Annotated in this window: 99 protein-coding genes, 3 tRNA genes and 6 pseudogenes (2 of these 108 running past the window's edge); 71 read left to right on the top strand and 37 right to left on the bottom strand. The window is 58.9% G+C overall.

All coding sequences use genetic code 11. The annotated features are described in order from the left end of the window. On the top strand, positions 1-402 hold the final stretch of the coding sequence (pgm, locus tag I9H07_RS12590) for a phosphoglucomutase (alpha-D-glucose-1,6-bisphosphate-dependent) (protein ID WP_236425049.1). The gene continues 1,245 nt to the left of window position 1, outside the view; the window shows 402 of its 1,647 coding nt (coding positions 1,246-1,647); its start codon lies beyond the left edge, outside the window; it ends in the stop codon at positions 400-402. Positions 403-508: 106 nt separating this feature from the next. On the opposite strand, the gene I9H07_RS12585 is transcribed toward pgm, so the two are convergent. Next, complete coding sequence (locus I9H07_RS12585) at positions 509-784, bottom strand: peptidylprolyl isomerase (RefSeq protein WP_236425048.1); 276 nt, start codon at positions 782-784, stop codon at positions 509-511. Positions 785-925: 141 nt separating this feature from the next. On the opposite strand from I9H07_RS12585, the gene I9H07_RS12580 reads away from it, so the two are divergent. Further along, the gene (locus I9H07_RS12580) at positions 926-2,095 is read left to right on the top strand and encodes a PilT/PilU family type 4a pilus ATPase (protein WP_024674364.1); all 1,170 of its coding nucleotides are present in this window, start codon (positions 926-928) and stop codon (positions 2,093-2,095) included. A 214-nt stretch (positions 2,096-2,309) separates the two neighbouring features. Here I9H07_RS12580 and I9H07_RS12575 read toward each other — a convergent pair whose 3' ends face one another. The 7 genes from I9H07_RS12575 to I9H07_RS12545 all read right to left on the bottom strand — a co-directional run bounded on the left by I9H07_RS12575 (position 2,310) and on the right by I9H07_RS12545 (position 10,357). Further along, positions 2,310-3,887, bottom strand: coding sequence for an ABC transporter ATP-binding protein (locus tag I9H07_RS12575; RefSeq protein WP_236425046.1), 1,578 nt, complete (start codon positions 3,885-3,887; stop codon positions 2,310-2,312). 1 nt (position 3,888) lies between these two features. Next, the gene (locus I9H07_RS12570; protein ID WP_024673460.1) at positions 3,889-4,911 is read right to left on the bottom strand and encodes an ABC transporter permease; all 1,023 of its coding nucleotides are present in this window, start codon (positions 4,909-4,911) and stop codon (positions 3,889-3,891) included. Then, positions 4,911-5,975: a microcin C ABC transporter permease YejB gene (locus I9H07_RS12565; RefSeq protein ID WP_236425044.1), complete on the bottom strand. Its 1,065-nt coding sequence runs from the start codon at positions 5,973-5,975 to the stop codon at positions 4,911-4,913. Before I9H07_RS12565 ends, I9H07_RS12570 begins: the two co-directional genes overlap by 1 nt. After that, positions 5,976-7,844 carry an extracellular solute-binding protein gene (locus tag I9H07_RS12560; RefSeq protein ID WP_236425042.1) on the bottom strand — a complete coding sequence of 623 codons (1,869 nt, stop codon included), beginning with the start codon at positions 7,842-7,844 and terminating at the stop codon, positions 5,976-5,978. Positions 7,845-8,049: 205 nt separating this feature from the next. After that, positions 8,050-8,331, bottom strand: coding sequence for a peptidylprolyl isomerase (locus tag I9H07_RS12555; protein ID WP_007249421.1), 282 nt, complete (start codon positions 8,329-8,331; stop codon positions 8,050-8,052). A gap of 81 nt (positions 8,332-8,412) precedes the next feature. Continuing rightward, the gene (locus I9H07_RS12550) at positions 8,413-9,495 is read right to left on the bottom strand and encodes a 3-deoxy-7-phosphoheptulonate synthase (protein ID WP_236425040.1); all 1,083 of its coding nucleotides are present in this window, start codon (positions 9,493-9,495) and stop codon (positions 8,413-8,415) included. A 631-nt stretch (positions 9,496-10,126) separates the two neighbouring features. Further along, positions 10,127-10,357, bottom strand: a complete 231-nt coding sequence (locus I9H07_RS12545) for a DNA-binding protein (protein WP_058392918.1) — start codon at positions 10,355-10,357, stop codon at positions 10,127-10,129. Positions 10,358-10,439: 82 nt separating this feature from the next. Between I9H07_RS12545 and I9H07_RS12540 the strand changes: the two genes are divergently transcribed. The 6 genes and pseudogenes from I9H07_RS12540 to I9H07_RS12515 all read left to right on the top strand — a co-directional run bounded on the left by I9H07_RS12540 (position 10,440) and on the right by I9H07_RS12515 (position 15,262). Next, positions 10,440-10,781 (top strand): helix-turn-helix domain-containing protein, encoded by a 342-nt coding sequence (locus tag I9H07_RS12540; RefSeq protein WP_024673455.1) that lies wholly within the window; start codon positions 10,440-10,442, stop codon positions 10,779-10,781. Between the two features lie 190 nt (positions 10,782-10,971). Then, positions 10,972-11,616, top strand: coding sequence for a response regulator transcription factor GacA (gene gacA, locus I9H07_RS12535; RefSeq protein WP_007249425.1), 645 nt, complete (start codon positions 10,972-10,974; stop codon positions 11,614-11,616). 2 nt (positions 11,617-11,618) lie between these two features. After that, positions 11,619-13,442 (top strand): excinuclease ABC subunit UvrC, encoded by a 1,824-nt coding sequence (uvrC, locus tag I9H07_RS12530; RefSeq protein ID WP_024673454.1) that lies wholly within the window; start codon positions 11,619-11,621, stop codon positions 13,440-13,442. 32 nt (positions 13,443-13,474) lie between these two features. Next, entirely contained in the window at positions 13,475-14,035 is a 561-nt protein-coding gene (gene pgsA, locus I9H07_RS12525; protein ID WP_007249427.1) for a CDP-diacylglycerol--glycerol-3-phosphate 3-phosphatidyltransferase, read from the top strand. Between the two features lie 67 nt (positions 14,036-14,102). Further along, a tRNA-Gly gene (locus I9H07_RS12520) sits at positions 14,103-14,178 on the top strand. 421 nt (positions 14,179-14,599) lie between these two features. Continuing rightward, a pseudogene (locus tag I9H07_RS12515) lies at positions 14,600-15,262 on the top strand (DUF3313 domain-containing protein). 20 nt (positions 15,263-15,282) lie between these two features. On the opposite strand, the gene I9H07_RS12510 reads toward I9H07_RS12515, so the two are convergent. Next, positions 15,283-16,719: a PLP-dependent aminotransferase family protein gene (locus I9H07_RS12510; RefSeq protein WP_024673452.1), complete on the bottom strand. Its 1,437-nt coding sequence runs from the start codon at positions 16,717-16,719 to the stop codon at positions 15,283-15,285. A 290-nt stretch (positions 16,720-17,009) separates the two neighbouring features. Between I9H07_RS12510 and I9H07_RS12505 the strand changes: the two genes are divergently transcribed. The 8 genes from I9H07_RS12505 to I9H07_RS12470 all read left to right on the top strand — a co-directional run bounded on the left by I9H07_RS12505 (position 17,010) and on the right by I9H07_RS12470 (position 26,877). Next, positions 17,010-18,017 (top strand): SGNH/GDSL hydrolase family protein, encoded by a 1,008-nt coding sequence (locus I9H07_RS12505; RefSeq protein WP_236427036.1) that lies wholly within the window; start codon positions 17,010-17,012, stop codon positions 18,015-18,017. Positions 18,018-18,170: 153 nt separating this feature from the next. Beyond that, on the top strand, positions 18,171-20,375 hold the full coding sequence (locus tag I9H07_RS12500) for an iron-containing redox enzyme family protein (RefSeq protein WP_058823521.1): 2,205 nt from the start codon (positions 18,171-18,173) through the stop codon (positions 20,373-20,375). Between the two features lie 18 nt (positions 20,376-20,393). Further along, positions 20,394-21,437, top strand: a complete 1,044-nt coding sequence (locus I9H07_RS12495; protein WP_024673449.1) for an inosamine-phosphate amidinotransferase — start codon at positions 20,394-20,396, stop codon at positions 21,435-21,437. Between the two features lie 13 nt (positions 21,438-21,450). Beyond that, a complete protein-coding gene (locus tag I9H07_RS12490; RefSeq protein WP_024673448.1) occupies positions 21,451-22,074 on the top strand; it encodes a LysE family translocator in 624 nt (207 codons plus the stop codon). Positions 22,075-22,163: 89 nt separating this feature from the next. Continuing rightward, positions 22,164-24,005, top strand: a complete 1,842-nt coding sequence (locus tag I9H07_RS12485; protein WP_058823520.1) for a carbamoyltransferase family protein — start codon at positions 22,164-22,166, stop codon at positions 24,003-24,005. A 199-nt stretch (positions 24,006-24,204) separates the two neighbouring features. Further along, entirely contained in the window at positions 24,205-25,524 is a 1,320-nt protein-coding gene (locus I9H07_RS12480) for an aspartate aminotransferase family protein (RefSeq protein WP_058823519.1), read from the top strand. Between the two features lie 58 nt (positions 25,525-25,582). Further along, positions 25,583-26,185 (top strand): formyltransferase family protein, encoded by a 603-nt coding sequence (locus I9H07_RS12475; protein ID WP_024673445.1) that lies wholly within the window; start codon positions 25,583-25,585, stop codon positions 26,183-26,185. A 62-nt stretch (positions 26,186-26,247) separates the two neighbouring features. Beyond that, on the top strand, positions 26,248-26,877 hold the full coding sequence (locus tag I9H07_RS12470) for a LysE family translocator (RefSeq protein WP_236425037.1): 630 nt from the start codon (positions 26,248-26,250) through the stop codon (positions 26,875-26,877). 99 nt (positions 26,878-26,976) lie between these two features. Here the strand turns inward: I9H07_RS12470 and I9H07_RS12465 are convergent, their stop codons facing one another. The 4 genes from I9H07_RS12465 to xylA form a co-directional block, all read right to left on the bottom strand. Next, on the bottom strand, positions 26,977-28,113 hold the full coding sequence (locus I9H07_RS12465; protein ID WP_058823518.1) for a sugar ABC transporter permease: 1,137 nt from the start codon (positions 28,111-28,113) through the stop codon (positions 26,977-26,979). Continuing rightward, a complete protein-coding gene (xylG, locus tag I9H07_RS12460) occupies positions 28,114-29,682 on the bottom strand; it encodes a D-xylose ABC transporter ATP-binding protein (RefSeq protein ID WP_236425739.1) in 1,569 nt (522 codons plus the stop codon). It lies immediately after the preceding gene. A 120-nt stretch (positions 29,683-29,802) separates the two neighbouring features. After that, the gene (gene xylF / locus I9H07_RS12455) at positions 29,803-30,804 is read right to left on the bottom strand and encodes a D-xylose ABC transporter substrate-binding protein (protein ID WP_024673441.1); all 1,002 of its coding nucleotides are present in this window, start codon (positions 30,802-30,804) and stop codon (positions 29,803-29,805) included. Positions 30,805-30,939: 135 nt separating this feature from the next. After that, complete coding sequence (gene xylA, locus I9H07_RS12450) at positions 30,940-32,256, bottom strand: xylose isomerase (protein WP_236426528.1); 1,317 nt, start codon at positions 32,254-32,256, stop codon at positions 30,940-30,942. 189 nt (positions 32,257-32,445) lie between these two features. Between xylA and I9H07_RS12445 the strand changes: the two genes are divergently transcribed. From I9H07_RS12445 to I9H07_RS12425, 5 genes and pseudogenes are all read left to right on the top strand, one after another. Then, entirely contained in the window at positions 32,446-33,633 is a 1,188-nt protein-coding gene (locus I9H07_RS12445; protein WP_236425783.1) for a XylR family transcriptional regulator, read from the top strand. 394 nt (positions 33,634-34,027) lie between these two features. Further along, positions 34,028-35,269 carry an MFS transporter gene (locus I9H07_RS12440; protein ID WP_236426529.1) on the top strand — a complete coding sequence of 414 codons (1,242 nt, stop codon included), beginning with the start codon at positions 34,028-34,030 and terminating at the stop codon, positions 35,267-35,269. A 176-nt stretch (positions 35,270-35,445) separates the two neighbouring features. Beyond that, on the top strand, positions 35,446-35,835 hold the full coding sequence (locus tag I9H07_RS12435) for a hypothetical protein (protein ID WP_248957181.1): 390 nt from the start codon (positions 35,446-35,448) through the stop codon (positions 35,833-35,835). A gap of 51 nt (positions 35,836-35,886) precedes the next feature. Continuing rightward, complete coding sequence (locus I9H07_RS12430) at positions 35,887-36,582, top strand: hypothetical protein (RefSeq protein WP_236425648.1); 696 nt, start codon at positions 35,887-35,889, stop codon at positions 36,580-36,582. Positions 36,583-36,692: 110 nt separating this feature from the next. After that, a pseudogene (locus I9H07_RS12425) lies at positions 36,693-36,920 on the top strand (helix-turn-helix transcriptional regulator); the annotation flags it as partial. Between the two features lie 18 nt (positions 36,921-36,938). On the opposite strand, the gene I9H07_RS12420 reads toward I9H07_RS12425, so the two are convergent. Further along, positions 36,939-37,556 (bottom strand): TetR/AcrR family transcriptional regulator, encoded by a 618-nt coding sequence (locus I9H07_RS12420; protein ID WP_236425647.1) that lies wholly within the window; start codon positions 37,554-37,556, stop codon positions 36,939-36,941. Between the two features lie 182 nt (positions 37,557-37,738). Between I9H07_RS12420 and I9H07_RS12415 the strand changes: the two genes are divergently transcribed. After that, complete coding sequence (locus I9H07_RS12415) at positions 37,739-38,212, top strand: DUF3237 family protein (protein ID WP_058392813.1); 474 nt, start codon at positions 37,739-37,741, stop codon at positions 38,210-38,212. Between the two features lie 29 nt (positions 38,213-38,241). Here I9H07_RS12415 and I9H07_RS12410 read toward each other — a convergent pair whose 3' ends face one another. Then, the gene (locus I9H07_RS12410) at positions 38,242-38,670 is read right to left on the bottom strand and encodes a VirK family protein (protein WP_236425646.1); all 429 of its coding nucleotides are present in this window, start codon (positions 38,668-38,670) and stop codon (positions 38,242-38,244) included. A 208-nt stretch (positions 38,671-38,878) separates the two neighbouring features. Here I9H07_RS12410 and I9H07_RS12405 point away from each other — a divergent pair, with 208 nt between their 5' ends. The 5 genes from I9H07_RS12405 (at position 38,879) to I9H07_RS12385 (ending at position 45,307) form a co-directional block, all read left to right on the top strand. Beyond that, the gene (locus I9H07_RS12405) at positions 38,879-40,507 is read left to right on the top strand and encodes a methyl-accepting chemotaxis protein (RefSeq protein ID WP_236425645.1); all 1,629 of its coding nucleotides are present in this window, start codon (positions 38,879-38,881) and stop codon (positions 40,505-40,507) included. A gap of 236 nt (positions 40,508-40,743) precedes the next feature. Continuing rightward, entirely contained in the window at positions 40,744-41,748 is a 1,005-nt protein-coding gene (locus tag I9H07_RS12400; protein WP_236425644.1) for a sugar ABC transporter substrate-binding protein, read from the top strand. 16 nt (positions 41,749-41,764) lie between these two features. Next, a complete protein-coding gene (locus I9H07_RS12395) occupies positions 41,765-43,333 on the top strand; it encodes a sugar ABC transporter ATP-binding protein (protein WP_024673429.1) in 1,569 nt (522 codons plus the stop codon). Next, a complete protein-coding gene (locus tag I9H07_RS12390; protein ID WP_024673428.1) occupies positions 43,320-44,324 on the top strand; it encodes an ABC transporter permease in 1,005 nt (334 codons plus the stop codon). Before I9H07_RS12395 ends, I9H07_RS12390 begins: the two co-directional genes overlap by 14 nt. Then, positions 44,321-45,307, top strand: a complete 987-nt coding sequence (locus I9H07_RS12385; protein ID WP_024673427.1) for an ABC transporter permease — start codon at positions 44,321-44,323, stop codon at positions 45,305-45,307. The genes I9H07_RS12390 and I9H07_RS12385 overlap by 4 nt, the downstream gene beginning before the upstream one ends. Positions 45,308-45,315: 8 nt before the next feature. On the opposite strand, the gene I9H07_RS12380 is transcribed toward I9H07_RS12385, so the two are convergent. Beyond that, entirely contained in the window at positions 45,316-46,554 is a 1,239-nt protein-coding gene (locus I9H07_RS12380) for an acyl-CoA dehydrogenase family protein (protein ID WP_058823508.1), read from the bottom strand. Between the two features lie 364 nt (positions 46,555-46,918). Here I9H07_RS12380 and I9H07_RS12375 point away from each other — a divergent pair, with 364 nt between their 5' ends. From I9H07_RS12375 to I9H07_RS12365, 3 genes are read left to right on the top strand one after another with little or no spacing between them, the layout of a single operon-like run. Beyond that, positions 46,919-48,133, top strand: coding sequence for an SfnB family sulfur acquisition oxidoreductase (locus I9H07_RS12375; protein ID WP_236425699.1), 1,215 nt, complete (start codon positions 46,919-46,921; stop codon positions 48,131-48,133). A 15-nt stretch (positions 48,134-48,148) separates the two neighbouring features. Continuing rightward, entirely contained in the window at positions 48,149-48,589 is a 441-nt protein-coding gene (locus I9H07_RS12370) for an acyl-CoA dehydrogenase (protein ID WP_236425698.1), read from the top strand. 4 nt (positions 48,590-48,593) lie between these two features. Beyond that, positions 48,594-49,994, top strand: a complete 1,401-nt coding sequence (locus I9H07_RS12365) for an LLM class flavin-dependent oxidoreductase (RefSeq protein WP_024673423.1) — start codon at positions 48,594-48,596, stop codon at positions 49,992-49,994. Positions 49,995-50,153: 159 nt separating this feature from the next. On the opposite strand, the gene I9H07_RS12360 is transcribed toward I9H07_RS12365, so the two are convergent. Further along, complete coding sequence (locus tag I9H07_RS12360) at positions 50,154-50,828, bottom strand: response regulator (RefSeq protein WP_024673422.1); 675 nt, start codon at positions 50,826-50,828, stop codon at positions 50,154-50,156. 2 nt (positions 50,829-50,830) lie between these two features. Continuing rightward, complete coding sequence (gene baeS / locus I9H07_RS12355) at positions 50,831-52,216, bottom strand: sensor histidine kinase efflux regulator BaeS (RefSeq protein WP_236425697.1); 1,386 nt, start codon at positions 52,214-52,216, stop codon at positions 50,831-50,833. A 155-nt stretch (positions 52,217-52,371) separates the two neighbouring features. Here baeS and I9H07_RS12350 point away from each other — a divergent pair, with 155 nt between their 5' ends. From I9H07_RS12350 to I9H07_RS12330, 5 genes are all read left to right on the top strand, one after another. Then, positions 52,372-53,565 carry an efflux RND transporter periplasmic adaptor subunit gene (locus tag I9H07_RS12350; protein WP_236425696.1) on the top strand — a complete coding sequence of 398 codons (1,194 nt, stop codon included), beginning with the start codon at positions 52,372-52,374 and terminating at the stop codon, positions 53,563-53,565. 2 nt (positions 53,566-53,567) lie between these two features. Further along, positions 53,568-56,714: an efflux RND transporter permease subunit gene (locus tag I9H07_RS12345; RefSeq protein ID WP_236425525.1), complete on the top strand. Its 3,147-nt coding sequence runs from the start codon at positions 53,568-53,570 to the stop codon at positions 56,712-56,714. Continuing rightward, entirely contained in the window at positions 56,714-58,120 is a 1,407-nt protein-coding gene (locus I9H07_RS12340) for an efflux transporter outer membrane subunit (RefSeq protein WP_236425524.1), read from the top strand. Before I9H07_RS12345 ends, I9H07_RS12340 begins: the two co-directional genes overlap by 1 nt. 115 nt (positions 58,121-58,235) lie before the next feature. Then, positions 58,236-59,969 (top strand): tannase/feruloyl esterase family alpha/beta hydrolase, encoded by a 1,734-nt coding sequence (locus I9H07_RS12335; protein WP_236425523.1) that lies wholly within the window; start codon positions 58,236-58,238, stop codon positions 59,967-59,969. A gap of 187 nt (positions 59,970-60,156) precedes the next feature. Continuing rightward, positions 60,157-60,230: transfer RNA gene (locus I9H07_RS12330), tRNA-Cys, on the top strand. Between the two features lie 224 nt (positions 60,231-60,454). Here the strand turns inward: I9H07_RS12330 and I9H07_RS12325 are convergent. Next, complete coding sequence (locus I9H07_RS12325; RefSeq protein WP_024674135.1) at positions 60,455-60,841, bottom strand: YceK/YidQ family lipoprotein; 387 nt, start codon at positions 60,839-60,841, stop codon at positions 60,455-60,457. 202 nt (positions 60,842-61,043) lie between these two features. Between I9H07_RS12325 and I9H07_RS12320 the strand changes: the two genes are divergently transcribed. The 3 genes from I9H07_RS12320 (at position 61,044) to I9H07_RS12310 (ending at position 63,306) form a co-directional block, all read left to right on the top strand. Then, on the top strand, positions 61,044-61,682 hold the full coding sequence (locus tag I9H07_RS12320; protein WP_236425522.1) for an isochorismatase family cysteine hydrolase: 639 nt from the start codon (positions 61,044-61,046) through the stop codon (positions 61,680-61,682). A 222-nt stretch (positions 61,683-61,904) separates the two neighbouring features. Further along, entirely contained in the window at positions 61,905-62,918 is a 1,014-nt protein-coding gene (locus I9H07_RS12315) for an isopenicillin N synthase family dioxygenase (RefSeq protein ID WP_236425521.1), read from the top strand. Position 62,919: 1 nt separating this feature from the next. Then, on the top strand, positions 62,920-63,306 hold the full coding sequence (locus I9H07_RS12310; RefSeq protein ID WP_024674138.1) for a VOC family protein: 387 nt from the start codon (positions 62,920-62,922) through the stop codon (positions 63,304-63,306). A gap of 321 nt (positions 63,307-63,627) precedes the next feature. Here I9H07_RS12310 and I9H07_RS12305 read toward each other — a convergent pair whose 3' ends face one another. Both I9H07_RS12305 and I9H07_RS12300 read right to left on the bottom strand, forming a co-directional pair. Continuing rightward, a complete protein-coding gene (locus I9H07_RS12305) occupies positions 63,628-63,972 on the bottom strand; it encodes a hypothetical protein (protein ID WP_024674139.1) in 345 nt (114 codons plus the stop codon). A 377-nt stretch (positions 63,973-64,349) separates the two neighbouring features. Next, a pseudogene (locus tag I9H07_RS12300) lies at positions 64,350-65,058 on the bottom strand (DNA cytosine methyltransferase); the annotation flags it as partial. Positions 65,059-65,351: 293 nt separating this feature from the next. On the opposite strand from I9H07_RS12300, the pseudogene I9H07_RS12295 reads away from it, so the two are divergent. Then, a pseudogene (locus tag I9H07_RS12295) lies at positions 65,352-66,980 on the top strand (methyl-accepting chemotaxis protein). Here I9H07_RS12295 and I9H07_RS12290 read toward each other — a convergent pair. Next, a complete protein-coding gene (locus I9H07_RS12290; protein WP_024674140.1) occupies positions 66,961-67,299 on the bottom strand; it encodes a hypothetical protein in 339 nt (112 codons plus the stop codon). The pseudogene I9H07_RS12295 and the gene I9H07_RS12290 sit on opposite strands and share 20 nt — an antisense overlap. 100 nt (positions 67,300-67,399) lie before the next feature. On the opposite strand from I9H07_RS12290, the gene I9H07_RS12285 reads away from it, so the two are divergent. Both I9H07_RS12285 and I9H07_RS12280 read left to right on the top strand, forming a co-directional pair. Then, complete coding sequence (locus I9H07_RS12285; protein WP_152531730.1) at positions 67,400-67,777, top strand: DUF6864 domain-containing function; 378 nt, start codon at positions 67,400-67,402, stop codon at positions 67,775-67,777. Continuing rightward, positions 67,767-68,135: a hypothetical protein gene (locus I9H07_RS12280; protein WP_152531731.1), complete on the top strand. Its 369-nt coding sequence runs from the start codon at positions 67,767-67,769 to the stop codon at positions 68,133-68,135. The genes I9H07_RS12285 and I9H07_RS12280 overlap by 11 nt, the downstream gene beginning before the upstream one ends. Before the next feature lie 297 nt (positions 68,136-68,432). Here I9H07_RS12280 and yejK read toward each other — a convergent pair. Beyond that, positions 68,433-69,439, bottom strand: a pseudogene (gene yejK / locus I9H07_RS12275) (nucleoid-associated protein YejK). Positions 69,440-69,544: 105 nt separating this feature from the next. Here yejK and I9H07_RS12270 point away from each other — a divergent pair. Next, positions 69,545-70,357, top strand: a complete 813-nt coding sequence (locus I9H07_RS12270) for a putative phage abortive infection protein (protein WP_236432775.1) — start codon at positions 69,545-69,547, stop codon at positions 70,355-70,357. A gap of 157 nt (positions 70,358-70,514) precedes the next feature. Here I9H07_RS12270 and I9H07_RS12265 read toward each other — a convergent pair whose 3' ends face one another. Then, on the bottom strand, positions 70,515-70,697 hold the full coding sequence (locus I9H07_RS12265) for a hypothetical protein (protein ID WP_236425207.1): 183 nt from the start codon (positions 70,695-70,697) through the stop codon (positions 70,515-70,517). A gap of 86 nt (positions 70,698-70,783) precedes the next feature. Between I9H07_RS12265 and I9H07_RS12260 the strand changes: the two genes are divergently transcribed. From I9H07_RS12260 to I9H07_RS12250, 3 genes and pseudogenes are all read left to right on the top strand, one after another. Continuing rightward, positions 70,784-71,137: a DUF3450 domain-containing protein gene (locus I9H07_RS12260; RefSeq protein ID WP_236425206.1), complete on the top strand. Its 354-nt coding sequence runs from the start codon at positions 70,784-70,786 to the stop codon at positions 71,135-71,137. Beyond that, positions 71,074-71,414, top strand: a pseudogene (locus tag I9H07_RS12255) (hypothetical protein). Before I9H07_RS12260 ends, I9H07_RS12255 begins: the two are co-directional and overlap by 64 nt. 196 nt (positions 71,415-71,610) lie before the next feature. Next, positions 71,611-72,000 carry a hypothetical protein gene (locus I9H07_RS12250; RefSeq protein WP_236425205.1) on the top strand — a complete coding sequence of 130 codons (390 nt, stop codon included), beginning with the start codon at positions 71,611-71,613 and terminating at the stop codon, positions 71,998-72,000. Between the two features lie 285 nt (positions 72,001-72,285). On the opposite strand, the gene I9H07_RS12245 is transcribed toward I9H07_RS12250, so the two are convergent. From I9H07_RS12245 to I9H07_RS12220, 6 genes are all read right to left on the bottom strand, one after another. Next, positions 72,286-72,371: transfer RNA gene (locus I9H07_RS12245), tRNA-Leu, on the bottom strand. A gap of 166 nt (positions 72,372-72,537) precedes the next feature. Further along, positions 72,538-73,593, bottom strand: coding sequence for a DNA topoisomerase IB (locus I9H07_RS12240; RefSeq protein ID WP_024674145.1), 1,056 nt, complete (start codon positions 73,591-73,593; stop codon positions 72,538-72,540). An 84-nt stretch (positions 73,594-73,677) separates the two neighbouring features. After that, positions 73,678-74,766, bottom strand: a complete 1,089-nt coding sequence (gene modC, locus I9H07_RS12235; RefSeq protein WP_024674146.1) for a molybdenum ABC transporter ATP-binding protein — start codon at positions 74,764-74,766, stop codon at positions 73,678-73,680. 3 nt (positions 74,767-74,769) lie between these two features. Next, a complete protein-coding gene (modB, locus tag I9H07_RS12230; RefSeq protein WP_024674147.1) occupies positions 74,770-75,450 on the bottom strand; it encodes a molybdate ABC transporter permease subunit in 681 nt (226 codons plus the stop codon). Then, the gene (gene modA / locus I9H07_RS12225; RefSeq protein ID WP_236425204.1) at positions 75,451-76,218 is read right to left on the bottom strand and encodes a molybdate ABC transporter substrate-binding protein; all 768 of its coding nucleotides are present in this window, start codon (positions 76,216-76,218) and stop codon (positions 75,451-75,453) included. Positions 76,219-76,319: 101 nt separating this feature from the next. After that, the gene (locus tag I9H07_RS12220) at positions 76,320-77,399 is read right to left on the bottom strand and encodes an NAD(P)H-dependent flavin oxidoreductase (protein WP_236425203.1); all 1,080 of its coding nucleotides are present in this window, start codon (positions 77,397-77,399) and stop codon (positions 76,320-76,322) included. Positions 77,400-77,512: 113 nt separating this feature from the next. Here I9H07_RS12220 and I9H07_RS12215 point away from each other — a divergent pair, with 113 nt between their 5' ends. Both I9H07_RS12215 and I9H07_RS12210 read left to right on the top strand, forming a co-directional pair. Then, positions 77,513-78,148 carry a TetR/AcrR family transcriptional regulator gene (locus tag I9H07_RS12215; protein ID WP_236425202.1) on the top strand — a complete coding sequence of 212 codons (636 nt, stop codon included), beginning with the start codon at positions 77,513-77,515 and terminating at the stop codon, positions 78,146-78,148. 61 nt (positions 78,149-78,209) lie between these two features. Further along, positions 78,210-79,193, top strand: a complete 984-nt coding sequence (locus I9H07_RS12210) for an MDR family oxidoreductase (RefSeq protein ID WP_236425201.1) — start codon at positions 78,210-78,212, stop codon at positions 79,191-79,193. Here the strand turns inward: I9H07_RS12210 and I9H07_RS12205 are convergent. Further along, positions 79,154-79,648, bottom strand: coding sequence for an antitoxin Xre-like helix-turn-helix domain-containing protein (locus I9H07_RS12205; protein ID WP_236425200.1), 495 nt, complete (start codon positions 79,646-79,648; stop codon positions 79,154-79,156). The two genes, I9H07_RS12210 and I9H07_RS12205, sit on opposite strands and share 40 nt — an antisense overlap. A gap of 204 nt (positions 79,649-79,852) precedes the next feature. On the opposite strand from I9H07_RS12205, the gene I9H07_RS12200 reads away from it, so the two are divergent. The 11 genes from I9H07_RS12200 (at position 79,853) to I9H07_RS12150 (ending at position 93,435) form a co-directional block, all read left to right on the top strand. Beyond that, entirely contained in the window at positions 79,853-80,818 is a 966-nt protein-coding gene (locus I9H07_RS12200; RefSeq protein WP_058393013.1) for a site-specific integrase, read from the top strand. 348 nt (positions 80,819-81,166) lie between these two features. Continuing rightward, positions 81,167-81,559, top strand: coding sequence for a cupin domain-containing protein (locus I9H07_RS12195; RefSeq protein WP_024674154.1), 393 nt, complete (start codon positions 81,167-81,169; stop codon positions 81,557-81,559). Beyond that, the gene (locus tag I9H07_RS12190) at positions 81,552-83,051 is read left to right on the top strand and encodes a methionine--tRNA ligase (RefSeq protein WP_236425199.1); all 1,500 of its coding nucleotides are present in this window, start codon (positions 81,552-81,554) and stop codon (positions 83,049-83,051) included. The genes I9H07_RS12195 and I9H07_RS12190 overlap by 8 nt, the downstream gene beginning before the upstream one ends. A gap of 14 nt (positions 83,052-83,065) precedes the next feature. Continuing rightward, complete coding sequence (locus I9H07_RS12185; RefSeq protein WP_236425198.1) at positions 83,066-84,184, top strand: NAD(P)/FAD-dependent oxidoreductase; 1,119 nt, start codon at positions 83,066-83,068, stop codon at positions 84,182-84,184. An 11-nt stretch (positions 84,185-84,195) separates the two neighbouring features. Further along, positions 84,196-85,155 carry an ABC transporter substrate-binding protein gene (locus I9H07_RS12180; protein WP_248957209.1) on the top strand — a complete coding sequence of 320 codons (960 nt, stop codon included), beginning with the start codon at positions 84,196-84,198 and terminating at the stop codon, positions 85,153-85,155. A gap of 40 nt (positions 85,156-85,195) precedes the next feature. Further along, positions 85,196-86,518 (top strand): lysine N(6)-hydroxylase/L-ornithine N(5)-oxygenase family protein, encoded by a 1,323-nt coding sequence (locus I9H07_RS12175; RefSeq protein ID WP_236425196.1) that lies wholly within the window; start codon positions 85,196-85,198, stop codon positions 86,516-86,518. Positions 86,519-86,523: 5 nt separating this feature from the next. Further along, positions 86,524-88,644 carry a 2,3-diaminopropionate biosynthesis protein SbnB gene (gene sbnB, locus I9H07_RS12170; protein ID WP_236425195.1) on the top strand — a complete coding sequence of 707 codons (2,121 nt, stop codon included), beginning with the start codon at positions 86,524-86,526 and terminating at the stop codon, positions 88,642-88,644. Continuing rightward, the gene (locus I9H07_RS12165; RefSeq protein WP_236425194.1) at positions 88,644-90,392 is read left to right on the top strand and encodes an FAD/NAD(P)-binding protein; all 1,749 of its coding nucleotides are present in this window, start codon (positions 88,644-88,646) and stop codon (positions 90,390-90,392) included. Before sbnB ends, I9H07_RS12165 begins: the two co-directional genes overlap by 1 nt. A gap of 25 nt (positions 90,393-90,417) precedes the next feature. Continuing rightward, complete coding sequence (locus tag I9H07_RS12160; protein ID WP_236425193.1) at positions 90,418-91,062, top strand: LysE family transporter; 645 nt, start codon at positions 90,418-90,420, stop codon at positions 91,060-91,062. Positions 91,063-91,098: 36 nt separating this feature from the next. After that, positions 91,099-92,253 (top strand): iron-containing alcohol dehydrogenase, encoded by a 1,155-nt coding sequence (locus tag I9H07_RS12155; RefSeq protein WP_236425192.1) that lies wholly within the window; start codon positions 91,099-91,101, stop codon positions 92,251-92,253. Positions 92,254-92,256: 3 nt separating this feature from the next. After that, positions 92,257-93,435 carry a serine hydrolase domain-containing protein gene (locus tag I9H07_RS12150; RefSeq protein ID WP_236425191.1) on the top strand — a complete coding sequence of 393 codons (1,179 nt, stop codon included), beginning with the start codon at positions 92,257-92,259 and terminating at the stop codon, positions 93,433-93,435. Here I9H07_RS12150 and ftrA read toward each other — a convergent pair. Next, positions 93,395-94,348, bottom strand: a complete 954-nt coding sequence (ftrA, locus tag I9H07_RS12145) for a transcriptional regulator FtrA (protein WP_236533953.1) — start codon at positions 94,346-94,348, stop codon at positions 93,395-93,397. The genes I9H07_RS12150 and ftrA overlap by 41 nt on opposite strands. Before the next feature lie 124 nt (positions 94,349-94,472). On the opposite strand from ftrA, the gene I9H07_RS12140 reads away from it, so the two are divergent. From I9H07_RS12140 to treS, 4 genes are all read left to right on the top strand, one after another. Next, complete coding sequence (locus tag I9H07_RS12140; RefSeq protein ID WP_236425190.1) at positions 94,473-95,078, top strand: DJ-1/PfpI family protein; 606 nt, start codon at positions 94,473-94,475, stop codon at positions 95,076-95,078. A gap of 318 nt (positions 95,079-95,396) precedes the next feature. Next, on the top strand, positions 95,397-95,657 hold the full coding sequence (locus I9H07_RS12135; RefSeq protein ID WP_024674166.1) for a helix-turn-helix domain-containing protein: 261 nt from the start codon (positions 95,397-95,399) through the stop codon (positions 95,655-95,657). Between the two features lie 35 nt (positions 95,658-95,692). Further along, complete coding sequence (locus I9H07_RS12130) at positions 95,693-96,262, top strand: LysR family transcriptional regulator substrate-binding protein (RefSeq protein WP_235591725.1); 570 nt, start codon at positions 95,693-95,695, stop codon at positions 96,260-96,262. Between the two features lie 127 nt (positions 96,263-96,389). Then, positions 96,390-98,453 carry a maltose alpha-D-glucosyltransferase gene (gene treS / locus I9H07_RS12125; protein ID WP_024674168.1) on the top strand — a complete coding sequence of 688 codons (2,064 nt, stop codon included), beginning with the start codon at positions 96,390-96,392 and terminating at the stop codon, positions 98,451-98,453. 43 nt (positions 98,454-98,496) lie between these two features. Here the strand turns inward: treS and I9H07_RS12120 are convergent, their stop codons facing one another. Continuing rightward, positions 98,497-100,293 carry a sigma-54-dependent Fis family transcriptional regulator gene (locus tag I9H07_RS12120; protein ID WP_236425189.1) on the bottom strand — a complete coding sequence of 599 codons (1,797 nt, stop codon included), beginning with the start codon at positions 100,291-100,293 and terminating at the stop codon, positions 98,497-98,499. A 282-nt stretch (positions 100,294-100,575) separates the two neighbouring features. On the opposite strand from I9H07_RS12120, the gene I9H07_RS12115 reads away from it, so the two are divergent. From I9H07_RS12115 to I9H07_RS12105, 3 genes are all read left to right on the top strand, one after another. Next, positions 100,576-102,057 carry a benzaldehyde dehydrogenase gene (locus I9H07_RS12115; protein WP_024674170.1) on the top strand — a complete coding sequence of 494 codons (1,482 nt, stop codon included), beginning with the start codon at positions 100,576-100,578 and terminating at the stop codon, positions 102,055-102,057. A 64-nt stretch (positions 102,058-102,121) separates the two neighbouring features. Beyond that, entirely contained in the window at positions 102,122-102,889 is a 768-nt protein-coding gene (locus tag I9H07_RS12110; protein ID WP_236425659.1) for a coniferyl-alcohol dehydrogenase, read from the top strand. Positions 102,890-102,973: 84 nt separating this feature from the next. Beyond that, on the top strand, positions 102,974-103,921 hold the full coding sequence (locus I9H07_RS12105) for a SphA family protein (RefSeq protein ID WP_024674172.1): 948 nt from the start codon (positions 102,974-102,976) through the stop codon (positions 103,919-103,921). 195 nt (positions 103,922-104,116) lie between these two features. Here I9H07_RS12105 and mhpT read toward each other — a convergent pair whose 3' ends face one another. Beyond that, positions 104,117-105,325, bottom strand: coding sequence for a 3-(3-hydroxy-phenyl)propionate transporter MhpT (mhpT, locus tag I9H07_RS12100; protein ID WP_024673491.1), 1,209 nt, complete (start codon positions 105,323-105,325; stop codon positions 104,117-104,119). Positions 105,326-105,650: 325 nt separating this feature from the next. On the opposite strand from mhpT, the gene I9H07_RS12095 reads away from it, so the two are divergent. Next, the gene (locus I9H07_RS12095) at positions 105,651-106,964 is read left to right on the top strand and encodes an OprD family porin (RefSeq protein ID WP_024673490.1); all 1,314 of its coding nucleotides are present in this window, start codon (positions 105,651-105,653) and stop codon (positions 106,962-106,964) included. A 15-nt stretch (positions 106,965-106,979) separates the two neighbouring features. Here the strand turns inward: I9H07_RS12095 and I9H07_RS12090 are convergent, their stop codons facing one another. Next, positions 106,980-107,468, bottom strand: coding sequence for a MarR family winged helix-turn-helix transcriptional regulator (locus I9H07_RS12090; RefSeq protein WP_024673489.1), 489 nt, complete (start codon positions 107,466-107,468; stop codon positions 106,980-106,982). 211 nt (positions 107,469-107,679) lie between these two features. Here I9H07_RS12090 and I9H07_RS12085 point away from each other — a divergent pair, with 211 nt between their 5' ends. From I9H07_RS12085 to I9H07_RS12070, 4 genes are all read left to right on the top strand, one after another. Then, complete coding sequence (locus tag I9H07_RS12085) at positions 107,680-108,510, top strand: p-hydroxycinnamoyl CoA hydratase/lyase (protein ID WP_024673488.1); 831 nt, start codon at positions 107,680-107,682, stop codon at positions 108,508-108,510. Between the two features lie 269 nt (positions 108,511-108,779). Further along, a complete protein-coding gene (locus tag I9H07_RS12080; RefSeq protein WP_058393025.1) occupies positions 108,780-110,228 on the top strand; it encodes an aldehyde dehydrogenase in 1,449 nt (482 codons plus the stop codon). A 153-nt stretch (positions 110,229-110,381) separates the two neighbouring features. Continuing rightward, on the top strand, positions 110,382-112,268 hold the full coding sequence (locus I9H07_RS12075; RefSeq protein ID WP_236426041.1) for a feruloyl-CoA synthase: 1,887 nt from the start codon (positions 110,382-110,384) through the stop codon (positions 112,266-112,268). A gap of 192 nt (positions 112,269-112,460) precedes the next feature. Continuing rightward, the gene (locus I9H07_RS12070; RefSeq protein ID WP_024672353.1) at positions 112,461-112,802 is read left to right on the top strand and encodes a hypothetical protein; all 342 of its coding nucleotides are present in this window, start codon (positions 112,461-112,463) and stop codon (positions 112,800-112,802) included. Positions 112,803-112,814: 12 nt separating this feature from the next. On the opposite strand, the gene I9H07_RS12065 is transcribed toward I9H07_RS12070, so the two are convergent. Further along, positions 112,815-113,219: a RidA family protein gene (locus tag I9H07_RS12065; RefSeq protein ID WP_058393027.1), complete on the bottom strand. Its 405-nt coding sequence runs from the start codon at positions 113,217-113,219 to the stop codon at positions 112,815-112,817. Between the two features lie 128 nt (positions 113,220-113,347). On the opposite strand from I9H07_RS12065, the gene I9H07_RS12060 reads away from it, so the two are divergent. Next, positions 113,348-114,271, top strand: a complete 924-nt coding sequence (locus I9H07_RS12060; protein ID WP_236425388.1) for a LysR family transcriptional regulator — start codon at positions 113,348-113,350, stop codon at positions 114,269-114,271. Between the two features lie 7 nt (positions 114,272-114,278). On the opposite strand, the gene I9H07_RS12055 is transcribed toward I9H07_RS12060, so the two are convergent. Further along, positions 114,279-114,543: the end of a LysR family transcriptional regulator gene (locus tag I9H07_RS12055; RefSeq protein WP_024672350.1), read on the bottom strand. The gene runs 653 nt beyond the window's last position; the window shows 265 of its 918 coding nt (coding positions 654-918); its start codon lies beyond the right edge, outside the window; the stop codon is at positions 114,279-114,281.

Here is a 114,543-nt window from a genome sequence, read left to right as displayed (position 1 = left end):
CCGGCGTTGCTGGCGGCAGAAATGACTGCGCGTACCGGTCGTGATCCGAGCGAAATCTACAAGACCATGACCGAAGAGCTGGGCGAGCCGTTTTCGACCCGTGTCGACGCCAAGGCCAACCCGCAGCAGAAGGCCTTGCTGAGCAAATTGTCGCCGGAGCAGGTGACCTCCACCGAACTGGCCGGCGAGCCGATCCAGAAGGTGCTCAGCAATGCGCCAGGTAATGATCAGGCGTTTGGCGGCGTGAAAGTCATGACCGAGAACGGCTGGTTCGCGGCGCGCCCGTCAGGCACCGAGGACATCTACAAGATCTACGCCGAGAGCTTTGTCAGCGAAGATCACCTCAAGCGTCTGGTTGCAGAAGCTCAGGCGCTGGTCGATGGTGCGATTTCGCCGCAGTAAGGTGAACAGGGGCAGGTCTGGGTTCATACCGGCCTGTCCTGGCTGACGCTTTCTGAAACCTCGGGTCGCAAAACGGCTCGAGGTTTTTTGCTTCAAGGCGTGATGGTCAGTCGCGATAGAAGACCTGCACCAGGTGATAACCGAACTTGCTCTTGATCGGTCCATGCACGACGCGTAACGGCTTCTTGAAGATCACCTGATCGATGACGCCCACCATCTGCCCCGGCCTGACTTCACCCAGATCGCCGCCACGTTTGCCGGACGGGCAGCTAGAATGCTTCTTGGCCAGCACATCGAACGCCTCGCCTTTGGCGATACGTTGCTTGAGCTGCTCGGCTTCTTCGGCGGTCTTCACCAGAATGTGGCGGGCCTGGGCTTTCATGTCGCAATATCACCTGTCGCAAAAGGCTGCCATTATGCCTGTCCTGGTCAGCGCTTGCCTGCCCGGCGAGACATTGTCGCGCGTTACGCGTGCCGTCATGACGGCTCACTGTTTGTTCATTCATTTTGTACGGTATTGATTATGGATTTTCCGGCGCTGTTGAAGATTCTGGCCAATCAGGACGGATCGGACCTCTATCTTTCCACCGGAGCACCGCCGTGCGCCAAGTTCAATGGCGTGCTCAAGCCACTCGGCAGCGAGACGTTCAAGCCCGGCGAGGTGGCGTTGATTGCCCAGGGGCTGATGGATGAAGAGCAGAAGCTCGAATTTCTGCGCGAACTGGAGATGAACCTTGCGGTGTCGCTGGCGGGCATCGGTCGCTTCCGGATCAATATCTTCATGCAGCGCAACGAAGTGTCGATTGTCGCCCGTAACATCAAGCTGGACATCCCGCGCTTCGAAGATCTTTTCCTGCCGCCTGTGTTACTCGATGTGGTTATGGAAAAGCACGGTCTGGTGCTGTTCGTCGGTGCGACCGGGTCGGGTAAGTCGACCTCGCTGGCAGCCCTGATCGATTACCGTAATCGCAACGCCAGCGGGCACATCATCACCATTGAAGACCCGGTGGAGTTTATCCATCGGCACAAGAAATCCATCGTCAACCAGCGCGAAGTCGGCGTCGATACCCGCAGCTTCCGCGCCGCGCTGAAGAACACCTTGCGCCAGGCGCCGGATGTGATTCTGATCGGCGAAATTCGTGATCGCGAAACCATGGAGCATGCGCTGGCGTTTGCCGACACCGGACACCTTGTGATCTCGACCCTGCATGCCAACAACGCCAATCAGGCGCTGGACAGGATCATCAACTTTTTCCCGGAAGAGCGGCGTGCGCAGTTGCTGCATGATTTGGGCAACAACCTCAAGGCGTTCGTCTCCCAGCGGCTGGTCAAGACGCCGGACGGCAAGCGTCGGGCGGCGGTGGAAGTGATGATGGGCACGCCGACCATTCGCGATCTGATCCAGCGCAACGAACTGACCGAGCTCAAGGGCATCATGGAAAAATCCGCCAGCCTTGGCATGCAGACGTTCGACTCGGCCTTGTTCAGTCTGGCGGTGGAAGGGGCGATCAGCGAAGAAGAAGCGTTGAAAAATGCCGACTCGCAGAACAACGTACGGCTGCGCCTCAAACTGCACAGCGAAGGCGGAGCCGCGACCCTGACCACACCGCCCCCGGCACCGACTGGCAGCAGCACCGCAAGCACGGCCGAATGGGGGCTGGTCGATGACGACGAGCCTGGCCCGCAGGCATAAAGGTGGCGCGTAACACGCCAAGGCGGACGCAGAGCGTCCAGAACGGCATGCCGACGCGGAGCGTCGCACGATAATTGAGGTTATCGTTCCCTACGCTCCAGCGTGGGAACGCCGTTCGTGACGCTCTGCGTCACAGATCTACGTCACGCTGCAGACTCAAGACCTGACGCATAAGGCCCAGCGCCGCATCACCCAGCAGAACAGCTGACAATGATCAACCCGGATGCGCAGCTGCCAGCAATTCCTGAGTGTAGGGGTGCTGCGGCGCATCGAACACGTCATGGCTGGCACCGCGTTCGATCACTTTGCCGTCCTTGACCACGATGACGTCATGGGCCAGGGCCTTGACCACGGCCAGGTCATGGCTGATGAACAGGTAGGTCAGGCCATGTTTTTGCTGCAGATCGCGGAGCAGGGCGACGACCTGTTTTTGCACGGTACGGTCCAGCGCCGAGGTCGGTTCGTCGAGCAGGATCAGGGCCGGTTTCAGCACCAGCGCGCGAGCAATGGCGATGCGCTGGCGTTGACCACCGGAGAACTCATGGGGGTAGCGGTGACGACTCTGCGGGTCAATGCCGACCTCCTGCAGCGCGCGAATCACCTCGGCGTCGCGTTGCGCGGGGGACAATGGGCTGTGTACTTCCAGCCCTTCGCTGATGATCTGCGCCACGGACATGCGCGGGCTAAGGCTGCCGTAAGGGTCCTGAAAGACCACTTGCATCTCTTTACGCCACGGTCGCATCTGTTTCTGGCTCAAACCGTCCAGCGCCTGCCCGCGAAAGCGGATGCTGCCTTGCGATTCCAGCAGGCGCAGGATCGCCTGGCCCAGTGTCGACTTGCCGGAACCCGATTCGCCGACGATACCCAGGGTCTTGCCGCGCTCGATGCTCAGGCTGATGTCGTCCACCGCTTTCAGGTATTCCTTGTGTCGACGCAGAATGCCGCCGGTCAGCGAGAACCAGACTTTCAGGTTATCGACTTGCAGCACCGTTTCCCGACTGTCGCGAGGCAGTGGCTCTCCCGCAGGTTCGGCATCCAGCAGCAAACGGCTGTAAGGGTGTTGTGGCGATTTGAACAGTGACTTGCAATCGGCCTGCTCGACAATCTCGCCGGCGCGCATCACGCACACCCGCTGCGCCACGCTGTGCACCAGGTTCAAATCGTGGCTGATCAGCAGCAGCGACATGTTCAGGCGCTGTTGCAGCTCCTTGAGCAGCAAGAGGATTTTGCGTTGCACGGTGACGTCCAGCGCAGTGGTCGGTTCGTCGGCAATCAGCAACTCCGGCTCACAGGCCAGCGCCATGGCGATCATCACCCGCTGCCGCTGACCGCCGGACAACTGGTGCGGATAGGCTTTCAAGCGCTTTTCAGGCTGTTGAATGCCGACCAGTTGCAACAGCTCGACGATACGTTTTTGCGCTTCACGGCCGCTGATACCGCGATGCAGCAACAACGTCTCGCCGATCTGCCGAGACACGCTGTGCAGCGGGTTCAGCGAAGTCATCGGTTCCTGGAAGATCATCGCAATCCGGTTGCCACGCAGCTCGCGCAGGGTACGGTCATCGGCGCCCACCAGCTGCTGCCCTCGATAAGTAATGCTGCCGGTGGTCTGCGTGCCGCTACGGGGCAGCAGTTGCAGGATCGAGTGTGCGGTAACGGATTTGCCCGAGCCGGATTCACCGACCAGCGCCAGACACTCCCCGCGCCGGACGTCCAGGCTCAGGTCGCTGACCACTTTCTGGCCGTTGAACGCGACGCTCAGATGGCGAATTTCGATCAGATTTTCCGACATGTCAGGACCTCGGGTCGAAGGCATCGCGCAGCGCCTCGCCAATGAACACCAGCAGCGTAAGAATCAGGGCGAGGGCAAAAAACGCTGTCAGGCCCAGCCAGGGCGCTTGCAGATTCTGTTTGCCCTGAGCGATCAGCTCGCCCAGCGAAGCGCTGCCTGCGGGCATGCCGAAGCCGAGAAAGTCCAGCGCGGTCAGAGTCGAGATGGCACCGGTGAGGATGAAGGGCAAGTAGCTCAAGGTGGCCGTCATCGCATTGGGCAGGATGTGGCGCATGATCACTTTGCGATCCCCCAAGCCAAGCGCACGCGCGGCCTTCACGTATTCCAGGTTACGGCCGCGCAGGAACTCGGCACGCACCACATCCACGAGGGTGAGCCAGGAAAACAACGCCATGATACCCAGCAGCCACCAGAAGTCGGGCTCGACAAAACCTGACAGGATGATGAGCAGATAGAGCACCGGCAAACCCGACCAGACTTCGAGCAGGCGCTGGCCGAACAGGTCGATCCAGCCGCCGTAATAGCCTTGCAGCGCGCCGGCCGTTATGCCGATCAGTGCGCTGATGAAGGTCAGGGCCAAGGCGAACAGAATCGACACACGTGCGCCGAAAATGACCCGTGCCATTACGTCTCGCGCCTGATCGTCAGTCCCCAGCCAGTTGGTGGATGAGGGTGGGCTGGGGGCCGGAATGGTCAAATCGTAATTGGGCGTATCGGCGCTGAACGCAATCGGCGGAAACAGCATCCAGCCATCGCCTTTGGCAATCAGCTTGCGCACGTAATCACTGCGGTAGTCGGGCTGGAAAGGCAATTCCCCGCCAAATTGCTGCTCGGTGTAGCGTTTGAAGACCGGAAAATAAAGCGAGTGCTGGTAACTGACGACCAGCGGCTTGTCGTTGGCGATCAATTCGCCACCCAGGCTCAGGGCAAACAGGGCGCAGAACAGCCACAGCGACCACCAGCCGCGACCATTGCTGCGAAAGCGCTCGAGGCGGCGACGCGCCAGCGGTGAAAGGCTGCGCATCAGGCACTCCTCGCGCTGAAGTCGATTCTGGGGTCAACCAGCATGTAACAAATGTCACCAACCAGTTTGATCAGCAGGCCGAAGACCGTGAAGATGAATAGCGAACCGAACACCACAGGATAATCCCGTGAAACAGCCGCTTCATAGCTCATGCGCCCCAGACCATCCAGCGAGAAAATCACTTCGATCAGCAACGAGCCGGCAAAGAACACACCAATGAACGCCTGAGGTATGCCACACACCACCAGCAGCATGGCGTTACGGAACACATGCCCGTACAGCACACGCCGCTCGCTCATGCCTTTGGCGCGGGCTGTAGTCACGTATTGGCGGGTGATCTCGTTGAGGAAAGAGTGTTTGGTGAGCAGGGTCAGCGTGGCAAAGCCGCCGATCACCAGTGCGGACACGGGCAGCACCAGATGCCAGAAATAATCGGCGATCTTGCCGACGGTCGACAGCTGATCGAAGTTGTCCGAGACCAGCCCGCGCACCGGAAACCAGTTGAGCGAGGTGCCGCCGCAGAACACCACCACCAGCAACATGGCGAACAGAAAAGCCGGCATGGCGTAGCCGATGATAATCGCGGTGCTGCTCCAGATATCGAACTGGCTGCCGTGTTTGACCGCCTTGCGAATCCCCAGCGGGATCGACACCAGGTACGTCAACAGCGTCGCCCAGAGCCCCAATGAAATCGACACCGGCATCTTTTGCAGGATCAGGTCGGTGACGCTGGCGCCGCGAAAGAAGCTATTGCCGAAGTCCAGGCGCGCATAGTTCTTCAACATCAGCCACATGCGCTCATGCAGCGGCTTGTCGAAGCCGTACTGTCGTTCGATATCCTTGATCAGTTTGGGGTCCAGGCCGCGTGACGCTCGGGAATGCCCGGCACCGACCGACTCGCTGGCGCCCGCGCCTGCGGTGACGCCGCCGATCCCTTGCAGACGGGCAATGGCCTGCTCGACCGGACCGCCCGGCGCGGCCTGTACGATGAAGAAGTTGACCAGCAGGATACACAGCAGGGTAGGAATGATCAGCAGCAGGCGCCGCAGAATGTACCCGAGCATTCAGTTGATCTCCGAAGGAAGGGCTGACGCACCGCGCTTCTCGGCGAATTGCGCGTTGGTCAGCGGCGTCGGGCTGATCTCCCACCAGGTTTCGATGGCTTCGCTGTTGCTGGCCTGAACCTTCGGAATACCGAAACGGTTCCACCACACCGTGGATGAGCCTGGCGGGTAATAGTTGGGAATCCAATAGTCATTCCATTGCAGCACCCGGTCCAGACAGTGTGCGTAGTCGGTCATCGTCTGCTTGCTGTCGGCCTTGATGAGCCCGGCAATGAGGGTGTCCACTGCGGGGTCCTGAAGGGCCATGTAATTGCTTGAGCCGGGGTCCATGGCCACCTTCGAGCCAAAGTTGTTGTACAGCTCGGCCCCTGGCGAGGTCGAGACTGCGTAGCCGGTGACAATCATGTCGTAATCGCGCGCCATGACCCGGTTCAGATACTGCGCTGCGTCGATCCGGCGAATGTCGAAATGGATACCGATCTGCGCCAGGGTGCGTTTATAGGGCAGCAGCATGCGCTCGAAGCCGGTCTGGCTGTTGAGGAAGGTGAAGCTGAACGGCTCGCCCTGAGCATTGACCAGATCATCGCCTTTCGGGGTCCAGCCGGCTTCTTTCATCAGCGCCAGCGCCTGCAGCTGTTTGTCACGAATGACCCCCGTGCCATCCGTTTGCGGTGCTGTGAACACGCTATGAAACACCTCGTCGGGAACCGTGCCGCGCAGAGGCTCAAGAATGTTCAGCTCGGCAGCCGTGGGCAGTTGAGTGGCGGCCAGTTCAGAGTTGGAAAAATAGCTGCTCTGGCGGATGTACATGTTGCGCATCATCTGCCGGTTGGTCCACTCGAAGTCCCAGAGCATGGCCAGTGCCTTGCGCACGCGGCGGTCCTGAAACATCGGCTTGCTCAGATTGAAGACGAAACCTTGTGAGCTTTGTACTGCGCCTGTGGCCAGTTGGCCTTTTTGCAAGCGCCCGTCGCTGAGGGTTGGGCCGTCATAACGGATGGAGTAACCGGTCGCCGAAAATTCGCGGTTGTAATCGTAGGCTCCGCCTTTGAGGACCGTGCGCGCCACGTCGATGTCGCCAAAATACTCGACGGTGAAGGTATCGAAATTATAAAAGCCCCTGTTGACTGGCAGATCCTTGCCCCACCAGTCGGCGTCGCGCTTGAAGGTAATGCTGCGGCCTGGGTCGACATGGCTGATGCGGTAAGGACCGCTGCCAGGTGGGACCTCAAAGCCAGCGCCACTGGCGAAGTCACGGGTTTTCCACCAATGCTCCGGAAACACCGGCAGTGAGGCGAGGTCGAGGGGCAGGGTGCGGCTGTCGTTGTTCTTAAAGTCAAAGCGGATCTGCGTTGCCGATTCGACCTGCAGGCCTTTGACAGCTTCGAACTGCGTGCGGTACTGCATGCTGCCTTGGGTCATCAGCAGTTCGTAAGTGTATTTCACATCGTCGGCCGTGATGGGGGTGCCGTCAGCGAAACGCGCCTTCGGGTTCAGATAGAACCGCAGGGACAGCCCATCCGCGCCACGTTCCATTTTCTCCGCGACCAGCCCGTAAACCGTGTAGGGCTCATCCAGCGAACGTGTGGCCAGGGGTGAATAGAGCATGCCGGTGATTTGCGACACGCCCATGCCCTTGTCGGTAAACGGCATCAGGTGATCGAACTGGCCGATCTCGATGGCCGAGCGGCGCATGCTGCCGCCTTTGGGGGCGTCGGGGTTTACGTAATCGAAGTGTTTGAAGTCGGCCGGGTAACGTGGCGCTTCTCCGTAGACAGTCAGGGCGTGGTGTGGCTCTGCGGACACATCCTGGAAGGTGCCGACCAACGTCAGCGTTAAAGCGATCAACGATAAACAGGCAAAACGCATGACTCGAATCCTGACTGACATTCGCGAGCTGATGTCAGGGTTAAGGGCAAACTATTGATACATGGCGCTATCTTCTACAGGCAAATCAACGCTTCGCCAAGCCGCCGCTGTTCATTGCGTTGAACCTCGCGACGAACGAAAAAACGGGGCACAAACGAAAACGGCCCATCCGAAGATGGGCCGTCTGGTGCTCAGCGTGACAGGATCAATCCTGGCGGCTGGTCACTTCCAGCAGGTGATAGCCGAATTGGGTCTTTACCGGACCCTGAACGACGTTCACTGGCGCGCTGAATACGACAGTGTCGAATTCCTTGACCATCTGGCCTGGACCGAACGAACCCAGATCACCGCCCTGACGGCTGGATGGGCAGCTGGAATTGGCCTTTGCGATTTCTGCGAAATCAGCGCCGCCTTCAATCTGGGTTTTCAGTTCGTTGCACTTGTCTTCGCTGGAAACGAGGATGTGGCGGGCAGTGGCTTTAGCCATGGGAAACAATCTCCTGTTAAAAAAAAGAATCAGCCTACCGGATTCAGTGCGGCATTTCCCGACAAAGTTCCATCACTGGCATCATCTGTAGCGCAGCCGGTCAACTGCTCCGCGCAACAATTGCTCGGTGCCTGCCCAGCCCAAGCAACCGTCGGTGACTGAAACGCCATACTTCAGCGTTCCGCCAAGCGGCTGGCAGCCGTCGAACAAATGGCTCTCGACCATCATGCCGATCAATGACGTGTCACCCAGCAGCCGTTGTTCCAGCACATCGTTGAACACCTGCGGCTGGCGCAGTGGGTCTTTGCCACTGTTGGCGTGGCTGCAATCGACCATGATTCGAGAGGCGATGCGGCTCTTCGCCAGACTGGCCTGCACCTGGGCAACCTGGTGCCGGGCATAATTGGGGCCGCCATGCCCACCGCGCAGCACGATGTGCGTGTTCGGGTTGCCCCGGGTTTCGATAATTGCCGGATGACCCTGTCGGTCCATGCCGAAGTGGCGATGCGGGTGGGCCGCCGAGCGCATGGCATCGCAAGCCACCGCTACGCCACCGTCGGTGCCGTTCTTGAAACCGACCGCCATGGGCAGGCCGCTGGCCATTTCCCGATGGATCTGCGACTCGGTGGTGCGCGCGCCAATCGCCACCCAGCTCAGCAAGTCGTCGAAATAGCCGGCAGCCATCGGTTGCAGTATTTCGGTGGCTATCGGCAAGCCCAGCTTGAGCATGTCGAGCATGAGTTGTCGCGATAACGCCAGGCCGGCGGCCATATCGTCACTGCCGTCAAGATGCGGATCGTAGGCGAGGCCTTTCCAGCCTACGGTGGTGCGGGGTTTCTCGACGTAGGCGCGCATAATCAGTAGCATCTGGTCGCTGACTTCCGCGGCCAGCGCGGCGAGGTGCTCGGCGTATTCGAGCGCCGCCTGCGGGTCGTGGATCGAGCAGGGGCCGACGATGAGCAACAGACGGGAGTCTTCACCTTCGAGAATGGCACTTACCGCACGGCGATGGGCAGCGACCTGTTCGGTCAGCGCGGCATTCAGTGGCAAGCGGTGCTTGAGCTCAAGTGTGCTTGGCAGGCGTTTGGAGGCAGGGCTGGCGTTCAGCAGCGAAACGGCATTGCTGGACAGATCGGACGGTTTTACGGCAACGGACGAATTCATGTTCTGGCTTCCTGGGGCGGCGGGGAACTCCCGCTCGAACCCTACTGGGGTGTTCGACAATGGGCCGTATTGGCCATGTGTTTACGGTTGCCACCTGGCAGTGACCGGTCGGAGGCGGCAGGCTGTTCCGAACGGGGCTGGCTAAATCGCCAGGCGGAGTCGAATTCGTTGCGGTAATAAGTGGCGTAGTTCATGTGGTCATCCTCGAATTGATGCAGTGAGATTTTTTCAGGGCTCTAAAAAACGAAACCCCCGATCGGGAAGCCGACCGGGGGTAGAGAATTCTCTGGTTGGCGTCCCCTTGAAGTGGGCGCCGGACAGGTATCAGGCGCGCCAGTGGCTAAACCAATACCCATAATAAGTGTTGAACTGAAGACCGGCGCCAGACGCTGCCGCATGCACAGTCACAGCACATGCACAGCGATTGACGCTGGTGCAGGTCTGAGGCAGTGGAAGGGCGGATCGTGACATGGTGGGTCTCCATTGAATGAACCGGAGCTTACTTCAAGAAAGGCCGGGCATTCAATTGGAAAATTCAATCGGTCTGATTATCGACGAATGCCGGATGTGCGCTGCGAGTGGCAGGGGAAATACTACGTCGGAGCAACGGTTTAACGAGGCAGCCTAGCGTTTATTGCTGGTTTTCGTTCGGTCCGGGTTCTTGCGCGGGAATCGTGCCGATCTTCATCCCCAGCAATACTGCCACCTTGTGCGCCTCGCCACGCCGTCCTTTTTTGCGACCTGCAAGTACCTGATAAGTCGTCGCCGGGTCAATGCTGTTTTCACGAGCAAATTGCTGAACAGATTTACCTTGTTGTTCTAGCCAGGCCTTGGCTTGTGCAGCGGTGCGTATTCCGGGCATAGTTCAAAACCGTTCAAAACCGTTTAAATTTAGATCGATTCTACCATTCGTAAGGATGGGGTCAACAGGGTTATGCATTCAAATGAGTGGAATTGGATACCGGCTAAGAAAAGAAAGAGAACGTCTGGGGCTGTCCCAGCGTGTTTTCGGGGAGATCGGCGGTGTTGAAGCAAACGCTCAAGGCAAGTATGAAAGCGGTGAACGAACCCCGAAGGCCGATTACCTGGCCGCAGTAGCGGCCAGAGGCGTGGATGTACTGTATGTGCTGACTGGAACGCCCACCCCGACCCCGGTCAATGATCTAAGCGATGCCGAAGAAAAAGTGCTGGGCAGCTACCGCATACTGGACAAGAAGGATCAGGACGCAATAAGGCGTTTGACGATCACCATCGCCGAGCTTTCCGCATCCGGAAGCGCGGTGTGAGGACGTGCTCTACGTTACCTGTAACACGGCATTTACCCAACGCTTTTTCAGGCAAGCAGAACTCTATGCGGGCTCATTCAAACGCAAACATGACTAATTATTGCGAGTGATACTTCTCAGTGCTAGGTCTGACTCGCCGTTTTTGTTATGGTGATTGGCATTCGTTATGACCGTTGCGCGAGGTGTCTGCTTGATTAGGGTGCTAGTTGTCGATGACCATGATCTTGTCCGGACAGGCATCACTCGCATGCTGGCCGACATAGACGGTCTGCAGGTTGTCGGGCAGGCGGACTCCGGTGAGGAGTCGCTGAAAAAGGCGCGGGAACTGAAGCCCGATGTGGTACTGATGGACGTCAAGATGCCAGGCATCGGCGGCCTCGAAGCCACGCGCAAAATGCTGCGCAGCCATCCTGACATCAAGGTGGTTGCCGTCACCGTCTGTGAAGAAGACCCGTTTCCGACCCGCTTGCTGCAGGCCGGTGCTGCCGGCTACATGACCAAAGGTGCAGGGCTGGCGGAAATGGTGCAGGCCATTCGTCTGGTGTTTGCCGGTCAGCGTTACATCAGCCCGCAGATCGCCCAGCAACTGGCGTTGAAATCGTTTCAGCCGCAGGTCAACAATTCGCCATTCGATCTGCTCTCCGAGCGCGAGATCCAGATTGCCCTGATGATCGTCGGCTGCCAGAAGGTGCAGACCATCTCGGACAAACTGTGCCTGTCGCCGAAAACCGTGAACACCTACCGATATCGTATCTTTGAAAAGCTTTCGATCAGCAGTGATGTTGAGCTGGCTTTACTCGCTGTACGCCACGGCATGGTAGATGCCAGCGCCTGAACATGACCCAGACATTCGATCCAAGTGCATTTCTCGCGACCTGTAGCGGTCGCCCCGGTGTCTATCGCATGTTCGACGCCGAAGCCACTCTGCTGTACGTCGGCAAGGCCAAGAACCTCAAGAAGCGTCTCGCCAGTTACTTTCGCAAGACTGGCCACGCGCCGAAGACCGGCGCACTGGTGGCGCGCATCGCCCAGATTGAAACGACGATTACGGGTAACGAAACCGAAGCGTTGTTGCTGGAGCAGACCCTCATCAAGGAGTGGCGGCCCCCTTACAACATTCTGCTGCGCGATGATAAGTCTTACCCCTATGTGTTTCTGTCCGATAACGCGTTTCCACGGCTGAGCATTCATCGTGGCGCCAAGAAGGCCAAGGGCCGATATTTCGGGCCTTACCCGAGTGCGGGCGCGATTCGCGAAAGCCTCAGCCTGCTGCAGAAGACTTTTCAGGTTCGGCAGTGCGAAGACAGCTACTTCAAGAACCGTACCCGGCCGTGCCTGCAATACCAGATCAAACGCTGCAAAGGCCCTTGTGTCGGGCTGGTCGAGCCAGAGGTCTACGCCGAAGACGTGCGCCACTCGGTCATGTTTCTCGAAGGGCGCAGCAATGCGTTGAGCGACGAGTTGAACGCTGCGATGGAAAAAGCCGCGATGGCGCTCGATTTCGAGCGTGCGGCCGAGTTGCGTGATCAGGTGGCGTTGTTGCGCCGCGTTCAGGATCAGCAAAGCATGGATGGCGGCACCGGTGATGTGGATGTGGTCGCTGCGTTCGTCAATCCGGGCGGTGCCTGCGTGCATCTGATCAGTGTGCGCGGTGGCCGGGTGCTGGGCAGCAAGAACTTCTTTCCGCAGGTGGGCATAGAAGAGGAGGTCGGCGAAGTGATGTCGGCCTTCCTGGCGCAGTATTTTCTCGGCGGCATTGATCGGGAGCTGCCTGGCGAAGTCATTGTCAACGTCGTCAATGAAGACTTCCCGGCACTGATTGACGCCATCGAAGAGCTGCGCGGCGTTGAAATGATCATCAGCCATCGCGTGCGCGGAACCCGGGCTCGCTGGCAGCAAATGGCAGTCACCAATGCCGAGCAGGCCCTGGCAGCGCGTCTGGCCAATCGTCAGCACGTAGCTTCGCGGTTTGAGGCGCTGGCTGTGGTGCTGGGTCTCGACGACCCGCCAATGCGCCTTGAATGCTATGACATCAGTCATTCCAGCGGCGAAGCGACCGTAGCGTCATGCGTGGTGTTCGGCCCTGAAGGCCCTATCAAGTCCGATTACCGACGTTTCAATATTGAAGGCGTGACGGCGGGCGATGACTATGCGGCCATGCATCAGGCGCTGACCCGACGCTACAGCCGCATCAAGGCCGGGGAGGGCAAGTTGCCCGACGTGCTGCTGGTGGACGGTGGCAAGGGGCAGATGTCCATGGCCCGCGACGTGCTCAACGAGCTGCAGGTCCCGGAGCTGATCTTGCTGGGCGTGGCCAAGGGCACGACGCGCAAGGCCGGTTTTGAAACGCTTTACCTGAATGACGCCGCTCATGAGTTCACGCTGCCCGGTGATTCGCCCGCGTTGCACCTCATTCAGCAGATTCGCGACGAGGCTCACCGCTTCGCCATCACCGGTCACCGGGCGCGACGCGGCAAGACCCGGCGCACCTCGACCCTTGAAGGGGTTGCCGGAGTAGGGCCGACCCGGCGTCGGGATCTGCTTAAACACTTCGGTGGATTACAGGAATTGTCCCGTGCGAGCATCGATGAAATCGCAAAAGCACCCGGAATCAGCAAAAAGCTGGCAGAGTCGATTTATGCAAACCTGCACAGCGAGTAGAATGCCCGCTCACCTCGTAGCCAGTTGTGCCGATGAATATCCCTAATCTGATCACCGTATTACGCGTTTTACTGATTCCGATCTTCATTTTGTTGTTCTACATGCCTTATCACTGGAGCTACATGGCGGCCAGTGCAGTCTTTGCGTTCGCTGCGGCGACCGACTGGCTCGACGGGTATCTGGCACGTCGTCTTGAGCAAAGCACGCCGTTTGGCGCCTTTCTCGATCCGGTCGCAGACAAACTGATGGTGGCGGTGGCTTTGGTGCTGCTGGTTCAGGCGCATGCCAACCTCTGGCTGACACTGCCTGCGGCGGTCATCATTGGTCGCGAAATCGTGATCTCTGCACTCCGCGAGTGGATGGCAGAGATCGGCGCGCGTGCCCAGGTGGCCGTCTCCAACATGGGTAAATGGAAAACCGCTGCACAGATGCTGGCGCTGGTGATCCTGCTGGGCAACCCGCCTGCCATCACCTTCTGGGTGATTTTCGGCTACGCATTGCTGCTCGTTGCGGCGGGGCTGACCCTGTGGTCGATGGTGCAATACCTCAGAGCCGCCTGGCCGCATCTCAAGACCACCGCTGAAAAAAAATAAGTTTTTGAATCAAAGGCTTGACGTCGTTATTCGAATCGCTAGAATAGCGGCCTGTCACCGAGACAATGCGGGAATAGCTCAGTTGGTAGAGCACGACCTTGCCAAGGTCGGGGTCGCGAGTTCGAGTCTCGTTTCCCGCTCCAGATATAGCGTTACAGGCATTCGAATGAATGCTGTAACGATGAAAAAAGGACCTTCGGGTCCTTTTTTCGTTTCGGCGAAAACGCTTCGATTTAAAGCCACCCTCAATTTCCCCACGTCAATCCACGTGCCCGACAGGGTGCTTGAACGCGCTTGATCGGTCACTCGACTGATACGCATCAAGCAGACCGCCTTAAATATTTCTCAAAAGCATACCGGAGTGTACATTTTAGATTGACGAACTCTCGTCGAGCGTCTAAAAGTGTACGCCTTGGTACAGCTTTGGTGAGGTCAGCCCTCTTGGTGTCCGCACATCCTCAGCTGAACAACGTCAACGTGCAGCCACGTCGGTTAATGCTCTGCGTTGAGCACTGCCGGCGAACGTCTGAATTTAAATGACCCGATTGTTCTGGAGAGTTATGCATGCGCGACCCTATGAAGCTGGCTTGGCTGTTGCTGTCGGGGTTTCTTGTCACGGGGTGTGCCAGTCATGAACCGTCCCCGTATTCGGGCATCGACTCTTCGCTTGAAATGCGACCCAACAAACAGGACAACACAGGCCGTACGCCTTTTAAATATTCGACGTCGGTCAACTGGCACAAATACGACCAGATCATGCTTGAGCCGGTGGTGATTTACTCAGGGGCGGACGCGCAGTTTTCAGGGCTGGAGCGCAAGGACAAGACGGTTCTGGCCAACGACATGACGGTCAAATTCTCGGAAGCGCTGGGGCAGCATTTCCGATTCACGGCAACTCCCGGACAAGGGACGTTAAGGATTCGTCTCACGCTGACCGGGGCGGAGACCACAGTGGCGGGCTTGTCTACGTTCTCCAGATTCGATATCGGCATGGGGGCCTATAACCTCGTTTAGGCCACAAGGGACCGTGAAGGGACATTTACCGGGGCCGTCAGTTTTGCGGTCGGGATCTATGATGCGTCCACCTCGCCACTCCTGGAGTCTTACGTGAGTCGTCAGTATCCGAAAGTCTATGACATAAGCGCCACGTTCGGGCGCCTGTCAGCGGCGCAGGCAGGCATCTCCCGCGGGGCAGAGGAGCTGGTTGATAGTTTGCTTTCTGATTGAAGTCGGGCCGGTGTTATTGATCAAGCACTACTGTCACTCGACTCCAGGTGTATCAACTGACTGATGGTCTGCCCGACCTTGAGTACGGCCTTTTCAACTTTTGAAGTGGGCGGGTTGGCAAAATTCAGCCGGAGACAGTTACGGTATTTCCCTGCTGCCGAGAAGATATTGCCATTTGCCACTTGCACGTCCTGCGCTTCCAGCAGGCGGTTAAGGGCGTAGGTGTCGAACTCCTCGGGCAGCTCGACCCACAGGGTGAAGCCACCCTGAGGCTGGCTGACCCGTGTACCTGCCGGAAAGTAGCGGTTGACCCACTCAATCATCAGTTCGCCGTTGCGTTTGTACTGCTTGCGCATACGGCGCAGGTGCAGCAGGTAATTGCCCTTTGCAATGAATTCGGCCACCGCCAGCTGTGGCTGAGTAGCCGTCGAGCCCGAGCCGATGAACTTCATGTGCAGCACCTGCGGCAGGTACCGCCCCGGCACGATCCAGCCAACCCGCAAGCCAGGTGCCACGGTCTTGGAAAACGAACTGCACAGCACCACGCGATTGTCCTCATCAAAGGACTTGAGCGAGCGGGGCCGTGGGTAGCGGTGCGAAAGGTCACCGTAGATGTCGTCTTCGATAATCGGCACGTCGAAGCGTTGGGCCATGCGGATCAGTTTGAGCTTGCGGTCGTCGGGCATGATGTAGCCCAACGGGTTGTTACAATTGGCGGTGAGCTGGATGGCCTTGATCGGCCACTGCTCCATGGCCATTTCCAGCGCTTCCAGGTTGATACCTGTCACCGGGTCTGTAGGGATTTCGAGTGCCTTGAGCCCGACTGCCTTGAGGATCTGCATCATCCCGTAGTAGCTCGGCGAGGCCACGGCCACAATGTCACCGGGCGCGCAAATCGCCCGTATCGCGATGGCCAGTGCTTCCTGACAGCCGCTGGTGACGATGATGTCTGCCGCGCTCAGGCGGCAGCCCGAGTCGATCGACAGCCGGGCTATTTGCTCTCGCAACGCCAGTACACCCTGAAGATGGTTGTACTGCAGGCCGGTGCTTTCAGCGCTTCGGCTGATTCTCGACATGGCGGTCAACAGTGGCTTGAGGGTCGGTACGCTGATGTCCGGCATGCCGCAGCCCAACTGAACGATATCGGTGCTTTGGTCGAAGCGCATCAGCTCCTGGACCATGTCCCACTGGGAAATGTCCACTGGCCGAAGAACAGGCCGGCCCATCTGCGGCAAAGGTGCCACCCGCCGATCAGTCGGGACGAAATAGCCTGATTTGGGGCGCGGTATCGCCAGGCCGGAATACTCCAGTACGCGGTAGGCCTGCTGCACGGTGGTCAGGCTCACGCCGTGCTCGTTGCTGAGCGTGCGTACGGAGGGCAGCCGTTCGCCAGGGCCGTACAAGCCTTGCTCTATGCGGCTGCTGATCAGTTCGGCGAGGTTCAGATAAAGAGTCATACGCCTGACTGTAGCGACTCATCTGTCGCTTAAAAAGACACAGATAGACCTTTTTTCAAGAAATTTTCAGTCAAATAGACTCATCTGTATTTAAAAAATTAAGAGTCATTGTATCTGCAATACAGATCATCGCCTTGGGATGATAGCCCTATAACGGTGCACTGCTCATCGCAAAGGGTAGACGCAGAATTGCCAGGCACCAGTGATCGCAGAAAATTTCGAGAAGCACTCTTACACGACCAGGTCAGATATCTGAATCTGCACAGCACATATCGAGAGGACCAAGCGCCATGACGGCAAGGATGACGCTCACACCGCAGATGGCCGAATACGAGCAGAAATTCACCGACAGCGGGGACGTTCGCTGGCTGCCCTATCTGATGTACTTCCACCCGACTGAACATCGCTCCCCTGTGGTCAATACTGACCTGGCCGGTTTTCGCTACTCCGAATCACTGGGGACGCGCTACTCGGTGATAGACAGCGGGCAAAGCAATGGTTCTGTGCGCTTACTGGCGGGCAGCTCCACGGTATTTGGCATCGGTGCCAGCGCAGACAGCTGGACGCTGTCCTCCCGCCTGACTCAGAACGACTCGCGTGGGCAGCGCTGGATAAATTTTGGCGGTCGCAGTTTCAACTCCACTCAAGAGTTGCTGTTGTTCGCCCTGAACAAGCATCACCTGCCCAAGGTGGACGAGATCGTGCTGTTTTCCGGTTTCAACAACCTCGGTCTGGCGCGCCAGCCTCAGGAGTATCGCGGCGAGCACGGTGCCTTTTTCAACTGTCATCAGTTTTTCGACGCACTGGCCCCCGCACGGCCGGCCTCCAGCGCCTGGAGCCTGTCGAACCTGTTTGGCAAGGCTCAGGAGCAAGAGCCACCGGCACCGCAATCCATGCAGGAACAGATCGATTACGCCGCCGACCTGACCTTGCAGCACCTGGATATCTGGCGCGCCCTGGCGGCGGATATGGGGGCGAAGCTGACCTTCATCCTGCAACCTTTGGCGGGCTGGGTGCGGCAAACCGGCAGCCCCGAAGAACAACAACTGTTTGCCGAACTCGACCAGGCGGGAAATTTCACTGAAATGTATGGCGATATTCTGCAGACCTCGGTACGTGAAGCTTACGCCCGGCGCCTGCGTGCCTGTGCGCAAGGCATGGGCGTGGGGTTTGTCGATATCACACCTTTGCTGGCAGAGGCCTTGGGCCCGCACGATTGGCAGTTCGTCGACCGCATTCACTTTACCGACGCCGGCAATGATCTGGTTTCAAAACTCATTCTTGATGTCACTCGCTAAAAGGACTTGCCCATGAAATCCATTAAGAAGTTTTTCCAGCGTCTGTTTGGGAAAAAGAAGAAAAAGCCGGATTCCTCTATTTATCCGATGTTTTGATAACAAATGCTCTGACAAAAAAATGTGTTGATGCTGCACTGAACAAGGTGATTTGCCATGGAAGGCCCGGTTTCACATCGGATGACAGGCGAGGGCAAGTGGCGTGAGCTGTATCGCTCGGCGCTCAGCCCTGAATGTTTTCTGCAGGCCACGTACCTCGAATCTCTGCTGGGCGACTTTGCCTCCATGCCGCTGGCATCGCTGTCGCAGCAGATCGAACAGTGGCAAACCACGCAGACCAACGCCTATACCGCCGCTGCGGCAGAAGCCTGCAAACACGGCAATGGCCGCGCCTTTGCTCAGGCCATTGCTACCTTTTCGGCGCCCATGGCGTCTGTGTCAGGGTGTTGGCTGCAAGGCATGAGTGCGCCCGGGGTGTTCGAAGATCCGGCGCAGTTGAGACTCATGCAGCTGTTTGCCCACGATGTCGGCGTCGGCTACCCGAACGCCTCGCGTGCCGATCATTTCAATGCGTTACTGGGCCAGTTGCAGTTAACGGCCTTTGCCCTGGCACCTGCGCAACTGGCCACATTGCCAGGCCTTTGCGACGAGGCCTTTGAACTGCCCGCAGTGCTGCTGGCGCTCAGCCGCCGCAGTGATGAGTTCGGTGATGAACTGTGCGGTATCGACTGGGCATTGCGCAGCGTGGGTCTATTCCCTGGCTGGGCGGCGATGGGGCAGCTTGAAGGCATGACGCTGGAGGTGCGGCGTCTGGACCTGAGCGAGTCATTCACCGGTCTGGAGCCCGCGTCGCTGCGACAGATCAGCCAATGGATCGTGCATCGGATCACCGAGCAAGGTGACACTCGGGAAGCGCGGGTCATTCGTGGTGCCAACTGGTTGTTCGCTGCGTTGCAGCGCTGGGACGCGCATCTCTACAACGCTTCGTTGAGCGCCACATCCCCGCAGCATGCCATGACGCAACTGATGCAGCGCCTGGCCCGGGTCGGTGCGGTGTATCACCAGAACTACCTGATCGAAGGGCGCAGCCTGGCGCAATGGCTGGAGGAGGCGCAGGACAACCCGCTGCCTTTGCTCGATGTCTTGTCACGCAGCCGTCTGATCGTCCCTGGCGACTCGAAAAAGAGCCTGCTGGTGACCAGTCTGGTCGCACCAACCGGGCGTATGTTTCGTATCTTCAGTGAGGCAGACCTGAGTGTGATTCGCCAGTGGATCGACTGGCTGCCCCAGGCTGCAACCCGTCAGTTGCTGCCTCGCCAGCCCGTCGCCAGCCCGCCCGTCGAACGGGTGCCGGACATGCCGACGCCGGTCGAGGCTGGCCGCTTTCCCGTCACCTTGCGCGAAGCCTATTTCGTCCTGCAAGGGCGCGCCCTGGCTCCGGCCACCCGAAAATTTGCCCACGCCTATGTGTCTGGCTGGCTGGCACGCTCGCAGCGTTCGCTGAAGACGTCCGAGCGTCAATTGCCCGAGCACTGGGGCACTAACGTGCTGCGCGCCTGGCTGCTGGACAAGCATGATCAGAATGGGCGGCAGTTCGAAGACAGCGATCCGGCGCAAATACCGAGCCGCGAAGAAATCATCGAGTCCACCCTGCAACTGGCGCCCCTCACGCTGATCGACGGTGCCTGGCTGCAAGGTTTCACTGATCTGGGTCTGGCGTCCTCGCATGTGGGTTACGCCTTGTTTCAGACGTATTGGGACGAGCTGGGCAACGGCATCGCCGCGCTCAATCATCCCAAAATATACCGCGATGGTTTACGCGAGATGGACTTCGAGCTGGCGCCCACCGGCAGTCGCGAATTTGCCGAAGACCCGCGCCTGCACGAGGACTCCTTCCGCCTGCCGGTGTACTGGCTGTGTCTGGGCAAACTGCCGGTGACGTTCATGCCGGAAATCCTCGGCATGAATCTGGCCATGGAGTTATCCGGTGTCGGCGGCAGTTATCGGGCGGCCCGCCGCTTTCTGCGGCATTACGGTTTCAGCACCGCATTCGTCGATCTGCATAACACCATCGACAACGTGTCCACGGGCCACTCGGCGTGGGCGGCCGATGCGATCGACGCGCACATGCGCTCGCTGGCTTCTGAAGAACAGCTCGCCGAACAGTGGCATCGGGTGCGGGTGGGCTATGAGTCCCTGGCGCCGATGCCGGGCAAATGGGGTGAGGTATTGCGGCGGTTGGGAATCTCCTCGGCAGGTCGCTTGTTGCCGCGTGACAAGCGTCGGGCTGCGGTATCCAGCGGTGATCTCCATCACTTGCCGATCACCCGGAAAGTACTGGAAGAAGTGTCCGGTCAATAACCATCATAAGGAGCCGCTATGTCTTTAGTAGAAGTGCACAACGAATGGGACCCCCTCGAAGAGATGATCGTGGGTGTCGCCCATGGCGCACGCGTGCCGAGGCCGGACAAGGGCCTGTTCGCGCTCGATTACAGCGAGCATCACGACTCGCCACACGAGATCCCTTCGGGGCCCTATCCCGAACAACTGATTGAAGAAGCCCAGGAAGATCTGGATGCCTTCGCGGCATTTCTGGTGTCTCACGGCGTTACGGTACGTCGCCCCGAGAATACGTATCACGCCGGGCTGTTCGGAACGCCTGACTGGCAGACCGACGGCGAATACAACTATTGCCCTCGGGATGTCTTGCTGCCGATCGGCCAGACCATCATTGAAGCGCCGATGGCCTTGCGCAGCCGCTACTTCGAGCCCTTTGCCTACCGTGAGCACCTGCAAGCGTATTTTGCCAGTGGTGCCAACTGGATCTCTGCTCCGAAGCCGCGACTGGGCGACAGTACCTATCGGGTGAACCCGCGTGAGGGCTCGATCATTGCCAACGACGAGCCGATCTTCGATGCAGCCAATGTCCTGCGCATGGGGCGCGACATTCTTTATCTGGAATCACGCAGCGGCAATCGGCTTGGCTACGAATGGCTCAAGCGCGTGCTAGGCGATCAATACAGGGTGCATGCCCTCAGCGGCTTCTACGACGGCACTCACCTGGACACCACCATCACGCTGGTACGTCCGGGCCTGGTGGTATTGAACCCCGAGCGCATCGGCAAGCATCAGGTTCCTGAGGTCTTCAAGAACTGGGACATTATTTGGGCTCCCGACATGGTCGACACCGGTTACTGCTGGTCCTACCCGCGTGCGTCGATCTGGCAGGGCATGAACTTCATCATGGTCAACCCGTCGCTGGCGGTGATCAATGATCAGCAGGTCCCGCTGATTCGCGCGCTGGAACAGCACGGTATCGATGTCGCACCCCTGAAAATGCGCCATGCGCGCAGCTTGAGCGGGGGCTTCCATTGCGTCTCGGTCGATGTCCGTCGACGCGGCACACTGGAAGATTACCGCTGACAAGGGCGTAAGCATGCAGAACCTGGATTACTACTCGATCGCGCTGTTCGTAATTGCCACCTGTGTCACGCCAGGCCCCAACAACATCATGCTGATGTCGTCGGGCGCCAATTTCGGCATGGGCCGCACGCTGCGCCATGTAGCGGGGATCAACATCGGTTTCCCGTTGATGCTGGTGGCTGTCGGCTTGGGTGCCGGCGCGATTTTTCGGCAGTACCCCAGGCTGCACGATGTATTGCAGTTGATCGGGGCGGTTTACTTGCTGTTCCTGGCGTATCAGATCGCCCGCTCACCTACCGCCGACCTGGGCGACAAATCCGGCAAGCCACTGGGGTTCACGGCCGCCGCGTTGTTTCAATGGGTCAACCCGAAAGCGTGGGTCATGGCAGTGGGGGCGGTGCTGGCATACACCTCACCGCTGGGTTCCTACACCGTGCAGGTCGTTCTGATTGCGCTGCTGTTCTTTGTGCTGGGTTCACCGTGCTCCATGGTGTGGGTTTTTTTTGGCCAATACCTGCGGCGTTTTCTGACCCGGCCACAACGTTTGAAGGCGTTCAACATCTGCATGAGCCTAGTGCTGGTTGTGTCGCTGATACCGGTTTTGAGAGGCCTGCCATTCGCTCAATGGTGGTCTTGAATACAGAGAAAAGTTGCCGTGCCGCCCACCACGCGATCGGCTCAAGCAACTCCATGGATTGGCATGATGCGATGAGGATGCACAGTTAAATGGCTATTTACGTCTTAGGAATATCTGCCTTCTATCACGACAGCGCCGCAGCTCTGGTCAAGGATGGTGTGCCCGTGGCTGCCGCGCAGGAAGAGCGCTTCACCCGTGTGCGCCATGACCCGGCTTTTCCGGCTCAGGCGATCGCCTATTGCCTGGACGCCGAGGGAATCACCCTGAATGACCTGGAGGCGGTGGTCTATTACGAAGACCCTCAGGAGAAATTCTCGCGGGTTATTTCTTCTTTCGCCAGTGGCGGCATCGGTGGTGCGCGCACGTTTATCAACGCGATGCCGGAGTGGATTCGCTGGAAATGGAACGTGCTGAAGTTCGTCGACGAGCAACTTGAGCTGCTCGACCGAGGCAAGGCGCCGCGCACCCAGGCGTCCCAGCATCACCGCTCGCACGCTGCGGCTGCGTTCTATCCGTCACCTTTTGAGAACGCAGCGGTGTTGTGTATCGACGGCATTGGTGAGTGGCATTCGACCACGATCTGGCACGGCAAGGGCTCCAGTCTTGAACTGAAGAATTCAATTTCCTATCCGCATTCCGTGGGCTTGCTGTATTCGGCAATGACCTACTATTGCGGCTTCAAGGTCGATTCAGGGGAATACAAGCTGATGGGGCTGGCGCCCTATGGCCAGCCTGTCTATGCCGACAAGATCCGCGACGAACTGATCAATATTCGCGATGACGGTTCGTTCACCCTGAACATGAAGTACTTCGAATACCTGCGCGGTGAGCGCATGGTCGGCGAGTCCTTCGAAGAACTGTTCGGCGGGCCGATCCGGCAACCGGAAAGCCCGATCTCCCAGCGCGAATGCGACCTCGCGGCGTCGATCCAGAAAGTCACCGAGGAAGTGGTGCTGGGGCTGGCGACCGCTGCCGTCAAGCAGACCGGTCAACGCAACCTGTGCCTGGCCGGTGGTGTCGCGTTGAACTGCGTGGCCAACGGTGTGCTTAGCCGTTCCGGGCGTTTCGATTCGATCTGGATTCAACCCGCAGCCGGAGACGCCGGTTGTGCTCTGGGGGCTGCGCTGGACTATGCCGTCAAGCGCAGCGGTCGACCGCACCTGGCAAGCAGCAAGCCCGATGCCATGAGTGGCAGCCTGCTGGGGCCGGGTTTTGACGACGAAGAGATCGCCGCATTTTTGCTGGAAAACCACTATCCCTTCACGCGCTATGACGATGCCAGGCTATATGACCAAGTGGCTGCGCGTCTGGCCGAGGGTGCCGTGGTCGGCTGGTTTCAGGGGCGCATGGAGTTCGGGCCCCGCGCCCTCGGTGCGCGCTCGATTCTGGGCGATGCGCGCAACCCCGAGATGCAGCGCACCATGAACCTGAAGATCAAATACCGCGAGTCCTTTCGCCCGTTTGCACCGGCGGTACTGGCGGAAGACGCCGGGAATTATTTCGATATCTGCGAAAAAAGTCCCTACATGCTGATGGTTGCGCCGGTGACCGACTCGATCAAATCGCCGCAGTCGCTACACGATAACGGTCCGCAGCGCGGTCTGGGCAGCATCAACAATGTGCGCTCGCAATTGCCGGCGGTGACACATGTCGACCTGTCGGCCCGGGTGCAGACTGTGACCGAAGAAAACAACGCGCCCTTTACCTACCTGCTGCGCAGTTTCAAGGCGCGCACCGGTTGTTCGGTACTGGTCAATACCTCGTTCAACGTGCGCGGCGAGCCGATAGTGTGCAAGCCAGCCGAGGCATATGCCTGCTTCATGCGCACCGAAATGGACGTGCTGGTGCTGGGCCATTTTGTCCTGGAACGGCCGGGCCAGCCGGCGTTCGTCGAAGCCGTCGACTGGCGCAACGAAATCCCGCTGGACTGACCGCCCCATCCATTATCTGGAGATTTTCCATGCTGAGAGTGCTCGCGTTTCTCATATTTTTCATCGTACTTCTGCCTGTCGGGCTGATGCGTTCAGTGTTCCATTCTTCTCGTTTCGGGCGGCGCTTTCATGAGGCGCCGACCGCTTGGGATCACTCCGTCAGCGAACTGCAACGCTAACGATCCAGGGATCTGTGCTCATGTCAAAAGTGATCTATAAAAACCTTAATACCTCACCGATTCTGGCAACAGGCGGGGCAGGGGTCTGGCTCGAAGATGCAACCGGCAAACGCTACCTGGACACCTGCGGCGGTGTCGCGGTATCAAGCCTGGGCCACGGCCATCCACGTATCGCGGCAGCCTTCGAGCGCGAGGCGAAGAAGCTGGCCTGGGCGCACGCGGGCAGTTTCACCACGCAGGCAGCGGAGCAGTTGGCCGAAAGCCTGGTGGCAGCCAGTGGCGGCCTGGCGCGTGCGCAGTTTTTGTCAGGAGGATCGGAGGTCATGGAGCTGGCGATGAAAATTGCCTACCAGTACCAGTGCGAGCGGGGGCTGCCCGATAAATCGGTGTTCATCTCGCGGCGACAGAGCTATCACGGCAGCACGCTCGGCACCTTGAGTATTTCCGGCAACCCGCAGCGGCAATCGGTCTTCGGCCCGCTATTGCCCAAGGCCGAGTTTGTCTCGCCGTGTTATGCCTACCGTGATCAGCGTCACGACGAAAACGAAGAGCAATACGCAACTCGCCTGGCCGAGGAACTCGACCAGAAAATCCGCAGCCTGGGCAGCGAAAATGTTGCGGCTTTTTTCGCTGAAACAGTGGTGGGCTCGACCAATGGTGCCGTTCCTCCGGTGCAGGGTTACTTTCGCAAGATCAAGGCGGTCTGCGAGCGGCACGACGTGCTGCTGGTCCTTGATGAAGTGATGGCCGGCATGGGGCGTACCGGTCAACTGTTCGCCTATGCCGACGACGGCATCGTGCCGGACATGGTCGCCGTCGGCAAAGGCCTGGCGGCCGGTTACATGCCTATCTCGGCACTGTTGATCAGTGAGCAGGTGCATGCGGTGATGGCCGGGGGCTCTGGCGTGCTGGGCAATGGGCAGACTCATGTCAACCACCCGCTGGCCTGTGCCATTGCGCTGGAAGTGCAGCAGGTCATCGCTGAGGAGAATTTGCTGGCCCAGGTGCGCCAGCGCGGCGAGCAATTGCGCAGTTGGCTCACTGAAAGCCTGAGTGATCTGGATATCGTCGGCGATGTGCGCGGGCGCGGGCTGTTTGTCGGTGTCGAGTTTGTCGAAAGCCGCTCCAGCAAAGCGCCGTTCAGCGGCGGCGGTGCCTACGCTGCAGCACTCAAAAAAGAGGCCCTGCAGCACGGCCTGCTGATTTACCCCGGCAGCGGCACGGTGCAGGGCGTAGAGGGCAATCATGTGCTGTTTGCTCCGCCGTTCATCACCAGTGAAAGCGAACTGGCGCAAATGGTCGAGCGTTTCGGTGCGGTGGTGCGAGCGGTCGCTCACTAGCGAGTCATCGGGTTACGCAGCGCTTTCAGCCACATTATCTAGAGAGGGAGCAGTGAAGATGCAGACAATCGAGCCATGCAAGGACAAAGTCCTGTTGTCGGTATGTACCATGGACTGGTGTGATCACGGGGTGGAGTTCGCCAAAACCGTATTCTCCAACCTGGAGGTGTTTTGCTGGGACCCGGGCGATCCGTATCCCTACCATCTGGATAACTGGGAAGGCGACTGGATCATTTCCTACCGCGGCGATTTCATATTCCCGGAGAGCATTTACAAGAATGCGCGCAAGGGAGCGATCAACCTGCATCCTGCGCCGCCCAAGTATCGCGGGCTTGGCAGTCAGCATTATGCGATCTACTACAACGATGAAACCTATGGTTCGACCTGCCACCATCTGGCGCCGTCAGTCGATAGCGGGCAGATCATAAATGTTGCGCGTTTCAACGTAGCGCCAGCCGAGACGGCATCGTCACTGCGCCTGCATGTCGGGGCGTATTGCCTGCAACAGTTCATTCATCTGCTCACCGATTACATCCTGCAAGGGCAGCCTTTGCCGGTATCGTCCGAGAACTGGGGAGAGCGGCTGTACAAGCAATCCGAGCTCAAGCCCTGGATGGAAAAAATCCGTGCTCAGGAGCCGGATCACCGTTGCTTCAAGTAAGTTTTCCTGGCAAGCCACTTCAAGCTGCTCATGGCTTGAAGTGCTCACTGAAGAGTGCACCTATGTTTGAGTTTTCGAGTTTTTTCGCGGCGCTGGGTGTCTACGTGATCGGCACCGCCAGCCCTGGGCCGGGCAACCTGGCGATTGCCAATACCTCCCTGAATTACGGCCGGACGCCGGGCCTGGCATTGGCCGCCGGGGTGATTTCCGGGTCGTTGTGCTGGGGGGCGATGACCGCTGCAGGGGTTTCGGCGCTGTTGATGTCCAACTCGCAAATACTGCTGTGGCTGAAACTGCTGGGTGCCTGCTACCTGTTTTTTCTGGCCTGGAAGTCGATTCGCGGGGCTCTGGCCCCAAACGCCGCTCTGGTGTCTCGGGTACGTGAAAAACAGACCCGCAACCTGGGGTTCTATCTTCAGGGCCTTGGCATTCACCTGACCAACCCCAAGGCGGCCTTGACCTGGTTCACTGTGACCACCGTCGGGCTCAGCGCCAACGCGCCTGCGTGGGCCAGCTTCGTGCTGGTGGCGGGCTGCGCGCTGTTGGGATTCCTGATTTTCTGCACCTATGCGCTGGCGTTTTCCGCACAGCCGGCGGAGCCGTTCTTTGTCCGGACACGCAAATCGTTCGGGCTGATTTGTGGTGTCTTCTATTCGATCATCGCCATCGGCTTCCTCAGCTCGCTGTTCTGAGCATCCTCTGGCAGTCGTTCTGTTGCCGAGCACCTTTCCCGCTGATATCCGGAAGCCCGCTAGTATCCGGAAGAAAGGTGCTGCGTGTTTCCCTTATGTTCAACGCCTGCCGGCTCGCGTACTCACATCCACCCACACCGCCAGCACCAGGATGCCGCCCTTGACGATCATCTGCCAGTAGCTGTCGACGTCGAGCATCGACATGCCGTTATCTAGGCTGGTGATCACCAATGCGCCGAGCAGGGCACCGTAGACGGTTCCCGAGCCGCCGCGCATGGACGTACCACCAATGAAGCAGGCGGCGATGGCGTCGAGTTCGCCCATATTGCCAGCCGAGGGTGAGCCCGCCGCCAGGCGAGCTGTGTTGACCAGCCCGGCGAAGGCACACATGACCCCCATGATGCCGAAGATCCACAGTTTCACCGCCTGCACGTTGATGCCGGACAGGCGGGTGGCCTCCATGTTACTGCCGACGGCGTACACCCGTCGGCCGAATACGGTCTGGCTGGTGACGTAACTGAACACCCCGAGCAGCACCAGCAACAACAGAACCGGAACCGGAATACCGTCGTAGCTGTTCAGGATGTAGACAAACCCGGCCAGCACGGCGCCGATCAACGCCACGCGCAACAGGTCTCGCACCATCGAGTGTGGCGCCAGGCCATGCAGGGCGCGATTGCGGCGTTGTTTCCAGGTCAGGAAAATCGTCAGCGCCATCAGCAACAGGCCCAGCCCGGTGCCTGCCGCGTGCGGCAGATAACCCTGACCCACATAGACCAGCGCCGGCGACACGGGCGCAATCGTGGTGCCGCCGGTAATCCCCAGCAGCACGCCACGAAACGCCAGCATGCCGCCGAGCCCGACGATGAATGACGGAATGCGCAGGTAAGCGGTCATGTAGCCGTTTGCCAGACCGATCATCAAGCCGCACAAGGCCACCACGCTCAGATTCGCCAGCAGCGGGACGTGATACACCACGTCGAGAATCGCTGCCAGGCCACCGAGCAAGCCAAGCATCGAACCGACCGACAGATCGATCTCGCCGCTGATGATCACCAGCACCATGCCGCAGGCCAGGATTCCGGTAATGGACATCTGGCGCAACAGATTGGAGAGGTTGCGCGGGGTCAGAAATCCGCCATCGGTGTGCCAGCTGAAGAACAGCCAGATCACGGCGATGGAAATCACCAGTGCGAGCATTTTGTAGCGGGTGAAGAACTGTTTGACCTGATTCATTTATGCGGTCTTCCGCTCGTTATTGTTAGGTTTTTCGTCAGCGTCGTCGGGGTGGCTAAGGGCGGCAGCGAGCACCTGTTCCTGGGTGAGTTCGTGATTGATGAAGTCGCCGCGCAGCTGGCCTTCGCCGATCACCAGCACGCGGTCGGAAACGCCCAGCACTTCGGCCAGTTCCGACGAGACCATGATGATCGAAACGCCCTCAGCGGCCAGCGCGCCCATCAGCTTGTAGATCTCGTATTTGGCGCCTACATCGACGCCTCGGGTGGGTTCGTCGAGAATCAGCACGCGAGGTTTGGTCAGGAGCATCTTCGCCAGCACGGCTTTCTGCTGATTGCCACCGGACAGGCTAGTGATCGGCAGGAATGGGCTGGCGGTCTTGAGGTGCATGCGCGAGATTTCCCGGTCGATGCTGCCCAGTTCGGCTTCTGCGTCGATGCGGGTCATGTTGGCGTAATTGTCCAGAACGGCGAGGGTGATGTTCTGGCCCACGCCAAGGTCGGGAATGATGCCTTGACGCTTGCGGTCTTCGGGAACCATGCACAGCCCGGCGCGGATGGCTTTGCGCGGTGTGCGTGTATCGATGATCCGGCCGTCCAGCCATACCTCGCCGCTGTAGCGGCCCGGATAGGCGCCGAACAGTGCCGAGACCAGCTCCGTACGGCCAGCACCCACCAGCCCGGCAATGCCGAGAATTTCCCCGCGTTTCAGAACAAACGAGATGTCGTCCACGCGCTTGCGTTTGGGGTTATCGACATCGTGACAGGTGATGTGCCGTGCCTCGAAAATCACCTCGCCGACATCGTGGGGTTCGGTGGGATACAGGTTGCTCATCTCACGCCCGACCATCTGGGTGATGATTTTCGGGATGTCCATTTCCGTCATGGCAGTGGTGGCAATGTGTTTGCCGTCGCGGATCACCGAAATGGTGTCACACACAGCCGCCACCTCATCGAGTTTGTGCGAGATATAAACACAGGCAACGCCTTTGGCTTTCAGGTCGCGGATGATGTCGAGCAGCACCTCGATTTCCGAACGGGTCAGGGCCGAGGAGGGCTCATCGAGGATCAACAGTCGCGCCTTCTTGTTCAGTGCCTTGGCGATTTCAACCAGTTGCTGATAACCCCCTCCGTATTGCGAAACCGGCAGCGCTACGTTCATGTCGGGGACTTTGAGCTCGCGCATCAGGGCTTCGGCACGATGGATCATGGCCGGGTAGTTCATGCGCCCGCCCGCCAGGGTCAGTTCATGGCCCATGAAGATGTTTTCAGCCACGGAGAGGTCCGGGACCAGCGTCAGTTCCTGATGGATGATGACGATCCCGGCGGCCTCGGTTTCGCTGATCGACTGTGCCCTCAGGGGTTGACCGTCCCAAAGAATCTCGCCTTCCCAGGTGCCGTAGGGGTAGACCGCCGAGAGGACTTTCATCAATGTCGATTTTCCGGCACCGTTTTCACCGCACAACCCCACGCATTCGCCGGGTCTGACCTTGATGTCGATGCCGTTCAGGGCGTTGACGCCGCCAAAGGTTTTGATGATGCCGTTCATTTGCAGCAGATAGTCGGACATGGCGAATAACTCGGACACAAACCACGGGCTGGCGCAGGCAGAACTCCTGCGGGGGCCGGATTCAGTGGGTCCCGCAGGGTAGCGCTCAGGTTCTCTGTCGGTGCTGTTCAGCCCGACCGGTCATTTCCCGTCAATCTGCGCCTTGGTGTAGAAGCCGTCTGTGACCAGCAGGTCGAGGTTGTCCCTGGTCAATGGCGTCGGGGTCAGCAGGATGGTGTCGACCTTTTTGCTGCCGTTGTCGTATTGCGAGCTGAAGGCAGGTTTTTCGTTACGCGCCAGTTGCACCGAGAGTTTGGCGGCTTCAGTGGCAATCAGCTTCAGCGGCTTGTACACCGTCATGGTCTGGGTGCCATCTTTGACCCGCTTGATCGCTGCCAGATCAGCATCCTGCCCCGAGATCGGCACCTTGCCCGCCAGTTGCTGTGCGGCCAGCGCCTGAACAGCGCCGCCGGCCGTGGCGTCGTTGGAGGCGACGATGCCGTCAATTTTGTTGTTATTGCGGGTCAGGGCGTTTTCCACAATGCTCAGCGCTTCGGTGGGGTTCCATTCCTTCACCCACTGCTGGCCGACAATCTTGATATCGCCCTTGTCGATGGCCGGTTGCAACACTTTCATCTGGCCCTCGCGCAGTATCTTGGCGTTGTTGTCCGTAGGCGCGCCACCGAGCAGGAAATAATTACCTTTGGGGGCCGCTTTGAGTACGCCACTGGCCTGCATCTCACCGACCTTTTCGTTATCAAAAGAGATGTAGGCGTCGATATCGGCGTTCAGGATTAGCCGGTCATAGGACACGATCTTGATACCCGCCTTCTTGGCTTCGGCAACCGCGTTGGTCAGCACCGTGGCGTTGAACGGCACGATGACAATCACATCCACGCCACGAGAAATGAGGTTCTCGATCTGCGAAATCTGCTTTTGCTCATTGGCATCAGCCGATTGCACAAACACCTTGGCGTCCAGCTTTTCAGCCGCTGCAACGAAGTAATCCCGGTCTCTCGACCAGCGTTCCAGACGCAGGTCATCAATCGAAAAACCGATTTTCGGGTGGGCGGGGTCAGCCATGGCAGGTAGAGACAGAAGGGCCAGAGCACTGGCGAGTAGCGTGCGTTTCAGGGTGTTCATGAGGGTGCGTCCTTTTATTGTTGTTTGAAGACACTGGCATCCGTAGTGATGCCGATACAACTGTAGAGCGTTACCGGGTGCCGCGTGCATGGATTTGTCGTGAGAATGTCACGGCGCCCCCGGCGTTGCCGGTCGTCAGGTGTAGATAAACCGGTTGACCACACCTTCGAGCAATTCCTGGCGGCCGCTGACCGGCTGCGGGTTCAACTCGTGGGTGAACGCATGGTCAGCCAGCGAGGCGAGGCTGAACTCACCTGCAAGCACCGACTTGCCGAACGGCTGCTGCCAGCCGGCGTAGCGCTGATCCTTGAATTGTTGCAGCTTGTCGTTCTGCAGCATGGCCGCAGCCCGCTCCAGTGACAGGGCCAGCACGTCCATCGCGGCAACGTGGCCGTAAAACAGATCGACCTCGTCGAGGCTCTGGCGCCGTACCTTGGAATCAAAATTGTAGCCGCCATGGGTGAAGCCGCCGGCCTTGAGAATTTCATAGGTGGCGAGGGTCATCTCCTCGACGCTGTTGGGAAACTGGTCGGTGTCCCAGCCGTTCTGCGGGTCGCCACGGTTGGCGTCGATGCTGCCGAAGATGCCCAGCGAGACGGCGGTGGCGATTTCGTGATGAAAGCTGTGCCCGGCCAGCGTGGCATGGTTGGCTTCGATGTTGACCTTGATCTCGTTTTCCAGACCGTACTGTTGCAGAAATCCGAAAACCGTGGCGCTGTCGTAGTCGTACTGGTGTTTGGTCGGTTCCTGGGGCTTGGGTTCGATCAGCAGATCACCTTTGAAACCGATCTTGTGCTTGTGCTCGACCACCATGCGCATGAAGCGTCCCAGCTGTTCGCGCTCGTGTTTCAAATCGGTGTTGAGCAGGGTCTCGTAACCCTCGCGACCGCCCCACAGTACATAGTTGGCACCTTTCAGGCGCAGGGTAGCGTTCATGGCACTGAACACCTGGGCAGCGGCGTAGGCGAACACCTCAGGGTCCGGGTTGCTGGCAGCACCTGCGGCAAAGCGCGGGTTGCTGAAGCAGTTGGCGGTGCCCCACAGCAGTTTGATCCCGCTCTGTTCCTGATGACGCTCCAGGTGATCGATCATCTGCGCGAAGTTATTGCGGTACTCCTTGATGGACGTGCCTTCCGGGGCGACATCAGTGTCGTGGAAGCTGTAATAGTCGATACCCAGCTTGGAGAAGAACTCGAACGCCGCTTCGGCCTTGCCGATCGCCAGTTCCATCGGGTCACCGGGCCGTTGCCACGGGCGCTTGAAGGTGCCGACGCCGAACATGTCCGCACCCGGCCAGACGAACGTGTGCCAGTAGCAGGCAGCCATCCGCAGATGCTCGCGCATGGGTTTGCCGAGAACCATCTTGTCGGCGTCATAGTGGCGAAAGGCGAGGGGCGAGTCGCTGTCGGGGCCTTCGTAGATAACCTTGTCGACAGTGGGGAAGTACGACATATGCGATTTCCTTATTGTTCTTGGATTGATCGTCTGTTGAACTTGGTGATGTCTCGATACTAACAACGGCCTCATGGCTGCTGATTATGAAAATCATCAACCGGCAGTGCGATTTTGAGTATTGAGATTCACCCGTCACGCGCCTAGTCTGTCGAAAAGCATCGCGCTTCCCGGATCGGCATAAAAACAATGAAAACCGTACCTCCTGTGCACCGCATTGCACTGTTGTTCAACGGCAGCAAGATCTACGATCGCGGCATCATCAGCGGCATTGGCAACTACCTCAGCAGCACCCGGGTGTCCTGGGACCTGTTCCTGGAGGAAGACTTTCTCTGCCGCCTGAAAGGCATCGAGCGCTGGCAGGGCGACGGGATCATCGCCGACTTCGATGACCCGCTGATTGGCGAGGCGCTGGCCGGCATCAGGTTGCCGGTCGTGGCAGTCGGCGGCTCCTACCAGGATGAGCGCGCCTACCCAAAAGGCATCCCCTATGTCGCCACCGACAATCACGCGCTGATCAAGGCCGCATACGAACACCTGATCGAAGCCGGGCTGACGCGGTTCGCCTGCTTCAGCCTGCCCGAGGCACAAGCCAACCGCTGGGCACAAGAACGGGAAAAAGCCTTTCGCCGGTTGCTGCACCGCGATGGCCTGCACGCCGAGGTCTATCGCGGCATGGGCACCAGCGCTCCGCTTTGGGACAGCGCCGTCGAACAGCAGATCGCCTGGCTGCAAAGCCTGCCCAAACCCATCGGCATTATCGCGGTGACCGACGCGCGCGCCCGACAGTTGCTGCAGGCTTGCCTGACCGCGGGGATTGCCGTGCCCGAACAAGTCGCACTGATCGGCATCGATAACGACCCGCTGACCAGAACCCTCACGCGCGTGCCGCTGAGCTCAGTGATCCAGGGCACCGAGACCATGGGAAGAACCGCCGCGCGTCTGCTCCATCAGATGTTGCACGGCATGCCGGCCACCGGCACCCAGATCCTGATCCCGCCGGAGGCAATCAACGTGCAGGCCTCTAGCCTGCATCAACCGCTGGGCAACCCTTACGTGATGCAAGCGATGCTGTTCATTCGCCAGTACGCGTGTCAGGGCATTAAAACCGCACAAGTCGCCGCTTACGTAGGCGTGTCACGCTCATCGCTGGAGGCGCACTTTCGCAAAGAGCGCGGCTGCAGCGTGCACGACGAAATCCTGCGCTTCAAACTGGCCGCCGCCGCCAACGGTCTGGAAAAAACCGATTCGGCCATTGCAGAGATTGCCCGCAACTGCGGCTTCAAATCGGCGCAGTACCTGCATACCGTGTTTCGCCGCGAGTTTGGGTGTACGCCGAGGGAGTATCAGGCGGGGGGAACTACGGCAGCAGATTGAATATTCAAGCGGCTTATACTCAAACGCTGAATAGTTTGGCGAAACGTATTAATCGTACGCGATCCGAAGCAGACTATACTTGGCATAGGGCGTACCTGCTTTGGTTGCTGTGAGTCCTGTCTTAAATATATCCTGCTGTCGTTTAAATGTTTACACCTCTATTCTTAAACGTTTTTACACATTCAATTTTTAATCGCGGTTAAACATTCTGTTTGCAGATAACAAGCCAGTAAACTTTATGAAGGATGTAAAATGGCAATCAGCTGATTCTTCGATCATTGTGTTGCGAAAAAGTGTTGACAGTGTCTGCTGGATTAATTAAATATTGTTTTGCAGGCGGGTCAGGCAACCAGTCTGACTTGGTCTCATAATAAATAGCACCTAAGGACGTGTGATGCGTAAGCGCTCTATAGAAGTAACAGCTTTGAGCTGGAAGCTTTTCGGCTTGTCTACGAGTCAGACCATGTTGGCCGTTGGTTTGGTTCTAGTCGGTATGGGACAGACACTGCTCTATACCTTACTTGCACCCATTGGTCGTCAGGTTGGCTTGTCTGAAATTCAAGTCGGGTATGTGGTAGCTCTATCCGCTCTCATACTTACTGTTGCTTCACCGCTGTGGGGGCGTATTATCGACCGGTCTGGCAGTCGTATTGTTTTTTTACTAGGCATGTTCAGTTATGCTGTGGGCTCCTGTTGCTTTGCTCTGGTTTTGGATGCGGGGGTACGGTTGATTCTTTCTGCCACCAGTGTCTTTTATCTACTCATCTTCATTAGGCTGTTGTATGCGATCATGACGGCTGGGATACATCCCGCAGCAATGGCAAATATCGCGATAACCACATCAGAAAACCTCAGGCCGGCGAAGATGGGTACTATGTCCGCGTGCTTTGGATTAGGTTCGACTTTAGGCCCGCTCCTCGGGGCGGCGCTTGGAGGGTATGGCGTACTTGTTCCCCTTTATATAGTATCGGGGTTAGCGTTGCTCAATGTGGTACTGGTTTTTTTTGTCATTGAAAATCCCAAAAAGATAACATCTTTAAAGGATAGAAGAAGTCAATCAGCTAGGTTAAGTTTTCTTGACCCCAGGGTTGCTGTGGGGCTACTGGCGACGGTTATGGTATATGTTGGCTTTTCGGCGCTGCAGCAATCAATTGCTTTTCATATACAAGATACATTGGGCTTGAATTCGTCCGATACTGTGCGGCAGACAGGTGTTGTTATTTTTGGTCTCGCGGTGGCGATGGTTTTTACTCAGCTAGTCGTAGTGCAACACTTCCTGCCTGGTCCGAAAAAGGCTGTTTTGATCGGAAGTGCACTTGCGTTTTCAGGGCTGGCCGCCATTGCTCTTGGGGCCTCCACCATACCGCAGTTGACATTATGTGCCTTTCTCGCTGGAGCCGGATTTTCTTTCTTGTTCCCTGGTCTTCAAGGGCAACTTTCAAACGCAGTATCCGAAGCGGAGCAAGGTAGCATTGCTGGACTTTCGTTCGGGGCTGCAGCGTTAGGCTACGTTATTGGACCTGTTACAGGAACAACGTTGCTCGCAGTAGGCCATGGTGCCACCTACTGGTGTGCGGCAATACTTGTGATCATGGGGGCGTTAATGACGTTAATGGCTTCTCATTGGTTACGTTGACCCTTCTGGCTTTAAATCTTATCTGGGGGTTTTATTTCAATGCTTTAGCGTGCCTCGTAATAAAAAGAGTGTGCTTTTCAGATTTTTTGAAGAGCCCAAAAGCTCGTCGGTTAAATGTTGTAACCATAAGATATGTTGTGCATGAAGCTCACTTACTGACAGGGAAACTATAGTCTATGCAAGCTATTACTATTCTTCGCATTAAGGATTCTATATCAAATGATTTCGACGCTGTGAAACATGCAGCGGAAACCAAACCAGCCAAGGCAGCGGCAGAAACCAAGCTAGCCAAGGTGGCAGCGGAAACTAAACCAGCCAAGACGGCGGCGGAAACCAAGCTAGCCAAGGTGGCAGCGGAAACCAAACCAGCCAAGGCAGCGGCAGAAACCAAGCTAGCCAAGGTGGCAGCGGAAACCAAACCAGCCAAGGCAGCGGCAGAAACCAAGCTAGCCAAGGTGGCAGCGGAAACTAAACCAGCCAAGACGGCGGCGGAGGCTAAACCCGCGAAGACAGCGATGGAGATAAGCTACGGCCATGTGCCTGCAGATTCACTGACAGTTCATTAATTTACGGGCCGCGCAAGGTGCGCTTGTGCGGCTTTTTTCTGAGGATGTCATATGTCGAAGAAGAGACAGTTCCTTGAAGAAAGAGTGACCAAGTTAAAGTTTTCTTATGAAGCGCTCGATCCTATCAAAACGTTATATCATGATTTTTTGAACGGCTCATTGCCTGGTGAGCTTGCTATCGGAGTCAAAGCACACGAGGATTACAGTGATGAGTTCAAAGACGTTAGTATGCGTTGGTATTTTGCTAAGTCTGAACTGTCAATGCAGATATTTCGAGATGTGCTAGACAGTTGTGAGCTTCAAGTGGTGAGAGGTATTGTTGGTCAAGGTTTTGACAAAATGCGAGTTCTTCAGGCCAATATTATTGAAATTAGGGGTGGTTATCCTACGGGGCGATGGCACTCTGACTTTACCGATGAAGATCTTTTGCTTAATCAAAGCGCGACGCTGCTAACGCCTCTGCTCGATTTCAAGTCACATTTTGGAGGTCTAGAAACTACGGCTGTGCTCCGAGGGGAATCGGTCGATTATGAGGAACGTGCAATTGTGCATAAGTACTCAGAAGGTGAGGCTATTCTTTTCGATGGTACAGGCACAATTCACCGGACACAGTCATATAAGGCTGATCCTGCAGAAAAAAGGGTGTTAGTCTGTTGGCAGTTAGGAGAGGTCGACGATACTATGGTTCCCGTCTTTGAAAGAATTGGTGAAAAAAATGGAGACCCTATGTTTATGCATGCACATTGAAATTTAACCACCTAAGGCTAATACTTTTTGTGGGCCTCAGTTAGTTTTTCAGTGAAGCAAAAAGTGTCGTTGCGCTTGCTGTCGAATAGGCGGATGAAGAACTCGTCGTATCGCTGGAGGCGCACTTTCGCAAAGAGCGCGGCTGCAGCGTGCACGACGAAATCCTGCGCTTCAAACTGGCCGCCGCCGCCAACGGTCTGGAAAAAACCGATTCGGCCATTGCAGAGATTGCCCGCAACTGCGGCTTCAAATCGGCGCAGTACCTGCATACCGTGTTTCGCCGCGAGTTTGGGTGTACGCCGAGGGAGTATCAGGCGGGAAGTGCGGTGACACGCTGAGTGCCTGCGGGAGTGGGGTCACTGACCTCCCTGAGCCCCGCCCAGAAACATCCCCACCGCCTGATCTACCAGCATTTCCACCTTGGACATCGGCATGGGGGCGGGCTCCTGCTGGAACAAACGCTCGCCGGTTTCGGCAGTCAACAGTGACAGATACTGTCTGGCTCTTAGTCTGGGGCAAGTCTTTGTCAGCTCACCGTTGGCCATCGCACGTGACATCAGGTCCGAAAGTGCTTCGACGCACTGACTGGGGCCCGTGTCATGGAAACGCTTGCCAATGTCCGAGCGTCCGGATTCCGACAGGACCAGCCGGTAGACATTGATGGCTTTTGAGTCATGGGTGAGGACTCCCATCATCTTGCGTCCGAAGCGGACCAGTTGTTCGTGCAACGCGATGGTGTCCGCTGACTGCAGCAGTGAGGTCAAGGCGTCGTACAAATGGGAAGTCGCGTACATCTTCACCACGGCGCTGAACAGATCCTCCTTGCAGTGAAAGTATCCGTAGAGCGTCGCCTTCGACCCACCCAACCGGCGTGACACCTCCGTCATGGAGGTGCCGTCATAGCCGAGGTCGAGGAATACCCCGGCGGCGACTTCAACGATGGTAAGGCGACGTGCTTCGGTGCGTGCTTTCATCAATCCTCCATAAGCGTACCGAATGGTACGTTTAAATTGACAGCGCGTCAGCCCCAAGCTAAAACATACACCGCCGTACACTTATGAATATCCGACTCCCGGAAGCAGCGGCTTTTAACTGCGCAGCCAGCAATCGTCGAATGTGTGATCGACAGTGACTTTGCAAGAAGAGAGGTAGAGCGATGGAAACGATACAGTTACATGAAATGCTGACTGTTCACCTGCACATCGACACACCGCAAGCGCTACCCCCGCCTGGGCAGGGTCAACGCAGCAGCAGCGGGATACTCGGAGGAGAATTCCATGGCCAGCGTCTGCAAGGGACGGTCGTTCCGGGAGGAAGTCTTTTTCTAGTACCGCAGGATGAGGAGCTTGTGCGATTCAGCCTGTATTACACCTTGCTGACCGACGACGGAATCAGCATGGATGTCGTTGGAGAAGGGCTCACAGCGGTTGATAGCATTGCCGCGCAACATCTGAAAGACGACGGGTTGCGGGTCGCAAAATCATTGGCTCGCTGCACATGCAACATTCAGTTCAGTGTCCCTGAGGGTGTTCATGAGTACCTGCAGAAACACCTGTACATCGGCAGGGTCAATGTCATGGCGGGTAGCGACGGGATGACGATCAGTATTTTCCAGGTTGACGAGACTTGAAGGTCTCGCCAACAGGTCACGCTTGATCATCACTTCCCTGCAAAAAAGCTCATCCCCTTGCCAATCGCACACGTATAACTCACCGCCTTGCCCACCGGCTGATAGCCCGGAACACTCAGTGTCGTCATGCTGAAATCGGCCGTGCCGTTGGAGCGTACTTGATAGCGGATGAATTGCTCGATGGGCTTGTTATCGCGGTCGAGGGTGAAGTGTGTGTCAGAGAAGGCCAGGGTGCCGTCTGCGGTGATGCGGTAGGTTTCTATGCGTTTGCCGCCTTTGGTCTTTGAAGGTTCTGCGCCTTCGACCGAGGATTTGCATTGCCCCAGGTCAAGCACCACGGCGACCGATTCCCCGGTGTTCAGGGCCTGGGTAATGGCGGGATAACTGACCAGTGCGTCGCCCGCATGGGCAAGGGCGGGCAGTGATAATGCAAGTAGCGCGGCATAGTAACGTTTCATGGCTTCTCCAGTAATGCAGACTGGCTAATGGCTGCCAGTCATGTCCGGGGGGTTAAAAAGCAGCACGAACCCTAGCACAGGGTATTTCCCAAGTGGGCCGCAAATTGCAGTGGCATAGCTCTGGCTCGGTATTCTTCATCCTTTCTGATAGGTGGCCGATAGCGTTGCAGGCGCTAATCTTATCGTCAACCACTGGAAGGGACTGAACATGCTGAGACAGCTGAAGATTGCCGCGCGGACGTCTGTCTGCTTTGCGTTGATGGTCGTTCTGGTACTGGGGCTCGGCATTTTCAGCCTTGTGCAACTGCACGGTATTCGTGAGCAATCACTGGAGATCGAAAACGACTCGCTGCCGGGCATTGCGCTGGGCGATGACATCGCTCTGGCGTTCGAGAAAACCCGTACTGCCGTGGTCAAGATGCTGGCTATTCAGGACGCCACTCAGGTTGCCGACGCCCATGCAGATTTCATCGAGAAAAAAGCCGGCTTTCAAAAAGCCATTCAGGCTTACGGTCCGGTCATCACCGCTGACGATGAACGAGCGCTCGTAACGGGGCTGACAAACGATTATCAGGCCTACGCCGACAAGGCCGAGCAGAGTTACAAACTGGGCAGCGATAGCCAGGCTACGGCGATCAGGCAGGCCGCATGGGCCGACATGAAGAAGCTTGCCGACACGATCGAAGCATCACTCGGCAAACTGGAAAAAATCAACGACGACTCCGAGGCTGACTCCAGCGCATCCGCTACCCAAGTGTTCGATAATGCCTTGATGGTGACGCAACTGGTCATGCTGTTGACGGTACTGCTGACCGTGCTGCTTGCCTGGCGCCTGACAAAAAGCCTGGCAGTGCCTATCAGCCAGGCGCTGCAGACCTCTGAAACCATCGCTGCCGGTGATTTGCGACCGATGTTGATCAACCGCGAGGGCGTCGATGAGGCGGCCTTGCTGTTGCAGTCAATGGAACGCATGCGCGGCAGTCTGAGCCAGACCCTGACGCAAGTGGGCGATGCCGCCCATCAACTGGCGTCCGCGACTGAAGAAATGAGTGCGTTGATGGTCAACAGCAACGCCGACCTGGTGGTGCAGAACAGTGAAATCGAAATGGCTGCCACCGCCGTCACCGAGATGAGTCAGGCAGTGGACGAAGTGGCACGCAATGCGGTCGCCACGTCGGAGGAGTCGAAGGCTTCTTCGGTGTCCGCCCGCAAGGGGCAGGATGAGCTGAACCAGACCGTAACCTCCATTACCGAGCTGACTCGTAACGTGGGTACTGCGTCGACCGAGGCCCAGGCACTGGCGACCCGCACACTGGACATCAGCAAGGTGCTGGATGTGATTCGCGCGGTGTCCGAGCAGACCAATCTGTTGGCCCTCAACGCGGCGATCGAGGCAGCGCGGGCAGGTGAGGCAGGGCGTGGTTTTGCGGTGGTCGCTGACGAAGTACGTGCCCTGGCGCATCGCACCAGCGAGTCGACCCGCGAGATCGAAACCATGGTCGGGCACATTCAGTTGGGCACCAAAAGCACGCTGGCGGCGCTTGAAGTCAGTACCGAGCAGGCACAACGCACCAAGCAGCAGGCAGAGTCGGCCAACGCTGTACTGGCGACGATTGCCCATTCGGTCATGGTTATCGACGAACGCAACACAGTAATCGCCAGCGCCTCCGAAGAGCAGGCACTGGTTGCCAGAGAAGTGGACCGCAACCTGGTGCGAATTCGCGACCTGTCGACGCAATCGGCAGTCCGTACCGGCCAGACCGGCAGCGCCAGCCAGTCGCTGGCAGAGCTGGCCAGCGGTCTGACCACCACCTTGCGGCAGTTCAAACTCAGTTAAGACGGGCCAACTTCTGGACACCGGTCGACGCTGTTGGCTGGGCAACAGCGAATCGGCAATCTGTTCTGCAGCATTGCCCGATAACGCCTGTTCCCGGTCGACAGGTACCTTCCGCCAACGCGGGAAAGTGCCTGTCGGCAAGGCTCGACCTTGCTACAGAACTCGCTGCAAAGCTTTGGGCATGACCTGTGCACTGCTGATCGGGATTGTTTTCCTGAGCCAGTGGAGCTACCCGAATGCCTGATGCCATCCCGCCTGCCAAGCCAACTCGCCTGATTACAGTATGGCGCACTCTGGCGCTGACCCTGTTTGCCACCAGCCTCGTCGCAACGGCACATGCCGATGACAGCGACGTGCCTTCGCTGGCGGGCAAACGCATTGCGATCAGCATGACCGGCACCAGTCACTACTTTGATATCAAGGCCTTTCAGGCACAGGTCGACGAGGTCAGGCGCCTGGGCGGCACGCCGATAACCCTCGACGCGGGCCGTAATGACAAGAATCTGGTCAATCAATTGCAGACGGTGGTTACGCAGAAGCCCGATGCAGTGATCCAGACCCTGGGCACGCTCAGCGTTATCGATCCCTGGCTCAAGCGCATCAGCAAGGCGGGCATTCCGCTGTTCACCATTGATGCGCCGTCGCAATACAGCCTCAACAACACCACCTCCGACAACGTTGCCACCGGCAAGGCGCTGGCCGGGCAATTGATCAAGGATTCAGGTGGCAAGGGCAACGTGCTGGTGTTCAATGGTTTTTATGGCGTGCCGGTCTGCGCCATTCGTTACGACCAGCTCAAGCTGGCGCTCAAAGATCACCCGGAGTTGAAAATCATCGAGCCTGAGCTGCGCGATGTAATCCCCAATACGGTTCAGGATGCTTATTCGCAAGTGTCTGCACTGCTCAACAAATACCCCAAAGGCAGCGTTTCAGCGATATGGGCGGCCTGGGATATTCCGCAACTGGGTGCCAGCAAGGCCTTGATCGATGCCGGGCGGACCGAGATCAAGACCTACGGCGTCGATGGCACCCCGGAGGTGCTGGAACTGATGCGCCGCGAAGACTCGCCGATAGGCGCCGTGGTCGCTCAGCAGCCGGTACTGATTGGCAAGACTGCTGTGCAGAATGTCGCGCGCTATCTGGCCGGGCAGCGTGATTTGCCCAAGGAAACCCAGGTGCCGACATTGCTGACCACCGCTGCCAATCTGCCGGAAGTGCAAAAGCTCCGGGGCGATAATTGACGCGGGGGGATTGATCATGGTTTCAGCGAAAACGCAGGCTGCAGCAGTGCCTGCCTTGCACCTCACAGGCATCAGCAAACGCTTTGGCGCAACTCAGGCGCTGGACGGCGTCAATCTGCGGGTCGACTCGGGCACGATTCACGGATTGGTCGGAGAAAACGGCGCGGGCAAGTCGACGTTGATCAAGGTGCTGGCCGGCATTCATCGCGCTGACGCAGGCAGCCTGAGCGTTCATGGCCAGCCGTTCGCTGCTGTCACACCGCGCCAGGCCGAGGCCATGGGCGTGCATTTCATTCATCAGGAACGCCTGCTACCGGGCAGTTTCACCGTCGGGGAAGCACTGTTTTTCGGTCAAGAGATCAAGCGCGGTCTGTTGGTCGACCGGCGCGCGCAGGATCGCGAGGCGGCTCGGCTACTGGATAATTACTTTGCCATGCGCCTGCCGACTGGAGCACTGGTGCGCGATCTGGACAGCGCTCAGCGGCAGATCGTGCAGATTACCCGCGCGCTGCTGGCCAGGCCCAAGGTGCTAGTGTTCGACGAGCCCAGCGTGTCGCTGGTCAAGCAGGAAGTGGACCGTTTATTGGCCATCGTGCGGCGTCTGCGCGATGAAGGCCTGACCATTCTGTATATCTCCCATTACCTTCAGGAAATCGAATCGCTGTGCGATCAGGTCACGGTGCTGCGTAACGGGCGCGATGTGGCCGTGGTCGACCCTGCCATTACCGGCACGGCGCAGATTGCCCGGCTGATGGTCAATCGTGACGTGGGTGAGCAGTACATTCGCTCGCAGACCGTTCCCGGTACCGATGTTTTGCAACTGCGCGGGCTGGGGGCAGGGCGTTCCTACGACGCGGTTGATCTCCGCGTGCGGCGTGGCGAAGTGCTCGGCCTGACCGGGCTGGTCGGCTCGGGCGCCAAGGAGCTGCTCAAGAGCCTGTTCGGTTTGCTGCCACCGGATCGCGGCGAGTTGCTGCTCAATGGCCAGCCATTACGCTTGAAATCACCTCGTGATGCGGTGCGCCAGGGTATTGCGCTGGTCCCAGAGGAACGCCGTAGTCACGGCGTGGCTCCGGCGCTGTCAGTGCTGGAAAACATCACACTGGCCAGCCTCGGGCGATTCAGCCGCTGGGGGTTCCTCGAGGGTGCTGCTCAGGCGCGTGAGAGCGAGCGACTGATCGATGAACTGGCAATCAAGACGCCTGGCCACGAGTCCGCGGTGCAACTGCTCAGTGGCGGCAACCAGCAAAAGGTCGCGCTGGCCAAGTGGCTGAGTCGGCATTCCTCGCTGTATTTACTGGACGAGCCCAGCGTAGGTGTCGATATCGGCGCGAAGGTGGAAATCTACCGGCTGATCGCGCGGCTTGCCGAGGGCGGGGCGGCGGTGCTGGTGTTGTCGTCGGACTTGCCGGAGCTGATCGGCATTACCCATCGCATTGTGGTGCTGCACCGCGGCCGTGTGGCGGGCGAGTTCGATTCCAAAACCACCGACAGCGATGAGCTGCTGGCCTGCGCCACCGGTGCCAGTGAGGGCCGTCATAGCGGCGAAACCGTTCCTGAGGAGGCTGATCATGCCCACGCTTGAAGTGCTTGCCGGTCGGGAAACCGAGCCGCCGCAACAGTGGCTCGTGCGCCTGGCACGGCGCGGGTCGCTGCTGGTGTTTCTGGCAATTTTGCTGGTATTTGCCATCAGTGCGCCGAATTTTCTCAGCGTCGGCAACATCAGCAACGTGTTCGCCCAGTCGGCCGTGCTTGGCATTCTCGCGCTGGGCCTTACCTGCGTGGTGATCGGCGGCGGTTCCAGCGTGGTCAGCGGCGGGCTGGACCTGTCACTGGCAGCCAATCTCGGCTTGTGTGCGGCGGTCTACAGCAGCCTGAACAACGCCGGTTTCGAGGCCTGGCAGTCAATTACTCTGACTTTCGTTTGCGGCCTGCTGGTCGGCGCGCTCAATGGTCTGGCGGTGGTGCTGCTACGTCTGCCGCCGCTGTTGGCGACCCTCGCGAGCATGAACCTGATCGCCGGGCTGGAACTGGTGCTGACCCAGAATACCGTGCTGGCCACTGATTCGGAGCTGCTGGACAGTCTGGCTTCAGGTGTCTGGCTCGGCATCCCGGCGCTCGCATGGGTGCTGCTGAGTGTCGCCGCCTTACTGTGGCTGCTGATTCAGCACAGCGCCTTTGGCCTGCGTCTGTATGCCATTGGCGAGTACCCGCAAGCGGCGAAGGCGGCGGGCCTTAACCTGCAACGCTATGTGTTTGCCAGCTACCTGATTGCCGGGGGTTGTGCTGCCACTGCGGCTTTTTGCTCCGCTGCGTTTTTCAGCGGCAGCACCACGGGCTCTGGCGACCTGTTGCTGTCGGTGGTGGCCATCGCCTTCCTCGGTGTGGTGTTCTCGCGCCGTCTGACGGCGAACATCCCCGGCACCTTGCTGGCAACGCTGTTGCTGGGTTTCCTGATCAATGGCTTTCAATTACTGAACATCTCCAACTTCTGGGTCAACGGCGTGCAAGGCGTGTTGATTCTGCTGGTTGTGGCATTTTCCGGTGCCCTTGACCGACGGGACGGTGAGCAATGAGTACCTTGACCCTGAACACCTCTTCGACGCTGGTAAAAGTACTGCCGCGCTTGCTGCCAGCGGTGCTGCCGCTGTTGGTACTGATCATCCTGCTGTTCTTCGCCATCAATGCGCCGGGGTTCCTGAGCTGGGGCAATCTGTCGAGCCTGGTGCTGAACAATTTCGTCCTGCTGGCCATCGTTGCCATTGGCATGACCTGGGCGGTTGCGGTGGGTGGTATTGACCTGTCGGTGGGCACAGCGCTGGATTTTGCCAGCCTTGGTTTTGTGGTGGCACTCAACGCCGGTCACGGCTTGGGCGCAGCCATTGCAATTGCCTTGCTGGCGGGCGTTGCGGCTGGGGTGTTCAATGCACTGCTGATCGCCGGGCTGCGTATTTCGCCGTTTCTGGCGACGCTGGGCACCTTGTTCATCGGCACCAGCGTGCAGCAATTACTCTCTGACGGCGGCCAGCCGATCTACATTGCTCAAAGTGTACTGCCGGGTATCACCGGCGTGTCGATCCTCGGCGTACCCCTGCCGCTGGTGGTCGTGCTGCTATTGGCGGGTGTTTACGGGTTGGTGCTGGCGCGCGGGCGTCTGGGGCGGGAGATTCTGGCCGTGGGTACGCAGCCGCAGCTGGCGTACTACTCAGGCCTGTCCACGCGGCGCATCGCTGCGCTGGTGTTTGTCGGCAGCGCGCTGGCCTGTTCGGTGGCGGGCATTGTGCTCAGCTCCACGGTCAATGCCTACGTGCCGATGTCCGGTAATGCCTACCTGATCAATGCCATTGGCGCCGTGTTCATTGGCACGACGCTGAGCCGCCAGGCACGACCCAACATTGTCGGCACGTTGCTGGGGGTGTTGTTCATCAACGTCATTGCCAATGGCTTGCTGTTGATTGGCTGGAACTTTTACTGGCAGCAGGTGGCGACCGGGGCATTGATCTTCGTGGTGCTGGCTTTCAGCTTTGCCAGTCGCCACCTGCTGCGTAATGCCGCCTGAACGAGGCTTCAGGCTTTACCGGTGCCGCCGCCGATTTGCCAGACAAAGGGCGGCTCGGTGCCGTTGATACGCCAGTCGCCGACGATACGCGCCTTGTAGATCAGCGGATTGTGCGACGCCGCTGTGCGTGCATTGCGCCAGTGCCGATCCAGCGCCTTGTTGACGCTGACGCCCGAGGCGCCCAATGCGTTGAACAGCTCGGTGGCCGAACGCAGCACCAGCTCCGAGACAATCACCTGCGCCTTGGCGGTCTCGATTTCGGCGGCGATATTGGCGTCCTTTTCCAATTGTGGGTCGTTGCCGAAGCGTGCAACGTACGCCCGCTGCAACGGCTCGGCTGAACGTAACGTGGCGGCTTCTGCGGCATACACCTGCGCGGCGATCTGCCCGACCACCTGTTGCACCTGTGAATCCTGGCTGACGCTGCCGGCATTGCCGTGGCTGAAGATACGTTTGCGGTCGCGCACCTCTTGAGCGATGTCACGTTCGACCGCCCGGCCAATGCCTGCCAGCACCGCTAGCAGCACCAATTGATAGAACGCGGTCTGGTATTTGAAGCGATCTTCGAACGGGATGACATGGCTCGCAGGCAGCGGCACATTGTCGTAGACCGACGTGCCGCTGCCGGTGGTGCGCTGACCGAAACCGTCCCAGTCATCGCTGTGACGCACGCCCGCGTGCCTGGCATTCACCACCGCAATCACGTCGGCACCGGTGTCGGCGCGCTGGGCGTAAACGTCGATCCAGTCTGCGAAAATGCTGCCGGTGCTATAGAACTTGGTGCCGTTGAGTACAAAGCCATCGCCCTGAGCGCTGACCTTGGTTATCACATCACCGATTTTCACCGCACCGACTTCGGTCCAGCCGTTGCCTACAAGGTCACCTGCCACGAAACGCGCAAACCATGTGTCACGTTCGGCGCCCGGTGGCGCATTCAGCCGGTCTTCGACAAAGGCGAAGTGCGCCCGCAAGGCCTGCGGGATGTTCGAATCGGCCTCGGCCAGTTCTATCAAAAGCTGAAACAGCTGGCCGATCGAGGCACCCGCACCGCCGTATTCGGTAGGTACACGTACCGCGCCGAAACCGGCTTGCTTGAGCCAGGCAATTGGCTCATAGGGCAGGGCACGGGCCTTTTCGCGCTCGACGTTACCCGCGCTGATCTCACGGAAGATGGGTCGGAAGCGGTTGGCGAGGGTTTCATAATCGGTGCCCAGCGAGAGTGGGTTCGAGCCGGTTGATTGAGTCATGCAGTGCTCCTGAGCAGGTCGGGCCAGTGAATGGGTCGTTCAGTTCAGTGCATGCTTTGTGCCTGATCATAAGTTTTTGAATTTAATGATTATTTTTATGAATGACCGCTCTGCCTGTTGTAAGGGCAACAGCTGAGCAACAGCTTGTCGGCAAACCGCACATTGGCAACTGCGTTCCGTAGGGCACTGTTCAACCTGCAACAGCGTTTGCACATTTTGCGTGGTGGGATGCGGCCGGTTATCAGGATATTTACGTAACCGACTGTTTTTAAATGTAAATAATTTTCGGCATGGGCTGTGCAATGTTCAAGGCTACGCGTGTTGAGTGTTTTTCAACCTGTCGCTAACGATCAGGAGCCCGTCCATGAGCAACCCAGTCGCAACTCCACCTGCTACACCGCCCAAGGCGCATATTATTGCCTCGGACGCCGAAGCCATCGATGTCGCCAGGACACTGGCCAGCCGCTTTGCCGAAGAGGCTTCGTTGCGTGATCGCGAACGCCGTCTGCCGTTTGCCGAGCTGGATGAGTTCTCTGCCAGCGGCCTGTGGGCCATCACCATTCCCAAGGCCTATGGCGGTGCGGGTGTTTCCTACGTCACGGTCGCAGAAGTAATCGAGATCATTTCTGCCGCCGACCCTTCATTAGGGCAGATCCCGCAGAACCACCTGGGCGTGCTCGATATCCTGTTGCAGACCGGCACCGAGGAGCAGAAGCGTCATTACTTCGCCAAGGCGCTGGCGGGTTACCGCTTCGGCAATGCGTTTTCGGAGTCGAAAAGCAAGAACGCCGGAGCCTTCCAGACCCGCATCCGTTTCGAAGGCGAGCAGGCTGTGCTGGACGGTGAGAAGTTCTACTGCACCGGTGCGTTGTTCGCGCACATCGTGCCGGTAGCCGGCGTCAACGAACAGAATCAGGCCTTCATTGCGTTCGTCGAACGCAACAATCCGGGCCTGACCATCATCGATAACTGGGACGGCTTCGGTCAGCGCACCACGGCCAGTGGCGGCGCGGTATTGAAAAATGTGCGGGTGCCGTCGAGCGCGGTAATCCCGGCGCATCGGGCGTTCGATGAACCGACCGCCGACGGGCCGATCTCGCAGATCATCCAGGCAGCGGTGGACACCGGCATTGCCCATGGCGCATTTGAAGAAACCCTCAAGCACGCCCGCCTGGCGCGGCCGTGGATCGACAGCCAGCAGGATTTCGGCTGGCAGGACCCGTTCAGCATTGCCGCCATTGGTGACTTGCAATGGCGGCTGCACGGCACCGACGCGATCCTTGCCAAGGCCGGGCGCGCCATTGATCACGCCCTGGCTGAACCGAGCGAAGCCAGCGTCGCGCAGGCGTCGGTGGTGGTTGCGCAGGCCAAAGTGCTGTCGGCGCAGATTGCCTTGCTCGCCAGCAGCACACTGTTCGAACTGGCCGGCACCCGTTCTGTACTGGGCAAGCTCAACCTTGATCGCTACTGGCGCAATGCACGCACCCATACGCTGCATGACCCGGCGCGCTGGAAATACCACCTGATCGGCAATCAGGTGCTCAACAACATCCCGCCGCCGCGTCACGCCTGGAACTGATCAAGGAGCAGCCTCATGCCTCATCCCGCTATCACAGCGCAACTGACTGTCGCCACCGAAGACCTGGGCCACGCCCGCCACGGTTTGCAACAAACCCTCGATTACCTGCGCGAGCAGGGCCAGCCGTGGTCACTCAGCAATCTGCAACGCATTGTTGATGACCCTTATGTGATCAGCAAAGTCGGCGACCTGCAGATCCGTCTGGACGTTGCCGCGGCCTTGCTGGAGCGCGCGCAACGCCTGGAAGGTTCGTCAGAGCAGCGCCTGATCGCCAGCAGCGAGGCGGTTATCGCCAGTGCCGATGCACTTCAGGCGGTCGGCAACATTCAGTACGAACTCACCGGGCAACGCATTTCGCTGCCAGCACAGACCCATCGCGAACCGATGCGCTGGCACTACCAGGTGATCGGCAATCAACGCCTCAACGGCGTCGTACCGCCGCAGCTTCAGGAGTAGCTCTATGTCTCGTCAAATACGCCTCAATGCCTTCGACATGAATTGCGTCGGCCATCAATCACCGGGCCTTTGGGCGCACCCGCGTGACCGTTCGTGGCAGTACAAGGACCTGGAATACTGGACTGATCTGGCCAAAATTCTTGAGCGTGGCAAGTTCGACGGCCTGTTCATCGCTGACGTGCTGGGCATCTACGATGTCTATCGCGGTAATGGCGAAGCCGCTATCCGCCAAGCTACGCAGGTGCCGGTCAATGACCCGTTGCAGCTGATTCCGCCTATGGCATTGGTCACCGAACATCTGGGTTTTGGCTTGACGGCGTCGTTGTCGTTCGAGCATCCGTACCCGTTCGCCCGCCGTCTTTCTACGCTGGACCACCTGACCAAGGGGCGGGCGGGCTGGAATATCGTGACGTCTTATCTGGAAAGCGGTGCGAAGAATCTGGGACAGAAGACCCTGACCGAACACGATGCGCGCTACGACTATGCCGAGGAGTACCTGGAGGTTTGTTACAAGCTGTGGGAAGGCAGTTGGGAAGAGGGCGCAATCCTGCGTGACCGGGAGCGGCGGGTATTCAGCGATCCGAGCAAGATTCATGAAATCCGTCACGTCGGCAAACACTTTCAGGTCCCCGGCATCCATTTGTGTGAGCCTTCGCCGCAACGCACGCCGGTTCTTTATCAGGCGGGTGCTTCAAGCCGTGGCAAGCAGTTTGCCGCCGAGCATGCCGAGTGTGTGTTCGTGGCTGCGCCGTCCAAGGTGCTGCTGAAAAAGACCGTTGCTGATATTCGCCGCCGTACGGCCGAAGCCGGTCGTGACCCGGCCAAGGTGCTGATCTTCAATTTGCAGACGGTGATCCTCGGTGAAACCGACGCAAAGGCGAAAGCCAAATTCGAAGAGTACAAAAGCTGGGTCAGTTATGAGGGGGCCATGGCGCTGATCTCTGGCTGGACCGGTATCGACTTCAGCCAGTTCAAGCCTGACGAGCCGCTGCGGCATGTGCACACCAATGCCATTCAGTCGGCCGTCGAGACGTTTTCCACTGCCGACCCGAACACCGTCTGGACCCCGCAGGCGCTGGCCGACTGGGTGGGTATCGGTGGTTTTGGCCCATTGTTTGTCGGCAGCCCGGAAACCGTTGCGGACCTGTTGCAGGAGTGGGTTGAAGAGACGGATGTCGACGGATTCAATCTGGCCTACGCGCTGACCCATGAAACCTTTATTGATGCAGTTGAACTGCTGGTGCCGGAGCTGCAAAAACGCGGTGTTTACAAGACCGAATACGCCACAGGCACGTTGCGCGAGAAGCTGTTTGGCGACGGCCCGCGCCTGGAAGCAGGCCATCCGGGGGCTGCCTTCCGCGACCTGGCTGCGCTGAACCGTCACCGGCAGACCGAGAGTGCCTGACGGCGTGCTGACTGCCGCCGCGCAGTAAGGATCGGACGCAGAGCGTCGGTAAGATCGGTGTTCTTTCGGACATTCATGATTATGGTTCCTCACGCTCCAGCGCGGGAACGCCGTTCTGGACGCTCCGCGTCCGATTCTCAGCGCTCGGCGCTGCGTGCCTCACAGCTCCAGCCGATAACCTACCCCGTACAACGACTGAATCGGGTCCTGCCCAGGGCAGGCCTGTTCCAGTTTGCGGCGCAGGTTGCGGATGTGGCTGTCCACGGTGCGGTCGGTGACCACGCGGTGGTCCGAGTAAAGCCGGTCCAGCAGGTGGTCGCGGGAAAACACCCGGCCGGGCGAGCGGGCGAAGGTGGCCAGCAGGCGCAGCTCTACCGGGGTCAGGTCCAGGGCGATTCCGTTGAACGAGGCCCGGTAATGCGCTTCGTCGACCTGCACGCCCTTTGCAGTCTCTGGTTCGAGTGACGACGTGCGGCGCAGGATCGCCTTGACCCGGGCGACCATTTCACGCGGGCTGAACGGCTTGCAGATGTAATCATCCGCGCCAAGGTCCAGCCCCAGCAGACGATCGATCTCCTCCACTCGCGCGGTGATCATGATGATCGGCACGGTGCTGAAGCTGCGCAGTTCCTTGCAGATGTCCATGCCGTCGCGACCGGGCAGCATGATGTCGAGCAGGATCAATTGCGGCGCATTGGCCCTGACGGCCGGCACAACGTCCAGGCCGTTGTCCAGACAGTGAGTCGAGTAGCCAGCCGCGATCAGGTAATCGCGCATCAATGTCGCCAGCTTCGGTTCGTCCTCGACGATGAGGATCGGCACTTCAGTCGTCATGCTCATAACCGTCCGGGCAGGCGCAGGGTCAGCCACAGGCCGCCTGTGGGTGAGTGATCGGCGCTGAGGGTGCCGCCATGGGCGAGGGCGATGCTGTGACAGATCGCCAGCCCCAGGCCAGCGCCGCCGCTGGCGCGGTTACGCGAGGTTTCGCCGCGATAGAATCGTTCGAACAGCCGCGATAATTGCTCGGGTTCGACGCCTGGTCCGGAATCCATGACTTCGACTACGACTTCATCAACGTCGACGGCGGCACGGACATGCACCGTACCGCCGGCGTCGGTGTAACGCACCGAGTTCTCCAGCAAGTTGCTGACCAGCTGCTGCAAGCGTCTCGGGTCGGCGTCCACCATCAGGCGCTGGGTCGGCAGTTCCAGCTGCAGATTCAGCTGCCGCGTGGCGAAGCGCTCTTCAAACATGGCGGCGATGCCTTCCAGCAACTCGGTCAGGTCACAATCGACCTTGCGGTAGGTCAGGGCGCCGACGTCGGCCAGCGATAGCTCGTAAAGGTCGTCCACCAGTTTGCTGAGCATACTGACCTCGCCTTGCAGCGATTTCATCGACGACTGATCAAGCATGCGCACGCCGTCTTCGATAGCTTCCAGTTCGCCGCGCAATACCGACAGCGGGGTGCGCAGCTCATGGGAAACATCGGCCATGAAGTCGCGGCGCATTTTTTCGTTGCGCTCCAGGGTGTAGGCCAGCTGGTTGAAGTCACGGGCCAGTTGACCGACTTCGTCATTGGAGGACACGGCCACGCGGCTGCTGTATTTTCCGGCAGCAAGCCGGTGGGTCGCAGCGGCGACGCGTTTGACCGGGTCAAGCAACGTCCTCGCGATCCACCAGGCAATCAACACCGCCAGCAGCAGTGAAAGCACGCCCATCGCCAGGCTGGCGCGCAATTGATACTGCTGAAAACGTTCGCCTCCGGCTTCGCTGACACTTTGAAAGGGCGTGGCGGCCAGCCAGCCGACAACCTTGCCGTCAACCTCGACGGGGCGCATGAATTCGGCGTCTCGCGAACCGGTGAAGCCCATGACCAATTGCTTGTTTTCGTCCAGCAAGGCGATCCGGAACACCGCGCCGGTCAGGTCTGAAATGGGCGGCGCCGCAAGCCCGGGGATGGCGAAGTCCTGCGTAGGGTCCGGGCGCATGACTTCAAACCAGCGTTCCCTGTTGTTGCGCAGAAACTCCCAGTTGCCCTCACGGGCATAGGCACTGGCCAGACGCGGCAGGACCGGCGACATGCGCTGCATGGCCTGTTCGTTGAGATACCCCAGAAAGCCGCGACCGAAGCTCCAGTTGGCCGTCAGGCCCATGATCAGGATCACCGACAGGACGCTGATCAGCACTGCAATGAACAGCTTGGTGGAAATACTCAGTTTCATGGGGCCAACTTTTTTGTGGAAACAGCGCGTGGAGACAGCGTGCATTTAGGCCTTCGTATCCGCAAGTTTCAAGTGATCACGCCAATCTTCAATTTTCCTGCACATTTGCCTCGCACCCTGACGTCAGGCTTTCGCCACAACGTCCTGAGGCAATCATGTCGAGCAAGATTTTCGCCAAATACCTGATGACGATCACCTACGTCATCTACGCAGTCGTTATCGGCCTTCTGAGCGGTTGCTCGGAAGACGCGCCGCCCGCTGCGGAAAAACCCAAGGTGTCGATCATTACCGTAAAACCTCGCAGCCAGTCACTGACCACCGAACTGGCCGGGCGCACTCGTGCCTTCATGGTCGCCGAGATCCGGCCTCAGGTCAGCGGCATCGTGCAACAGCGACTGTTTGTCGAGGGCGCGCAGGTCAAAGCCGGTCAGGCGTTGTATCAGCTCGACAGCGCGACCTATCAGGCCGCGCTGGCTGAAGCGCAGGCGACCCTCGCCAAGTCGCGCGCCACACTCAAGTCGGCGCAGGCCACTGCCAGGCGTGATGTGCAGCTGGCGAAGATCGACGCGATCAGCCAGCAGGACAAGGAAGATGCCGAGGCCAGTCTGCAAACCGCCGCGGCCGAGGTGAAAGTCGCTGAAGCCGATGTGCAGACGGCCCGTATCAATCTGGCCTACACGCGCATCACTTCGCCGATCAATGGGCGTATCGAAACCTCGACCGTGACCCCCGGCGCACTGGTCGTCGCCCAGCAGGACACGGCACTGACCACGGTTCAGCAACTGGACCCGATCTACGTCGATGTCACTCAGTCCACCACCGAGTTGCTGCGCCTCAAACGCGACCTGGCCAGTGGCGCGCTGCAAAGCACTGGCGATGGTGACGCACGAGTCACCCTGAAACTGGATGACGGCAGCCCCTACAACCACGACGGGCGCCTGCAATTCAGTGGCGTCAGTGTCAATGAAAGCACCGGCACCGTGACCCTGCGGGCCAGTTTTGCCAATCCGCAGGGGCTGTTGCTGCCTGGCATGTACGTGCTGGCGGTGCTGGAACAGGCGCAGGACCAGAACGCGATTCTGATTCCGCAAAAAGCGGTCAACCGCGCCGCCAGTGGCCAGACCACAGTGTTGCTGGTGGTGGGCGGCAAGATCGAACAGCGCGTGGTGGTGGTCGACCGCGCGGTGGGCAACGAATGGTGGGTCACCAGCGGGCTGAAAGCAGGCGAGCAGGTGGTGGTCGAAGGCGGGCAGAAAACACCGGTGGGCACCGAGGTGACCGTGCAAGCCAGCGAAACAACGGACTCGACGGCCAAAACGGCGTCTGCCGCTAACAGCAAGGAGGGCTGAACATGGCACGTTTCTTCATTGATCGGCCCATTTTTGCCTGGGTCATCGCCATCTGCATCATGCTCGGCGGGGGACTGTCCATCAGCCAGTTGCCGCTTGAGCAATACCCCGATATCGCGCCCCCTACCATCAAGATCTCCGCCACCTACACCGGCGCTTCAGCCAAGACCGTCGAGGATTCCGTTACTCAGGTGATCGAGCAGCAGATGAAAGGCCTGGACCGGCTGACCTACATGTCCGCGTCGAGCAGTTCTTCGGGCAGTGCGAGCATCAGCCTGACCTTTGCCGCAGGCACTGACCCCGATGTGGCGCAGATGCAGGTGCAGAACAAATTGCAGCAGGCCGAATCGCGGCTGCCACAAAGCGTGCAGAGCGAAGGTCTGACCGTTACCAAGGGCAGTTCCGACTTCTTGATGCTGGTCGCCCTGTCGTCTGATAACGAGAGTGTCAACGGTACGCAGATTGGTGATTACATCTCCAGCACGTTGCTCGACCAGCTCAGCCGTGTGGATGGCGTCGGTGATGTGCAGACCCTCGGTTCGGGTTATGCCATGCGCATCTGGCTCGACCCGGCGAAAATGCAAAAATACGCGCTGATGCCGTCCGACATAAGCTCGGCGCTCGAAGCCCAGAACACCGAAGTGTCGGCAGGCCAGTTGGGCGCTTTGCCTGCGGTCAATGGTCAGCAACTGAATGCCACGATCAGCGCACGCAGCAAGTTGCAGACCGCAGAGCAGTTCGAAAACGTCGTCGTCAAATCCTCCAGTGACGGCGCTGTGGTGCTGTTGGGCGACGTGTCCAGGATTGAACTGGGCAGCGAGAGCTATGACATCAGCTCGGCGCTCAACGGCAGGCCCGCCGCGGCAATGGGCATCCAGCTGGCCTCGGGGGCCAACGCGCTGAGCGTCGGCGAAGCGATCAAGGCCAAGCTCAAGGAACTGGAACCGTTCTACCCCTCGCAAATGCAGTTGAAGACTGAAATTGCCTACGACACCACGCCGTTCGTGAGCCTCTCGATCAAGGAAGTGGTGAAGTCGCTGGGCGAAGCGATTGTGCTGGTGGTGCTGATCATGTTTCTGTTTTTGCAGAACCTGCGCGCCACGCTGATCCCGGCGATTACCGTGCCGGTAGTCTTGCTCGGCACCTTCGGTGTATTGGCGTTGTTCGGCTATTCAATCAATACCCTGACCATGTTTGCGATGGTGCTGGCCATCGGGTTGCTGGTCGACGATGCCATCGTGGTGGTGGAAAACGTCGAGCGAGTGATGGGCGAAGAGCAACTGAGCCCGCTTGAGGCCACTCGCAAATCCATGCAGGAAATTACCAGCGCGCTGATCGGTATCGCTCTGGTGCTGAGCGCTGTGTTCATCCCGATGGCTTTTTTCAGCGGCTCTACCGGGATCATCTACCGGCAGTTCTCGGTGACCATCGTCTCGGCCATGCTGCTGTCAGTACTGGTCGCGATGACGCTGACCCCTGCGTTGTGCGCAACGATGCTGAAGCAATCCGATTCGCAACAGCATGCCCGGCGGGGCGGCTTCTTCGGCTGGTTCAACCGTACGTTCGACCGCAGCGCCGACCGCTATCAGCGCGGCGTAGGCGGTGTCATCAAGCATCGCGGTCGCAGTTTGCTGGTGTACGTGCTGGTGCTCGCCGCGATGGCGGTGGGCTACGTGAGCCTGCCGACGTCGTTTTTGCCGGATGAGGATCAGGGCGCGCTGATGGCGCAGATCCAGTTGCCGGTGGGGGCGACGGACAGCCGCACTCAGGCCGTGATGAGGCAGTTCGAGGCGTACATGCTCAAGCAGCCGGAAGTCGATGCGTTGATCAGTATCTCCGGCCTCGGGGTCGGTGGTAACAGCCAGAACACAGCCAGAGCATTCATCAAACTCAAGGACTGGAGCGAGCGAACCGGTCAAGGGCAGGGCGCTGCACAGATCGCCCAGCGCGCGACACTGGCCATGGCCAGCATCGGTGACGCCAGTATCTTCGTCATGCAGCCTCCCGCGGTAAGGGGCCTGGGACAGAGTTCGGGGTTCGATGTGCAACTCAAGGACCTGGGTGGTCTAGGGCACGATGCGCTGGTCGAGGCTCGGGGGCAGTTTCTCGAACTGGCGAGGAAGGACCCGAGCATGCTCGGTGTGCGCAGCAACGGCCTGGACGACACGCCGCAGTTGAAGGTAACGATCGATGACCGCAAGGCGGGTGCACTCAGCCTCTCGACCAGCGACATTAATTCGACGCTGTCCACGGCATTGGGCGGCAGCTACGTGAACGATTTTCTTAATCAGGGGCGTGTGAAGAAAGTCTATGTGCAGGGTGAGGCCGCTTCGCGCATGCAATCGGCGGATCTTGACCACTGGTTCGTGCGCAACAGCAATGACGAAATGGTGCCGTTCTCATCGTTCGCCAGCAGCAGCTGGAGCTACGGCTCGCCCTTGCTGGAGCGCTACAACGGTAACTCATCCCTCGAACTGGTCGGCGACCCTGCGCCCGGCGTCAGTTCCGGGACCGCGATGAATGCCGTTGAAGCGATTATCAAGCAACTGCCTGAAGGCATTGGTTACGAATGGACCGGGCAGTCTTACCAACTGAGATTGTCTGGCTCTCAAGCGCCGATGCTCTATGCCATTTCAGTGCTGTTCGTGTTCCTGTGCCTGGCCGCGCTGTACGAAAGCTGGTCGGTGCCGTTCTCGGTCATGCTCGTCGTGCCTCTCGGCGTGGTGGGTGCGGTATTGGCGACCAAGGCCAGCGGCTTGAGCAACGACGTGTACTTCCAGGTCGGGTTGCTGACCACCGTCGGCCTTGCGGCGAAAAACGCGATTCTGATCGTCGAGTTCGCCAAGCATTTGCAGGAGCAGGGCAAGAGTCTGCACGAAGCCACCCTGATGGCGGCACGGCAGCGCTTGCGTCCGATTCTGATGACCTCGCTGGCGTTCATGTTCGGCGTAATGCCCTTGGCGTTCAGTACCGGCGCAGGCTCCGCAGGGCGTCAGGCTATCGGTACAGGCGTATTGGGCGGCATGTTCAGCGCCACGCTGCTGGGGCTTTTCCTGGTGCCGCTGTTCTTCGTGGAAGTCCGCCGGCGTTTCAATCGGGCGTCAGGCAGTGCTGCCGCCGCTCAACCCACTTTTACAGGTGAAGCATGATGCGTCTTTTCTGGCCGTCGCTGGCTGTCACGGCGCTGCTGACCGGCTGCGTTAACCTGGCCCCTGACTATCAGCGCCCCGAAGCACCGGTTTCTGGCCAGTGGCTACCGGCTACGGCGGCCAAATCTGTCGCGTCGGGCGGTGTGCCGACGGATATCGAGTGGCAGCACTTTTTCACCGACCAGCGTCTGGTACGCCTGCAGACCCTGGCGTTGACCAATAACCGCGACCTGCGGCTAGCGGCCCTCAACGTTGAAAAAGCCCAGGCCCAGTACCGTATCGAGCGCGCGGCAAGCCTGCCGAGCATCGATGCCAGCGGCAGCGCAACGCGTACTCATTCGCCAGCCTCGACGTCCATGACCGGGCGCTCGTCAACCAGTAACGAGTACAGCGCGCAGCTTGGCCTGAGTAGCTATGAGCTGGATGTGTTCGGGCGTATTAAGAACCTTCAGGACGAAGCGCTGGAAGACTACCTGGCGTTGACCGAAACACGACGCAGCACACAGATCAGCCTGATCGCCGAGATCGCGACCGGCTGGCTGACCCTGGCTGCTGACAACCAGCTGCTGAAACTGGCGCAAGACACGCTGACCAGCCAGCAGCAGAGCTACGACCTGACCCAACGCAGCCATGCGCTGGGCGGTTCTTCCGGGCTGGAAGTGGCCCAGGCGCAAACCACGGTCGAATCGGCTCGCGGTGACGTGGCGCAGTACCGCAGCCAGGTGCTTCAGGACCGCAATGCCTTGCGCCTGCTGGTGGGCAGTGACGTCCCGGATGCGCTTTTGCCGGATGCTGAAATGCAGACTGTGGCGCAACTGGTACAGGTGCCTGCCGAGCTGCCTTCCAGCCTGTTGCAACGGCGTCCCGATGTATTGAGCGCCGAACACAGCCTGAAGTCGGCGAACATCGACATTGGTGCGGCGCGCGCTGCGTTCTTCCCCAGCATTACCCTCACGGCCAGTGCGGGCTCCAGCAGCACCAGCCTGTCCGGGCTGTTCAAGTCCGGCACCGGGGCCTGGAGCTTTGCGCCAAGCATCAGCGTGCCGATTTTCGACGGCGGGTCCAATCGGGCCACGCTGGACTCGGCCAAAATCGAAAACCAGATCCAGATCCAGACCTATCAGCAGACGATCCAGACCGCCTTCAAGGAAGTCGCCGATGCGCTGGCAGTGCGCAGCACGCTGGATGAGCGGGTCGCGGCACAGCAGGCCTACACCGATGCCAGTCGCAAGAGCTACGAATTGGCGGATGCGCTGTATCGCGGCGGTTCGCAGAGTTACCTCGAAGCGCTGGAATCTCAGCGCTCCCTGTACAGCGCCGAACAGGATTTGATCTCTCTGCGCCTGACCGAGCAGAGCAATCGGGTAACCCTCTACAAGGTCATGGGCGGCGGCTGGAATCGTTGAAAGTTTTCCCGATTGCACCTGAATAACTATGATGCTGGAACGTTTCAACCGTACCCAGTGTGTGGCCATTGACGGGGCGCACTGCGGTTTTGATCCTTCATGAACAGGAGTTCTCATGAAACCCACGCTACCCCGATACACCCATATCCTGATATTGCTGGCCAGCTCAGTCCTCTTTCAGGTTCCGGCTCAGGCCAGAACTTCGGCTTCAGCGGCCAGCGGCAACATCGCCCAACTCGCAGTGGTAAAGCCAGTGAAGGCCTGTGCTGCGTTAAGCGATCTGGAGCTCAGCGACATTGGCGGGCAGGGTAGTCGCGTAGTGTCAGCCAGCGAATCCACACGCGCCGGTATTGCAGTCTGTGTGGTGGAGGGACGGCTGGCACCGGAGATCGGTTTCAGGCTCGAACTGCCGACCGGCAGCTGGGCGCAACGTTACCTGCAAGTCGGATGTGGCGGGCTGTGCGGGAACATCAACACGACAGTGCGCGCCGCCGAGCGCTGCAGGCCGCTGAACACTGGCGCGTTCGCCGTGGCAGCCACCGACATGGGGCATCAGGCATCTGACACCACCTTTGGCGATGACCCGCAAAAGCGGATCGACTTCGCCCATCGCGCTGTTCATCTCACGGCGCTGGCGTCGAAGAAGCTGATCAGCGCCTTTTACGGGCAGCAAGCCGAATATGCCTATTTCAGCGGCTGTTCCGATGGCGGCCGCGAAGCCTTGATCGAAGCCCAGCGCTACCCTGATGATTTCGACGGCATCATTGCCGGTGCCCCGGCGCTCAACTTTCAGGTGCAGAAAACGCTGTATCACGGCTGGATGACCCGCTCCAACACCGGGCCGGATGGCAAACCGATCCTGCTGGCCGCAAAGCTGCCGCTGCTGCTGCACAAGGCGGTGCTGGCCAAGTGCGACGTGCTGGACGGGCAGATTGATGGCCTGATCGCGGACCCGCGTATCTGCAACTTCGATCCTGCTGTGCTGCAGTGCAAGACTGCGGCGGACACCAGCAATTGCCTCAGCGAGCCCGAAGTCGCTGCGGTCAAACGCTTTTACGAAGGCCCGAAAGATCCCGCCAGTGGCGAGCGGTTGACCCTTGGCGGCCCGCAGCCCGGTTCGGAACTGGCCTGGGCGGGCGTGTTCGTGCCGGTGGCTGCTGATCAGCCTGCCTACAGCGAAAAAGCTGCGTCAGAGGCAATTCGCAACGTGGTATTCGAGAAAAACCCCGCAGCGGATTTCGACCTTCGCACGCTGAACATCGATAAAAGCACGTTCGATAAACTGCGCCCGTTGCACGCGTTGTATGACGCTACCAACCCCGATCTCTCCTCATTTGCCAACCGTGGCGGCAAGCTGATCCTCTGGCACGGCTGGTCCGACCCGAACATCTCGCCGCTCAACACGCTGGCCTACCACGAAGCAGTCGAAGCGCAGATGGGCAAGGCGCGCGCTGAGTCTTTCGAACGCCTGTACATGCTGCCTGGCGTCTACCATTGCGGCGGCGGGGAAGGGCCGAGCCTGGTTGACCTGCTGACACCGGTAATGGCCTGGGTCGAAAAAGGCCAGGCACCCGACGTCATCGTCGCCAGACAGGCGATGCCCGACAAGGCGGGCAACAGGCAGATCCCGGCACAGCAATCGGCGGCTGCGTTCCTGATCAAGGATGACGTCGCCAACCGAGGCCGCACCCGCAAGGTATTCCCGTATCCGTACATCGCCGAGTATGACCACAAGGGCTATTCGAAACGCGCCAGCAGCTATCAACGCGCAGAGCCGCTGACCACCGAAAAAGCGCCACAATGGATGGGGTCAGCGTTCTTTCGACCATACACACCTATCGAGCGCTAGACCGGCGGGGTAATTATTTTCGCCTCGTTCTTGACATGGCATGCGAAGCAGTAGAGAATTGCGTCCATTCCTGAACGAGGAATTGAAAAAAACCCTTAAGATTCAATGGGTTGGAAGCCAAAGAAATAGTGGTTTCCCATGCAGTTCAAAATACGTTTGATGTTGCAGTAGAACATTCGACGTTTGAGGCCGAGTAGCAAAATGGTTATGCAGCGGATTGCAAATCCGCCTACGCCGGTTCGATTCCGACCTCGGCCTCCACTATTTAAAGCCCCGCAGATTAACGTCTGCGGGGTTTTTTATTGAGCGCGGGAAAGTGAGGGGTTCCGCAATTTTCTCATTTGACTCTCATGCCAATGCTCTGCGTTGGCGTACCGTTCAGGACGCTCCGCGTCCCCTTGCGACGCAGAGCGTCGAGAAAGGCGTTCCCACGCTGGAGCGTGCGGAACGAGCGGTGCCCTGGAGAGCACCACTCACCCGCACAGTCACTCAAACCGACTCGCATTAATGGAGCCATACTGGTTCTGCTGATAAATCGTGTAAGGCAGCACCAAGGTGTCGGCGATTGCGGATGCGCCCATATCGAGCAAGACCCAGGCAGGATCGTTGCGCGGCTGATAAGCGCTGGTTGTTTGCGGCTCCGCGTGCAGTTCACAGAAATCGAGCATGACCCCGCTGTAGACTCGGGGTATCGATGAGCAATGGGACTTCCAGTGGGTGAGCTTCTCTCCTGCGACAGAGTCCGCCCTGAACACGGTATTGATTGTTCCGCATCCGGTCAGGGTCAGAGCAAGCAGTAATATGCAGTGGGTTTTCACCTGATGCGCACCTGTTATTAGCGACTTCTTTAATGTCACATCACTCGATTCCATAACAACGTCCCTTTTGTTCTCAATGAGCTTGAGACGCCAGACTGATCACGCAGAGCACATGGCGTTTGTCACTGTTTGATTCGGCAGGTGGCCGTACGCATCTAGCTCTTGGTGGGGTGGACTCAGATCGGCTCAATGGCCAATAGCACGATTATTGCTTGCCAGGCTCATCCAGCCCTTAAGCTCAATCGAGGTGATTTCCATGAGCAAACCCCTTGTCCGGTGGCCGATCAAGCCCGGCAGAACAGCCGTCATCGTCGTCGACATGCAAAAAGTTTTCTGCGAGCCGCAGGGCGCGCTGTACGTCAGGAACACCGCTGCTATTGTCGAGCCCATCCAGACATTACTCCATGTCGCTCGTGCCGCTCAGGTGACGGTGGTGTATCTGCGCCATATCGTGCGCGGTGATGGCTCGGATACCGGGCGTATGCGTGATCTTTACCCCAATGTCGACCAGATCCTCGCGCGCCATGACCCGGATGTCGACATCATTGAGGCGCTGGCGCCCCGGCCTGGTGATGTAATCATCGACAAACTGTTCTACAGCGGCTTTCACAATACGGACCTGGACACCGTATTACGTGCCCGTGATGTCGACACCATTATTGTCTGCGGTACGGTCACCAATGTCTGTTGCGAAACCACCATCAGGGACGGCGTGCACCGCGAGTACAAAGTCATCGCCTTGAGCGATGCAAACGCGGCCATGGACTACCCCGACGTGGGCTTCGGCGCCGTATCGGCAGAAGAGGTTCAGCGTATTGCATTGACCACCATTGCCTATGAGTTCGGCGAAGTCACGACCACGGCTGATGTGATTCAACGTATCGAAAGCGCTTAGCAACGCAGACACTGTGCGCAGTTTTGGCCCGTTTTCAGTGCGCACGCATTCAAACCATGCGCTCTGTTTCAGACCGTTTGATCTGAAATGCACGCACAAAATGCTAACTCCTTGTAAGTATTGTGGATTTTATCAATGGCACAGTTTCTGCTCTTGCCTCGCTGACCTTCACCCTCGCCGGTGAGCCTTTTCCGCGTTGTGTCAGCGAGAGGAATCAGCCGTATGACTCTGCAATATGTGCCCATCATCAACCTTGCTCCCTATTTTTCAGGAACACCGGACGGCAAGGCAGCCGTGGCGCAGGCGGTCAACCAGGCGTGTAAGGACATTGGCTTTCTGGTGATCACCGAACACCAGATTCCAGCTGAGCTGATCGAGCGGGTTTCACGCTTGACCCGCCAGTTCTTCGATTTGCCACTCGCCGAAAAGCGCAAAGTCGACCGACCAAGCCCGGAAATGGTGCGGGGCTATAGCGCGGTGGCTGAGGAGAGTCTTTCGTACTCACTGGAAGAGAGTGCGCCGGGCGACCTGAAGGAATCCTTCTCCATCGGGCCCAGTGATGTGCCCGCCGAAGACTACTACCACAACGCCATCGCAGGCCCACACTTCGCGCCCAACGTCTGGCCCGCCGAAGAGCAGGTGCCAGGCTTTCAACAGGCTTACAGAGAGTATTTCGAGGCGATGAGTCAGCTGGCCCAATCGCTGATGCGCCTGTTCGCGCTGGCATTGGAGCTGGACGAGTGTTTCTTTGATGACAAGATCGATCGGCACATCAGCATGTTTCGCAGCCTGAGCTACCCGGACATCAAGACCGAGGTCGAAGCCGGGCAACTACGCGCCAGTGCGCACACCGACTACGGCAGCCTGACCATCGTGCGTCCCGACAACGCGCTGGGCGGTTTGCAGGTCCGCAACCAGAAGGGCGAATGGGTCGATGTGCCCTATGTCGAAAACGGTTTCGTGGTCAATATCGGCGACCTGATGATGCAGTGGACCAACGATCAGTGGATCTCCACCTTGCATCGCGTCGTCAACCCGCCCATGACCAGCGAGCAGGACAACCGCCGTCAATCACTGGTGTTCTTCCACCAGCCCAACTACGACACCCTGATCCAGTGCTTGCCCGGCTGCCTGCCACCCGGCGCAACGCCTCGCCATGCGCCAGTCACCTCAGGCGATCACTTGCTGGCCAAGTTCGTCAAACAGACGACCTTCGGCGGCAGCAAGGTGGCCTGACATGAATACATTGTCTTACGTAAACGTGTTTGCTCAGGACATTGTTGCCCTGAGCAGTTTTTATTCGGAGCTGTTTGGCTTCAGTGAAATCGAGTCGATCAGGTCGCCGATCTTTCGCGGGCTGGACACCGGCAAATCCTGCATCGGCTTCAATGCGCTCGATGCTTACGAATTGCTGGGGCTGGATGAGTTCGAAGGCAGCACCGGCTGCCGGTTTCTGCTAAATATCGATGTTGATGAACAGGCGGATGTGGACCGTCTGGTGCCAGTGGCCGTGGATTTGGGGGCCAGGTTGGTGAAGGCGCCATATTTGACGTATTACAACTGGTATCAGGCGGTGTTGCTGGATCCGGAGGGGAATGTGTTTCGGATTAACTATATGTTTTGATAGTTGCTTTTTTGGAAAGGGGGATAAGCAGCTCCTGATGTATAAAAGGATGCAGTTATGCGTATCTAACGGGCTGCTCTCCGCTTCATCAGTGAAGCCCAGATGGAACAGCGGGAAAAGATTAACTGCTGCTCAAATGCTGTACGCAGCAGGAGATCGCGCCACAGGGAAGCATCACGGGGCCGATCGCCAATAGACCTGGCGGCATAGACATTTGCGCAATTGCCGCTGAAGCTATTGATGTGACCAAGAAAGACGCGGGATACATGTACTGGTAGTTTGGTCAGGCCGCTGGTATTCAGGAGTCGAGCATTCAGTAGGTCAAGCGTTCTTTTGGTAGGGACTCATCTTCACAGCCAAAAGAGCTCGCTCCTTTGTCAGTGGCTTCATCACCCCCTTGGCGTCATCAAGCAGCATGTACAGAAAGTACCGGTCGTCCTGATCGCGTAATATCCGGTAAACCTCTGCATACACGTTCGAGCCAGGGGCTACGGTTCGATCTACAAGCAATTCATAGCTAACGATATGCAGGTTCTTCAGCGCCGCCTGTAAGTCTGCATTGATTCCGGCTTCCCACCGGTTACCTCCGCGCACGCTTAAGATGACTCCTACCAGCAGAATCAACGCGAATCCCGCTAGCTCAAAAAGGTTCGTTCCCTGCTCCACGCGTCGATCTCCTGGGTTTCCTAAGTCGCTGTGAGTCACTAATCTGCGGATACGGCTGGGATTATGGAGAAGGACCTGATGAAGCTACAAGCTTTCGCGTTGATCGCGTTTGCCCTTTCCGGGTGCGCCAACCACCTGGGCGATTGTGCGTTGGGGTTATGAGGGATGACTGTCTAATCGGGACTAAGGGTTAGAGCGACGTAATCTCGTTGGCCGTAGGCATTGCCGATCGCTCAACCGAGCCTGACAAACCGTGCCCGCCGAACATATTCACCGCCGGACCTTCATCGCCTTCGCAGTTCGGGCATCCGTAATGGCCTGGCTCTTCGCTGAACACATTCCCGCATCCTGGACTGGAGTGCAGGGCCGAAAGAAGCTGTTCCGATAACATCTTGCCCCTCACCTCGGCGCGGCGCAGTATCCCGGGGCACGCCTTCGCGCTCAAAAAGTACCGCGGTGGGATCGAAGTCTGCTCGAGCACTTGCGACAAGGAACACATGGCGGCGTCGTTGGGCCAGGCCGAAATATTGGGCGTCCAAGATCCGCCACGGGATTGTTCTTTTTGGGTCCATATACACAACCAGCGTCCTGCCATCGTTTCCCTGGAGGCTGCAGCTCGCATTCTTCCCCAGCCAGCGCGCCAAGAAAGCATCCGAAGGCGTTGCCTTTGTCGGAAAGGACACCGGGGACGTTCTCCCAGACGATGATGCTTTCGGGTTGGTTTCGACTGGTTCGAACATGGTCAACTGCATCTGCAAGCTCCACATATTTGATGGTGAGGGCGCCGCGTGGGTCGAGCATGCCCTGCCTCATGCCGGCCACACTGAACGCCTGGCACGGCGTTCCGCCTATGAGCACGTCCGGCGCTTTGATCTTGCCAGCCAGGACCAGGGCCCCGAGCTTCGTCATGTCGCCAAGGTTCGGCGTGCGAGGGTAGTGGTGGGCCAGCACGGCGCTGGGGAAGGGTTCAATCTCGGCGAACCACACCGGCTCCATGCCCAGCGGGTGCCATGCTGCGGTCGCGGCCTCAATGCCGCTGCACACGCTTCCGTACTGCAGGGGCGGGTATTGCTGGTGAGCGGACATAGTTCATCCTCGCCGGGGTGGCGTGAGTAGTCGATTTATAATTTTCGAGAAGAAGGGTGGATTCGACTTACTACCTCTCATACCAAAACAACCGGTCTGAGTTGGCGCAGTCATGCTTAATTTAAATTGAATCGCCAAATTTATGTGTTTCGGAAGATATGAAACATGCGCTTACAATAGCTGTAGGTGTCTGAACCTGCCGTTTGTAGCCGCAATCGACTGTGGCCGACGAGCGGCGGTCGTGATGGGGTCTTTCTTGTCGACACAGGGGGACATTACCTGGAGTTATAGACATGATACTGCGCAAACTTACTCTTGCCCCTCGATCTGCTGTCTGCTTTGGGTTGTTCTGTCTGATGATTCTCGCGCTGGGATTGATTGCGCTAAGACAGACATCAAACTTGAATGCGGCAGAAAAATATGTTGAAACTAACGTAGTACCAAGCATCTCGTTCTTGGGAATGATGGATCGTGAATTTGTGAGCATTAGGGGCGGCAACGCCAGGCTGCGTAACCCTGTTGAACCTGCTGATCGCAAAGCCACGGCTTTGGAAGATATAAAAAAATCCGAACTGGCAGTAGATGATTTAATTTCTAAACTTCAGCCACTCATAGTAACTCCGAAAGGTAAACAACTTTTTAACGAGCTGTCCAACGTCTATCCTGAATATAAGGTCCTCTAAGAACAGTACACGGGTCTGATTGCCGCAGCAAATATTGACGAAGCCGTTAAGTTATCCAGCGGAGCTATGAAGCAGTCCGCTGATTCCGTGGCAAACGTTATAAAGAACCTCATTGAGCTGAACAACGCTAAGGCAAAGAAGGCCGGCGAGGACGCGACTGTTCTGTATGAGGAAACGAAGCTGATTGTTGGAGGTTTCATCGCAGCGAGCACGATTGCAGCAATTATTCTTGCAGTGATGTACACGCGTAGCATCACTTACCCTGTCAGCCAGTCTCTGAACATCGCTGAACGCATTGCCAAAAACGATTTGACCGAAGTCATTGAGCCTCAAGGAAACGATGAGGTCGCCCGGCTCATGATGGCCTTGAAAGCCATGCAAAGCGGGTTACGTATGACGCTTTCCTCTATCTCTGACTCTTCCAATCAGTTGGCTTCAACTGCGGAAGAAATGCACGCTGTCACCGAAGACGCCAACAAAGGCATGCAGCGGCAGAACAATGAAGTAGAGATGGCCGCCACTGCCGTTACCGAAATGAGTGCCGCCGTAGAGGAAGTCGCTCGAAATGCTTCGGCAGCATCTGAGGCTGCTACTCGTTCAAATTCTTCAGCTGTGTCCGGACGCGCACGTGTAGATCAAACCGTCGAGGCCATCAGCCTAATGGTTGGTAGCGTCGAAGTCGCCACTCAGGAAGTGCAAGGGCTTGCCGTTATGGCGACTGATATCAGTAAGGTCCTGGACGTTATTCGCGCAATCGCTGAGCAAACCAATCTCCTTGCCCTCAACGCTGCAATCGAAGCTGCTCGAGCCGGTGAGGCTGGCCGGGGGTTCGCAGTGGTTGCGGATGAGGTAAGAGCGCTGGCCCATCGTACCCAGCAGTCGACGAGCGAGATCGAACAGATGATCAGCTCGATACAGAAGGGTACAGGAGCTGCTGTATCTGCAATGAGCAACACCAACGCTCAAGCTCAAAAAACTCTCGATACCGCTCATGGTGCCGGATCTGCGTTAGTCGAAATCACGGAGTTCATCGACAACATCACAGAGCGGAATGTGCTGATTGCAACGGCTTCGGAAGAGCAGGCTCAGGTTGCGAGGGAGGTTGATCGCAGCTTGGTAAGCATTCGCGACCTCTCCAACCAAGCCTCCGATGGGTCAAGTCAGACAGCTATTGCGACATCAGAATTGACCAAGCTTGCTGTCGAACTGAACAGGCTTGTCAGCCAGTTCCGCATGTAGTCTGGGTTAGATCAATGGACGCCGTTTTTATCCTGCTGAAGGGCGGGGACGGGGTGTTAATGCAGATGCGCACGTTTTCATCTGGCAGCGTGCGCATCATGTCGATGCAGTCGCCTACCAGTATCTGGTGGAACTGGCTCATATCGAATTCCAGGCATGCGCCTGCCGAGGTTTTCAGCGCAATAAGATGGTTTGTATGTAAGAGAAATCCGTGCTTGAGTGTCGGAGATTTGGCAATGACAACCTGATATGGAGGTGCAAGCAGGGTTCGTTCGTGGCGGGATTTATCTAAAACCCGGAAGAAATGAAGCGCGTTCATCTTGGCGCCAATGCAGCTTCCATGCATTATGTGCCGCGACGAAAAAAATCACATTTTGCTGTCGCGATGGGCACCAGTTTTTTATTTTAGGGAGAAGGTAGTGAGTGCTTTAAGAGTCGGCGGTAATGAGGTGATTTTGGCCTCCAGCCTGTTAGTGCCTGAGGGCGATAGCGTTGAATTTGATTTGGATGTAGGGGAGTCCGAAAAGTTCTTTTGCATCTTTAAGTTTGAAAGGGAGCCGGGTTCCACTGACAAGCCAAGTATGAGCTTTGAAGGGGTCGAGGGCGATGGTGTGGAGAGGTGTATTTTCACATTTCGAAATTTCAATAAACCTACAGGGCACAGTATAGTTAACCCCATAGAGTTTGCAGAAGATAATATGGGCCGTAACTTTTACATCCTAGGCACTGTTTATGGGTATAAGACATCGCACCGTATCGAGTTTCAGATTATGGCGGGTCCGAAGAATGAGCAATGAAAAAATTCGGTTCTCTATAAACGTTGATGACATTCATGAGAATACTTCTCAAGAGGTGATTAGCACAACAAATGACAAGCTAAAATTAGCGTTAATCCAGCATTTAACGAGGGTCGAAAGCTCAAGGGCTTGGCATACACCGGCCAGTTTGGTGCTCGCAATATCGCTTGTCCTGTGCACATCAACCTTCAGAGACTCGTTTGGTGTCGGTTCGTCTGTATGGCAAGCATTCTTTATGCTTCTTCTTTTGTGGTGTGTATGCTGGCTCGCCCATACGCTGATCAAACGACAAAAAGGCTGTTCAATAGATGAATTAATTGAGGTTATAAAGAAGAAAAAGTCCGGGGGAGGAGAATAGTGGTAGCTTTTTCACAGGGGAGTTACCCCTCGCCAGCATGCTTATCAGCCATCCGCATTTTTCTGGGGTGAAACTCCTGCGCCACAATTAACTTTATTTCAGACGTGGCGCAGGAATATCAATTGTTAGGCCAAGAAGCTTCCTAAGGCCAATTGAGCAGCATCGCCTGCCTTGGCTTCGAGCATCGACTCGAACTCTTGCGCGATTTCTTCGCGCTGCACGTCCTTACCCACCCAGCGCAGTTGTATGGCGTTGAGTGAAGCAATGTTGGCGTCCAGAGCAATCGGGGGCCGCGGTTCAGGCGGCGGTGTGCTTGAGCTGGTTCGTGAGCTGGGTGGGAAGGTTGCGCAGCGTCAGCGTGCCACCGGCCTCGTCGAACTCGATCTTGTCACTCAGAAGGTGCGCTTCGAAGCTGATCGACATACCCTCGGCCCGGCCGGTCAATCGCCGGAATGTGTTGAGGGTCTTCTTGTCCGGCGGCAGGGATTCTGAAAGCCCGTAATCCTTCGCCTTGATGAAGTCGTAGAAGTTTTTCGGGCGGTCTTCGTCGATCAGGCCTGACAATTCGTCCAGGGTAACGGGCTCGCCCAGCTTGGCTTGGGTCATGGAGTAGCTGACCAAGGTGCTGGTCTTCTCGCAAGCGGCCTCGTTTGCCATGTCCTCGCTCTCGACAAAGTCGCTGAACGCCTTCAGCAACGTGCGCGTTTCGCCCGGGCCGTCGATGCCTTCTTGGCATCCAATGAAGTCGCGGAAGTAATCATTGATCCGGCGACCCTGCTTACCCTTGAGGTACGAGATGTACTGCTTCGACTGAGGGTTGTTCTGCCACTCGCTCACGTTGATGCGCGCAGCCAGGCGGATGTGGTCGAGGTCGAGGCAGTTCACTACCATCAGCGCCAGCTCTCCGGTCATGGTCACCGCTTCGGTTTCCTGCATCAGAGCGATAACCAGGTAGTCGGTCAGGTGTTGCTGTTAGTGGCAGAAGAGGGCGTGTACGCCGGTGGTTAGGTTCGACTCATCCATCAGCTTGGTCAGGTGCTCGACGGCGCTGGCGCTGAATTCCAGGAAGTCGATATCGCCGGCCAGGTACTCTCCGAGCCAGCCGCTAAACGGGAAAGCGCCGGACTGTGGGTGGAAGAAACCCCATCCTTGCCTGCGGTTGCGTTGTAGCTTTCGTTAAGCTGACTCATCAGATCATCGCGGGCCTGGCTCTCGACCTGCTCGGTAGCGTCGAGGAACAGAACGGCCGGGCTGCCGTCAGGCTTCTTGTCGATTTTGTGGATGACGCTATGACGTACAGGCATTTCGTTTACCTCAGGTAGGCGCCGCCCTCCGGTAGCCGGTGGTGGCGAATTGGTTGGGGGTGAGCTATAGATGATGACCGGCATGGGGTCGGAGCAAGGAGATTTATGAAACGCGTCCTCGGTATTAGCCTAGCCATAGCGTTGGTTATTTTGACAATAGTAGGAATTTATATTGCCTACTTTTGGTTTTTGTACAGCGGATTCTCAACTGAGGCGGAGGTCAATAACTCCTTTATTGGAGTGCGAGCCGGTACGTTTGGAGATGCGTTTGGAACTTTAAATGCTTTATTTTCAGGTTTGGCATTCACTGGTGTGATGATCACAGTTTTGCTGCAAAGAAAAGATCTGCGAGATGGGCAAGCTGAATCGGTACGTCAGCAGGTTGAGTCTCAGTTTTACAATATGCTCAGATTGCAGCAAGAGGTTGTGAATGGCTTTGATCTGCAGAAGACTCATTACCAAACTGTATCAAATCAAAGTGTTCAGATTGTTACTCAAGGTCGCGACTGTTTTAAGTCATGGGCTAAGATTATGGAGCGTGAGTATTCAAAAGCCACGTCAACTACCCAAGAAAACAAAATTAGGGAAGCTTATCGTGAACTTTGGGACAAGCATCGTGGCGATCTCAGTTTGTATTTTCGAAGTCTATATAGTCTTTTTAGATTTCTGTCCGAGAGTAATCATATAAACAAGAAATGGCTAGGCAACGTCGCTCGCTCACTTCTTTCAGACTATGAATTGGTAGTGCTTTTTTATAACTGCTTGATGCCAAATGGGCAAAGGTTCCAAAAATATGCCACTGAATTTTCCGTATTTGATAATTTAGATATTGTTCTTTTGCTCAATCCTAAAGATGTACTACTAATACCCAAGGAGGCATACGGAAAAAATCAAGAAATCCTGAGCATCTTTGGCTGAATTTCCAAAGTAAATTAACGCTTACGTCCCTTGGAAATTTTGACTATCAGCGCACCAGTTTGGAGCGCTGATTTTCTCTACGCGCTGACCCGCACTTTTACTCCGAGTTGATACGGACTCCACAGACTAGCGGTTGGCGTGGACTTTCATTACTGGGCTAACCGCCCCAGTCGCCGGGCAACTGAACAGTCCGGCCATGATGTTCGAACTGCACCAGGGTTAGCTGCTCCTTGGCCTTGTGCATGATTCCGTAGTTGTCACATCCGAAACGGCCGAGAATTTTCTGAATTTCAGCGAACGCCTTATCACCGCTGGTGGTGTTTTCGTAGGGTAAAGGCATTGCACATCTCCGCCCGCCGATCACCGGCAGGCTCAATATGAAAGTTAGGGGTTACGGGCACAATCCTGCTGGATGGCTTCCTGTAGTTGAGGAAATTCCTCTCCTGGGAAGCGACCGACAGCGCCATGGACAACGCCGGTATCGGCACTGTCCGCAGACTGAACGAACTTCTCGACTTTGAGCGCTTGGCTCGCAAAGAGGCCGAGGCCCGATCTGACCAGTTCGCCAAAGAGCGCAACGAACTCGCTGCTGCTGTCGGCCGGATGGAGGGCAAGATCGAAGCCCTGACCAGCCATATCACTCAACTCACTGACAAGGTCACATCGCAGAGTGCAGAGATTGCCCGCCTACGTACAAAGTTGGGAGGACTCAACCGATGGAGAGATGCGAAATTGATTTCATCGCCCGGCGCTGGTGGCGTCGCCTGGAAGTGTGGGTGATTGCCTCGCTACTGGTAACTGGCTCGTTCGCGCTGGGCTTCGGTGCTTCTCAATGGTCGCTGGCAAGCTGGTATAGCGCCCAGGTCGCCGAAGTTCGCCGGGGTTACGACGAGGCCACCGTGCAGCGCGAAATGCGCCTGAGAACAAGCTGGTCAAGACCGCGACCGATGCAGCAGGGAAGGTTGAGGACGCAGCCGGCAAGGCCACCAGAGCGGCAGAGACAGCCCGCAAGGTAGCAGATAAGGTCGACGAGGCCGTAGAGCGGCAGACCCCGTAGTGCGCCACATAATCAGACACTGCCATTTCATGGCGCAACATAATAAATGAAGCAGAAAATCAAAAAAATATGATCTAGCTATAAAATCTAGCGAATAGTTGCATTATTTGGTGAGTATGGCACTATGTGGCCTGTTCGTAACGAACACTCCCCCGCCAGTTGAAAACTGGCATGACTCCCCAAATTGGAAATGATTATGTCTAGTCTTAGGAAACAACTTTCTGCCGCAGCTACCGCCCAGGCGCTGTTGGTAAATGCTGACACGTATGGCGTTGAAAAAGATCGCCACATAAGTCGGTTTCGCTTCAGCAAGCAAAATCTGAAGATGGTATCCGGCAGGGCTAATTTGGACCCTCAGTTTCTACAGGAATTCAAGGGCGCTCTTTGGGAGATAGGGTGTTCCATGGTGGAGCTACCCGATGGCGATTACGCATTCATTGAAACCTCCAAGATTGATGTATGGCCCCGGGTTGGATGGGGAAGGCTTGATCCCGTATTGCGGGCAAGCAACCCAGAGTTGGCAGTCGAGATTGAATTCAACAAATGTTTTCCTGACTTCAAAAGCGAACTGAGCTTGGATGACTAGTGCATAGTGCATGCTGAAAAGAGGTCGTCTTATGGCGGCCTTTTTATTTTGATCTCCTATGTGGGGCAAAATGGCCAGTCGTCGGCGTAGTCAATGTTCATGGTTGGCGAATCTTATGTCTGTATGCGCATACAGTGGTTGAGCGATTTGGATTTGTGGAGTGGTGTTCGTCGGCAGGACGCCGGAGGATAGGGTTTACGACGAATTGCGGTGCAGCATTAGTTATTGCGGATTATGAAGCTCAAGGGGTACGTGACTAAAGCCTCATAACCCCTTGATTTTAAATGGTGCCCCGAGCCGGGGTCGAACCGGCACGTCCAAAGGACGAGGGATTTTAAGTCCCTTGCGTCTACCAATTTCGCCATCGGGGCGGTAGCGCCAAGGCAGGGAATATATACACCCGGCCCCCATGAAGCAAGCGTGAAAGCACCTCAAATGCTGCGAGATATCGCTTTCCTGCCTGTCAGAAATGCTTGGCAAATCATGAAGCTACACATAATCACTGCATCAACGTCTGAACTGCACACCCGATAGCGCTCAGGATTTGCCTTCTTTCGCCACGACGCCCACCTTGTCCGCCAATATTCGCAGGTAGCTGGCCAGCGCCACTTCTTCCAGACGCAGCCCTTTGCGTTGTCTGGAGCGTGGCAGCTTGGCCAGGTTGCCGAGCAGAAAGCCTTCCAGCACGGCCGGGTGGATGTAGCATTTGCGGCAGATGGCGGGGGTGTTGCCCAGTTGTTTGGACACGGCTTTGACCATGTCAACGATGTGTCTTTTGGCGTCGGCTTCCGGTTCCCAGTGCAGCTTTTGCAGGGTGGCCAGGGCCAGTGCGCTGGCAGCCCAGGTGCGGTAGTCCTTCGCGGTGAAGTCGGCGCCGGTGAGGCTTTGCAGGTAGGCGTTGATGTCCGATGAGGTCACGGCGTGGCGCACGCCATCTTCGTCCAGGTACTGAAACAGATTCTGCCCCGGCAGTTCCATGCAGCGTTTGATCACGGCGGCCAGTTTGCGGTCTTTTACGCTGACTTTGTGCTCGACACCGCTTTTGCCGCGAAACTCGAAGAGGATCTGGCCGCCTTTGACCTCCACGTGTTTGTTGCGCAGCGTGGTCAGGCCATAGGAACGGTTTTCCTTGGCGTACTGGCTGTTGCCGATGCGGATCAGCGTCGCGTCCAGCAGCGAAACAACCGTCGCCATGACTTTTTCCCGACCCATGCCCGGCTGGGCGAGTTGTGCTTCGATCTGCTTGCGCACCTTGGGCAAGGCGTGGCCGAAGTCGATCATTCGCGAGTATTTATCCTGATCGCGAATCTCGCGCCAGCGCGGGTGGTAGCGGTACTGTTTGCGACCGCGAGCGTCACGTCCGGTGGCCTGCAAATGCCCCATCGGGTCGGCGCAGATCCACACGTCGGTGTAGGCGGGCGGCACCGCCAGGGCGTTGATGCGCTTGATCTCTGCCTCGTCCTTGATGCGCTGGCCCTGGGTGTCGAAGTAGGCGAATTTGCCGCGCAGTATTTTGCGCGTAAGGCCCGGCTGAGTGTCTTCTACGTAGTGCAGGTCACTGGCGGGCTGGCTGAGGGCAGTCGAGTCAGGCATGGCTAAATTCCGAAGGCAGTTAAAAACACTGACCGCGACGTTTTACCGTGGTGCCGTTTATTTCCATGCAGCGCCAGGCCATGGCTATGCCAGTACGGCAACTGCCTTGATCTGCGCCCACAGTTGCTGACCCCGGTGCAGCTTCAATTGGTCTCGTGAATAGCGGGTGATGCGTGCCAGCAGGGGCGTGCCACCTGCGTCCAGTTTCACCAGAACATGTGCTGCGTTATCGGCGGGCATCTCTTCCAGCACCGTGACTGGCAGTCGATTGAGAATGCTGCTCTGGTCTTCGGGTTGCAGGTTCAGGCTGACGTCACGGGCCTGCACCTTGATGCGCAACAGGGTGCCTGACGGCATTTCGGCATGGGCAACGCGCATGCACAGTTCGCTGCCGGGCAGGGTGACGCTCAGCAAGTGATAATCGCGGTCATAGGCGCTGACCAGGCCTTCGATGACCACGCCCGCGTCGTCGCCCATGGCCAGCGGCAAGTCGAGTCGCGCCAGGGTTTCCTGAATGGGACCACTGGCAAGCACCTTGCCTTCTTCCAGCAGCACAAGATGGTCTGCCAGGCGTGCGACTTCGTCCTGGGCGTGGCTGACATACAGCATGGGGATTTCCAGCTCGCGGTGCAGGCGCTCCAGATACGGCAGGATTTCGCTTTTACGTCTGGCGTCCAGCGCTGCCAGCGGTTCATCGAGGAGCATCAGGCGTGGACTGGTCAGCAGGGCGCGTGCGATTCCGGCCCGCTGGCGTTCTCCGCCTGACAGTTTGTCCGGGCGCCGCTCCAGCAGGTGGTCGATACCGAGCAGTTCGGTCGCCTGCTTGAGCTGGATACTGCGCTGCTGGCGCGGGATACGGTTCATCCCGAATTCCAGGTTTGCCCGCACCGACAGGTGCGCGAACAGGCTGGCTTCTTGAAACACGTAGCCGATGGCGCGTTTGTGCGGCGGCAGGAAGATGCCTTTGTCGCTGTCCTGCCAGACTTCATCGTTTACGCGAATAAAGCCTTGTCGGGCTTTCTCCAGTCCGGCAATACAGCGCAGACAGGTGGTTTTTCCCGAGCCGGACGGCCCGAACAGCGCGGTGATGCCCGAGCCGGGCAGGGTCAGGTCGGTACTGACGGTAAAATCGGGGTAGGCCATCTCGAGGCGGACTTCAATCGGCGAGTTCATGATTCAACTCCATCCCGTTCTGGACTTGCCGCTGGAATAGAGCGCCAACAGAACCACAAAGGAAAACACCAGCATCGCGCCGGCCAGCCAGTGCGCCTGCAGGTACTCCATAGACTCGACGTGATCGAAGATCTGCACCGACACCACGCGGGTTTTCTCGGGAATATTGCCGCCGATCATCAGCACCACGCCGAACTCGCCGACGGTGTGCGCAAAGCCCAGAATCGCACCGGTGATAAAACCGGGTTTCGCCAGCGGCAGAATTACGCTGAAAAACGTGTCCCAAGGCCCGGCGCGCAAGGTGGCCGCTACTTCCAGAGGGCGAGTGCCGATGGCTGCGAAGGCATTTTGCAGCGGCTGCACCACGAAGGGCATCGAGTACAGCACCGAACCGATCACCAGGCCGGTGAAGCTGAAGGTCAGCGTTCCCAGGCCAAGACTCTGGGTCAGCTGGCCAATCGGGCCATTGGGTCCGAGCAGCAACAGCAGGTAGAAGCCGATCACGGTGGGCGGCAGCACCAGGGGCAGGGCGACGATTGCACCGACCGGCCCCTTGAGCCACGAGTCGGTGCGCGCCAGCCACAAGGCGATGGGCGTGCCGATGATCAGCAGGATGACGGTGGTCAGCGACGCCAGTTTCAGCGTCAGCCAGATCGCCGCGATGTCGGCACTCCCCAGAGGCATTTACAGCTGGTATCCGAAGGACTTGATGATCGCCGCGGCTTTCGGGCCCTTCAGGTACTCGACCAGCGCCTTGGCGGCGGCGTTGTCCTTGCCTTTGGTGAGAATCACGGCGTCCTGCTTGATCGGGTCATGCAGCGAGTCCGGCACGATCCACGCCGATCCGCTGGTCAGCTTGCCGTCCTTGTAAACCTGCGACAGCGCGACAAAACCCAGCTCGGCATTGCCGGTGGAAACAAACTGATAAGCCTGGGTGATGCTCTGACCTTCGACAATCTTCGCTTTGGTGGCCTCGGTCAGCCCCAATTTGCTCAGCACCTGAGTTGCCGCCAGGCCGTAAGGCGCAGTCTTGGGATTGGCGATGGACAGATGCTGATACTGATTGGCCTTGAGTACGTCACCTTTGCTGTCGACGTAGCCCTCTTTGGCTGACCACAACGCCAGTGTTCCAATGGCATAGGTGAAGCGCGAGCCCTTCACGGTGTCGCCTTCTTGCTCAAGCTTCGCGGGCGTTGTGTCGTCGGCTGAGAGGAACACTTCGAACGGCGCACCGTTCTTGATCTGTGTGTAGATCTGGCCAGTGGCACCGAACGCGGCGACCAGCGTGTGGCCTGTGTCTTTCTCGAAGTCTTTGGCAATGGCCTGAATCGGTGCGGTGAAGTTGGCGGCTACGGCAACCTGTACTTCATCGGCGAAAGCGGAAGTAGTTACGAACGCGGTGAAGGCAAGTGCCGAGAACTTCAGTGTGGCGCGCAGCGTGGTTGATTGCATGAAACAGCTCCGTGAGGGATAAGAACGCACGCCATGTGAAGGAGGCGAATCGCTATATATTTAAATATATAGCGATTGCACCCTGTTCCGAAAGCGCTCTTTCAGCGGCCGCTGAGAATTTTCAGCGCGTTTTCAGCCAGTTGTCGCGTCCACTCGGTGGCGCCCAGTTGATGTTTGATCCCGACTGCCTGGCCCGCCCAGAAGTTTGTGAAGTCGCCGCTGCCCTGTTTTTCCGCGATTGCACGCAATGGCATCAAGGCCCCGCCAGCCAAAGGAAAGGTCGGCGCAAGGGGGCTGAGCGGACCGATTTCACGCATGATGCGGTTGACAATGCCGCGTGCCGGGCGCCCCGTGAAAAGGTTGGTCAGCGCGGTCTGGCTGTCCGTCGCGTGTTGCAGCGCCTGCCTGTGCAGGGTGCTGACCTTGGCTTCCGGGCAGAACAGGTAGGCCGTGCCGGGCTGCACGGCCGACGCTCCCAGAATAAACGCCGCCGCGACACCGCGCCCGTCGGCGATACCGCCTGCTGCAATAACCGGAATATGTACGGCATCGGCGATCTGCGGCACCAGCGCGAAAGTGCCGACCTGGGTGTGCAGTTGATCACTGAGAAACAGACCGCGATGGCCACCGGCTTCGTAGCCCATGGCAATCACCGCATCGCATCCCTGCTGCTCAAGCCAGACGGCCTCCTCGACAGTGGTGGCCGACGAGATGATTTTCGCGCCGGTCGCTCTGACCCGATCCAGCAGGGCGTGCTCAGGCAGGCCAAAGTGAAAACTCACCACTTCAGGCCTGATATTTTCGACCAGTGCGCAACTGTCGTTGTCGAAGGGCGCACGGTTGGAAATCGGTGTGGGCGCGTCGAAGTCAGCGCCCAGTTCGTCGTAATAAGGTTTGAGTGCCTGCTTCCAGCGTTCAGCGCGGGCAGCGTCGTGAGCCGGTGGTTGATGGCAGAAGAAATTCAGATTCAGCGGGGCGTTGTGGCTGTGCTGCCGAAAGGTCGCCACTTCCTCATGGATCTGATCCGGCGTCAGCATGGCGCACGGCAACGCTGCCAGGCCACCAGCCCTGGCGACGGCAATCGCCATGGCTGAGCCGGTTGTGCCCGCCATGGGGGCCTGGAGAATGGGCAGTTCTATGTTGAACAATTCAAGAATGCGGGTATCCGGCCAGCGGCTCATGCCTGTCTCCGTGCGTATCGCGATGTTCAGAAAGCCATTGAGCGTGAGGCAGGACAATTTGGCAACCGCAAGGGTCGATTGACATAAGAGACGATCAGTCTAATATTCGACCCATGACTGAATTACCCATCAAAACCAGACGCCCCGGGCGGCCACCCAAAGTGGACCGCGACAACCTGGAGACCCGTGAGGTGCTTTTGCGGCGCGGTCTGGAAGTGCTCACTGAGCAGGGCTTCTCGGCGACCGGGCTGGATTTCATCCTCAAGGAAGTCGGCATACCCAAGGGCTCGTTCTATCACTACTTCCCCAGCAAAGATGCGTTTGGCAGGGCGGTACTGGATGAATACGCCCGCTATTTCGCCCAACGCCTCGACCGTTGGCTGCTGGACGAGTCGCTGTCACCACTGGAGCGGCTGGTCGGGTTTGTGCAGAGCGCGAAAGGCGGCATGGCGCGCCATGATTACCGACGCGGTTGCATGGTCGGTAATCTGGGGCAGGAAATCTGCCTGTTGCCGGACGGATTTCGTGAGCGTCTGGAGCAGATCCTGCTCGATTGGCAAGCGAAACTCGCCTGTTGCCTGCGCGCTGCGCAGGCCAGTGGCGAGCTGTCCCGAGAGGCCGATTGCGACGAGCTGGCAGCTTTTTTCTGGATTGGCTGGGAAGGGGCCGTGCTACGTGCCCGGCTGGTGAAAAGCGATGTTCCGTTGAATACATTCATCGCCGGTTACCTTCGCGGGTTGCCGCAATGATGGTTCAACACTGATTTTCTCAGGGCTGATTAAAGACGATCGGTCTAAATTGGAGGCGCACATGTTCAAAGGCATTTTGATCGACAAGGACGAAGCAGGGTATCGAGTCAACCTGACCGATATCGACGAGGCTCAGCTACCGCAAGGCGATGTGACCGTGCGCGTGTCGCATAGCACGCTCAATTACAAGGATGCACTGGCGATCACCGGTCAGAGCCCGATTGTGCGCAGTTTTCCAATGGTGCCTGGGATTGACCTGGCGGGCACAGTGGAAGCCAGCGAAACCGCCGCGTTCAAGGTCGGTGACAAGGTCCTTCTCAATGGCTGGGGTGTCGGCGAAAGTCACTGGGGCGGTCTGGCGCAGAAAGCCCGTTTGCAAAGCGCATGGTTGATCCCGCTGCCGGAAGCCTTTACTCCCGCGCAGGCGATGGCCATTGGTACAGCGGGTTATACGGCCATGCTCAGCGTGATCGCGCTGGAAAAGCATGGCCTGACGCCGGACCACGGTGAAGTGCTGGTGACCGGCGCCAATGGCGGCGTGGGCAGTTTTGCCATCGCCATTCTTGCCAGGCTGGGCTATCGAGTGATCGCGTCTACCGGGCGTGTTTCGGAGAGCGGGTACCTGCAAACGCTCGGCGCAGCGAAAGTGATTGATCGTGAAACCCTGTCGCAGCCAGGGCGACCGTTGGCCAAGGAGCAATGGGCGGCGGCGATTGACTCGGTGGGCAGTCACACCTTGGCGAATGTCTGTGCCGGGATCCGTTATCGCGGTGTGGTGGCGGCCTGTGGTCTGGCGCAGGGCATGGAGTTTCCGGGCTCGGTCGCGCCGTTCATCCTGCGTGGCGTTACCCTGGCCGGCATTGATAGCGTCAATCGGCCCCGCGCTGATCGACTGCAAGCCTGGTCCAGACTGGCGACCGACCTGGACCCGGCGCTGCTGCCGCTGATCAGCCGCGAGGTGGGCTTGAGTGAGGTGATCGACATTGCTCCGCAACTGATTGCCGGTCAGGTGCGCGGGCGAGTGGTGGTGGATACCGCACGTTGATTCGGTACCGCTCCGGCACTTTCAAGCGTAGCCAAGGCTCGATGCGCTTGAGCCGCGCCGATCCCGGTTTCACAGGCTTGCAGTGGAGTGCCAGCGTCAAGCGCTACGTTGCTGGTGATCATCCAGTGTCCGGCACGCTCGGGCGTTTCAAACACGCGCATGGCATGACTGGCGAGCATTGCCACGCGGTCCAGACGCTCCGACGCTACTGCATCCAGCGGTTGCTGCTGACGCTGGCGCCGCTCTAGCGTCGATGTCGACAGGTTGAACAGACTTTCCATTTGCCTGGGCCCCAACGCGAAGGCGTCATGCATCGCGCGGACCCAACCGGGTGCAAAACCGACCCGAATGTTCGCCAGTCGTTGCGCTTCGCTGCCTTGACTGAGCTGGAGGGCCAGCAACCAGAAACCGGCCGCCGCCCGGCGACGTTCAGGGAGTGGGGTGGCAAGAGACACAATCAAGAGACCTGTTCGACCTGGGGTTTGAAAATCGGCGAAAAGCCTAACCCAGGCGAGGTTTTGTTCAAGCGTCAGGATGTTACCGAGGATTGCTCTCAGGGCCGTGCTAAAGTCAGGCGCTTGAATACAGCTGTCTTGAACATGAATCAGAAGTGCGGGAGCCGCTCGCCTGCGCTTGCACCAGAAAAGGCGTAGTTGCACATGCCGGAAGACCCCCACACCAACCCGTCCGCCCCCGTCGTCAGCCCGTTTTCACTGCCGGATGTCAACAAGCCGCTGCGGCTCTATCTTGACCGTCTTGCTCCCTCAAGCCGCCTGACCATGACCTACGTGCTACAGGATGCTGCCGACCGGCTGGGCATGGCCGATGTCGATATCCATGACATCCCCTGGCACACTTTGCAGCCGGGCCACGTGACGGCACTGGTCGCGACGCTGCGTGAAGATGACTACGCACCCAACACCACCTCGTTGTACGTGAACGCCATTCGCGGCGTGATGAACGAGGCCTGGCGGCACGACCTGATCACGCATGACCAGTTGTTGAAAATCCGCTCGATCAAGCCGGTAAGCGGCACGCGGCTGGCCAAAGGGCGTAATATTCGCCGCACCCTGATCCGCGAGCTGATGCAAGCCTGCGCGGCGGACCCGCGGCCTCAAGGGCGGCGCGACGCTGCAATCATCGCCATTTTGTATGGATCAGGCATGCGCAAGTCCGAGTCGGTGAACCTCGACCTGTCGCAGATCGACTTTGCCGAGCGCAGCCTGCGGGTGCTGGGCAAAGGCAATAAACAGTTGATCAAATACGCTCCGGAATGGGCGTTCAAGGCGCTGAATGACTGGCTGGAATTGCGTCGCTCGTGCCTGCAGCCGGGGCAGGGCGATGACCCGTTCCTGTTCAACCGTATTCGGCGGGGCAGCCATATCACCCGCGAGCGAATCACCAAACACGCTATCTATTTCATCGCCAAGCAGCGTGGCCGTGAGGTCGGGGTCAACATCATGCCCCACGACTTTCGTCGCTCGTTCATCACCCGGGTGATCGAAGAATATGATTTGTCGATTGCTCAGAAGCTGGCCCATCACACGCATATCTCGACCACCGCCAGCTACGACATGCGCAGCGAAAATGAACGTCGCAACGTTGTGGACGGGTTTGATCTGTAAGCAGCCTGACTGCCGAGCAAAAAAAAGCCACCTCACGCAACGTGAGGTGGCTTAAAGATCTAACCAAAGGAGTGATGAAGCAGAGCAGAGATTCAGCGGCCTTGCGACGCGGATTCGCAGGGCTGGAAGAAGTGTTCGTTTCATCGCCGCCAACGGTAACATCACCCTCCTCGATTCAATTATTAGCGTTATCGATACCAGCCATTAGCAAAAAAGATAGCAAGCTTGGTTGTGTCGACAGCCATCCGCAAATTCGATTTCTCGCCCCTGACGTACCCGCCAATCAGATAGCCAGCATCCAGTAACAATTTCATGCTTTGCCGCACTTGGAAACGTACGGAAAAGAGCATGGAAAAGTTCGATATACACCGTAAAACCGCGTTCGATGCGCTGGTGCCAGAATACGGCCTCGATGGCAGCCGCCTATTGCCGTGGGACGGCTACCCGATGCCGTTTGCGGGCGGCTGGTGCGTGGTCCGCCCTGGCACCCGCAGCGAAACGCACACCCAGATCGACCAGGAAATCTTCATTGCCATCAAGGGCAGCGCCCGGCTTGTGGTGGGGGACAGGCAGATGGAGTTCAACGTGGGCGACATCGCCGCGATTCCGAAGCACACCCATCATTACGTCATTAACGATTCTGCCGAGGACTTCCATTTTTACGTGGTGTGGTGGGACATGAACTACGTCAACGCCTTTGTCGCGCAGCACAGCGAGACCACGGGGTGCCTCGATGACTAAGTTCATTGTCACGATCACGCCGCCGACCCCGAACGGCGATCTGCATATCGGCCATATCGCCGGGCCGTTTCTGGCCGCTGACGTATTTACCCGCGTTCAGCGTCAGCGCGGCCACGACTGTGTGCTGGTGTCCTACTCGGATGACTACCAGTCCTACATGCTGCGCAAGGGGCGGGAACTGGATGTCGACCCGGTGGCGCTGGCCAATCGTAACTCGGACCGCATCGAGGCTTCGCTCGCGGCGATCAATATCCAGCCTGATCACTGGATGCGCCCCTACAACAATCCATGGTTCGCCGAGGCGGTCGCTGAAGTCTTCAATACGTTGCGCGACGCAGGTTTGATCGAGTATCGCGACGCCAGCGAACCTTACTGCCCTGACTGCGAGGTCTGGGGTTACGAAGCGTTCGCCCGGGGGCACTGCAACTACTGCGGTGCCGAGTCCGATGCCAGTCAATGCGAAAACTGCGCCCAGGCCCCTGATGCCGAGCTGATGACCGGGCTGCACTGCAAGCTCTGCAAACAGCCGTCGCACTGGAAAACCGCTCATCGCGCCTTTCTCAAGCTGGCGGCCTTCAAGCCACTGCTGAGCGAGCGGCTGCTTGGGCGTCAGTGGCGCAAGCCTCTCGATGGCTGGCTGCGCGACACGCTGGAGCACTTGCATGACTGGGGCGTGACGCGTCCGGGTGACGGAGGTCTCGACCTGCACGCCGACGGCTCATGCCGCGTACACACCTGGTTCATGGGGCTGGCCGGTTACATGGCGGCGTTTCGTGAATACGCTGACAAGGTTGGACGTCCGGAGCTGTTTCGCCAGTACTGGCAGTCGGGGCAGGGCACGTTGGTGCATTTTCTCGGCTTCGACTGTGTGTTCAGTCACGCCGTGGTCTACCCGGCGCAACTGTCGGCGCTGCGTGACATCAAGGTGCAGCAGCGTTTCATGCCCAATCAGTTTCTCAAACTTGATGGCCTGAACCTGTCCACCAGTCGTAATCACGCGATCTGGGTCGGCGACCTGGCACGCGAAGCCTGTGCCGACAGTGCGCGCTTGTACCTGGCCAGCATCGCGCCCGAAGAAAGTGAGGGCGATTTCCGCCTGCAACGCTTTAAACAATGGCGCAAAGAGCTGTTCGACGAGTTTTTCCCCGCCTTGCTGGAGGCCGGGAAAAACCACGATCACAGCTGGTGGAGCGGGATCTGCGGGGCGGATGCCGGTCTGCTTGAGGCGCTTCGCCTGCAGTGGAGCAGGGCTGCCGAACCTGCGCAGTTCTCCATGAAAGGCCTGGCTCAGGTGCTGCTGGATGTGATTGCCATCACCCGCACGCGGCTCGCCGAAGACCGTCCGGTCAGTCATCTGGCAGCGTTCATTGCCCTGGCGGGCAAGGCGCTGATCCCGGACATGTCAGCGCGCATCGTGACGGCATTCGGGCTGCCCGAAAACCGGGTCAACGCCACGCTCATGAACGGCTCGGCCGCTGAATACTCCATCTGAACGGACCCACCATCATGTTCCTCGATTATGAGATTGCGGTGATTGGCGCCGGGATAACCGGTGCCAGCATCGCGGCGAAACTGTGCAGCGCGGGTGTGTCGGTGGCGCTTGTCGACAAGGGCTCTGCCGCAAGCCTGGGGGCCAGCAGCTATTCCGGCGGGCTGGTGCGGCTGTACGACACCGATCCGCTGTTGATGGAGCTGGCCGCCTTGTCCATCGACCGGATGCACGAGGGCGTCTTCGCCACCACCTACGCCAGCGCATTGCGGCGCACCGGGGTCATTTACCGTGCCGCTGCCGATCAGTTGGAAACGCTGTGCAACGCCATTGAACAGCACGCCAGCGCGCGTTATCCGATGCGTCTGCTGGCCAGTCACGAACTCAACGGCGGCCGCTACCCGCAGTGCGCAGACGAAGCAAGAGTCAACCTGTTCGAGCCGAACGCGTGCGTCGGTAATGTGCGGCTGGCCGTCGCGGCGCTGTGCCAAGAGGTGCGCCAGCAAGGTTTGTTGTTGGAACACCGCGACATCAAGGCAATCGAGCGCCGCGCAAGCGACCGGGTGGACATCGAATTGGGTGACGCGACACTGCGCTGTAGGGCCGTGGTGGTCGCGGCGGGGGCCTGGAGCGGGCATCTGGTGCCGCAGGCGGAGCTGGACGTGCGTTCGATCCCGCTGGCACGCGTGTTGACTGACAGCGATTGGTCGATGCCGATCATTGATGCCGTCGCCCAGAGCTATGCCATACCGCTGACCCGCAACATCGTGCAGACCGGCTGCGGGCTGCGCGACAGCGCTTTGTGGCCGGAGGACCTGGCACAGCCCGATGCGCGGCATGCCGAAGATGCCTGCAAGCGCATCAACCAGCTGTGCGGTTCAGCAACAAATGCACGGGTGCTGGATGTGTTGCCGGGTTTCGACAGCTACAGCGTCGATGGCCGTCCGTTGTTGGGCTTCTGCGATGAGCAGAGTCCGGTTTATCTGGCTGCGGGCATGTCCGGGCTGGGGTTCAAGTTTGCGCCCGGCATCGCACAGATTGCCTGCGACCAGCTGCTTGGCCGGTTGCGTGGCAGTCAGGGGGCCTGTTCCGGTTGGTCAGCGCTGTCGCCGCAGCGTGAGAGCGTGCAGCCGTGATGTTGCCGTTCATGCCCATGACAACAGGGCTACGCGTCGGCGTCAGCGCGCTGTTCGACCCCGCCGCAACGCCGCATGCACGGACCTTCATGCGCGCACTGGCGGTGGCGCGTAATTGCATACCGGAACTGGCACAGGTGCAGTGGCACTTTATCGACGACGGTGCCGACGCTGCGCGTGGCGCCGAGGTGGCGCAGCACATGATCGACTGGCAGGCCGATCTGGGGATCGGTCACTTTTCATCCGACGCGTCCATCGGTGCTGCGCCGCGCTATGAGCAGGCCGGTATTGCGCTGCTGACGCCGGCGGCCACCATCGACCGGTTGACCCAGGAACATCGCAATGTCTTTCGTTTCTGCCCCTCGGACCGCCAATTGGCGGGCGATCTGGTGCGCTGGCTGGCGGCTCGACGGTGGAGGTCTGTGCAGGTTGATGCCGATGGCAGCGCACACGGTCAGGCACTGGCTGCAGCGATTGGTGAAGCGCTCGCCGCAGCAGGCCTGAAGCGCGTCAGCGACCGGGACAGCGCTGATGTGGAGGTATTTGCCGGACGTCTCAATGCCAGTCGCGAGCACTGGCAGGCACGCCGCCAGGCCGGCAGCGTTCGGCCGCTGGTGCTGACCGACGACGCCGCGTCGCCGCATTTAGGCTGTGCCCCGGCCCACGACCGCAACACCTACGTCATCGGTTTCGACACGCCTGACAGTCACCACTGCCCGGCAAGTGCATGGCACCGGGCGCTGTTCGCCGCTGAACCGCACACCTACTTCCGCGAAAGCCTGCTGATGCTCCACGTACTGGCCATTCTGGCCAGTAGCACCGAGCGTGGACAGGCACTGCTGAACGCGCTTCATCACAGCACCTTCAGCACGCCGATGGGCACGGTCAGTTTCGATCAGGGCGAATGCCGAACCGCTTCGGCCCGCCTCTGGAAGCTCGGGCCTGCCGGGCTGAGCGCCGCTACCGACTGAATACTCAACGTTTCAAAACACTTCTAAGGACCGGAACCACATGGGCAACTCGACACCACATTCTTTTCATTCGGACGCCATCTGTATCGGGTTCGGCCCCGCCGGGATTGCGCTGGCCTGTGCGTTCGAGGACGCACGGGAAGCGAATGACCCGCTGGCCAGACTCTCCCTGCGTTATCTGGAAGCCGCTCCCGACAGCCAATGGCACCGCGAGCTGCTGCTGGCCGGAACAGACATTAATCACCATGTCTTTCGTGACCTGGTGACGCCACGCAATCCGCGCAGCCGTTTTTCCTTCGCCATGTACCTCAAAGATAAAGGACGGATGTTCGATTTCGGCCTGCTGGGCCGTCCGGCCAGTCGTCATGAATGGTCGGATTACCTGAACTGGGTGTCCAGGCAGGTGGACAGCCAGACGCGATTCAACGCACCGGTCTCCGACATTGACCCGGTGATCCGCAACGGCCGCTTGCACGAAGTACGGGTTCGCACGCCGGACGCCAGCTTCACCGCGCGCAATCTGGTGTTGTCCAGTGGTAGCGCGCCGTATATCCCTGAGCCGTTTCGGGCCTTGCTTGGCCCGCGGCTGTTTCATACCTCGCAGTTTCTGACCCGCCTGCAAGCGTTGGGCGAACAACTGCCTCAGCGCTGGCTGGTGCTCGGCTCAGGGCAAAGCGCCAGCGAGTCGGTGCTGGAGCTGGTCAGCCGTCGCTCCGACATTGAAGTGCATTCAGTGCATCGTTCTGCCGGTTTCAAACTCACGCAACTGGGCCAGTTTCCCAACCGGGTGTTCGCTCCGGATCATGTCGATTACTTCCACAGCCTGGACCCTGCGGCACGCCAGCGCTTCCTCGACTGGAGCCGTTCGACTAACTACGCCGGTATCGACCCGGATGAAAGCCAGAAGCTGTTTTCGCTGATCTACGAGGACGCCATCGCCGGTCGCAAACGCTTGCAGACCTACGCCTACAGCGTGATCAGCGGCATCGAGCAAACCGCCGACGGCTATCGGATCGTGCTGACCGACACTTTCAGCCAACGTAATCAGGTACTCGAAGTCGATGCGCTGGTACTCGGCACTGGATACCAGCAACACCTTTTGCCGCCGCTGCTGAGTGGATTACAGCCGTGGCTGAAAACCGGGATGGACGGCGGCTTGCTGATCGATCGCGATTACCGCGTCGCAACCGAGGGCGAGTGCGACGTGAATATCTGGGTCAATGGCCTCTCCGAGCGCAGCCACGGGATCAGCGACAGCCAGTCGTTCTCGTTGATGGCGCTGCGTGCCGAACGTATTGCCAATGCCCTCGGCCAGGCCGTCGAACCGGTAGCCGATGCACCCTTGCTGGCACAGTGGAAGTGACCCTTATGCACACAGCTTCCGAATACCAAAGCCTCTGCGAAATCGTTCACGATCAGGCCTTTTTGAAAGTCACCGGCCTGGGGCTCGACTTTTTCCTGAAAATGGAGTCGCTCAACCCGGCGGGCTCCATCAAACTCAAGACGGCTGTCGGCTTGATCAATGACGTGCAGGCGCGCGGTCTGCTGGGGCCCGAGACGATTCTGATCGAGTCGTCGTCAGGCAATCTCGGCGTAGCGCTGGCGATGATCTGCGCCGAGCGCGGCATTGCGTTTACCTGCGTGGTCGATCCCAACAGTTCCAGCCACAACATCCGCATGATGCGCAGTTACGGGGCCGAGGTCATTCAGGTGGAAACCCCGGATGCCAACGGCGGTTTTCTGGGCACACGCATTGAGCTGATTCGCCACAAGGTGGCCGGTGATCCGCGTTACGTCTGGCTCAATCAATATGAAAACGCTGCCAATCCGCGCGCCCATGCGCGGACTACGGCGAGTTCGATCAGTCGGCATTTCGGTCATGTGGATTACCTTTTTGTGGGGGCGGGCACCACCGGCACGCTGATGGGCTGCATTCAGCATTTTCAGCGTCATCATCCGACCACCCGGATCATTGCTGTGGACAGCGTCGGTTCGGTGACGTTTGGCGCGCCGGCCAGTCGACGTTTCATCCCGGGGCTGGGCACCAGCCAGCGCCCGCCGATCTTCAACTCAGACGGCATTCATGCGCTGGAAATGGTCCCGGAAGCGCATACCGTCGCCATGTGCCGCATTCTGGCGCGCAGCAAAGGCCTGCTGGTCGGCGGCTCGACCGCAACAGTGATTGCAGCCGTGCATGCCTGGCGCGAGCGTATCGAGCCGGGTGCGGTGGTGGTGGCGTTATCGCCGGATTGGGGCGAGCGCTATCTGGATACGCTGTACGACGATCATTGGGTCGAGCAGCGTTTCGGGCGCGACGTGCTGAACATGACCCTGGCAGACCTCTCAGTGCCACCCGCAGCCCCAGCCCTTTGTGGGAGCGAGCTTGCTCGCGAAAGCGGTGGTTCAGGCATGACGCCTTCGCGAGCAAGCTCGTTGCCACCGGATTTTTCGTCATGGACCGTTTGGCTGGCTGCCGAGCGCTTGAAGCGTGCACCGTTTCATGTGGTCGATGGGGAAGTGGTTGCGCGCCTGCTGGCCGCTGATCCTCTGGCCTGTATCGACGACGTGCAGACGGCTTATCTGGACCACGAAGCCGGTCGCACGATCAACCCTGACAGCTATTTTCTGCGCTTTCCCGAAGCACCGGCCAATCGCATCATCGCGCTGCCGGCCAGCCTGACGGGGGATCAGCCAGTCAGTGGCATCAAGTGGATCTCCAGTTTTCCGGGCAATGTCGAGAGTGGTCTGCAACGTGCGTCTGCGGTGTTGATTCTCAATGATCCTCTGACCGGCTATGCCTTCGCTTGCCTGGAAGCCTCGCGAATCAGCGCCATGCGTACAGCAGCGTCAGCCGTACTGGGCGCGCGCTGGATGAATCGGCAACAGCGTCATGTCGGGCGAATGGCCTTCGTGGGTGCCGGGTTCATTGCCCGGACCATCCTCGACATGTTCGTCAGCGACGGCTGGAGCATGGACACGGTCAGCGTCTTCGATCAGCACGAAGATTCGATGCTGGCCCTGATCAAACATGCTGCCGGTTGCCATCAACTGCGCAGCGAGGCGGCTGATTTACACGACTGCCTGCAAGCCGACGTGGTGGTGTTCGCCACCACTGCGCCCAGCCCTTATGTACTGGAGCCGATCTTCCGGCCGGGGCAATTGCTGCTGAATATTTCCCTGCGTGATCTCGGGCCGGAGGTGATTGCTCAGGCCAACAACATCCTGGATGACGTCGAGCACTGCCTCAAGGCGCAGACGTCCCCTGATCTGGCCGTTCAGCAGTACCGGGACCGCTCGTTCATCACCGGCACGCTGGCGCAGCTGATGGCCGGGCAGGTAGAGCTGGCCCCGGATCGAGCCTCGATCTTCTCGCCGTTTGGCCTCGGCGTGCTGGACCTCGCAGTGGGGCAGCGGCTGTATCAGCAGGCGCTGGCCGAGGGCAGTGCAGTGCCTGTGCCGCGATTCTTCTTTGAATCGAGCCGCTGGTGATGGCCATGCATACGCATACCGTTGCGATCATCGGCATGGGGTCACGAGGGCTGAGCATTCTGGAGCAGTTGATCGGCATGAGCCGTCACGCCGGTCAGCAGCCACTGCATATCGAAGTGTTCGATCCGCAGCTGCCGGGCAGTGGCTTGCATCATGCGCAGCAGCCGGATTACCTGATGCTCAATACCATGGCGGGCCAACTGTCAGCGTTTTCCTCCGCGTTTCCTGCCTGTGAGCCAGCGGGCTGGACCTTTCTGCAGTGGTGCAGCGCGCGTGGCGTTCGTCTGGATGAGCGTGGCCACGTCTGCATCGACGGTCAGGGCAGGCCTGTCGGGTTCGGGGATTTCGTGCCGCGTCGCTTGTTGGGTCGCTACTTGCAGGACAGTTACCGCTTCCTGCTGCAACAGTGCCCGGCACACGTGCGGGTGCGCCATTACGCCGAGCAGGTGACCGCCTGCCGCTTGCTGCCCGACGCGAACGGTTTCAGGCTGCGCAGCCAGCAGCGCCAGATGTCTGTTGACGCTGTGTTCCTGACCAGCGGGCACGCTGTAGAACCCGCAGAACAGCAGGTGATCGGCGAAACGGTTGCGATCGAAGGGCTCGGGCTGACCGCCATGGACACGCTGGCCAGCCTTACCCAGGGTCGTGGCGGGCGATACGTGCGCGATGGTGGTTTTGCCGGCTGGCGATACCTGCCGTCTGGACGCGAGCCCCAGGTGTTTCTGTATTCGCGTTCGGGGCTGCCGTTTCACGCCCGGCCACACGGGCACCCCGACAGTCAGGCGGCGCTGCCACGGCTATTCCTTACCGCAGAGGCCATCAACGGCTTGCGCCAGCAAAGGCCTGCCGGGCAACTGGATTTCCGGCGCGACGTGCTGCCGCTGATCAAGGATGAAATGCGCGCGGTGTTCTATCAGGCCAAAGCCCGTATTGAAGCGCCCCGGCATGTGCAGTCAGTTCAGCAACTGCTGCGTGAAGCGACGTCGAGGCCTGCGTTGTTTGCAAGGCTGGCCGAGCAGTGGGGTGACTTCGACCCGGATGAGTGGCTGGCGACCGAGCGCTGGTCCGGGTCAGCAGCGGCCTATGCCGCCTGGTTTATCGCGTGGATCGAGCGCGATCTGGCGTTGAGTCGGCTGGGCACTGCACAGAGTCCGATCCGGCTGGCCCTGGAAGTCTGGCGCGATTACCGCGATGTGCTGCGTCTGGTCGCCGAACGCAACGGGCTGACCGAGACGTCGACCCTGGATTTCTACAGCACGTGGGCCGGGCTGTCGAACCGTCTGGTCGGCGGGCCACAAAAGGAGCGCCATGAAGACCTGCTCGCGTTAATCACGGCGGGTGTAGTGACGGTATTGCCGCCGGTGGACGCTGCACAGCAGTCAAGGCCGCTTGTCGACAGCGTCATAACGGCGCGGGTTGCTCACAGCGGCGTGTCGATTAATGCGCACGGCCTGATTGGCGATTTGCTGGAGCAAGGGCTGATCCGCGCCGCACATGCCTGGCCCGCCGACGGGATCGAAACCGATCGGGCTGGCCGTGCGCTTGGTCGTCACGGTTCGCCGCAGCCAAGGCTCTGGGTGCTGGGCCCGGCCGTCGAAGGCTGCACGTTTTACAACCATTACGTGCCTACGCCAGACCCCACCTGCCACGCGCTGCTCGAGGCGCGGCGGGCAGTCGAGTCATGCCTCGAAATGCTGGCAGCTCACGTAGCAGAAGACTTCACGCACTCATTTAAAGAAGTGCTTTAACTCATTCATAAAAAAGGAATTACCTATGTACGAACTGACATTACTGACGGCGCTGGCTGGCGCGTTCATTGTGCTGATCATCAGTCCCGGGCCGAATTTTCTGGTCATCACCCAGCTGTCATTCAGCCAGTCCCGGCAGCAGGGAATCTGCGCCGGGCTGGGCGTGGCCTCGGGAAGCATTCTCTGGGCGTTGCTGGCCGCCACCGGGCTGGGGCTTATCTTTCAGCAGTTGCCCTGGCTGCAACCGGCCCTGCAATTGCTCGGCGGTGCCTATCTGACCTGGCTCGGCAGCAAAAGCCTGCGCAGCGCAGGCAGCCAGCCCAAGCCGAGGGACATCGGCGCGCTGGGCATCGGCAGCCTCGGGCGCGCCTATCGCTTCGGCCTGTTCACCAACCTGACCAACCCCAAGGCGCTGGCGTTTTACACCAGCGTCTTCACCACCGTCACCACGCCGGGCATGCCGATTTGGGTGCGCACGGCAGGGGTATCGATCATCGCGGTGCTGGCCATCTCATGGTTCGTGTTGCTGGCCACGCTGTTTTCGATTCCTGCCGTGCAGGTTCGCTATCAGCGCATGAAAAAAGCCATCGACATTGTCACCGGGCTTTTCATGATCGCGTTCGGCCTGCGTCTGCTGATCGGTCTGCTGCCCGCTGGTTTCTTTCACTGAAGCGCTGACTGACTCGATTTTCAAGGGAATACCTCAATGCACAGCAACGATTGGCACTATCCGACTTCAATCCGGGCCGGCGCAGGGCGCGTCTCAGAGCTGGCTGACGCCTGTCGGGTGACAGGCATCAAGCGGCCGTTATTGATCACCGACCGCTTTCTCGGCAGTACCGCCATGATCGCCTCCGCCGTGGAGGACTGCCGTAGCCAATTGGGCCACTGCGGGCTGTTCGACCGGGTCAAGGGCAACCCTACCGGCAGCAATGTTGCCGAAGGGCTGGAGGCTTATCGCGCCGGTGGTTACGACGGCGTCATTGCATTCGGCGGCGGCTCGGCGCTGGACGCAGCCAAGGCCGTGGCGCTGATGTCCGGCCAGACCCGCCCGCTCTGGGATTTCGAGGACATCGGCCAGAATCACCTGCGCGCCGACCCGCAAGGCATCGCGCCGGTCATCGCTTTGCCGACCACGGCCGGGACTGGCTCGGAAGTGGGCAGGGCGTCGGTCATCACCGATGAGCTGGCACAGGTCAAACGCACGATCCTGCACATCCGCATGATGCCGCGCATTGCGATTCTGGACGCCACGCTGACGCTGGACCTGCCGATGCATTTGACTGCCGCCACCGGTGCCGACGCGTTGACCCACTGCATGGAGGCCTGGTGCTCACCGGTCTGGCACCCGATGGCCGAAGCGGTCTCGGTCAAGGGCATGCAGATGATCAAGCAGTATCTGCCCCGCGTGGTTGCCGACGGGCAGGATCTGGAGGCGCGTCAGCAGATGTTGGTGGCCTCAAGCCTGGGCGCCGCCGCGTTTCAGCGTGGCCTGGGCGGCGTCCACGCGATTGCACAGAGTCTCGGCGCGCTATATGACCAGCACCATGGTTTGTTGAACGCGATCCTGCTGCCTTATGTGCTGCACGCCAACAGCTCGGCGCTGCTGACCCAGATGGAGGATCTGGCGGTTTACCTGCGGTTGCCCGAGCCGGGTTTCAAAGGCGTAATGGCGTGGGTGCTGGACCTCCGTGAGCAGATCGGCATTCCGCACACGCTGGCCGCCATCGGTATTGATGATCGCGATACGGAGCGGGTTGGAAAGATGGCGTTTGCCGATGGCTGTTCGCACACCAACCCGATTCGCCATTCGGCGGCAGAGTACGCGCAGATTTTCAGCCGTGCGGTTCATGGTTGCTGAAGCATGCAGCAACTCGATGAAAGCGCCGTGCAGCGCCTGGCGCAGGTCTGGCAGAGGTTCATTGATCAGGGCCGGATCGTCGGGGGGGTTGTGCTGCTGGCCCAGGACGGTGAGTTGCGTTACGCCTGCGCCAGCGGCTGGGCTGATCGGGAGCGGCAGATTCCGGTCTGCCGCAACACGCGCTTTCGCCTGGCGTCACTGACTAAACTGCTGACGTCCATCGTGGTGATGCGCCTGTGCGAGCTGGGAGTCCTGCGTCTTGACGCTGCGCTGACTGACTGGCTGCCAGCCTTTCGACCACGGTTGGCAGATGGCCGTGAGCCGGTCATTACCCTGCGGCATTTGCTGTCGCACACCTCCGGCCTGAGCTACGGTTTCGAGCAAGCGCCCGGCAATGCCTATCAACAGGCTGGCGTCTCGGACGGACTGGATTGTGTAGCGTTTGACCTGCACGAAAACCTGGCGCGACTGGCGCGCTTGCCATTGCTGTTCGAGCCCGGCAGCGCGTGGGGGTATTCGCTGGCCACCGACGTGCTGGGCGCGGTGATCGAACAGGCCTGCGGCATGCCCTTGTCCGACGCCGTCGCCCGATGGGTCACTGAGCCTTTAAGCATGAGCAGGACTTCATTCCGTCATGGGCCGGGTCAACCGCTGGCCGTTGCCTACCAGGATGGCGCTCGCGGGCCGCAGCGTATCGGCGACAACGAGGTATTGAGGCTCGACAGCGGATGGGCACGGCTGTCCTCGGCTCGCGCGTTTGACACGACGGCTTATGAGTCGGGCGGGGCGGGCATGCTGGGCACGGCGGATGACTATCTTCGCGTGCTGGAGTGTCTTCGTCTGGGCGGTGCGCCGTTGCTGAACCCTGCCAGTACCCGGCAACTGCTGGGCAACACGATGGACCAGAAGATTGTCGAGAACCGTGGGCCGGGCTGGAAATTCGGCCTGGGGCCGATGATTCTGAGCGATCCGCTGGCCGCCGGGCAGCCGCAGGGCGCGGGCACCTGGTCATGGTGCGGCCTGTATGGCAGTCATTATTGGGTTGATCCGGTGTCGGCCATCAGCCTGGTCGCCATCACCAACACCGCCGTAGCGGGCGCGTGGGGCGAGTTTGCCGACGCCATGGTCGACGCGCTGTATCTCAGACCCGAGCAAACTGCTTGCGGTAACTGCTCGGACTGATTCCCACCAGATTGCGGAAATGGCGGCGGAACGACTCTTCGGAACCGAAACCCGCCCGGTCGACCACCTCGTTGAGGCGCAGTTTCGAGGATTCAAGCAGCTCCTTGGCGTAGGCCACGCGCTCGCCAAGCAGCCAGTCGATGGGTGTCAGACCGGTGCTTTCCATGAAGCTGCGGTGTAGGGTGCGGGTACTGAGTGCTGCACGCGAAGCCATGTCCTTGATGGTATGCGGCCGCTTCAGGTCACTGCGAATCCAGTCCATCAAATTGGAAATCGGCCCGTCGCTGGCGGTCACCAGTTGCCGGGAGGCGTACTGCGACTGTCCGCCTTCGCGATGGGGCGGGATCACCATGCGCTGCGCCACCATGTTGGCGACACGCGCCCCGTGATCGTTGCGCACCAGGTGCAGCATCATGTCCAGCCCGGCTGCCGAGCCGGCAGCGGTGACAATCGTGCCTTGATCCACATACAACTCGTTGGGCTGGATGGTCAGGCCCGGATACATGCTGGCCAGCAGATCGGTGTAACGCCAGTGGGTGGTGACCTTGTGCCCGTCAAGCAGACCGGCCGCCGCCAGCACAAAGGCGCCGGTGCAGATCGAACAGATCCTCGCGCCCCGTGCGTGCGCAGCCTGAAGCTGTTCGATCAAGCGCTGTGGGACCGCTGATTCAACGCCGCGCCAGCCCGGCACGATGATGGTGTCGGCATTTTCCAGCAGCACTTCGCCCGGCGTCGGCACGATGGTGATGCCGCCCGCCGCGGCGATCGGCCCGTCGTCGACCGGGTAGGTCGCAAACTCATACCAGCTGACCCCGAGTTCGGGTCGTTTGAGGGCAAATACCTCAACCGTGCAGCCAAATTCGAAGGTGCAGAGCTGGTTATAGATCAGGGCGACGACGAGATGATTTTTCATGGCGCGATGTTACCGGATATTGGCATTTCAGCCAGTAGTTTGCCTCGATGCTACTGCGTAACCTGCAATCCAGGTGAAACATTAACATGCAAGCGGTCTGGCAAGCAGACCCTGGAGCCAACTCGTGCCACTCAATATCGGTATCTACGTCTACGACGACGTCGAAGTCCTCGACTTCGCTGGCCCCTACGAAGTATTCACCACCGCAACCCGCATGCACGCGCGCAACAGCCGCGATGACCGGGCGCTGTTCAACGTGTTCACCATTGGCCGCAGCATCACGCCGGTGCGCGCGCGTGCAGGGTTGAAAGTCGACCCGGATTTTTCCATCAGTGATCACCCTCCCATCGACTGCCTGATCGTGCCGGGCGGGGTGGTCAATGCCGAGCTGGAAAAAGCCGACGTCATTCGCTGGATCAGCGATCAGTCAGTACCGGGGCGTGTGGTCGCGGCGGTCTGCACTGGAGCCTTCATGCTGGCCAAGACCGGCAAGCTGGCCGGCAAGCAGGTCACTACGCATTGGGAAGACATCGACGACCTCAAGGAAATGTTCCCCTCGGTGGACGTGCTCAGCACGTTGCGCTGGGTAGACGAGGGTGCATTCGTGACATCGGCCGGTATTTCCGCCGGTATCGACATGAGCCTGCATCTGGTCGAGCGCTTGCACAGCCGTGCTCTGGCCGAGCGCACTGCGCTGCAAATGGATTTCGACTGGACCGAAAACGACTGATTCATTTGCGTTCCCCGCTGCAACTTCCCTGGTGGTAAGGGACAGCGTCGGGGCCGATGTTCACAGCGGCTCGAAGACATTCGTCTTGCCCTGGATATCACGGATGACGGCATGTGCCCGAAACGTGCATAGCGAAGCCCGTTTCGGGAAGACCTGCCTATGCACCACCCCAGTCTGAGACGTCTCTGCCGACTGCCTTGAAGCCGGCAGTCTGGCTTGTCAGCCAGGGATTCCTGCATTCCCGATCACATTCCCCGATCACTTTCCCATCCAGCGGCAGGCCGCCCCCAATCTTTGCAAAACCAGAGTGCAGGACACATGAAAACCCACTTCTTCAAAGTCGTTCAAACCGTCGCGCAGCACGGTTCGTTTTCCGAGGCTGCGGCCATTCTGGGGTGCAGCCAGTCGAACATCAGTTATGCGATCAAGGAGGTCGAGGATTTTTTCGAAAAACGGCTGTTCATCCGCAGCCGCACTGGCTGCACCCTGACTCCCGAGGGAAAAGTCATCACCCAGACGCTCGGCAACGTTATGGCAACGCTGGAACAACTAAAAAAAATGGGGTCAGTGGTAGTGTAACCATTCACTACCACACGCATATTCGCGAGACCAGCCTGCCGGCATCACTGGATTTTCTGGCCCGTCACTATCCTGATATCCATCTGAATGTGCTGCACAGCAGCGAGCAGAATCCGTCACTCGACGCGTTAAGGAAGGATATCGCCGATATCGTGATCCTTCCGGCGACTGTCGTGGGCGAACATTATCTGGAACATCATCAATGGTCGGATCATTACGTACTGGTCGCTGCACGCAACGAACAGGCTGCACAGCGCAGCTTTGTCGAGCGGGTGCAGAATGCGCGTTATGTGGCCTGGCGGCATCCGGGCGTCGAGCGCCTGCACCAGCAACTGGCTGCAGCACAGGTGCGGCTTGTTCATCGGGGCGAACTCAGTTGTCTGGAAACCCTGCTGGATCTGGTTGCCAAACGGCATTGCATCTCGATTCTGCCCAGTGCGCTGTTGAGCGCTCAGGCCGGCGACGTCCAGCAGATCGCGTTGCCATTGCCGGTCACGCGTCAGATCAGCATCGTGGCGCGCCCGACCTCGCTGCTTTCCAATGCTGCCAATGCAGTGATTCAAGCGCTGAAGAAACCGCCCGGCATGCCTGTTCAGCGCTATTGATAGCGGTTGCGCTCGACACTGATGCAACGTTTTCGGTGCAAAGAGCTCTTACCCATAGGTAAAACATTCAGAACGCTCCGCCAGCGGAGCGTTTCAGGTCGCCGATTCAAGAGGAAGACTGAACGCTATGACGATACCGGACAAGCAGTACGTGGAGTGGCTGGTCGAGCAATCGATGCTTAACGCCGCCAGGCAGCGCGCCAAGACTTATTCGGGGCAGGGCAGGCTCTGGCAGCGTCCGTTCGCTCTGGCCCGTCCGCGAGACGCTTCCGCTATCGCTTCGGTCTGGTTCACCGCCTACCCGGCGTCGATCGTCACCCGTGAGGGTGGCTCGGTACTGGAAGCGCTGGGTGACGAAACCTTGTGGCATGCGCTGTCGGAAATCGGCATTCAAGGCATTCATAACGGTCCGCTCAAGCTCTCCGGCGGGCTGCAGGGCCGCACTCGCACGCCGAGTATCGACGGCAACTTCGACCGCATCAGCTTCGGCATCGACCCGGATCTGGGTACCGAAGCGCAATTGTTGAGCCTGACGCGCATCGCGGCCGCGCACAACGCGGTGATCATCGATGACATCATCCCTTCGCACACTGGCAAAGGCGCTGACTTCCGGCTTGCCGAACTGGCTTACGAAGATTACCCCGGCCTGTTTCACATGGTCGAAATCCGCGAGGAAGACTGGCAACTGCTGCCCGACGTTCCGGCAGGCCGTGACGCGGTCAACCTGATGCCCGATGTGGTCGATCAGTTGCGCGACAAGCATTACATCGTTGGTCAGTTGCAACGGGTGATCTTCTTCGAACCGGGCGTCAAGGAAACCGACTGGAGCGCCACGGATGTAGTGCAGGGCGTCGACGGCAAAGCACGGCGTTGGGTCTACCTGCATTACTTCAAGGACGGCCAGCCTTCGCTGAACTGGCTGGACCCGAGCTTCGCCGCGCAGCAGATGATCATCGGTGATGCGCTGCACGCGATCGACGTCATGGGCGCTCGCGTGCTACGTCTGGATGCCAACGGTTTTCTGGGTGTCGAGCGCCGCGCCGAAGGCACCGCCTGGTCGGAGAGCCACCCGTTGTCGATCACCGGCAACCAGCTGTTGGCTGGCGCGATTCGCAAGGCGGGCGGTTTCAGCTTCCAGGAGCTGAACCTGACCATCGACGACATCGCTTCAATGGGCAACGGCGGCGCTGACCTGTCCTACGACTTTATTACTCGCCCGGCCTATCAGCACGCGCTGCTGACCGGCACCACCGAGTTCCTGCGCTTGATGCTGCGTCAGGTTCATGCGTATGGCATTGATCCGGCCTCGCTGATCCACGCCTTGCAGAACCATGACGAGTTGACGCTGGAGCTGGTGCATTTCTGGACACTGCACGCCCACGACACCTTCCACTACCAGGGGCAGACGTTCCCGGGCAACATCTTGCGCGAGCACATTCGCGAAGAGATGTACGAGAAGCTGTCGGGCGAACACGCGCCGTACAACCTCAAGTTCGTCACCAACGGCGTATCCTGCACCACAGCCAGTATCATCACCGCCGCGCTGGGCATCCGCGATCTGGACGACATCACCGACGCAGATATCCAGCAGATCCAGCACATCCATTTGTTGCTGGTCATGTACAACGCCATGCAGCCGGGCGTGTTTGCCTTGTCTGGCTGGGACATGGTGGGTGCCTTGACGCTGCCGGCCGAGCAGGTCGAGCATTTGATGCAGGACGGCGATACCCGCTGGGTTCACCGCGGTGCCTACGACCTGGTCGATCTGGACCCGGAAGCCGAGTTCTCTGCGGGCAACATGCCGCGTCCGAGGTCGCTGTATGGCAGCCTCGTCAGCCAGCTGAAACGGCCTGATTCGTTCGCCTCGCAACTGAAGAAGATCCTCGCGGTGCGTCGTGCCTATGACATCGCCGCGAGCCGTCAGATTCTGATTCCGGACGTCGAGCATCCGGGCCTGCTGGTCATGGTCCATGAATTGCCGGCTGGCAAGGGCACGCAGATCACGGCGCTCAACTTCAGTGCCGAAACCATTGTCGAGACCCTTAACCTGCCTGGCATTGCGCCCGGCCCGGTGGTCGACATCATCAACGAACGTGTTGAGGGGGATCTGACCGAGCAGGGCGAGTTCACCATCACCCTCGATGCCTACGAAGGTCTGGCGCTGCGCGTGGTCAGTACTCTGCCCATCTAAGCCGGTTTGCGCAGCTTTCCGGCTGCGCACTGCCTGTTGTCGTTCAGGCTGTCTTGAACCGGTGCTTTTTCAGGCGATAGGCAAACTGGGCGCGACTCAGCCCCAACAAGCGAGAGGCAGCCGCCAGGTTGCCCTCGCTTTTTTGCAGGGCTTCATCGATCAAGCGTCTTTCCAGATCCTCGATGGAGAATGCGTTCTGCGGCTCATGCAGCGTATCCAGTAATCTCTCGCTGGTCGTTGCCGTTGTATCAACCCCTGTATCAGCCCCTGTGCCTGCCTCGGACGTCTGCGAAAGTGCGCCAGCGTGATTCAGCGAGTACGAATCCACTGGCAGCGATTCATTGCGGAAAATATGCACCAGATCAATAGCCTGGCCTTCATCGCTGGCGATCAAACCACGCTCGATCAAATTCTGCAGTTCTCGCACGTTACCGGCGAAGTCATAGCGCACCAGCGTTTTCAAGGCGCGCATGGTCAAGCCGGCCGGGGTTCTGCCGTATTCCTGACAAAACCTTTTGAGAAATGCACTGATCAGCAATGGAATGTCATCACGGCGCTCGCGCAACGGGGGCAGGGCGATCGGGTAGACATTCAACCGGTAGAACAGGTCTTCACGAAAATCACCGCTGGCCACGGCCTTGCGCAGATCAACGTTGGTCGCCGCCACCACCCGGACATTGACCTTTATGCCGTGCCCCCCGCCGACGCGCTCGATCTCGCGTTCTTGCAGGGCGCGCAGCAGCTTGCTTTGCCCGGCCAGACTGAGGGAGGTGATTTCATCCAGGAACAGCGTGCCGCCATTGGCGCGCTCGAAGCGTCCGGGTCTTGAGTGGGTGGCGCCGGTGTAGGCGCCGCGCTCGACGCCGAACAGCTCCGCCTCGATCAGGTTGTCCGGGATGGCCGCGCAGTTGAGCGCGATAAAAGGGCCTTTTTGCTGACGACTGAGCTGATGCAACTGGCGAGCGAACATTTCCTTGCCCACACCGGACTCGCCGCTGATCAGCACCGTTGCAGGTGTCGTCGCCACGCGCTGAAGGGCCTGGGTGGCCGCAGTGAATGCGGCGCTGGCACCAATCAGCGTGTGATCGGTCGCGGTCGCGGAGCCCGCTTCATCAGGTGCGCTTGCCAGCTGGCCTGGCGGAGCAGGGCTGGCCGCGTTTACGACGTTCAGATAACTCAGGTCGCGCTCCACATCGCCCCATTGCTCTGCGGTCTTGCCGACCACCCGGCAGGTCGCGTGGCCCATGCCACGGCACTCGACCTCCCGAAAAATTACCATCTGCCCGAACAGGCCGCTGACGAAGCCGATGGCATAACCGATTTCGGTCCAGCACACCGGGTCCTGTGCGATGCCATAAGCCGCGACATGCTCATCCGCTTCACAGGAGTGATGCCAGAGAAATTCCCCTTCGTAGAAGCCGGATTCTGCATCGAACTTGAAATGCAGCGGTTCAACCTTGGTCATGCCTTCAAGGGTGTGCAAGTGAGTACCGGCGCGAAACGCCGAGGTGGCATCGGCCAGTGGCCAGCGCTCACGAATCAGTCGGGCATCCCGCGCACCGGACAGGTAACCCGCGCGGGTGAACATTCCGCGTGCCTGCTCCCGGCCAAGACGTTCGATGATCTCGCGGCGCAGGTTGCCGAACGACGAGCTGTGGAGCAGCAGCATGCGCTGATCGTTAAGCCAGATGCGGCCGTCTTCGGGCGAGAAAAACAGGCAGCCGGTCAGCTCTTCGGCGGTTGGCGATCCGCTGGCGCCCGGCTGTGTGCTGTCGCCGCGCGGCGAGAAGTGCTCAGTGGCAACGCTGTGATCGGGAAGTTGGCAGTGAGGAGTGTTCATGCTCTGACCTCGGACCGGCGATAGTATTCAAATGATCATGTGGCTTGCGGGTTATTAATCACGAGCTGATCAAATGAGCAAGTCCGGGGAGCCGGCCTGGTTATCTTTTTAGTTTTTAAAAAAGGTTTAATGGTCGCAAGGCCCTTTGCTAGAGCGGCTCAGCGCTAATATGACAACGTCGTGGCAATCCCGGCACAGGCTTTGCTGTGGAACAAGTACGGCGCGTGCTGTCCAGTCGAATGGAGTGCAGGCGATTACAACCATAAAAGCCGGAGTCTGAACATGTCAGCGTTTGATGCCACCCCTCTTTTGCAACGCGCGATTGAAGCCGAATGCGTCTTCAATGGCGGCTGGATTCCTTCTTCCGCGCCACGCTTGCCGGTCATCGAACCGGCAACCGGCCAATTGCTGATGAACACTGCCATGGCGGACGCAGCCGATATTGCGGTTGCCTGCCGCGAAGCCGCGCTTGCCCAGCCAGCTTGGGCGGCCATGGGGCCGCGCGAAAAAGCCGAAATCTTTCTTCTCGCGGCCGATCATGCGGTGTGTGCGTACGATGAATTGTCGCTGTACGTTGCCCGCGAAACGGGCGGCAGCCTGCACAAGGGGCAGCATGAAGTGAACGAATGCATCGTGCTGCTGCGCCAGGCGGCGGGCATGCTCTCGCAGGCGCATGGTCACGGCCTGATGCTGCCTAGTGCGGCAGGGCGTCTGTCCTATGCGCGTCGAGTTGCGCATGGCGTCGTCGGGGTCATCTCGCCGTTCAATTTTCCGCTGGTGCTGTCCCTGCGTTCGGTCGCCCCGGCGCTGGCCGCTGGCAATGCCGTGGTACTCAAACCTGACCCGCAGACCCCTGTCAGTGGCGGGTTTCTGATCGCCCGGTTGTTCGAGGAGGCGGGCCTGCCCAAGGGCTTGCTGCACGTTCTGCCGGGCGGGGCGGACGCAGGCGAGGCGCTGTGTCGCGATACCAACGTGCGCATGATCACATTCACGGGCTCGACGGCCGCAGGACGTAAAGTCGCCGAAGCGGCCGGGCGCAATCTGAAAAAGGTCTCGCTGGAACTGGGCGGCAAGAATCCACTGATTATCCTCGAAGACGCTGACCTGGATCTGGCCGCCAGCAATGCTGCGTTCGGTGCCTGGCTGCATCAGGGGCAGATCTGCATGGCAACCGGGCTGATTCTGGTTCACGAGTCGATCGCTGCCAGCCTGACCCGCAAGCTGGCGGACAAGGCCCGGGCGCTGACGGTGGGCAATGCGGCGCGTGGTGAAGCGGCGTTGGGCCCGCTGATCAACGAGCGGCAGTTACAGCACGTCCACCAGGTGGTCAGCGAAAGCCTTCACGCAGGTGCTCAACTGGAAACCGGTGGCGAATACGACGGCCTGTTCTACCGGCCGACCGTGCTCAGCGGTGTGAAGCCCGGCATGCGTGCGTTCGAAGAGGAAATATTCGGGCCGGTGGCTGTCGTGGCGAGCTTCGCCACCGATGAGCAAGCCATCGAACTGGCCAATCGCTCGGAATACGGCCTGGCGGCCGCCGTCATTTCGCCTGATGTAGGACGAGCGATGGCGATTGGCGACCGGCTCAGGTGCGGCATGTTGCACATCAATGACCAGACCGTGGCGGATGAATGTGTCAATTCGTTCGGCGGCCGGGGTGCATCGGGCAACGGCGGCAGCGCGGGCAGCCCTTCGGACTGGGATGAGTACAGTCAATGGCAGTGGGTGACGGTCAAGCAAAAGGCCCCGACCTATCCCTTCTGAGCTTCACGGCAGTTTCTGTTTTTAGGCAAGACGTGATTCAAAACAACAATAAGAGCGCGCGATTATGAACCTGAACAGCAAAACACTGATCATCACTGGCGTGTCATCCGGCATCGGCGCGGAGGTGGCGCGCCTGGCTCGCTTCCAGGGCGCCAGAGTCATTGGCATCGACCGACATGAACCGCAACTCACCGTGGACGGCTTTTTTCAGGCCGACCTGGGCGACCCGGACAGCATCAATGCGCTGGTCGAGCGTCTGCCCCGGCAGATCGACGGGCTGTGCAACATTGCCGGCGTGCCCGGCACCGCGCCGGTCAAGGCGGTGGCCGAGATCAACTACCTCGGCTTGCGGCATCTGACCCAGCGTCTGCTGCCGCGCATGGCGCCGGGCGGCAGCATCGTCAATGTCTCGTCGATACTGGGTTCGCAATGGGCCGAGCGTCTGGAGTTGCACAAGGCGCTGGCGGCCACTGAGAGCTACAGCGAAGGGCAGAAGTGGCTGGCGGCCAATCCGGTCGCGCAGGACAGTTGTTACCAGTATTTCAAGGAAGCATTGATTGTCTGGAGTTTTCAGCAGTCGCAGGAGTGGTTTCGCGAGCAAGCGGTTCGGGTCAACTGCGTCGCGCCGGGGCCGGTGTTCACGCCGATTCTGGACGATTTTGTGAGCATGGTCGGTGAAGAACGGGTCGCCCGCGACAGCCTGCACATGAAGCGCCCGGCATTGGCCGATGAAGTGGCGGCGGTGATCGCGTTTCTCTGTTCCGACGCGTCGCGCTGGGTCAACGGCGTCAACCTGCCAGTGGACGGGGGGCTGGCAGCGTCTTACGTGTAACGGCCTTGCAGGCTGCAACCCTGACGGCGCGGTCGCGACGTCCGGGCGCTTGAAAATAACAACAATAAGTACAGGAATCACAAGATGCAGAAGTCTATCTTGCGTACCGTTGCGACCACTTCACTGGTTGCCTTGTCATCGACCGCGTTTGCCTATGATTTGCCTGGCCTGAACCTGGGCAGTACCAGTTTCTACGACGGGTCGCCAGCCCCGGCGGGGCCGGGCTGGTATCTGGAGGAGTACCTCATCGCTTCCAGGGCCGACCGTTTCAACGACGTCAACGGCAATAAGCTGCAACTTCCCAAACAGGACGTCGATGTTCTGGCGATGACGACGCAGATCATTTATGTCGGCCAGCCACTGGCCAACGGCGCGATGCCGGGGATTACCGCGATCAACACGTCACTGGCCCATGTCGATGTGGACGATGGGCTGGACAACACGGTGCTGAGCTCGCGAGCCGGTTTTGGCGATGTGGTCATCGGGCCGTTTCTGCAACTGCCGACCCTGACTCGCGCTGACGGCAGCCCGTTGCTGACTCAGCGCATCGAAGCGGATATCTCCGTTCCGGTGGGTGCCTACAACCGTAATCGTTCGATCAACCCTGGCAGTCATTTCTGGTCCTTCAACCCGTACTACGCTGCGACGTACTGGTTTTCGCCAAAATGGTCGGCCAGCGGGCGTTTCATGTATTTGTGGAACGGCAAGAACGACGACCCGCAGGCAGGTTTCGGAAACGTCTCCGACACCCAGGCGGGTCAGGCATTGCATGCCAACCTGACCCTGCAATATGCCGTGACCGAGCAACTGTCACTGGGATTGAACGGTTACTGGCTCAAGCAATTCACCGACACTCAGGTAGATGGCCACGACGTCAGCGGCCGCAAGGAAAAAGTCTGGGCCATCGGCCCGGGGTTTCTGTATGCGTTCAGCAAAGAAAACGTGCTGTCGGTCAACAGCTACTTCGAACAGGGCGCGGAGAACCGTACCGAAGGCAATAAACTGGTACTGAATTTCCTGCACAAGTTGTAGCTTTCACAGACGACTCTCGTGCCCATGCGTAGCACTCAGCGTGATACACAAGTCGCTTTTGATTCTGGCCGAAGGCCGTAGAGCGAACCGGGCGACGCTTCGCTTGTTCGCGACGCGGCTGTACCGGCCTCTTCGCGAGCAAGCTCACTGTGTATAACGCTGAGTGCGGAGCGCCGGTACGAGAGCCGACTGCGATCAGCCTGCCGTTTTGAACTCGCGCTTCCCGACGGGCAGCGATCGCGACAACACGCTGATCGCCGCCAGTGCCGCAATCACCAGACCTGGCGATGTTGCCAGCAGCACGCCGGCAGTTCCGGCGCCAGCCGCCAGCAGCTGCCCGGCAGCCAGTGGACCTGCGACCGAGCCCAAACGACCGATTGCCACCGCAGCGCCGACGCCAGTGGCGCGCACCGAGGTGGGGTAGGAGGGCGGTGCCAGGGCATAGAGCACCAATTGCGCAGCGATGACAAACACCCCGGCAGCAAACCCGGCGACCGCCATCGGCACGATACCGGCCGACAGCCCGACACCGGCCAGCGCAGCCAGCAGACCTGCGTAGACAAACAGCACCACCTTGATGCCGTTGCAGCGGTCCAGCAGCACGCCGCCCAGTAATGAACCCAGCGCTCCACCGATGTTGAACAGCATTTGCACCATGCCCGCCTGTGGTTTGCTGAAGCCTTGACCAATGAGCAGCGAAGGCAACCAGTTAAGCAGCATGTACATGACGGTCAGTGTGAAGAAATAGCCAACCCACAGCGCCACTGTTGTACGGCCACGGCCTTCGCCAAACAGCGCGCTGACGGCTGAGTGCCGAACCGCAGACGTCTGCTGTTTGAAGGCGCTGGATTCAGGCAGCAACAGGATCATCAGCGGAACCACCAGCAGAGGCGCCAGGCCGCCGACGATAAAGGTTGTCTGCCAGTGTTCGCTGGTGAACATCGCCACCACGGCGGCCAGTGCGCCGCCCAACGGAACGCCCGAGTACATGACGCTGATGGCGACTCCGCGGTGACGTTCGCTCACGGCCTCTGCGCACAGCGCAATCAGGTTGGGCAGGGCAGCGCCCAGCCCCAGGCCGGTCATGAAGCGCACCAGCAACAGACCGGAAAAGGTGTCGACGTAGGCCGTGCTCAATGAAAAGACCCCAAACAGCAGCACTGCACTGACAAGGATTTTCTTGCGACCAATACGATCAGCGATCCAGCCGCCGAAAAAAGCCCCCGGCAGAAGGCCGATGATGCCGGCGCTGAATACCCAGCCCATCATTTTCGGGTCAAGTGCGAAGGTCTCGCGCAGGCCTGCCGCTGCTGTACCGGCAGCCTGCAGGTCGAATCCCTCGATAAGCGCAACGATAAAACACAAGACGATAGTCAGCGTCGAGCGACGCAGCGAACGGTTCATGGCAAGCCTCATTGTTGTTTTTGTCGGATGGCGAAGCCTGTAGGTGAACGCTGATCACAGCGTCGGGACAGGTATTTATCAAGGTAACAAAAATAACTAAAAAATGAAGCTGAGCTATCTGCTCCTGAAATTAATGATTTAGCGCTTTAAAAACATAGAGTTAAGAGATCTATTTGCCGAGGGCGTTTAAATAGTTAATTTCATTAATGTTCGATTATCGATCACTCTGCATTGACGGCGGCGCTGATTCTTTCAATTCTCAGTCCACGGACCTGTGTAATGCCGGACCGAATCCAGAAACAACAACAATAACTGGACACCGATCATGCCGAAGCTCACCCGTGGGGCTGTACCCGCTTTAAATTCGTCTGGCAAATATCGAGGCATTGCGCTCGGCCTGTTGGGCATCAGTGTGTTTCCCGATCCATTACTGGCCCAGGGCTTTCTGGAAGACAGCCACGGTACGCTGACCTTGCGTAACTACTACATGGATCGCGATTACAAGGATGAGGGCGCGAAGACCGCTACGCGAGAGTGGGCGCAGGGCTTCATCATGAATATGGAGTCGGGTTTTACCAACGGGCCAGTGGGTTTCGGTCTCGATACGCGGGGCTTGGTGGGCGTCAAACTGGATTCCGCGCCGGATCGCAGCGGCACCGAATTGCTGCCGGTTTCCGCCAGCGACGGGCGAGCCGCCGACGAATATTCAAGGCTGGCGCTGACGGGCAAGCTCAAGCTCAGTGAAACCACGGTCAAGACCGGCGACGTGTCGATTTTCCTGCCATTTGCGTTTGCCAGCCCGTCACGGTTGCTGCCCCAGACCTTTCGCGGTACGACCATCACCTCAAAGGAAATCGATGGGCTGACCCTGAACGCGGGCTACATCGATCGCGTCAACAAGCGTGACTCCAGCAATTATCAGGCGATCAGCATTGCCTCACCGAATCGGCGCTTCAATGGTGCGGCAACTTCATCCCACATGGACTATGCCGGGGGTGACTACCAGATAAACAAGGAACTTGGCGTGCGCGCCTATCACGCCGAAGTGGACGACCTTTACACGCAGGATACGCTTGCCATGCTGCACAAACTGCCGATAGGTGACGGCGTATTGACCACGGATCTACGCAGCTTTTTCAGCCGTGATACTGGCAGCGCAAAGGCTGGCGAGGTGGACAACCAGAACCTCTCGGCGCTGTTGGGCTACAGGCTTGGCGGGCACAGCGTCAGCCTCGGCTATATGCATTCCAGTGGCGATACAGCGACGCCTTACGTGTCCGGCACCGAACTGATGGGGTTGAGCGAAATGACCATGAGTTCAGACTTCCTCAATGCCAAAGAGCGCACATGGCAGGCCATTTATGATTACGACTTCACGGCTTTGGGCATCGTCGGCCTGCGCAGTCGGCTGCGCTATGTGCGCGGCGATAATATCGAGCTGGCCGCTTTCAATGCCGATGACCGCAAGGAACGCGAGTTTCAGATGGAGCTGGGTTATGTGGTGCAAAGCGGGCCGCTGAAGAATGTCAGCCTGCTGGCTCGCAAATCCATTTATCGCAATGACTTCCCGGCAGGTGCGGCCTTTCGCGATGAGAACCAGACGCGCTTTGTGGTGCAGTACAGCCTGCCCATCTGGTAATGGGTGCCCGACGGCTTATGACTGGTAAACCTTTTTCAGCAGTCGCAGCAGGTCCTGGCGTTCCTGATCGTTCAGCGCTGAGGTGGAATCCAGATCGCTGTCGATGGCGATCTGCTTCAGTTCGCGCAGCAACGTTTCACCGCTCTTGCTCAGAAAGATGCCGTATGAGCGCTTGTCCGGCTTGCAGCGCACCCGCACAGCCAACGCACGGTTTTCAAGTTTGTTGAGCAATGGCACCACCTGCGGCGGCTCTATCGCCAGCGCCTTGGCAAGATCAGCCTGCATCAGGCCAGGATTCTGTTCGATGATCGCCAGCGCGGAGAACTGGGCAGGCCGCAGATCGTGTGCCGAAAGGCGCCCGATCAGGTTCTGGAATAGCTTGAGTTGAGCCCGACGCATGGCGTAACCGATCAGATCATCCAGTGCGGAGTCTGTAGGTGACGGAGCCTCTTCAATCTGTGCAGTCGCCTGGCAGACGTCGTCGAAGTCGGATGGCTTGGCCATTGAAAATGCGGTCCTTTTATTGTGGTTCAGCAGGTGAGCCCTGCAGTTTGCCGGGGTTGGCAGATGATGGCTATGGGCATACGTGATTGTGACCGACATATCCGGAGTGAGTGCCGGGATTTTGTTTGATCTGAATAATAGTTAATTGACATAACTATATTTGTCGCCTAGTTTTGACTCATCCACGAATCAAGAACAAGAGAGCACCGCCATGAGCAAGTACGAAGGTCGCTGGACAACCGTAAAGGTCGAAATCGAGCAAGGCATCGCGTGGGTCATTCTCAACCGGCCGGAAAAACGCAACGCCATGAGCCCGACCCTTAACCGGGAAATGGTCGACGTGCTGGAAACCCTTGAACAGGACCCTGACGCAGGTGTTCTGGTGCTGACCGGTGCGGGTGAAGCCTGGACGGCCGGCATGGACCTCAAGGAGTACTTCCGCGAGGTGGATGCCGGCCCGGAAATCCTGCAGGAAAAGATCCGCCGCGAGGCTTCTCAATGGCAGTGGAAACTGCTGCGCATGTACGCCAAACCGACCATCGCCATGGTCAACGGCTGGTGCTTCGGCGGTGGCTTCAGCCCGCTGGTTGCCTGCGACCTGGCGATCTGCGCCGACGAGGCAACCTTCGGTCTCTCGGAAATCAACTGGGGCATTCCGCCCGGTAATCTGGTGAGCAAAGCGATGGCCGACACTGTGGGGCATCGCCAGTCGCTGTACTACATCATGACCGGCAAGACCTTCGACGGTAAAAAAGCCGCCGAGATGGGCCTGGTCAATGAAAGCGTGCCGCTGGCGCAACTGCGTCAGGTGACCATCGACCTGGCACTCAACCTGCTGGAAAAGAACCCGGTGGTGCTGCGCGCCGCCAAGCATGGCTTCAAGCGTTGCCGTGAACTGACCTGGGAGCAGAACGAAGACTACCTGTACGCCAAACTCGACCAGTCGCGCCTGCTGGACAAGGAAGGCGGCCGCGAACAGGGCATGAAGCAATTCCTTGATGACAAAAGCATCAAGCCCGGATTGGAGGCCTATAAAAGGTAGGGTTTAGCTGCAAGCTGCAAGCTACAAGCTACAAGCTACAAGCTGCAAGCTGCAAGCTGCAAGCTGCAAGCTACAAGCTACAAGCTACAAGCTACAAGCTACAAGCTACAAGCTGTGGCTTTGAGCTTAAGGCTTAAGGCTTAAGGCTTAAGGCTTGAGGCTTGAGGCTAGAGGCTTGAAGCTCAAGACTGTTTCTCATGCTTTGAGCTTGAGGCTTGCAGCTTGAAACTTGAAACTTGAAGCTGCTCCCCCTAACAAGAGGAATGACCATGCTGGACGTGCCCCTGTTGATTGGTGGTCAGTCGTGCCCGGCGCGTGACGGACGTACGTTTGACCGCTGTAACCCGGTAACCGGCGAGGTAGTTTCGCGGGTCGCTGCTGCGACTGTCGAGGATGCAGATGCCGCCGTGGCTGCGGCACAGAACGCTTTTCCTGCCTGGTCGGCAATGGCGCCCGGCGAACGCCGCGACCGTTTGCTCAAGGCTGCCGAGCAACTTCAGGCACGTAGCGCCGAGTTCATCGCGGCTGCCGGAGAAACCGGAGCAATGGCCAACTGGTACGGTTTCAACGTGCAGTTGGCCGCCAACATGCTGCGTGAAGCCGCGTCGATGACCACCCAGATCACCGGCGAGGTGATTCCCTCCAACGTTCCCGGCAATTTTGCCATGGCCCTGCGTCAGCCTTGCGGTGTGGTGCTCGGCATTGCGCCGTGGAATGCGCCAGTGATTCTTGCCACCCGCGCTATCGCCATGCCCCTGGCCTGCGGCAATACTGTGGTGCTCAAGGCGTCGGAGATCAGCCCCGCCGTGCATCGGCTGATTGGCCAGGTGTTGCAGGATGCCGGGCTGGGTGACGGTGTGATCAACGTGATCAGTAATGCTCCTGCCGATGCGGCAGCGATTGTCGAACGTCTGATCGCCAATCCTGCGGTGCGGCGAGTCAACTTCACCGGTTCCACCCATGTGGGGCGCATCGTTGGCGAACTGTCGGCACGTCATCTGAAACCTGCACTGCTGGAACTGGGCGGCAAGGCTCCGTTTCTGGTGCTGGATGACGCCGATCTGGATGCCGCGGTCGAAGCGGCGGCCTTCGGGGCTTATTTCAATCAAGGCCAGATCTGCATGTCCACCGAGCGCCTGATTGTCGATCAGAAAGTCGCCGACGCTTTTCTCGCCAAGCTCACAGCAAAGATCGAAACCTTGCGTGCCGGTAATCCGCATGACAGTGATTCGGTGTTGGGTTCGCTGGTGGATGTCGGCGCTGGCACGCGTATCAAGGCGCTGATCGACGACGCCATCGGGCTGGGGGCGAAGCTGGTAATTGGCGGCCAGTTGCAGGGCAGCATTTTGCAACCGACGCTGCTTGACGGTGTGACTGATCGCATGCGTCTGTACCGCGAAGAGTCTTTCGGGCCGGTCGCTGTGCTGCTTCGCGGGGAAGGGGACGAGGCGTTGCTGCGGCTGGCCAATGATTCGGAATTCGGTCTGTCGGCGGCGATTTTCAGCCGTGACACCAGTCGTGCTCTGGCATTGGCTCAGCGGGTTGAGTCGGGCATCTGCCATATCAACGGGCCGACCGTACATGATGAAGCGCAAATGCCCTTCGGCGGGGTCAAGTCCAGCGGTTATGGCAGCTTCGGCGGCAAGGCCTCGATCGAGCATTTCACCCAGTTGCGATGGGTGACCTTGCAAAACGGGCCACGGCACTACCCGATCTGATGTTCCTTGCGCTGACAGCAATGTCTTGTAGCCAATACGTTGCCGTCAGCTAGCCACACATAACAATAACAAGGCTGCAGCCGAGTGCTGCTGCGCTCATGCCAGCCGGCCATGTGCCGTCTGGCGAGCGCGCCCTTGATGGAGAGAACGCACGTGAGTTCCGAAATCAAATCGTCATCCTGGCAGAGTGAAGCCCGCGAGCCGCGCTACCGTGAGGTTGCCATCGGCCACCCGGCCATCGAAGTTCGCGAAGAACAGGGCATTCTGCACATGCGTGCACTTGAGCCCCTCGCCGAATACCCCGACCGATTGCTTGAACGGCTGGTGCATTGGGCCAACGTGCGCCCGCAACAGACATTCATCGCTGCCCGCGACAGCCTGGGCGGCTGGCGCAAGGTCAGTTACGCCGACATGCTGACTGACGTCCGGGCCATTGCCCAGAGTTTGCTTGATTACGGTTTGTCCGCCGAAAAACCGCTCGCGTTGCTGTCGGGCAACGACATCGAGCATCTGCAGATTGCCCTGGGGGCCATGTACGCCGGGATTCCGTATTGCCCGGTGTCACCGGCGTATTCGGTCATGTCCCAGGATTTCGCCAAGTTGCGCCACGTCTGCGACGTGTTGCAGCCGGGCCTGATCTTCGTCAGCGATACAGCGCCTTTTCAGCGTGCCATCGAGGCCGTGATTCCTGCTGACACGCCGATCATTGCGGTGCGCGGACGACTGAGCGGCAGGCCCCAGGTGAGTTTTGCCAGCCTCCTCGAACAGCCCGGTGGCCCTGAGGCCGAGGCCGCTTTTCAGGCCAGCGGGCCGGACAGCATCGCCAAATTCCTTTTCACATCGGGCTCGACCCGACTGCCCAAGGCGGTCGTCACTACTCAGCGCATGTTGTGCGCCAATCAGCAGATGCTGTTGCAGACATTTCCAGTGTTTGGCACAGAGCCACCCGTGCTGGTGGACTGGCTGCCGTGGAATCACACGTTCGGCGGCAGTCACAATGTCGGCATCGTGCTTTATAACGGTGGTACGTTTTATCTGGATAACGGCAAGCCCACCGTTCAGGGCTTTGCCGAGACGCTGCGTAATCTCAAGGAAATCTCGCCCACCGCGTACCTCACCGTGCCCAAGGGCTGGGAGGAACTGGTCAACGCACTGGAGCAGGACGGCGAATTGCGTGAGCGCTTTTTCTCGCGCATGAGGCTGTTTTTCTTCGCCGCAGCCGGTCTGTCGCAAAGCGTCTGGGACCGTCTGGACCGGGTAGCCGAGCAGCATTGCGGCGAGCGCATCCGCATGATGGCCGGGCTGGGTATGACCGAGGCGGCGCCGTCCTGCACATTCACCACCGGGCCGCTGTCGATGGCCGGCTACATCGGGCTGCCTGCGCCGGGTTGCGAAGTGTGCCTGGTGCCGGTCGACGGCAAGCTGGAAGGTCGCTTTCGCGGGCCGCACATCATGCCGGGGTACTGGCGATCGCCGCAGCAGACGGCTGAGGTGTTCGATGAAAGGGGGTTCTATTGCTCCGGCGATGCAATCAAGCTTGCCGACCCCGCTGCGCCGGAACTGGGGCTGATGTTCGACGGGCGTCTGGCCGAGGACTTCAAGCTGTCGTCGGGGGTCTTTGTCAGCGTCGGGCCCATGCGTAACCGCGCGGTGCTTGAAGGCTCACCTTATGTTCAGGACGTGGTGATTGCGGCGCCAGATCGCGAATGCCTGGGCGTGCTGGTGTTTCCGAGGCTGCACGAGTGCCGTCAACTGTCTGGATTAGGCGCGCAAGCCACTGACGCCGAGGTCTTGGCCAGCGTGCAGGTGCGCCAATGGTTCAGCGACTGGCTAACGCGCCTGAATCATGGGGCCAACGGCAACGCCAGCCGCCTGGAGTGGATGGTGCTGCTGGATGAACCGGCTTCGATCGATCGCGGCGAAATCACTGACAAGGGGTCGATCAACCAGCGCGCCGTGCTGCAAGCGCGTGCGGCGAAAGTCGAGGCGCTGTATCGCGATCAGGACCCTGACCGACTGAGTGCCGGGCCGCAGACGTGAGGGGCGTCGGGCAAGGCATGGGGCCGAGAAACCCGAGTGCCGTGCCAGCCCCTTGTATGCAGGGTGATAGCGATCACAAAGCGTCATTTCTCGACGTTAGGCGCCACATTTGACGCAGATCATCTGTTACCGCTTGACCGGATCGTGGTGAACGAGGAATCTCGCGCCTCTGAACACTACGGAGCCCGGTCTATGCGAGCCCTCGCTGAGCTTTCTTTCGATTTCGTCTGGCATTTGATGTTCACGGATGACGATCAGCTCGACCAGGATCTGGCGGTACGCTCGCTGGAAAGTCTGTCTGACTACTTTTCGCAGATGTCCCTTGAAGAGAAAAGGGCGTTCATTGCAGTAGCGCATGCGCGCAAGGCACGTTTGCTGGCTGTGCCTGATGCCGATGGCTACGCTCCCAGGCATCCGGTGACGGAGGATCAGGCGCAGTTTCTGGAACATGTCGTGTCCGGGGAGTTCTTTCGGCGTTTCGAAGAGCCCGCTGTGGTTGACAGCGACTGCGTCGTACCGATCCGCAGCCGCTAAACGGCACAGGCATTATGCCGTTGTGCTTGCCGGCAGCTTGGCAATGACCTTGATTTCAAAATCGAAGCCGTAAAGCCATGTCACGCCCACAGCCGTCAGCGTCGGGTGGGGCGCGTTGCCCCAGAATTCCGGAAACACACTCCAGATCCGCTCGAACTTCGCTTCGGGATCGACGATGAACACCGTCACGTCGAGCACATCATCAAACGTGCACCCGGCCGCCAGCAGAATCGCGTTCAAATGGGTGAACGCGAGGCGCACCTGCTTTTCGAGGTCAGGCTCTGGCGAACCGTCCTCTCTGCTGCCGACTTGTCCGGACACGAACAGAAAACCGTCCGAGCGGATCGCCGGGGAATAATGGTTGCGCTCGTAAAGCGTCTGGCGACCGGCTGGAAATATAACGTCACGTTGTGTCATGGGTGTCTCCATCAAGTGAAAATCAGGCGATGGAGCCACTGTAGGGGCTTGCACTGGGGGGATAAACGAGCAACCTTGATCAGCACTGTTTGGAAAAGCCAAACAATCCACTAGACAGGTGAGTGAACATGGACCGTTTCGACGCGATGCAAGCGTTTGCCCGGGTGGTGGAAACCGGCAGCTTCACCCAGGCGGCCGGTACGCTGCACATGAGTAAAACCAGCGTGACACAGCTGATTCAGCAACTCGAAGCGCGCCTGCGCGTCAGGTTGCTGAACCGCACCACGCGCAAGGTCAACGTGACCGCCGATGGCGCCGTCTATTACGAGCGGGTGGTCAGGCTGCTGGCAGACATGGACGATGCCGAGACCAGCCTGTCCAGCGCCGCATCTCTGCCCAGAGGTCGCTTACGGGTGGACGTGCCCAGCCCGTTTGCCAGCCTGCTGCTGATGCCCGCATTGCCTGAGTTCCATGCCCGCTACCCGGATATCCAGATCGACATGGGCGTCAGCGACCGGATGGTCGACCTGATCGGCGAAAATGTCGACTGCGTGGTTCGCGGTGGTGAAATCACCGATCAATCCTTGATGGCGCGGCGCGTGGGCGACTTGCAACTGGGGGTATACGCCGCCCCGGACTACCTGTCGCGAATGGGCGCGCCGACCCATCCACGCGAGCTGGAGGACTCTTCTCATCGCGTCGTCGGCTATCTATGGGCGCGCACCGGCAAGGCGCTGCCTTATGCCATGCATCGCAACGGCGAGCAGGTCCATGTTCAGGGGCGCTATACGCTGGCTGTGGATGACGGCAATGCCTACATCGCTGCCGGACTCGCCGGAATGGGCATCCTCTGGCTACCGGACTACATGTCCCGGCCGCATCTGGAGAGCGGAAAACTGGTCCGTCTGTTCGAAGACTGGCAGCTGGACAGCATGCCGATGTACGTGGCCTTTCCGCCGAACCGGCATGTCAGCATCAAGGTGCGCGTGTTCATTGACTGGATCACGGCACTGATGGCGGAGCACGCACCGGTCGTTCCGCCAGGCAAATAACACGCTCTCAACGCCGCGCCGACAGCTGTTGCGGGGCCAGAAACGCGTCGTGGAAATAGTTACGGAACGCCTGCATCGCCGGGCTTAACTCCCGCGCTCTGTGCCAGGCCAGGCCGACGCTCATGGGCGTTACCTTGTCGGTGACGGTCCTTGTCTCGATGCGTTTGCCTTCCAGTGACCAGGGTCTATGCACCAGGTCAGAGAGGATCGCCACGCCACTGCCATTGGCGACCATGCTGCGCACTGCTTCGACCGAGCTGGTGCGCACGCGG

Origin of the sequence: Pseudomonas syringae, from assembly GCF_023278085.1 — a bacterium.
Classification (GTDB): Bacteria; Pseudomonadota; Gammaproteobacteria; order Pseudomonadales; family Pseudomonadaceae; genus Aquipseudomonas; species Aquipseudomonas syringae_Q.
Note: the sequence above shows the minus strand (reverse complement) of the source record. Positions and strands in the feature narration are given on the sequence as shown.

What these genes read in the sequence shown, in the direction of transcription:
- I9H07_RS12585 (WP_236425048.1), bottom strand. Translation starts at nt 784, where the DNA reads ATGAAAGCCCAGGCCCGCCACATTCTGGTGAAGACCGCCGAAGAAGCC.
- I9H07_RS12580 (WP_024674364.1), top strand. Translation starts at nt 926, where the DNA reads ATGGATTTTCCGGCGCTGTTGAAGATTCTGGCCAATCAGGACGGATCG.
- I9H07_RS12575 (WP_236425046.1), bottom strand. Translation starts at nt 3,887, where the DNA reads ATGTCGGAAAATCTGATCGAAATTCGCCATCTGAGCGTCGCGTTCAAC.
- I9H07_RS12570 (WP_024673460.1), bottom strand. Translation starts at nt 4,911, where the DNA reads ATGCGCAGCCTTTCACCGCTGGCGCGTCGCCGCCTCGAGCGCTTTCGC.
- I9H07_RS12565 (WP_236425044.1), bottom strand. Translation starts at nt 5,975, where the DNA reads ATGCTCGGGTACATTCTGCGGCGCCTGCTGCTGATCATTCCTACCCTG.
- I9H07_RS12560 (WP_236425042.1), bottom strand. Translation starts at nt 7,844, where the DNA reads ATGCGTTTTGCCTGTTTATCGTTGATCGCTTTAACGCTGACGTTGGTC.
- I9H07_RS12555 (WP_007249421.1), bottom strand. Translation starts at nt 8,331, where the DNA reads ATGGCTAAAGCCACTGCCCGCCACATCCTCGTTTCCAGCGAAGACAAG.
- I9H07_RS12550 (WP_236425040.1), bottom strand. Translation starts at nt 9,495, where the DNA reads ATGAATTCGTCCGTTGCCGTAAAACCGTCCGATCTGTCCAGCAATGCC.
- I9H07_RS12545 (WP_058392918.1), bottom strand. Translation starts at nt 10,357, where the DNA reads ATGCCCGGAATACGCACCGCTGCACAAGCCAAGGCCTGGCTAGAACAA.
- I9H07_RS12540 (WP_024673455.1), top strand. Translation starts at nt 10,440, where the DNA reads ATGAGTGGAATTGGATACCGGCTAAGAAAAGAAAGAGAACGTCTGGGG.
- uvrC (WP_024673454.1), top strand. Translation starts at nt 11,619, where the DNA reads ATGACCCAGACATTCGATCCAAGTGCATTTCTCGCGACCTGTAGCGGT.
- pgsA (WP_007249427.1), top strand. Translation starts at nt 13,475, where the DNA reads ATGAATATCCCTAATCTGATCACCGTATTACGCGTTTTACTGATTCCG.
- I9H07_RS12510 (WP_024673452.1), bottom strand. Translation starts at nt 16,719, where the DNA reads ATGACTCTTTATCTGAACCTCGCCGAACTGATCAGCAGCCGCATAGAG.
- I9H07_RS12505 (WP_236427036.1), top strand. Translation starts at nt 17,010, where the DNA reads ATGACGGCAAGGATGACGCTCACACCGCAGATGGCCGAATACGAGCAG.
- I9H07_RS12500 (WP_058823521.1), top strand. Translation starts at nt 18,171, where the DNA reads ATGGAAGGCCCGGTTTCACATCGGATGACAGGCGAGGGCAAGTGGCGT.
- I9H07_RS12495 (WP_024673449.1), top strand. Translation starts at nt 20,394, where the DNA reads ATGTCTTTAGTAGAAGTGCACAACGAATGGGACCCCCTCGAAGAGATG.
- I9H07_RS12490 (WP_024673448.1), top strand. Translation starts at nt 21,451, where the DNA reads ATGCAGAACCTGGATTACTACTCGATCGCGCTGTTCGTAATTGCCACC.
- I9H07_RS12485 (WP_058823520.1), top strand. Translation starts at nt 22,164, where the DNA reads ATGGCTATTTACGTCTTAGGAATATCTGCCTTCTATCACGACAGCGCC.
- I9H07_RS12480 (WP_058823519.1), top strand. Translation starts at nt 24,205, where the DNA reads ATGTCAAAAGTGATCTATAAAAACCTTAATACCTCACCGATTCTGGCA.
- I9H07_RS12475 (WP_024673445.1), top strand. Translation starts at nt 25,583, where the DNA reads ATGCAGACAATCGAGCCATGCAAGGACAAAGTCCTGTTGTCGGTATGT.
- I9H07_RS12470 (WP_236425037.1), top strand. Translation starts at nt 26,248, where the DNA reads ATGTTTGAGTTTTCGAGTTTTTTCGCGGCGCTGGGTGTCTACGTGATC.
- I9H07_RS12465 (WP_058823518.1), bottom strand. Translation starts at nt 28,113, where the DNA reads ATGAATCAGGTCAAACAGTTCTTCACCCGCTACAAAATGCTCGCACTG.
- xylG (WP_236425739.1), bottom strand. Translation starts at nt 29,682, where the DNA reads ATGTCCGACTATCTGCTGCAAATGAACGGCATCATCAAAACCTTTGGC.
- xylF (WP_024673441.1), bottom strand. Translation starts at nt 30,804, where the DNA reads ATGAACACCCTGAAACGCACGCTACTCGCCAGTGCTCTGGCCCTTCTG.
- xylA (WP_236426528.1), bottom strand. Translation starts at nt 32,256, where the DNA reads ATGTCGTACTTCCCCACTGTCGACAAGGTTATCTACGAAGGCCCCGAC.
- I9H07_RS12445 (WP_236425783.1), top strand. Translation starts at nt 32,446, where the DNA reads ATGAAAACCGTACCTCCTGTGCACCGCATTGCACTGTTGTTCAACGGC.
- I9H07_RS12440 (WP_236426529.1), top strand. Translation starts at nt 34,028, where the DNA reads ATGCGTAAGCGCTCTATAGAAGTAACAGCTTTGAGCTGGAAGCTTTTC.
- I9H07_RS12435 (WP_248957181.1), top strand. Translation starts at nt 35,446, where the DNA reads ATGCAAGCTATTACTATTCTTCGCATTAAGGATTCTATATCAAATGAT.
- I9H07_RS12430 (WP_236425648.1), top strand. Translation starts at nt 35,887, where the DNA reads ATGTCGAAGAAGAGACAGTTCCTTGAAGAAAGAGTGACCAAGTTAAAG.
- I9H07_RS12420 (WP_236425647.1), bottom strand. Translation starts at nt 37,556, where the DNA reads ATGAAAGCACGCACCGAAGCACGTCGCCTTACCATCGTTGAAGTCGCC.
- I9H07_RS12415 (WP_058392813.1), top strand. Translation starts at nt 37,739, where the DNA reads ATGGAAACGATACAGTTACATGAAATGCTGACTGTTCACCTGCACATC.
- I9H07_RS12410 (WP_236425646.1), bottom strand. Translation starts at nt 38,670, where the DNA reads ATGAAACGTTACTATGCCGCGCTACTTGCATTATCACTGCCCGCCCTT.
- I9H07_RS12405 (WP_236425645.1), top strand. Translation starts at nt 38,879, where the DNA reads ATGCTGAGACAGCTGAAGATTGCCGCGCGGACGTCTGTCTGCTTTGCG.
- I9H07_RS12400 (WP_236425644.1), top strand. Translation starts at nt 40,744, where the DNA reads ATGCCTGATGCCATCCCGCCTGCCAAGCCAACTCGCCTGATTACAGTA.
- I9H07_RS12395 (WP_024673429.1), top strand. Translation starts at nt 41,765, where the DNA reads ATGGTTTCAGCGAAAACGCAGGCTGCAGCAGTGCCTGCCTTGCACCTC.
- I9H07_RS12390 (WP_024673428.1), top strand. Translation starts at nt 43,320, where the DNA reads ATGCCCACGCTTGAAGTGCTTGCCGGTCGGGAAACCGAGCCGCCGCAA.
- I9H07_RS12385 (WP_024673427.1), top strand. Translation starts at nt 44,321, where the DNA reads ATGAGTACCTTGACCCTGAACACCTCTTCGACGCTGGTAAAAGTACTG.
- I9H07_RS12380 (WP_058823508.1), bottom strand. Translation starts at nt 46,554, where the DNA reads ATGACTCAATCAACCGGCTCGAACCCACTCTCGCTGGGCACCGATTAT.
- I9H07_RS12375 (WP_236425699.1), top strand. Translation starts at nt 46,919, where the DNA reads ATGAGCAACCCAGTCGCAACTCCACCTGCTACACCGCCCAAGGCGCAT.
- I9H07_RS12370 (WP_236425698.1), top strand. Translation starts at nt 48,149, where the DNA reads ATGCCTCATCCCGCTATCACAGCGCAACTGACTGTCGCCACCGAAGAC.
- I9H07_RS12365 (WP_024673423.1), top strand. Translation starts at nt 48,594, where the DNA reads ATGTCTCGTCAAATACGCCTCAATGCCTTCGACATGAATTGCGTCGGC.
- I9H07_RS12360 (WP_024673422.1), bottom strand. Translation starts at nt 50,828, where the DNA reads ATGACGACTGAAGTGCCGATCCTCATCGTCGAGGACGAACCGAAGCTG.
- baeS (WP_236425697.1), bottom strand. Translation starts at nt 52,216, where the DNA reads ATGAAACTGAGTATTTCCACCAAGCTGTTCATTGCAGTGCTGATCAGC.
- I9H07_RS12350 (WP_236425696.1), top strand. Translation starts at nt 52,372, where the DNA reads ATGTCGAGCAAGATTTTCGCCAAATACCTGATGACGATCACCTACGTC.
- I9H07_RS12345 (WP_236425525.1), top strand. Translation starts at nt 53,568, where the DNA reads ATGGCACGTTTCTTCATTGATCGGCCCATTTTTGCCTGGGTCATCGCC.
- I9H07_RS12340 (WP_236425524.1), top strand. Translation starts at nt 56,714, where the DNA reads ATGCGTCTTTTCTGGCCGTCGCTGGCTGTCACGGCGCTGCTGACCGGC.
- I9H07_RS12335 (WP_236425523.1), top strand. Translation starts at nt 58,236, where the DNA reads ATGAAACCCACGCTACCCCGATACACCCATATCCTGATATTGCTGGCC.
- I9H07_RS12325 (WP_024674135.1), bottom strand. Translation starts at nt 60,841, where the DNA reads ATGGAATCGAGTGATGTGACATTAAAGAAGTCGCTAATAACAGGTGCG.
- I9H07_RS12320 (WP_236425522.1), top strand. Translation starts at nt 61,044, where the DNA reads ATGAGCAAACCCCTTGTCCGGTGGCCGATCAAGCCCGGCAGAACAGCC.
- I9H07_RS12315 (WP_236425521.1), top strand. Translation starts at nt 61,905, where the DNA reads ATGACTCTGCAATATGTGCCCATCATCAACCTTGCTCCCTATTTTTCA.
- I9H07_RS12310 (WP_024674138.1), top strand. Translation starts at nt 62,920, where the DNA reads ATGAATACATTGTCTTACGTAAACGTGTTTGCTCAGGACATTGTTGCC.
- I9H07_RS12290 (WP_024674140.1), bottom strand. Translation starts at nt 67,299, where the DNA reads ATGAACGCGCTTCATTTCTTCCGGGTTTTAGATAAATCCCGCCACGAA.
- I9H07_RS12280 (WP_152531731.1), top strand. Translation starts at nt 67,767, where the DNA reads ATGAGCAATGAAAAAATTCGGTTCTCTATAAACGTTGATGACATTCAT.
- I9H07_RS12270 (WP_236432775.1), top strand. Translation starts at nt 69,545, where the DNA reads ATGAAACGCGTCCTCGGTATTAGCCTAGCCATAGCGTTGGTTATTTTG.
- I9H07_RS12265 (WP_236425207.1), bottom strand. Translation starts at nt 70,697, where the DNA reads ATGCCTTTACCCTACGAAAACACCACCAGCGGTGATAAGGCGTTCGCT.
- I9H07_RS12250 (WP_236425205.1), top strand. Translation starts at nt 71,611, where the DNA reads ATGTCTAGTCTTAGGAAACAACTTTCTGCCGCAGCTACCGCCCAGGCG.
- I9H07_RS12240 (WP_024674145.1), bottom strand. Translation starts at nt 73,593, where the DNA reads ATGCCTGACTCGACTGCCCTCAGCCAGCCCGCCAGTGACCTGCACTAC.
- modC (WP_024674146.1), bottom strand. Translation starts at nt 74,766, where the DNA reads ATGAACTCGCCGATTGAAGTCCGCCTCGAGATGGCCTACCCCGATTTT.
- modB (WP_024674147.1), bottom strand. Translation starts at nt 75,450, where the DNA reads ATGCCTCTGGGGAGTGCCGACATCGCGGCGATCTGGCTGACGCTGAAA.
- modA (WP_236425204.1), bottom strand. Translation starts at nt 76,218, where the DNA reads ATGCAATCAACCACGCTGCGCGCCACACTGAAGTTCTCGGCACTTGCC.
- I9H07_RS12220 (WP_236425203.1), bottom strand. Translation starts at nt 77,399, where the DNA reads ATGAGCCGCTGGCCGGATACCCGCATTCTTGAATTGTTCAACATAGAA.
- I9H07_RS12215 (WP_236425202.1), top strand. Translation starts at nt 77,513, where the DNA reads ATGACTGAATTACCCATCAAAACCAGACGCCCCGGGCGGCCACCCAAA.
- I9H07_RS12210 (WP_236425201.1), top strand. Translation starts at nt 78,210, where the DNA reads ATGTTCAAAGGCATTTTGATCGACAAGGACGAAGCAGGGTATCGAGTC.
- I9H07_RS12200 (WP_058393013.1), top strand. Translation starts at nt 79,853, where the DNA reads ATGCCGGAAGACCCCCACACCAACCCGTCCGCCCCCGTCGTCAGCCCG.
- I9H07_RS12195 (WP_024674154.1), top strand. Translation starts at nt 81,167, where the DNA reads ATGGAAAAGTTCGATATACACCGTAAAACCGCGTTCGATGCGCTGGTG.
- I9H07_RS12190 (WP_236425199.1), top strand. Translation starts at nt 81,552, where the DNA reads ATGACTAAGTTCATTGTCACGATCACGCCGCCGACCCCGAACGGCGAT.
- I9H07_RS12185 (WP_236425198.1), top strand. Translation starts at nt 83,066, where the DNA reads ATGTTCCTCGATTATGAGATTGCGGTGATTGGCGCCGGGATAACCGGT.
- I9H07_RS12180 (WP_248957209.1), top strand. Translation starts at nt 84,196, where the DNA reads ATGCCCATGACAACAGGGCTACGCGTCGGCGTCAGCGCGCTGTTCGAC.
- I9H07_RS12175 (WP_236425196.1), top strand. Translation starts at nt 85,196, where the DNA reads ATGGGCAACTCGACACCACATTCTTTTCATTCGGACGCCATCTGTATC.
- sbnB (WP_236425195.1), top strand. Translation starts at nt 86,524, where the DNA reads ATGCACACAGCTTCCGAATACCAAAGCCTCTGCGAAATCGTTCACGAT.
- I9H07_RS12165 (WP_236425194.1), top strand. Translation starts at nt 88,644, where the DNA reads ATGGCCATGCATACGCATACCGTTGCGATCATCGGCATGGGGTCACGA.
- I9H07_RS12160 (WP_236425193.1), top strand. Translation starts at nt 90,418, where the DNA reads ATGTACGAACTGACATTACTGACGGCGCTGGCTGGCGCGTTCATTGTG.
- I9H07_RS12155 (WP_236425192.1), top strand. Translation starts at nt 91,099, where the DNA reads ATGCACAGCAACGATTGGCACTATCCGACTTCAATCCGGGCCGGCGCA.
- I9H07_RS12150 (WP_236425191.1), top strand. Translation starts at nt 92,257, where the DNA reads ATGCAGCAACTCGATGAAAGCGCCGTGCAGCGCCTGGCGCAGGTCTGG.
- ftrA (WP_236533953.1), bottom strand. Translation starts at nt 94,348, where the DNA reads ATGAAAAATCATCTCGTCGTCGCCCTGATCTATAACCAGCTCTGCACC.
- I9H07_RS12135 (WP_024674166.1), top strand. Translation starts at nt 95,397, where the DNA reads ATGAAAACCCACTTCTTCAAAGTCGTTCAAACCGTCGCGCAGCACGGT.
- treS (WP_024674168.1), top strand. Translation starts at nt 96,390, where the DNA reads ATGACGATACCGGACAAGCAGTACGTGGAGTGGCTGGTCGAGCAATCG.
- I9H07_RS12120 (WP_236425189.1), bottom strand. Translation starts at nt 100,293, where the DNA reads ATGAACACTCCTCACTGCCAACTTCCCGATCACAGCGTTGCCACTGAG.
- I9H07_RS12115 (WP_024674170.1), top strand. Translation starts at nt 100,576, where the DNA reads ATGTCAGCGTTTGATGCCACCCCTCTTTTGCAACGCGCGATTGAAGCC.
- I9H07_RS12110 (WP_236425659.1), top strand. Translation starts at nt 102,122, where the DNA reads ATGAACCTGAACAGCAAAACACTGATCATCACTGGCGTGTCATCCGGC.
- I9H07_RS12105 (WP_024674172.1), top strand. Translation starts at nt 102,974, where the DNA reads ATGCAGAAGTCTATCTTGCGTACCGTTGCGACCACTTCACTGGTTGCC.
- mhpT (WP_024673491.1), bottom strand. Translation starts at nt 105,325, where the DNA reads ATGAACCGTTCGCTGCGTCGCTCGACGCTGACTATCGTCTTGTGTTTT.
- I9H07_RS12095 (WP_024673490.1), top strand. Translation starts at nt 105,651, where the DNA reads ATGCCGAAGCTCACCCGTGGGGCTGTACCCGCTTTAAATTCGTCTGGC.
- I9H07_RS12090 (WP_024673489.1), bottom strand. Translation starts at nt 107,468, where the DNA reads ATGGCCAAGCCATCCGACTTCGACGACGTCTGCCAGGCGACTGCACAG.
- I9H07_RS12085 (WP_024673488.1), top strand. Translation starts at nt 107,680, where the DNA reads ATGAGCAAGTACGAAGGTCGCTGGACAACCGTAAAGGTCGAAATCGAG.
- I9H07_RS12080 (WP_058393025.1), top strand. Translation starts at nt 108,780, where the DNA reads ATGCTGGACGTGCCCCTGTTGATTGGTGGTCAGTCGTGCCCGGCGCGT.
- I9H07_RS12070 (WP_024672353.1), top strand. Translation starts at nt 112,461, where the DNA reads ATGCGAGCCCTCGCTGAGCTTTCTTTCGATTTCGTCTGGCATTTGATG.
- I9H07_RS12065 (WP_058393027.1), bottom strand. Translation starts at nt 113,219, where the DNA reads ATGACACAACGTGACGTTATATTTCCAGCCGGTCGCCAGACGCTTTAC.
- I9H07_RS12060 (WP_236425388.1), top strand. Translation starts at nt 113,348, where the DNA reads ATGGACCGTTTCGACGCGATGCAAGCGTTTGCCCGGGTGGTGGAAACC.